The organism is uncultured Campylobacter sp. (genome assembly GCF_944323605.1).
In the GTDB taxonomy this organism is placed as follows: domain Bacteria; phylum Campylobacterota; class Campylobacteria; order Campylobacterales; family Campylobacteraceae; genus Campylobacter_D.
Window position 1 is genome coordinate 1 of sequence record NZ_CALUTC010000003.1, and the last position, 115,343, is coordinate 115,343.

118 protein-coding genes and 7 tRNA genes (1 of these 125 running past the window's edge) are annotated in these 115,343 nt (G+C 30.4%); 66 read left to right on the forward strand and 59 right to left on the reverse strand.

All coding sequences use genetic code 11. The annotated features are described in order from the left end of the window. Positions 1-43 precede the first annotated feature (43 nt). Entirely contained in the window at positions 44-322 is a 279-nt protein-coding gene (locus Q0J35_RS02515) for a hypothetical protein (protein WP_297192971.1), read from the reverse strand. 77 nt (positions 323-399) lie between these two features. Then, positions 400-1,212: a hypothetical protein gene (locus Q0J35_RS02520; protein ID WP_297192972.1), complete on the reverse strand. Its 813-nt coding sequence runs from the start codon at positions 1,210-1,212 to the stop codon at positions 400-402. Between the two features lie 73 nt (positions 1,213-1,285). Between Q0J35_RS02520 and gltX the strand changes: the two genes are divergently transcribed. After that, positions 1,286-2,674: a glutamate--tRNA ligase gene (gene gltX, locus Q0J35_RS02525; protein WP_297192973.1), complete on the forward strand. Its 1,389-nt coding sequence runs from the start codon at positions 1,286-1,288 to the stop codon at positions 2,672-2,674. Next, positions 2,671-3,321 (forward strand): MqnA/MqnD/SBP family protein, encoded by a 651-nt coding sequence (locus tag Q0J35_RS02530; protein ID WP_297192974.1) that lies wholly within the window; start codon positions 2,671-2,673, stop codon positions 3,319-3,321. Before gltX ends, Q0J35_RS02530 begins: the two co-directional genes overlap by 4 nt. Positions 3,322-3,324: 3 nt before the next feature. On the opposite strand, the gene Q0J35_RS02535 is transcribed toward Q0J35_RS02530, so the two are convergent. Beyond that, the gene (locus Q0J35_RS02535) at positions 3,325-4,065 is read right to left on the reverse strand and encodes a thioredoxin fold domain-containing protein (protein ID WP_297192975.1); all 741 of its coding nucleotides are present in this window, start codon (positions 4,063-4,065) and stop codon (positions 3,325-3,327) included. Further along, on the reverse strand, positions 4,065-5,450 hold the full coding sequence (locus Q0J35_RS02540) for an MFS transporter (RefSeq protein WP_297192976.1): 1,386 nt from the start codon (positions 5,448-5,450) through the stop codon (positions 4,065-4,067). Before Q0J35_RS02540 ends, Q0J35_RS02535 begins: the two co-directional genes overlap by 1 nt. 102 nt (positions 5,451-5,552) lie before the next feature. Between Q0J35_RS02540 and rdgB the strand changes: the two genes are divergently transcribed. After that, on the forward strand, positions 5,553-6,155 hold the full coding sequence (gene rdgB / locus Q0J35_RS02545; protein WP_297192977.1) for an RdgB/HAM1 family non-canonical purine NTP pyrophosphatase: 603 nt from the start codon (positions 5,553-5,555) through the stop codon (positions 6,153-6,155). Positions 6,156-6,220: 65 nt separating this feature from the next. On the opposite strand, the gene Q0J35_RS02550 is transcribed toward rdgB, so the two are convergent. From Q0J35_RS02550 to ciaB, 7 genes are read right to left on the reverse strand one after another with little or no spacing between them, the layout of a single operon-like run. Further along, on the reverse strand, positions 6,221-8,641 hold the full coding sequence (locus Q0J35_RS02550; RefSeq protein ID WP_297192978.1) for an MMPL family transporter: 2,421 nt from the start codon (positions 8,639-8,641) through the stop codon (positions 6,221-6,223). Between the two features lie 2 nt (positions 8,642-8,643). Then, positions 8,644-9,216: an ABC transporter substrate-binding protein gene (locus Q0J35_RS02555; protein ID WP_297192979.1), complete on the reverse strand. Its 573-nt coding sequence runs from the start codon at positions 9,214-9,216 to the stop codon at positions 8,644-8,646. A gap of 9 nt (positions 9,217-9,225) precedes the next feature. Further along, positions 9,226-9,975, reverse strand: coding sequence for a VacJ family lipoprotein (locus Q0J35_RS02560; RefSeq protein WP_297192980.1), 750 nt, complete (start codon positions 9,973-9,975; stop codon positions 9,226-9,228). A gap of 1 nt (position 9,976) precedes the next feature. Further along, positions 9,977-10,423: a phosphoribosyltransferase family protein gene (locus tag Q0J35_RS02565; protein WP_297192981.1), complete on the reverse strand. Its 447-nt coding sequence runs from the start codon at positions 10,421-10,423 to the stop codon at positions 9,977-9,979. A gap of 1 nt (position 10,424) precedes the next feature. After that, the gene (locus Q0J35_RS02570) at positions 10,425-11,735 is read right to left on the reverse strand and encodes an NCS2 family permease (RefSeq protein ID WP_297192982.1); all 1,311 of its coding nucleotides are present in this window, start codon (positions 11,733-11,735) and stop codon (positions 10,425-10,427) included. Next, on the reverse strand, positions 11,728-12,795 hold the full coding sequence (gene mqnE, locus Q0J35_RS02575; RefSeq protein WP_297192983.1) for an aminofutalosine synthase MqnE: 1,068 nt from the start codon (positions 12,793-12,795) through the stop codon (positions 11,728-11,730). The genes Q0J35_RS02570 and mqnE overlap by 8 nt, the downstream gene beginning before the upstream one ends. Positions 12,796-12,844: 49 nt before the next feature. Next, positions 12,845-14,647 carry an invasion protein CiaB gene (gene ciaB, locus Q0J35_RS02580; RefSeq protein WP_297192984.1) on the reverse strand — a complete coding sequence of 601 codons (1,803 nt, stop codon included), beginning with the start codon at positions 14,645-14,647 and terminating at the stop codon, positions 12,845-12,847. Positions 14,648-14,713: 66 nt separating this feature from the next. Here ciaB and Q0J35_RS02585 point away from each other — a divergent pair, with 66 nt between their 5' ends. After that, positions 14,714-15,136, forward strand: a complete 423-nt coding sequence (locus tag Q0J35_RS02585) for an acyl-CoA thioesterase (protein WP_297192985.1) — start codon at positions 14,714-14,716, stop codon at positions 15,134-15,136. A 10-nt stretch (positions 15,137-15,146) separates the two neighbouring features. Beyond that, positions 15,147-15,548: a hotdog domain-containing protein gene (locus tag Q0J35_RS02590; RefSeq protein WP_297192986.1), complete on the forward strand. Its 402-nt coding sequence runs from the start codon at positions 15,147-15,149 to the stop codon at positions 15,546-15,548. Here the strand turns inward: Q0J35_RS02590 and Q0J35_RS02595 are convergent. From Q0J35_RS02595 to mraY, 3 genes are all read right to left on the reverse strand, one after another. Further along, on the reverse strand, positions 15,534-16,463 hold the full coding sequence (locus tag Q0J35_RS02595; protein WP_297192987.1) for a ribose-phosphate pyrophosphokinase: 930 nt from the start codon (positions 16,461-16,463) through the stop codon (positions 15,534-15,536). The two genes, Q0J35_RS02590 and Q0J35_RS02595, sit on opposite strands and share 15 nt — an antisense overlap. A 72-nt stretch (positions 16,464-16,535) precedes the next feature. Continuing rightward, a complete protein-coding gene (gene murD, locus Q0J35_RS02600; RefSeq protein WP_297192988.1) occupies positions 16,536-17,735 on the reverse strand; it encodes a UDP-N-acetylmuramoyl-L-alanine--D-glutamate ligase in 1,200 nt (399 codons plus the stop codon). After that, complete coding sequence (gene mraY, locus Q0J35_RS02605) at positions 17,735-18,796, reverse strand: phospho-N-acetylmuramoyl-pentapeptide-transferase (protein WP_297192989.1); 1,062 nt, start codon at positions 18,794-18,796, stop codon at positions 17,735-17,737. The genes murD and mraY overlap by 1 nt, the downstream gene beginning before the upstream one ends. A 75-nt stretch (positions 18,797-18,871) precedes the next feature. Here mraY and gpmI point away from each other — a divergent pair, with 75 nt between their 5' ends. From gpmI to flgL, 3 genes are all read left to right on the forward strand, one after another. Then, positions 18,872-20,350 carry a 2,3-bisphosphoglycerate-independent phosphoglycerate mutase gene (gene gpmI, locus Q0J35_RS02610; RefSeq protein WP_297192990.1) on the forward strand — a complete coding sequence of 493 codons (1,479 nt, stop codon included), beginning with the start codon at positions 18,872-18,874 and terminating at the stop codon, positions 20,348-20,350. Positions 20,351-20,389: 39 nt separating this feature from the next. Next, on the forward strand, positions 20,390-21,007 hold the full coding sequence (locus Q0J35_RS02615; RefSeq protein ID WP_297192991.1) for a trimeric intracellular cation channel family protein: 618 nt from the start codon (positions 20,390-20,392) through the stop codon (positions 21,005-21,007). A 128-nt stretch (positions 21,008-21,135) separates the two neighbouring features. Beyond that, positions 21,136-23,379, forward strand: a complete 2,244-nt coding sequence (gene flgL / locus Q0J35_RS02620; protein WP_297192992.1) for a flagellar hook-associated protein FlgL — start codon at positions 21,136-21,138, stop codon at positions 23,377-23,379. Positions 23,380-23,406: 27 nt separating this feature from the next. Here flgL and murF read toward each other — a convergent pair whose 3' ends face one another. The 3 genes from murF to Q0J35_RS02635 are packed head-to-tail and all read right to left on the reverse strand — an operon-like array spanning position 23,407 to position 25,770. Continuing rightward, positions 23,407-24,834 carry a UDP-N-acetylmuramoyl-tripeptide--D-alanyl-D-alanine ligase gene (murF, locus tag Q0J35_RS02625; RefSeq protein WP_297192993.1) on the reverse strand — a complete coding sequence of 476 codons (1,428 nt, stop codon included), beginning with the start codon at positions 24,832-24,834 and terminating at the stop codon, positions 23,407-23,409. Next, the gene (locus tag Q0J35_RS02630) at positions 24,831-25,562 is read right to left on the reverse strand and encodes an alpha/beta fold hydrolase (protein ID WP_297192994.1); all 732 of its coding nucleotides are present in this window, start codon (positions 25,560-25,562) and stop codon (positions 24,831-24,833) included. Before Q0J35_RS02630 ends, murF begins: the two co-directional genes overlap by 4 nt. Beyond that, a complete protein-coding gene (locus tag Q0J35_RS02635; RefSeq protein ID WP_297192995.1) occupies positions 25,549-25,770 on the reverse strand; it encodes a type II toxin-antitoxin system Phd/YefM family antitoxin in 222 nt (73 codons plus the stop codon). Before Q0J35_RS02635 ends, Q0J35_RS02630 begins: the two co-directional genes overlap by 14 nt. A 117-nt stretch (positions 25,771-25,887) precedes the next feature. On the opposite strand from Q0J35_RS02635, the gene ispG reads away from it, so the two are divergent. Genes ispG through truA form a run of 10 tightly spaced genes read left to right on the forward strand, consistent with a single transcriptional unit; the run spans position 25,888 to position 35,603 of the window. Beyond that, positions 25,888-26,955: a flavodoxin-dependent (E)-4-hydroxy-3-methylbut-2-enyl-diphosphate synthase gene (gene ispG / locus Q0J35_RS02640; RefSeq protein ID WP_297192996.1), complete on the forward strand. Its 1,068-nt coding sequence runs from the start codon at positions 25,888-25,890 to the stop codon at positions 26,953-26,955. Positions 26,956-26,978: 23 nt separating this feature from the next. Further along, on the forward strand, positions 26,979-28,397 hold the full coding sequence (locus Q0J35_RS02645; RefSeq protein WP_297192997.1) for a replicative DNA helicase: 1,419 nt from the start codon (positions 26,979-26,981) through the stop codon (positions 28,395-28,397). A 9-nt stretch (positions 28,398-28,406) separates the two neighbouring features. Continuing rightward, the gene (gene lpxD / locus Q0J35_RS02650; protein WP_297192998.1) at positions 28,407-29,372 is read left to right on the forward strand and encodes a UDP-3-O-(3-hydroxymyristoyl)glucosamine N-acyltransferase; all 966 of its coding nucleotides are present in this window, start codon (positions 28,407-28,409) and stop codon (positions 29,370-29,372) included. 15 nt (positions 29,373-29,387) lie between these two features. Further along, a complete protein-coding gene (glmU, locus tag Q0J35_RS02655; protein ID WP_297192999.1) occupies positions 29,388-30,677 on the forward strand; it encodes a bifunctional UDP-N-acetylglucosamine diphosphorylase/glucosamine-1-phosphate N-acetyltransferase GlmU in 1,290 nt (429 codons plus the stop codon). Next, positions 30,674-31,831: a bifunctional phosphopantothenoylcysteine decarboxylase/phosphopantothenate--cysteine ligase CoaBC gene (gene coaBC / locus Q0J35_RS02660; RefSeq protein WP_297193000.1), complete on the forward strand. Its 1,158-nt coding sequence runs from the start codon at positions 30,674-30,676 to the stop codon at positions 31,829-31,831. Before glmU ends, coaBC begins: the two co-directional genes overlap by 4 nt. Next, the gene (locus tag Q0J35_RS02665) at positions 31,816-32,439 is read left to right on the forward strand and encodes a hypothetical protein (protein WP_297193001.1); all 624 of its coding nucleotides are present in this window, start codon (positions 31,816-31,818) and stop codon (positions 32,437-32,439) included. Before coaBC ends, Q0J35_RS02665 begins: the two co-directional genes overlap by 16 nt. Before the next feature lies 1 nt (position 32,440). Beyond that, positions 32,441-33,109 carry a polyprenyl diphosphate synthase gene (uppS, locus tag Q0J35_RS02670; protein WP_297193002.1) on the forward strand — a complete coding sequence of 223 codons (669 nt, stop codon included), beginning with the start codon at positions 32,441-32,443 and terminating at the stop codon, positions 33,107-33,109. Continuing rightward, entirely contained in the window at positions 33,106-33,876 is a 771-nt protein-coding gene (locus Q0J35_RS02675) for an A24 family peptidase (RefSeq protein WP_297193003.1), read from the forward strand. Before uppS ends, Q0J35_RS02675 begins: the two co-directional genes overlap by 4 nt. Continuing rightward, positions 33,860-34,885, forward strand: coding sequence for an LptF/LptG family permease (locus Q0J35_RS02680; RefSeq protein ID WP_297193004.1), 1,026 nt, complete (start codon positions 33,860-33,862; stop codon positions 34,883-34,885). Before Q0J35_RS02675 ends, Q0J35_RS02680 begins: the two co-directional genes overlap by 17 nt. A 1-nt stretch (position 34,886) precedes the next feature. Then, positions 34,887-35,603 carry a tRNA pseudouridine(38-40) synthase TruA gene (gene truA, locus Q0J35_RS02685; protein WP_297193005.1) on the forward strand — a complete coding sequence of 239 codons (717 nt, stop codon included), beginning with the start codon at positions 34,887-34,889 and terminating at the stop codon, positions 35,601-35,603. Positions 35,604-35,605: 2 nt separating this feature from the next. Here the strand turns inward: truA and Q0J35_RS02690 are convergent, their stop codons facing one another. Genes Q0J35_RS02690 through murJ form a run of 8 tightly spaced genes read right to left on the reverse strand, consistent with a single transcriptional unit; the run spans position 35,606 to position 44,840 of the window. Next, the gene (locus tag Q0J35_RS02690) at positions 35,606-36,385 is read right to left on the reverse strand and encodes an enoyl-ACP reductase (protein ID WP_297193006.1); all 780 of its coding nucleotides are present in this window, start codon (positions 36,383-36,385) and stop codon (positions 35,606-35,608) included. A gap of 46 nt (positions 36,386-36,431) precedes the next feature. Further along, on the reverse strand, positions 36,432-37,028 hold the full coding sequence (locus tag Q0J35_RS02695) for an isoprenylcysteine carboxylmethyltransferase family protein (RefSeq protein WP_297193007.1): 597 nt from the start codon (positions 37,026-37,028) through the stop codon (positions 36,432-36,434). A gap of 8 nt (positions 37,029-37,036) precedes the next feature. Further along, positions 37,037-37,930 carry a 4-hydroxy-tetrahydrodipicolinate synthase gene (gene dapA / locus Q0J35_RS02700; RefSeq protein WP_297193008.1) on the reverse strand — a complete coding sequence of 298 codons (894 nt, stop codon included), beginning with the start codon at positions 37,928-37,930 and terminating at the stop codon, positions 37,037-37,039. A 2-nt stretch (positions 37,931-37,932) separates the two neighbouring features. Then, entirely contained in the window at positions 37,933-39,174 is a 1,242-nt protein-coding gene (locus Q0J35_RS02705) for a pitrilysin family protein (protein ID WP_297193009.1), read from the reverse strand. Continuing rightward, a complete protein-coding gene (locus Q0J35_RS02710; protein WP_297193010.1) occupies positions 39,171-40,226 on the reverse strand; it encodes a quinone-dependent dihydroorotate dehydrogenase in 1,056 nt (351 codons plus the stop codon). Before Q0J35_RS02710 ends, Q0J35_RS02705 begins: the two co-directional genes overlap by 4 nt. Positions 40,227-40,274: 48 nt before the next feature. Further along, positions 40,275-42,014, reverse strand: coding sequence for an ABC transporter ATP-binding protein (locus Q0J35_RS02715; RefSeq protein WP_297193011.1), 1,740 nt, complete (start codon positions 42,012-42,014; stop codon positions 40,275-40,277). Then, complete coding sequence (gene cysS, locus Q0J35_RS02720) at positions 42,007-43,389, reverse strand: cysteine--tRNA ligase (RefSeq protein ID WP_297193012.1); 1,383 nt, start codon at positions 43,387-43,389, stop codon at positions 42,007-42,009. The genes Q0J35_RS02715 and cysS overlap by 8 nt, the downstream gene beginning before the upstream one ends. Continuing rightward, positions 43,386-44,840, reverse strand: coding sequence for a murein biosynthesis integral membrane protein MurJ (murJ, locus tag Q0J35_RS02725; protein ID WP_297193013.1), 1,455 nt, complete (start codon positions 44,838-44,840; stop codon positions 43,386-43,388). Before murJ ends, cysS begins: the two co-directional genes overlap by 4 nt. 89 nt (positions 44,841-44,929) lie before the next feature. Between murJ and Q0J35_RS02730 the strand changes: the two genes are divergently transcribed. The 4 genes from Q0J35_RS02730 to Q0J35_RS02745 are packed head-to-tail and all read left to right on the forward strand — an operon-like array spanning position 44,930 to position 48,553. Then, complete coding sequence (locus Q0J35_RS02730; RefSeq protein WP_297193014.1) at positions 44,930-46,774, forward strand: hypothetical protein; 1,845 nt, start codon at positions 44,930-44,932, stop codon at positions 46,772-46,774. Beyond that, positions 46,768-47,319, forward strand: a complete 552-nt coding sequence (gene ruvA, locus Q0J35_RS02735) for a Holliday junction branch migration protein RuvA (protein ID WP_297193015.1) — start codon at positions 46,768-46,770, stop codon at positions 47,317-47,319. Before Q0J35_RS02730 ends, ruvA begins: the two co-directional genes overlap by 7 nt. Positions 47,320-47,327: 8 nt before the next feature. Beyond that, positions 47,328-48,368 carry a D-alanine--D-alanine ligase gene (locus Q0J35_RS02740; RefSeq protein WP_297193016.1) on the forward strand — a complete coding sequence of 347 codons (1,041 nt, stop codon included), beginning with the start codon at positions 47,328-47,330 and terminating at the stop codon, positions 48,366-48,368. A gap of 20 nt (positions 48,369-48,388) precedes the next feature. Further along, on the forward strand, positions 48,389-48,553 hold the full coding sequence (locus Q0J35_RS02745) for a hypothetical protein (protein ID WP_297193017.1): 165 nt from the start codon (positions 48,389-48,391) through the stop codon (positions 48,551-48,553). A 48-nt stretch (positions 48,554-48,601) separates the two neighbouring features. Here the strand turns inward: Q0J35_RS02745 and queA are convergent, their stop codons facing one another. Genes queA through hemW form a run of 4 tightly spaced genes read right to left on the reverse strand, consistent with a single transcriptional unit; the run spans position 48,602 to position 51,860 of the window. Next, positions 48,602-49,621: a tRNA preQ1(34) S-adenosylmethionine ribosyltransferase-isomerase QueA gene (gene queA / locus Q0J35_RS02750; RefSeq protein ID WP_297193018.1), complete on the reverse strand. Its 1,020-nt coding sequence runs from the start codon at positions 49,619-49,621 to the stop codon at positions 48,602-48,604. Beyond that, positions 49,614-50,363, reverse strand: coding sequence for a twin-arginine translocase subunit TatC (tatC, locus tag Q0J35_RS02755; protein WP_297193019.1), 750 nt, complete (start codon positions 50,361-50,363; stop codon positions 49,614-49,616). Before tatC ends, queA begins: the two co-directional genes overlap by 8 nt. Continuing rightward, a complete protein-coding gene (gene tatB, locus Q0J35_RS02760) occupies positions 50,356-50,742 on the reverse strand; it encodes a Sec-independent protein translocase protein TatB (RefSeq protein WP_363315696.1) in 387 nt (128 codons plus the stop codon). The genes tatC and tatB overlap by 8 nt, the downstream gene beginning before the upstream one ends. A 56-nt stretch (positions 50,743-50,798) precedes the next feature. Next, entirely contained in the window at positions 50,799-51,860 is a 1,062-nt protein-coding gene (hemW, locus tag Q0J35_RS02765; RefSeq protein WP_297193020.1) for a radical SAM family heme chaperone HemW, read from the reverse strand. Between the two features lie 99 nt (positions 51,861-51,959). On the opposite strand from hemW, the gene Q0J35_RS02770 reads away from it, so the two are divergent. The 6 genes from Q0J35_RS02770 (at position 51,960) to Q0J35_RS02795 (ending at position 56,362) form a co-directional block, all read left to right on the forward strand. Beyond that, the gene (locus Q0J35_RS02770; RefSeq protein WP_297193021.1) at positions 51,960-52,427 is read left to right on the forward strand and encodes an RNA pyrophosphohydrolase; all 468 of its coding nucleotides are present in this window, start codon (positions 51,960-51,962) and stop codon (positions 52,425-52,427) included. Continuing rightward, on the forward strand, positions 52,427-53,635 hold the full coding sequence (locus tag Q0J35_RS02775; RefSeq protein WP_297193022.1) for an aspartate kinase: 1,209 nt from the start codon (positions 52,427-52,429) through the stop codon (positions 53,633-53,635). The genes Q0J35_RS02770 and Q0J35_RS02775 overlap by 1 nt, the downstream gene beginning before the upstream one ends. Beyond that, positions 53,632-54,174 carry a HobA family DNA replication regulator gene (locus tag Q0J35_RS02780; protein WP_297193023.1) on the forward strand — a complete coding sequence of 181 codons (543 nt, stop codon included), beginning with the start codon at positions 53,632-53,634 and terminating at the stop codon, positions 54,172-54,174. Before Q0J35_RS02775 ends, Q0J35_RS02780 begins: the two co-directional genes overlap by 4 nt. After that, a complete protein-coding gene (locus Q0J35_RS02785; RefSeq protein ID WP_297193024.1) occupies positions 54,171-54,779 on the forward strand; it encodes a DNA polymerase III subunit delta' in 609 nt (202 codons plus the stop codon). The genes Q0J35_RS02780 and Q0J35_RS02785 overlap by 4 nt, the downstream gene beginning before the upstream one ends. Beyond that, positions 54,779-55,924 carry a dihydropteroate synthase gene (gene folP / locus Q0J35_RS02790; RefSeq protein WP_297193025.1) on the forward strand — a complete coding sequence of 382 codons (1,146 nt, stop codon included), beginning with the start codon at positions 54,779-54,781 and terminating at the stop codon, positions 55,922-55,924. Before Q0J35_RS02785 ends, folP begins: the two co-directional genes overlap by 1 nt. Before the next feature lie 66 nt (positions 55,925-55,990). Beyond that, entirely contained in the window at positions 55,991-56,362 is a 372-nt protein-coding gene (locus tag Q0J35_RS02795; protein WP_297193026.1) for a hypothetical protein, read from the forward strand. Between the two features lie 19 nt (positions 56,363-56,381). Here the strand turns inward: Q0J35_RS02795 and Q0J35_RS02800 are convergent. The 5 genes from Q0J35_RS02800 to Q0J35_RS02820 all read right to left on the reverse strand — a co-directional run bounded on the left by Q0J35_RS02800 (position 56,382) and on the right by Q0J35_RS02820 (position 56,798). After that, a tRNA-Lys gene (locus Q0J35_RS02800) sits at positions 56,382-56,457 on the reverse strand. Between the two features lie 4 nt (positions 56,458-56,461). Then, positions 56,462-56,538 (reverse strand) — tRNA-Asp (locus tag Q0J35_RS02805). Positions 56,539-56,550: 12 nt separating this feature from the next. Next, positions 56,551-56,626: transfer RNA gene (locus Q0J35_RS02810), tRNA-Val, on the reverse strand. A 9-nt stretch (positions 56,627-56,635) separates the two neighbouring features. Next, a tRNA-OTHER gene (locus Q0J35_RS02815) sits at positions 56,636-56,711 on the reverse strand. A gap of 11 nt (positions 56,712-56,722) precedes the next feature. Further along, a tRNA-Lys gene (locus tag Q0J35_RS02820) sits at positions 56,723-56,798 on the reverse strand. Positions 56,799-57,126: 328 nt separating this feature from the next. On the opposite strand from Q0J35_RS02820, the gene metE reads away from it, so the two are divergent. Together metE and metF are read left to right on the forward strand one after the other, a co-directional pair. Continuing rightward, a complete protein-coding gene (gene metE / locus Q0J35_RS02825) occupies positions 57,127-59,394 on the forward strand; it encodes a 5-methyltetrahydropteroyltriglutamate--homocysteine S-methyltransferase (protein WP_297193027.1) in 2,268 nt (755 codons plus the stop codon). Between the two features lie 16 nt (positions 59,395-59,410). After that, positions 59,411-60,250, forward strand: coding sequence for a methylenetetrahydrofolate reductase [NAD(P)H] (metF, locus tag Q0J35_RS02830; RefSeq protein WP_297193028.1), 840 nt, complete (start codon positions 59,411-59,413; stop codon positions 60,248-60,250). Here metF and uvrC read toward each other — a convergent pair. The 3 genes from uvrC to alaS form a co-directional block, all read right to left on the reverse strand. Further along, entirely contained in the window at positions 60,231-62,030 is a 1,800-nt protein-coding gene (uvrC, locus tag Q0J35_RS02835) for an excinuclease ABC subunit UvrC (RefSeq protein WP_297193029.1), read from the reverse strand. The genes metF and uvrC overlap by 20 nt on opposite strands. Next, the gene (locus Q0J35_RS02840; RefSeq protein ID WP_297193030.1) at positions 62,011-62,490 is read right to left on the reverse strand and encodes a hypothetical protein; all 480 of its coding nucleotides are present in this window, start codon (positions 62,488-62,490) and stop codon (positions 62,011-62,013) included. The genes uvrC and Q0J35_RS02840 overlap by 20 nt, the downstream gene beginning before the upstream one ends. A gap of 142 nt (positions 62,491-62,632) precedes the next feature. Then, positions 62,633-65,170 carry an alanine--tRNA ligase gene (gene alaS, locus Q0J35_RS02845; protein WP_297193031.1) on the reverse strand — a complete coding sequence of 846 codons (2,538 nt, stop codon included), beginning with the start codon at positions 65,168-65,170 and terminating at the stop codon, positions 62,633-62,635. Positions 65,171-65,283: 113 nt separating this feature from the next. Here alaS and Q0J35_RS02850 point away from each other — a divergent pair, with 113 nt between their 5' ends. The 4 genes from Q0J35_RS02850 (at position 65,284) to Q0J35_RS02865 (ending at position 68,607) form a co-directional block, all read left to right on the forward strand. Continuing rightward, positions 65,284-66,372, forward strand: a complete 1,089-nt coding sequence (locus Q0J35_RS02850) for a DegT/DnrJ/EryC1/StrS family aminotransferase (protein ID WP_297193032.1) — start codon at positions 65,284-65,286, stop codon at positions 66,370-66,372. Continuing rightward, a complete protein-coding gene (locus Q0J35_RS02855; RefSeq protein ID WP_297193033.1) occupies positions 66,369-67,226 on the forward strand; it encodes a Gfo/Idh/MocA family oxidoreductase in 858 nt (285 codons plus the stop codon). The genes Q0J35_RS02850 and Q0J35_RS02855 overlap by 4 nt, the downstream gene beginning before the upstream one ends. After that, positions 67,223-68,125, forward strand: a complete 903-nt coding sequence (gene hemH / locus Q0J35_RS02860; protein WP_297193034.1) for a ferrochelatase — start codon at positions 67,223-67,225, stop codon at positions 68,123-68,125. Before Q0J35_RS02855 ends, hemH begins: the two co-directional genes overlap by 4 nt. Before the next feature lie 107 nt (positions 68,126-68,232). Continuing rightward, positions 68,233-68,607: a DUF4156 domain-containing protein gene (locus Q0J35_RS02865; RefSeq protein WP_297193035.1), complete on the forward strand. Its 375-nt coding sequence runs from the start codon at positions 68,233-68,235 to the stop codon at positions 68,605-68,607. 47 nt (positions 68,608-68,654) lie between these two features. On the opposite strand, the gene Q0J35_RS02870 is transcribed toward Q0J35_RS02865, so the two are convergent. The 4 genes from Q0J35_RS02870 to flgB are packed head-to-tail and all read right to left on the reverse strand — an operon-like array spanning position 68,655 to position 71,682. Next, positions 68,655-70,442, reverse strand: coding sequence for a penicillin-binding protein 2 (locus tag Q0J35_RS02870; RefSeq protein ID WP_297193036.1), 1,788 nt, complete (start codon positions 70,440-70,442; stop codon positions 68,655-68,657). Beyond that, positions 70,442-70,738, reverse strand: coding sequence for a flagellar hook-basal body complex protein FliE (fliE, locus tag Q0J35_RS02875; protein ID WP_297193037.1), 297 nt, complete (start codon positions 70,736-70,738; stop codon positions 70,442-70,444). The genes Q0J35_RS02870 and fliE overlap by 1 nt, the downstream gene beginning before the upstream one ends. A gap of 6 nt (positions 70,739-70,744) precedes the next feature. After that, positions 70,745-71,239, reverse strand: a complete 495-nt coding sequence (gene flgC / locus Q0J35_RS02880; RefSeq protein ID WP_297193038.1) for a flagellar basal body rod protein FlgC — start codon at positions 71,237-71,239, stop codon at positions 70,745-70,747. 11 nt (positions 71,240-71,250) lie between these two features. Next, positions 71,251-71,682 (reverse strand): flagellar basal body rod protein FlgB, encoded by a 432-nt coding sequence (gene flgB, locus Q0J35_RS02885; protein ID WP_297193039.1) that lies wholly within the window; start codon positions 71,680-71,682, stop codon positions 71,251-71,253. 227 nt (positions 71,683-71,909) lie between these two features. Here flgB and Q0J35_RS02890 point away from each other — a divergent pair, with 227 nt between their 5' ends. Genes Q0J35_RS02890 through Q0J35_RS02915 form a run of 6 tightly spaced genes read left to right on the forward strand, consistent with a single transcriptional unit; the run spans position 71,910 to position 78,776 of the window. Further along, the gene (locus Q0J35_RS02890) at positions 71,910-73,847 is read left to right on the forward strand and encodes a penicillin-binding protein 1A (protein WP_297193040.1); all 1,938 of its coding nucleotides are present in this window, start codon (positions 71,910-71,912) and stop codon (positions 73,845-73,847) included. Between the two features lie 56 nt (positions 73,848-73,903). Then, the gene (gene mapA, locus Q0J35_RS02895; protein WP_297193041.1) at positions 73,904-74,545 is read left to right on the forward strand and encodes an outer membrane lipoprotein MapA; all 642 of its coding nucleotides are present in this window, start codon (positions 73,904-73,906) and stop codon (positions 74,543-74,545) included. After that, the gene (locus tag Q0J35_RS02900; RefSeq protein WP_297193042.1) at positions 74,542-75,117 is read left to right on the forward strand and encodes a ComF family protein; all 576 of its coding nucleotides are present in this window, start codon (positions 74,542-74,544) and stop codon (positions 75,115-75,117) included. The genes mapA and Q0J35_RS02900 overlap by 4 nt, the downstream gene beginning before the upstream one ends. Positions 75,118-75,157: 40 nt before the next feature. Further along, positions 75,158-77,701, forward strand: a complete 2,544-nt coding sequence (gyrA, locus tag Q0J35_RS02905; RefSeq protein ID WP_297193043.1) for a DNA gyrase subunit A — start codon at positions 75,158-75,160, stop codon at positions 77,699-77,701. 56 nt (positions 77,702-77,757) lie between these two features. Beyond that, positions 77,758-78,351, forward strand: a complete 594-nt coding sequence (locus Q0J35_RS02910; RefSeq protein WP_297193044.1) for a lipoprotein required for motility — start codon at positions 77,758-77,760, stop codon at positions 78,349-78,351. Continuing rightward, positions 78,327-78,776, forward strand: coding sequence for a hypothetical protein (locus tag Q0J35_RS02915; RefSeq protein ID WP_297193045.1), 450 nt, complete (start codon positions 78,327-78,329; stop codon positions 78,774-78,776). Before Q0J35_RS02910 ends, Q0J35_RS02915 begins: the two co-directional genes overlap by 25 nt. On the opposite strand, the gene Q0J35_RS02920 is transcribed toward Q0J35_RS02915, so the two are convergent. Then, the gene (locus Q0J35_RS02920; protein WP_297193046.1) at positions 78,777-79,334 is read right to left on the reverse strand and encodes a methyltransferase; all 558 of its coding nucleotides are present in this window, start codon (positions 79,332-79,334) and stop codon (positions 78,777-78,779) included. 194 nt (positions 79,335-79,528) lie between these two features. Here Q0J35_RS02920 and panB point away from each other — a divergent pair, with 194 nt between their 5' ends. The 3 genes from panB to panD are packed head-to-tail and all read left to right on the forward strand — an operon-like array spanning position 79,529 to position 81,584. Continuing rightward, positions 79,529-80,350: a 3-methyl-2-oxobutanoate hydroxymethyltransferase gene (gene panB, locus Q0J35_RS02925; RefSeq protein WP_297193047.1), complete on the forward strand. Its 822-nt coding sequence runs from the start codon at positions 79,529-79,531 to the stop codon at positions 80,348-80,350. Positions 80,351-80,358: 8 nt separating this feature from the next. Beyond that, positions 80,359-81,207: a pantoate--beta-alanine ligase gene (panC, locus tag Q0J35_RS02930; RefSeq protein ID WP_297193048.1), complete on the forward strand. Its 849-nt coding sequence runs from the start codon at positions 80,359-80,361 to the stop codon at positions 81,205-81,207. Next, complete coding sequence (gene panD / locus Q0J35_RS02935; RefSeq protein WP_297193049.1) at positions 81,204-81,584, forward strand: aspartate 1-decarboxylase; 381 nt, start codon at positions 81,204-81,206, stop codon at positions 81,582-81,584. Before panC ends, panD begins: the two co-directional genes overlap by 4 nt. A gap of 15 nt (positions 81,585-81,599) precedes the next feature. On the opposite strand, the gene Q0J35_RS02940 is transcribed toward panD, so the two are convergent. The 4 genes from Q0J35_RS02940 to Q0J35_RS02955 are packed head-to-tail and all read right to left on the reverse strand — an operon-like array spanning position 81,600 to position 83,820. Beyond that, complete coding sequence (locus tag Q0J35_RS02940; protein ID WP_297193050.1) at positions 81,600-82,232, reverse strand: HAD family hydrolase; 633 nt, start codon at positions 82,230-82,232, stop codon at positions 81,600-81,602. Next, positions 82,229-82,555, reverse strand: coding sequence for a hypothetical protein (locus tag Q0J35_RS02945; RefSeq protein ID WP_297193051.1), 327 nt, complete (start codon positions 82,553-82,555; stop codon positions 82,229-82,231). The genes Q0J35_RS02940 and Q0J35_RS02945 overlap by 4 nt, the downstream gene beginning before the upstream one ends. Beyond that, positions 82,552-82,926 (reverse strand): helix-turn-helix transcriptional regulator, encoded by a 375-nt coding sequence (locus Q0J35_RS02950; protein WP_297193052.1) that lies wholly within the window; start codon positions 82,924-82,926, stop codon positions 82,552-82,554. Before Q0J35_RS02950 ends, Q0J35_RS02945 begins: the two co-directional genes overlap by 4 nt. A 9-nt stretch (positions 82,927-82,935) precedes the next feature. After that, positions 82,936-83,820, reverse strand: coding sequence for a J domain-containing protein (locus tag Q0J35_RS02955; protein ID WP_297193053.1), 885 nt, complete (start codon positions 83,818-83,820; stop codon positions 82,936-82,938). A gap of 168 nt (positions 83,821-83,988) precedes the next feature. On the opposite strand from Q0J35_RS02955, the gene Q0J35_RS02960 reads away from it, so the two are divergent. From Q0J35_RS02960 to Q0J35_RS02975, 4 genes are read left to right on the forward strand one after another with little or no spacing between them, the layout of a single operon-like run. Continuing rightward, positions 83,989-85,395 carry a Do family serine endopeptidase gene (locus Q0J35_RS02960; RefSeq protein ID WP_297193054.1) on the forward strand — a complete coding sequence of 469 codons (1,407 nt, stop codon included), beginning with the start codon at positions 83,989-83,991 and terminating at the stop codon, positions 85,393-85,395. A 55-nt stretch (positions 85,396-85,450) separates the two neighbouring features. Next, entirely contained in the window at positions 85,451-86,125 is a 675-nt protein-coding gene (locus Q0J35_RS02965) for a response regulator transcription factor (protein WP_297193055.1), read from the forward strand. Beyond that, complete coding sequence (locus tag Q0J35_RS02970) at positions 86,122-87,366, forward strand: ArsS family sensor histidine kinase (protein ID WP_297193056.1); 1,245 nt, start codon at positions 86,122-86,124, stop codon at positions 87,364-87,366. The genes Q0J35_RS02965 and Q0J35_RS02970 overlap by 4 nt, the downstream gene beginning before the upstream one ends. Positions 87,367-87,376: 10 nt before the next feature. Next, positions 87,377-88,423: a dehypoxanthine futalosine cyclase gene (locus Q0J35_RS02975; protein ID WP_297193057.1), complete on the forward strand. Its 1,047-nt coding sequence runs from the start codon at positions 87,377-87,379 to the stop codon at positions 88,421-88,423. A 19-nt stretch (positions 88,424-88,442) separates the two neighbouring features. Here Q0J35_RS02975 and Q0J35_RS02980 read toward each other — a convergent pair whose 3' ends face one another. Further along, positions 88,443-89,459, reverse strand: a complete 1,017-nt coding sequence (locus Q0J35_RS02980; RefSeq protein ID WP_297193058.1) for a bifunctional 3,4-dihydroxy-2-butanone 4-phosphate synthase/GTP cyclohydrolase II — start codon at positions 89,457-89,459, stop codon at positions 88,443-88,445. Positions 89,460-89,554: 95 nt separating this feature from the next. On the opposite strand from Q0J35_RS02980, the gene Q0J35_RS02985 reads away from it, so the two are divergent. The 6 genes from Q0J35_RS02985 (at position 89,555) to motB (ending at position 94,373) form a co-directional block, all read left to right on the forward strand. After that, positions 89,555-89,629 (forward strand) — tRNA-Gln (locus Q0J35_RS02985). A gap of 6 nt (positions 89,630-89,635) precedes the next feature. Then, positions 89,636-89,711 (forward strand) — tRNA-Met (locus tag Q0J35_RS02990). A gap of 14 nt (positions 89,712-89,725) precedes the next feature. After that, positions 89,726-90,148 (forward strand): DedA family protein, encoded by a 423-nt coding sequence (locus Q0J35_RS02995; protein ID WP_297193059.1) that lies wholly within the window; start codon positions 89,726-89,728, stop codon positions 90,146-90,148. 44 nt (positions 90,149-90,192) lie between these two features. Next, the gene (polA, locus tag Q0J35_RS03000; RefSeq protein ID WP_297193060.1) at positions 90,193-92,826 is read left to right on the forward strand and encodes a DNA polymerase I; all 2,634 of its coding nucleotides are present in this window, start codon (positions 90,193-90,195) and stop codon (positions 92,824-92,826) included. Between the two features lie 21 nt (positions 92,827-92,847). Next, positions 92,848-93,621 carry a flagellar motor stator protein MotA gene (gene motA / locus Q0J35_RS03005; protein WP_297193061.1) on the forward strand — a complete coding sequence of 258 codons (774 nt, stop codon included), beginning with the start codon at positions 92,848-92,850 and terminating at the stop codon, positions 93,619-93,621. 17 nt (positions 93,622-93,638) lie between these two features. Next, complete coding sequence (gene motB / locus Q0J35_RS03010) at positions 93,639-94,373, forward strand: flagellar motor protein MotB (protein ID WP_297193062.1); 735 nt, start codon at positions 93,639-93,641, stop codon at positions 94,371-94,373. Positions 94,374-94,401: 28 nt separating this feature from the next. Here the strand turns inward: motB and Q0J35_RS03015 are convergent, their stop codons facing one another. The 3 genes from Q0J35_RS03015 to Q0J35_RS03025 form a co-directional block, all read right to left on the reverse strand. Beyond that, the gene (locus tag Q0J35_RS03015; protein WP_297193063.1) at positions 94,402-95,445 is read right to left on the reverse strand and encodes a hypothetical protein; all 1,044 of its coding nucleotides are present in this window, start codon (positions 95,443-95,445) and stop codon (positions 94,402-94,404) included. Between the two features lie 180 nt (positions 95,446-95,625). Continuing rightward, the gene (locus tag Q0J35_RS03020; protein ID WP_297193064.1) at positions 95,626-96,231 is read right to left on the reverse strand and encodes a uracil-DNA glycosylase family protein; all 606 of its coding nucleotides are present in this window, start codon (positions 96,229-96,231) and stop codon (positions 95,626-95,628) included. A gap of 1 nt (position 96,232) precedes the next feature. Continuing rightward, positions 96,233-96,709 (reverse strand): GNAT family N-acetyltransferase, encoded by a 477-nt coding sequence (locus Q0J35_RS03025; RefSeq protein ID WP_297193065.1) that lies wholly within the window; start codon positions 96,707-96,709, stop codon positions 96,233-96,235. Positions 96,710-96,848: 139 nt separating this feature from the next. Between Q0J35_RS03025 and rpmH the strand changes: the two genes are divergently transcribed. The 10 genes from rpmH (at position 96,849) to purH (ending at position 106,923) form a co-directional block, all read left to right on the forward strand. Next, positions 96,849-96,983: a 50S ribosomal protein L34 gene (gene rpmH, locus Q0J35_RS03030; protein ID WP_297193066.1), complete on the forward strand. Its 135-nt coding sequence runs from the start codon at positions 96,849-96,851 to the stop codon at positions 96,981-96,983. 5 nt (positions 96,984-96,988) lie between these two features. Next, the gene (rnpA, locus tag Q0J35_RS03035; protein WP_297193127.1) at positions 96,989-97,315 is read left to right on the forward strand and encodes a ribonuclease P protein component; all 327 of its coding nucleotides are present in this window, start codon (positions 96,989-96,991) and stop codon (positions 97,313-97,315) included. Continuing rightward, entirely contained in the window at positions 97,294-97,626 is a 333-nt protein-coding gene (yidD, locus tag Q0J35_RS03040; protein ID WP_297193067.1) for a membrane protein insertion efficiency factor YidD, read from the forward strand. Before rnpA ends, yidD begins: the two co-directional genes overlap by 22 nt. Then, positions 97,623-99,239 carry a membrane protein insertase YidC gene (gene yidC, locus Q0J35_RS03045; protein ID WP_297193068.1) on the forward strand — a complete coding sequence of 539 codons (1,617 nt, stop codon included), beginning with the start codon at positions 97,623-97,625 and terminating at the stop codon, positions 99,237-99,239. Before yidD ends, yidC begins: the two co-directional genes overlap by 4 nt. Next, complete coding sequence (locus tag Q0J35_RS03050; RefSeq protein ID WP_297193069.1) at positions 99,236-100,051, forward strand: Jag N-terminal domain-containing protein; 816 nt, start codon at positions 99,236-99,238, stop codon at positions 100,049-100,051. Before yidC ends, Q0J35_RS03050 begins: the two co-directional genes overlap by 4 nt. Next, on the forward strand, positions 100,044-101,366 hold the full coding sequence (mnmE, locus tag Q0J35_RS03055; RefSeq protein WP_297193070.1) for a tRNA uridine-5-carboxymethylaminomethyl(34) synthesis GTPase MnmE: 1,323 nt from the start codon (positions 100,044-100,046) through the stop codon (positions 101,364-101,366). The genes Q0J35_RS03050 and mnmE overlap by 8 nt, the downstream gene beginning before the upstream one ends. 10 nt (positions 101,367-101,376) lie before the next feature. Next, a complete protein-coding gene (gene purL, locus Q0J35_RS03060; RefSeq protein ID WP_297193071.1) occupies positions 101,377-103,554 on the forward strand; it encodes a phosphoribosylformylglycinamidine synthase subunit PurL in 2,178 nt (725 codons plus the stop codon). After that, positions 103,551-104,309: a DnaJ domain-containing protein gene (locus Q0J35_RS03065; RefSeq protein ID WP_297193072.1), complete on the forward strand. Its 759-nt coding sequence runs from the start codon at positions 103,551-103,553 to the stop codon at positions 104,307-104,309. Before purL ends, Q0J35_RS03065 begins: the two co-directional genes overlap by 4 nt. 11 nt (positions 104,310-104,320) lie before the next feature. Continuing rightward, the gene (locus Q0J35_RS03070; protein WP_297193073.1) at positions 104,321-105,265 is read left to right on the forward strand and encodes an SEL1-like repeat protein; all 945 of its coding nucleotides are present in this window, start codon (positions 104,321-104,323) and stop codon (positions 105,263-105,265) included. A 116-nt stretch (positions 105,266-105,381) separates the two neighbouring features. Next, positions 105,382-106,923, forward strand: coding sequence for a bifunctional phosphoribosylaminoimidazolecarboxamide formyltransferase/IMP cyclohydrolase (gene purH, locus Q0J35_RS03075; RefSeq protein WP_297193074.1), 1,542 nt, complete (start codon positions 105,382-105,384; stop codon positions 106,921-106,923). Here the strand turns inward: purH and Q0J35_RS03080 are convergent. From Q0J35_RS03080 to Q0J35_RS03120, 9 genes are all read right to left on the reverse strand, one after another. Continuing rightward, positions 106,915-107,406, reverse strand: a complete 492-nt coding sequence (locus Q0J35_RS03080; RefSeq protein ID WP_297193075.1) for a hypothetical protein — start codon at positions 107,404-107,406, stop codon at positions 106,915-106,917. The genes purH and Q0J35_RS03080 overlap by 9 nt on opposite strands. Beyond that, positions 107,399-108,295 (reverse strand): hypothetical protein, encoded by an 897-nt coding sequence (locus Q0J35_RS03085; protein ID WP_297193076.1) that lies wholly within the window; start codon positions 108,293-108,295, stop codon positions 107,399-107,401. Before Q0J35_RS03085 ends, Q0J35_RS03080 begins: the two co-directional genes overlap by 8 nt. 101 nt (positions 108,296-108,396) lie before the next feature. Beyond that, entirely contained in the window at positions 108,397-109,266 is an 870-nt protein-coding gene (gene era, locus Q0J35_RS03090; RefSeq protein WP_297193077.1) for a GTPase Era, read from the reverse strand. Continuing rightward, positions 109,263-110,576, reverse strand: a complete 1,314-nt coding sequence (hslU, locus tag Q0J35_RS03095) for an ATP-dependent protease ATPase subunit HslU (protein WP_297193078.1) — start codon at positions 110,574-110,576, stop codon at positions 109,263-109,265. Before hslU ends, era begins: the two co-directional genes overlap by 4 nt. Continuing rightward, positions 110,573-111,118, reverse strand: coding sequence for an ATP-dependent protease subunit HslV (gene hslV / locus Q0J35_RS03100; RefSeq protein WP_297193079.1), 546 nt, complete (start codon positions 111,116-111,118; stop codon positions 110,573-110,575). Before hslV ends, hslU begins: the two co-directional genes overlap by 4 nt. Then, a complete protein-coding gene (gene rplI, locus Q0J35_RS03105; protein WP_297193080.1) occupies positions 111,118-111,561 on the reverse strand; it encodes a 50S ribosomal protein L9 in 444 nt (147 codons plus the stop codon). Before rplI ends, hslV begins: the two co-directional genes overlap by 1 nt. 57 nt (positions 111,562-111,618) lie before the next feature. Next, complete coding sequence (locus tag Q0J35_RS03110) at positions 111,619-112,167, reverse strand: restriction endonuclease (protein WP_297193081.1); 549 nt, start codon at positions 112,165-112,167, stop codon at positions 111,619-111,621. Continuing rightward, positions 112,157-113,050: an SAM-dependent methyltransferase gene (locus Q0J35_RS03115; RefSeq protein WP_297193128.1), complete on the reverse strand. Its 894-nt coding sequence runs from the start codon at positions 113,048-113,050 to the stop codon at positions 112,157-112,159. The genes Q0J35_RS03110 and Q0J35_RS03115 overlap by 11 nt, the downstream gene beginning before the upstream one ends. 48 nt (positions 113,051-113,098) lie before the next feature. Continuing rightward, positions 113,099-114,319 (reverse strand): argininosuccinate synthase, encoded by a 1,221-nt coding sequence (locus tag Q0J35_RS03120; protein ID WP_297193082.1) that lies wholly within the window; start codon positions 114,317-114,319, stop codon positions 113,099-113,101. A gap of 131 nt (positions 114,320-114,450) precedes the next feature. On the opposite strand from Q0J35_RS03120, the gene Q0J35_RS03125 reads away from it, so the two are divergent. The 3 genes in view from Q0J35_RS03125 to lptB are tightly spaced (each overlapping or abutting the next) and all read left to right on the forward strand, a layout consistent with a single transcriptional unit that may run on beyond the window. Beyond that, a complete protein-coding gene (locus Q0J35_RS03125) occupies positions 114,451-114,696 on the forward strand; it encodes an RNA-binding S4 domain-containing protein (RefSeq protein WP_297193083.1) in 246 nt (81 codons plus the stop codon). Beyond that, positions 114,693-115,100, forward strand: a complete 408-nt coding sequence (gene tsaE / locus Q0J35_RS03130) for a tRNA (adenosine(37)-N6)-threonylcarbamoyltransferase complex ATPase subunit type 1 TsaE (RefSeq protein ID WP_297193084.1) — start codon at positions 114,693-114,695, stop codon at positions 115,098-115,100. The genes Q0J35_RS03125 and tsaE overlap by 4 nt, the downstream gene beginning before the upstream one ends. Continuing rightward, positions 115,093-115,343 carry the 5' end (the start) of an LPS export ABC transporter ATP-binding protein gene (gene lptB, locus Q0J35_RS03135; RefSeq protein ID WP_297193085.1) on the forward strand. Its footprint extends 478 nt past the window's final position, so the window shows 251 of its 729 coding nt (coding positions 1-251); the start codon lies at positions 115,093-115,095; its stop codon lies beyond the right edge, outside the window. Before tsaE ends, lptB begins: the two co-directional genes overlap by 8 nt.

Below are 115,343 nucleotides of genomic sequence, written 5' to 3' on the forward strand. Positions count from 1 at the left end.
AAAAGACTAAAAAGTCACAAAAAAACGCCACAAAACAATCATATCACAGACTTGAAAGAGCAATTTCATCTCCGTCTTTAAATACATAGTCTCCAAGCAATCTAAAAGACTCATCACCTATATCAAAACTTACGATGTGCTCGTATGTAGTTATTGTTTCTCCTTTTATTTTTCCTTTTGTTTTGCCTGATACTACTTTTTTTCCGTGAAGAAAAGAAAATGAGGTGCCTACATTACCTTTTATATCTCCATCTATGTAGCCTTGTGTATTGGTCAAGGTTTCCTTTTTATAGTCCTTAATTTTTCCTTGAAAAAATTCCATTTTTCACCTTTCTTTAAAGATTTGTAAATGAAATTCTATTTTTTTTTTTTTTTAATTTTTGCTTATTTTTTAAGTTTTTATCTTAGATATTTTATTTCAGCCTTAACTCTTAATTTATCAAAATAATCACTAAGATATTCGTCTCTTTGCCTATTTGCATAAACATTTTTTACTTCATTTTTTATTTGTTCAAATTGAAAATATTCAGCATTGCTTTTAGCTATAACTCTGTATGATACAAAAATATCGCCATTTTGCATTATACTTGTGCTTTCATTTTCTTTTATCCTAGAAAGAAATGCTAAGAGTCTAATATCGCTATTTTCAGGACTTAACACAACTCTTTGACTTTTTATAGATTTTGATCTTATACCACCTCTTCTATATGTTTCAAGCTCTCTATCATTGCTTGAAGTTAAGACATCAGCACTTATTTTCGTAAAAAGCATAAATTCATCTCTATGATTTTCATAGTAGTTTTTAGCACCTTGGTCGCTAGTATCTACTTTAAAACCACCTAGCAGAGCTTCATAAAGCTTCCTTTTTTCAAGTTGTGTTTTGAATTTATTTTTTGCTTTTTGAAAATCACTAGGATTTAATCTAACTTTCATCGCACTAATAGAACTTCCGCTTTGTGATAGCATTTTATTCATTTCATCTTCTATTTCGTATTCATTAGCAAAAATTCTGTATTTTTCTATTTCCGCTAGTTCAAGTTTTTCATTTATAAGCTCGTTTATAGCTTCTTGCTTAGAAATTCTTCTATCTTGCATAAGTTTTTGAATTTCATATTTTGTTATAGCTTCTTTATTTACTGTTAATGCTATTGCATTTATTGTTTTTGCATAAGAAAAAATACAGATAAAAATAAGTAAAAAAAATAATCTCATTTTCAAGCCTTTTTAAGTCTAAATATAGCATTATAGCGTATTTAAGTGTATAAAATTTTAAGGACAAAACAAAATGATAGTAACTCGCTTTGCACCGTCTCCAACAGGATACTTGCATATAGGAGGTCTTAGAACAGCCCTTTATAATTATCTTTATGCTAGAAAAAATGGTGGAAAATTTTTACTTCGTATAGAAGATACAGATTTAAAAAGAAATTCTTTAGAGGCTACAAAAGCCATTATAGAAGCTTTTAAATGGTGTGGTTTGGATTATGATTCAGAAATTTTTTACCAATCTAAAAGATTTGATATATATAAAAAATATATACAAAAATTATTAGATGAAAAAAAAGCTTATTATTGTTATATGAGTAAAGATGAATTAGACGCTTTAAGAGCGACTCAAGAGGCAGCAAAACAAAGACCAAGATATGATGGACGATACAGAGACTTTGTAGGCACTCCTCCAAGCGGTATAAGTCCTGTCATTCGTATAAAAGCTCCTTTAGACGGAGATATAAGCTTTTATGACGGCATAAAAGGTAGGATTAGCTTTAAAGCAGATGATATAGTAGATGATTTTATTATAGCAAGAAGCGATGGTTCGCCTACTTATAATTTCACTGTCGTGGTAGATGATGCTTTAATGGGTGTTAGCGATGTGATAAGAGGAGATGATCATCTTTCAAATACCCCAAAACAGATTGTGATTTATGAAGCATTAGGTTTTGCTGTGCCAAAATTTTATCATGTTGCTATGATACATTCAAGTTCTGGTAAAAAGCTTTCAAAAAGAGACGGTGCTACTGATGTTATGGAATACAAAGCTATGGGGATTTTGCCAGAGGCTTTGCTGAATTTTTTAGTTCGCTTGGGTTGGAGTCACGGAGATGATGAAATTTTTTCTATGGACGAACTTAAAAATATTTTTTCTCCAGAACACATTAGCAAAAGTGCGTCTTCTTATGATTTTAAAAAGCTAGAATGGCTTAATGAATACTATATAAAAAATTTACCTTATGAGAATTTAAAGAAAAATTTAAAAGGACTTGGTTTTGATTTAGATATTGTTAAAAAGCCAGAATTCTTATTAGATATGTTAAGAGCAAGAGCTAAGACTTTGTTGGATATAATACAAAGTGCAAAGGATATTATAAATCAGCCACAAAAATATGATGAAAAAGGTATCAAAAAATTTATAAATGAAAATACATTAAAAAATTTACAACTTTATGCACAAAAACTAGATAAAGAGCATAAGGCTGCTGATTTTGAAAATTTTACTAATACTTTTTTAAAAGATTATGACTTAGAGTTAAAAGATATAGCACAGGCTTTGAGATTAGCTTTGACCGGAAAAACAGTTAGTCCTAGTATATTTGAAGTCCTTGAATTTGTAGGAGTAGATGATAGCAAAAAAAGGATAGAACTTTTCTTGGAAAATATGAGGGCTATTTTTTGATTTTTGCTAATATAGACTATTTAAATTTGTTGCCTTTGCATATATATATCAAAAAATATCCCTTGCCAAATGGCATAAAAAAAGCTATGCATTACAAAAGCGGTGTGCCAAGCAAGATGAATAAAGCTATCTCTAATAGACAAATAGATTCAAGTGTTATTTCTAGCATAGAAAGTTTTAAAAAGAAATACAAAAAGCTTGATTTAGGAATTTGTGCTAATAAAAGAGTTTTAAGCGTTCTTGTCCAAAAAAATACAAGCTATGAAAAAGATAAAAGTTCAGCAACTTCAAATGCCCTTGCTAAGGTATTAAAACAAAATGGTAAGGTTGTGATAGGGGACGAGGCTCTTAGAAGATACATAAAAGAACCTCATCTTTATAATGATCTTTGCTCTTTGTGGTATGAAAAAACATCCTTGCCTTTTGTATTTGGGCGTTTTTCTTGTATAAGGCATAAAAAATTGTATGAAAAAATGCTTTATCCTTTTTTGAGAAAAAAAACAAAAATTCCTGCTTATATATTAGAAAGGTATTCTATACAAAGAGGCATAGACAAGAAAGATATAAAAAATTATTTAAATTTTATATATTATAAAATAGGCATAAGAGAAAAAATGGCTTTGAAAAAATTTCAAAGCCTACTATAAAGACTATTTAGCTTCTAATATCATAGGAACTGCACTAAGTCCTAAAGAATTATATTTTTGATAAAGTTTTACAACTTCTTCTACTTCTTTTTTGCTAACATTGAAACCTTTTTCACTTTTTTCCGTATAGCTTGGTAATTTTTCACTATAATATTTTTCTAAAATTTTTATTTTATCCTCATCGTTTTTAGCTTTTTTAATTTCTTTGTAAATTAGAGCTGATTTTTCAAAAGCACTAAGACCATGCACTGGAGTTAATATAAGTTTGATTTGGTGAGTTTTTAAATCATTTCTTACATTTTTAAGATGCATTCTACAATACGGGCATTCTGGATCGCTAAATATATACACAAGAGGCTTTTTGCTATCGCCAAGACTAATTAGCATTTTTTCTTTTTTTAACTCATTTAAAGCTTTTTTGCTAAATTCTTGTTTTTGTTCTAGCATTTTTTTAACTTCGTAGGATTGTTTATAGGAGATATTTTTTTTAAGATCTATTATATCAGGGACTATTATATCGCCTTTTGTAAATATCATATCCTCTATTTTCATTTTGTCTGATTCAAGGCTTATAACAACAGCTTCAAAATCACTTCCTTCTACTTTTTCTCTTTTTAGTATTTTTAATGTAGGTTTATTTAGTTGCTCTTTAAATGTTTCTTCGTAAAACTTTTTTATCTGTGCATCAGTGGCAGCTAAACTCAAACTCAATGTTGCACTTAAAAATAATATGATTTTTTTCATTACTTATCCTTTTTTTCTAAGAGTGTGTTTTCATTTGTTTTTTTGCTATCAAATTTAATTACTATATTTTTTGAATTTTTATAAACCTCGATTACTCCGTAAGTATTTTGCATTTCTTTTATATTTATATCCTCATTCAAATCAAGATATAAGTTTTTAAAGTCCTTAGGATTTTTTAGAAAAAATAATAATATAAGCCAAAGCAAAGACAATACAGATAGTATGGCAAAACTTTGTATTTCAAATTCATAGTGAAATGCAAGTCCTATGATACTTCCACCAATAAAGGCTCCAAAATATCCAAAAGCATTAAACACGCCAAGAGCAGCACCTTTTTCATTGACTTTAGCAAATTTAGAAGCACAGCTTTGCATTATAGGTTCGTGTAAATTAAATGCTATAAAAAATACAAATACCGCTATTATAAATACTATAAATGCAAGATCATCATATATCAAAGTGTAAATATATTTATACAAAAATAAATCATACGCATACAAACTTAAGGCAACTGCAACACAGTAAATTAAAAATAAAAATACACCAAGTATTAAAAACTGTTTAGAAAAACCTCTTTTTTCTCCTAAAGATCCAGCAATGCCCATTGCAAAAAAGCCAAATATCATAGATACCGTGTAAAGTTTCCAAAGATGTTCGCTAGCTACTACGCTAGAAGTGCCTAAGAGAGAACTTACGCCCATTTTCACAAATATTATAGGTGTTGTGAAAAAAGCTATACTCATCAGCATTTTTTGCATAAAATTTGTAAAATTCATTATGAAAAAATTTTTTTCCGTAAAAAATACCTTCAGAGGAGTCTTTGTATTTTCGTGTTTTATTTTTACCTCTTTTGGCACTATAGTAAAAAGTAGTATTATACAGATCACTGTTAATATAGCACTTAGTTCAAATAAGCTTGAAAGCCCCCATTTTGCACTCATTATCGGAGCTATTACCATAGATAGTGCAAATGCAAGACCTATAAACATACCCATTATAGCCATTGCTTTAGATCTTTGCTCTTCTACTATAAAATCACTTATCATAGCTGTTGCTACCGCTCCTATAGCTCCAGCTCCTTGTAGAGTTCTTCCAAGTATCATAGTGTAAATATCATTTGCGTTGGCACATATAATAGAGCCAAGTATAAATACCAATAAACCTATAAGCAGAGTTTTTTTGCGCCCTATTTTATCGCTTAAAATTCCAAAAGGAACTTGTAAAATCATTTGTGCTAGTGCATAAAGCCCTACTAAAAGCCCTACTAAAAAATCATTAGCATCTTTTAAAATAGAACTGTAAAGAGATAAAACGGGCAAGACTATAAACAGCCCAAAAAATCTTGTCCCAACTATGAAAGATAGTGGCAAAACGGTCTTTAACATAAAGCAATCCTAATTTAATTAAAGACAAGATTCTACTATCTTTTAGTTTATAAAAAGTCAATTATTTATTCTTAGTTAAATATTTTTCTTTAAACTTCTTTTATGAAAAAGATTATCATAGCAAGTTCAAATGAAGGCAAAATAAAAGAATTTAAAGCGTTATTGTATGAATTTGATTTCTTTTCTTTGAAAGATTTTTTTAATGGCGATATAGAAGAAAATGGAAATTCTTTTAAAGAAAATGCCTTGATTAAGTCTAGAGCTGTTTTTGATTCTTTAAGCACTAAGGATAAAAAAGATTTTATAGTGCTAAGCGATGATAGTGGGCTTTGCGTAGAAGCTTTAAATGGTAAGCCTGGAATCTTTTCTGCTAGATTTTCTAAGCAAGGAAGCGATGAGGCGAATCGAAAGAAATTAATCACTGAGCTTAAAAATTTAAATTTAAGTCAAAGCAAGGCATATTTTCAAGCATTTATTGGGCTTTGTTGTGTTTATGGTGAATTTTGTGCTAGCGGTGTTTTGCGTGGATATGTGCTCAGCGAACAAAGAGGCGAGAATGGCTTTGGTTATGATTCTTTGTTTGTTCCAAGTGGTTTTGATAAAACATTAGCTGAACTTTCTTTTGAAGAAAAAAATTTAATATCTCATAGAAAAAAAGCTTTGCAAAATATAAGTTTTTTGTTAAGATTATTTAAAAAGGATTAGTATGAAATCTTTTATATACTACATAGCAATTATTGTTTTTGCTTATGTTGTTTATATGGCTACTACTATTTATTTTTCTTAACTTCTTTGTAGAAACTTGATAGCAACGAAGCGAGCAAGATAAGAGTTCCTAGCATTAGACATAGCATTACAAATATAATTAAAAGTGCAAATGTTATGGTAGGTATGAATTCACTTGTAAGCATTATCCCAAACCCAAGCACAACTGTTACAGTGGTATAAAGCAAAGCCGCTCCTATTTGAGAATGGCTTGTTAGTATTGATTTAAAAAGGCTTTTCTTTTGTCGTTCTTTCATAAATCTATGTATATAGTGTATGCTATCATCAACACCTATACCAATGGCTATGGCTGATATAGTGATACTCATAAAATCAAGTGCTATCCCCAAAAATCCCATAAGAGCAAATATCAAACTAAGAGGTATTAGATTTGCTATAATTGCTAAAAATGCCATTTTAACACTTTTAAAGACATATATAAACACTAAAAATATAGCTAAAGCCACAAAAATCAATGTATCAAATTGAGATGAAAAAAGACTTTGAAGCATATTGTTATAAAGTAGCATTACATTAGTTATATAAATTTCTACATTTTCATCTTTTAGTAAATTTTCTAAATCAATTTTAAGATTTTTTATAAATTCATCTCTGTTTAAATTCTCATCAGAATCAAGTATCCTCATAGAAAATCTAAGTTCATTGTTTTCTATGCTTACGTAAGGTTTTAAAAGCTGTTCTTTGAAATCAGAGTTTAAATTTTCATTTAAAAAAGCAAGGGTAAAATCATCTAATTCTTTGCCATCATTCATGATTTTACCAAGTTCTAAAAGACTGTTTAAACTTAAAACAGAGCCTACAAATTCTCTATCCTGTAAAAACGTATGCACTTTTTTTGCTATTCTTTTTTTATGAGAATTAAAAAAGTAAGTATCATTTTTGCCAAGTTCCTCAAATTCTGCTTCAAAACTATCAAGCGTTTTGCTATCTTGTTTTTCATCTTCTTTAAATTTTATTATCACATCAAGCGGTATTGTGCCGCCGAGTTTTTCATCTATTTTTAGCATACCTTTTTTTATTTCGCTATTGTCTTTAAAATAATTTACAAAAGAATTTTCAACTTTTAACTTTGAAATTCCAAGCAAAGCTAGAAGTATTATAAATAGGCTTATTGTATATACAAAAACTCTTTTTTTTATGCTGATTTTTCCTAATTTTTTTAAGAAGCTTAATCTAGTATATCTTATACAATATTCTTTTTTTGGTAATATGCTTAATATACTTGCAAACAATACATAGCAAAGTATCAAAGATATACAAATTCCAACACTCATCATAATGCCTAAATTTATGATAGGATTTATATTTGAAAATATAAGACTTAAAAATCCTATAACAGTTGTTAATATGGCGTAAAAACTAGGTTTTGCTTTTGATAAAAGAGTAGCTAATAATACCTTTTTGGTGGAGCTTTGTTTAAATTTATGTGAATATTCTATAAAATGAGTGCTTAGGTGGATACTTAAAGAAAGGCTTATTATCAATACTAAAGGCACAAAATTTGAAGATATTACCGTTAGTCTAAAGTCAAGCAATGCAAAAATTCCACTAACCGTAGATAAGCTTATAAAAGATATAAAAAGCGGCAAAAATACAAAACGAGCAGTTCTAAAAAAATACCATAAAGCAAGAGCTAGTATGAAGACTAATGCAAAAGAATAATACAACATATCTTTTTTTATGTAATAAATCATATCATCAGCTATCATACGAATTCCGCCAAGATAAAATTTATCCTTATCATCTTGTTTTGCTATAAGCTCTCTTATATCTTTTATAAGTTTTTCTTGCTTTTTAATCTCATTTTCTTGATGTTTTTTAAGTTCAGTTCTATAACTTTCCTTTTCATTTTCATTTGAGGCTTCATCTCTTAATTTTATAAGTTCATTATATCTTGTATCTTTTTTTAGATATATTATAAAAGCAACTGTCTGTGCATCTTTTGAGATAATATTATTTGTATAAAATGGGTGAGATAAAAGTTCTTTTTTAGCCCTGCTTAAATTTGTATCTTTGCTAAGTATATTTGGCAGCACGGCAAGCTTATCTTGCAAACTTAAATCATCGCTGTTTAATAAAATTGCATTTGTTATATTTAATACAGACTTTACACCATCTATTTTTGTTAATTCTTGTGCTAGTATTTCATTTTTTATTAAATTTTCTTTATCAAATGTTTCATCATTGCTATCGTAGGCAAGGATTAAAAAATCTTCACTTGCAAAATGAGAAGAAAGTTCTCTGTAAATTTTTAAATCCTCATCATCTTCTAAAAGCAAGCTTTCTGCACTAGCATCAACTGTCAATTTAAAAGAAAACAAGGATATAAAAATGCATATAAAAACTGTTGCAAAAAGAGTTATCTTTGCATTGTTTATTATAAATTTTAAACTTTTTTCAAGCATTATTATTTATCAAAATTTACCGATTCTAGAGCTTTTAATATATCATTGAAGCTACCGTTTTCAAGTATATCTTTGAACTGCGAACGGTAAGTTTGTATTATACTTATACCAAGCACATCTACATCATATATAAACCATTCATCGTTTTTGCTATAAAATTTAAAGACTATGCTTTTTTCTTCTCCATCTACGGTCATAGTTGAATTTAGATTATATCTATTATCTTTTACTTTTTTTCCATCTTTTACTTTTATTTCTTGATTTGTGTATAAATTTAGTTTGTTTGTAAAATTTGTTTTAAGTTGTTTTTCAAAAGCTTCTTGAAATTTTTCTTTTTCTTCTTGACTTAGGGTTTTGTATTTTGTTGAAAGACTAAGTTGTGCCATAAGCTTGTAATCAAATATAAAATCAAATAGCTTAAAAATTTCATTTGCAGCCTTTGTTTTGTCTTTATTTTTCTTAAGAGCTTCTAGACTTTTGTTTATATTAGTTTGCATTGTAGTTTTTATTTCATTTTCTTTTAATGCAAAGCTAAAGCTTAAAATTGTAGCTAAAATCAAAAAAACCTTTTTCATAACCTCTCCTTATTTGCTCAAAGCCTCTCTTCTAGCCTCGTAAGCATCTCTTAAAAATGGATACACATTAGGTGTATTAAAATAAATTTCATCAAGAGTCTTACTTTCAAGAGACATTGTATTCATTATAGCAAAAGAATTTACACTAAGACTTAACCAAAACGGCTCTAAATATCCAGTAGGGCTTAAATACCAATTCACAGGCAAGGAGGCTATATCTCTTAAATTACTAGGTCCTAAAAATGGCAAAACAAAGTGAAAACCCCCACCTACACCCCAGTGTGCTAAGGCTATACCAAAATCAGAATCGTATTTTGCTATACCACTAACACTTGCAGTATCATGTAGTCCTAAGAATCCAAAGAAAGTATTTACAGTAAATCTTAAAAGCTCCGTGCCGCTTTCTTTAAATTTAAGTTGTAGCAAATTTCCACTAAATCTAATCGGCATAGCTAAATTTGAAAAGAAATTTCTAAGTCCGCTTCTAGCTACATCAGGTATTACAAAGTCGTATGTAATAATCACAGGCTTTGCTACGTATCTGTAAAAGCCTATGTTAAAATTAGTCATAACTTCATTATAAGATTTTAAAGGATCATATACTTCTTTTTTGTTAAATTCCTCATCTAAATCATCAAAGCTAGAATCAAAGCTTTGATTTTCAGCATTATTTAAAGTATTGTTTATGCTTAAATTCTCATCGCAAAACGCCACAGATATAAGACAAAAAAATGTTAAGTATTTTATTTTAGATAGCATTTTATTCTTCTATATCTATATCCCAGTAAAAATCAATCCACCCAAAGGCTTCTTTAGCATAAAAATCTGGCTTGAAAATGGCTTTATCTTTATAAAATATAGTAGCTACTTTAAAGTCTATTTCTTTAAATTTTTCACTCAAAACCTTTTTTATCTCCATCATACTTTCTCCGCTATCTACTAAATCATCTACTATTATGACTTTTTTAAATTCTTTTAAATCGGGAATATTAAATATTTTTATATAATCAAGCTTTTTTGTATCATCGTAGTGTATGGAATTTAAGACAAAAAGATTTCTATTTGAAAGTGCCGTAGCTAGTGAATGTGCTAAAGACAGTCCGCCTCTTGCTACTGCTACTATTGCGTCTGGGTTAAAATCTTTTTTAATTTGTCTTGCTAAGATTTTTACATCTTCTTTAAATTCATCATAGGAATAAAAATACATTTTAAAACTTTAGAATTTGTAGCACAAATACCACGAGTGCGATTAGTGCTATTAATAATAGTGTTAAATTTAATCTTTGCTTAGTGAAAAAACACATTAAAACATAAGTTAAAAAACCAAAAGCAAAACCCGTAGTTATAGAGTAGGTAAGTGGCATCATAATTATTATAAAAAAGCTTGATATAGCTATGGCTGGGTTTTTAAAATTTATATTTTTAACCTCGCAAAACATCAAAAATCCAACCATAACAAGCACTGGATAAACAGCATTTTTAGGTATGGCTTCAAACAATGGTAGAAAAAATAAGCTAAGCAAAAAGCAAATTCCTACCACAATAGAACTTAAACCTGTTTTAGCACCGCTTTCAACTCCAGCACTGCTTTCAACAAAGGCAGTAACTGTGGAAGTGCCAAAAAAAGAAGAGAAAGTAGAGCTTGCAGCATCTGCAATTAAAGCTTTTTCTAATTTTTTTTCTCCTTTTTTTCCTTCAAAAAGCCCACTTCTAGCCCCAACCCCGCTTATAGTTCCTATGCTATCAAATAATTGAGTTACAAAAAATGTTAGTATTATAGGTATCATACTAAGCTCTAGTATAGCAAAAAAATCAATCTTGAAAAAAATTTCCTTTAAACCACCATTTTCACTAAAATTTGGTAAAGATATGATGTTTTGAGGCAAAGAATAATTATTTATATTAAAGCTCCATGTTATTATGGAGCTGATAAGAACAGCCAAAATAAAAGAAGTCCTTAACTTGATTGCATAAAAAAATACAAGCAATAATAAGGTAAAAAGCCCTATAAGAACATAAGAATCACTTAAATTTCCTAAAGAAAGTATAGTATTTTCATTTTTTACTATCAGTTTCATTTGAGAAAGACCTATAAAGGCTATGAAAAGCCCTATACCAGCACATATAGCTAAAATAAGATCCTTTGGTATATTTTTTATTATATGTGTTCTAAAATTTGTAAATGACAATATTAAAAATATTAAGCCTGAAAAAAACACAGCCGCTAAAGCACTTTGCCACGGTATATTTTGTGCCACGCATACACCAAAAGCAAAATAGGCATTCATACCCATACCAACGCTAAGAGCTATTGGGGTATTTGAAAAGAGTCCGCAAAAAATACAAGCTATAGCACTTACCAAGCTTGTTGCACATATTAAAGCTTCCATAGGCATTTGTGCCGCACTCATAATGTGTGCATTTACAGGTATTATGTAGATCATAGTTATAAAGGTGATAAGCCCAGCTATGACTTCCGTTTTCATAGAGCTTTTATTTTCTTTTAATATATCAAGCATATTTTTTTAACTCATTATACAAGGAATCTCTTTCGACAGGTATTAAATTCGAGCTTTTTATCATATCGATAAATGTCTTTAACTGCATACCTTTAGCACTTTTAGCACCTCCAGCACTTTGTATGTTTTCTTTTTCTATAGTGCCATCAAGATCATTTGCTCCAAATTCTTGAGCTACCATAGCCAAATTTATACCCATAGTAGCCCAATATGCTTTTATATTTTTTATATTATCTAGCAATATCCTAGATATAGCAATAGTTTTTAAAATTTCCTCGCTATCGGCTTGTTCTTTGATGTCTAAAAAGCTATTATCTTTTTGCCATACTAAGGGTATGAAAGCATTAAAACCATTCGTTTCATCTTGTAGTTTTCTAAGTCTTAGCATATGATCTATTCTGTGCTCTCTTTTTTCGATATGCCCAAAAAGCATAGTAGCATTGCTTTGCCTTCCTTTTTGATGCCAAAGTTTATGAATTTTTAACCAATTTTCACTACTTACCTTGCCTTTGCAAATTTTAGCTCTAACTTCCTCATCAAATATTTCAGCACCGCCTCCGGGCATAGAATCAACTCCATATTCAAGCATTTTTTCTATAACTTCCTCGTAACTTAGCTTAAAGCGACGATATAAAAAGTCTATTTCAGCTGCGGTCATAGCTTTTATATGCAAAGTAGGGTATTTATCTTTTATGAGCTTAAAGATCTCTAAATACCACTGCCAGGATCTATCTTTATTATGAGCTGATACTATGTGAATTTCTTTCGTGCCATTTTTAACGGTTTTATCTACTATTTTCATTATTTCTTCGTGAGTCATAAAGTAAGGATTAGGATTTTTTCTGTGTGCCGAAAAAGCACAAAATTTGCAGGTATCAGCACAAATATTTGTAGGATTTATATGCCTATTTACATTAAAATACACTTTTTTTCCGTGCAAAGCTTCTCTTTTTTTATGTGCGTATTTTGCCAGAGTAAAAAGGTCAAGTTCATACAATTTGTAAGCTAAATTTTCATCTATTCTTTCGCCTTTTTCAAGAGTATCAAGTATATTTTGCATAAAAGCTCCTTATAAAAGCTTAATTATACAAAAATTATTTTAACAACTTTTATAAATAATCTTTAGCATTTGCTTTTGTGTCTATTTTATTGGCTATTTTTTTGTATAGATTATAGTAATAAAGCACAAATTTTTCGCATTCTTCATCTATCGGTAAAAAAATTCCTTTGTTTAGTTTGCAAAATTTAAATAAAAATTCTTTTGCATCTAGTTTTTGTGAGTAGTGCTGTGCTAAAAGTTTATATACTTTTATAAATTCAAGCTTAAATCTCTCATAAGCTTTTTCACTAAAATCAATAAATAATTTTTCCTCAAAGCTTAAAACCTTTGTTTTAAACAGTATGCTAAGACTTATCAGAGCTTCTGTGTAGTAAGGTTTTATTTCTTCTACATTTTGATAGGCTATTAAAGATACAGCTCTTTTTATAAATTCATTGAAAACAGCTAGTTTTAGTTGGGGTTTTTCGTTTTCAAAAAAGCACATAAGCCCACCAGCACTTGCTTTAAATTCTTCTATATTTTTAAAATATCCACTTTTATTCATTTTGATTTCGCTGTCTTGTGCTACAAAATAAATATGTCCAAATTCGTGTCCTATAGTTAGAATTTCATATACTTCTTTCCATTTTTGTTCGTCTTTAAAAAGTATTTTTCTTGAAAAATCTAAAAAATTCTTATCAAAAATTTCACTTGAAATTTGCATAAATGGAGCTTTTTTAGAGTTTTCATATACAAAATTTATAAAAGCAAATATCTTTTTTCCACCTTTATTGCTTACAGTTTCATCATTTGGGACAACTTGTGCTGAAAACAAGCCGTTTAATTCTGCACCGTAATAAAGCATAGGAGAGCATATGTATAGTTGAGTTTTATTTATATTTGACAAGACTTCATTTTTTAACTTTTTATCATTTAAATTTAGTGAGTTAAATATATTTTCAAAACAGTTTCTATGTTTTTGTATGCAAAATTCAGGCTTTATAATACTTTCTTCATTTAATCTCAAATCCCACTCCGGTGCTACTGCTTTTGTAAATTTGTCCTCGTAGTATTCTAGTGGATGTCCTAGTTGTAGAGGTGATTTTACCTTTAACCAAGCAAGTTCAGCTTCTTGCCAAGAGCTTATAACCTTGTCGTTATTTGTTTGTAGTAAAGCTTTTTTCAGTTTTTTGATATAAACAAGGTATTTTTTATGCTCATTTTTCGTGCATTTTTTCTCTAAGCTTTTGATTTTTTTATTAAATACATTTTTTATTTTTAAAAATTCTTTTTTGAATGCTAGGGCATATGGTAAAAATATTATCTTATCTTTTTTAATATCCATAGCACCGTAGGTTCTTTCAGAGATATTGTTTGAGCTATCTTTTTGATAAATATTATTATCTTGCAAAAAATTTAGAATTTCTTCTAGATTTTTAAATTTATTTTCTAAAAAATTTGCATTTTTGCATAGAATTTTTTTATCCCAAGATATGAAAAATTTATTCATAATAAGACCTATTTTATGCACTGTTTTTATGAGTTCTATATAAAAATCATCTAGTAAATTTTGCTTTGAAATTTCTTTTATTAGTTTTTCATATCTTTTTTTATAAAAACTAGCTACTTCTTTATATATTTTGTATTTTAATGTTTTATCATCTAAGATTTGTAATAAATTCTCTTCTTTTAAGCTAAGCAATCTTTTTAAAACGGCAAGTCTGTGTTCTTTATTGTCAGATAAAGAACATATTTTTAATATCTTTTTAGCACTTTTGTTTAGTTTCTTGTTTTCATCTATTTCATCATACAAAGAATTTATTTCTTCTCTCATCTTGTGAGTAAGTTTTGCCACTTGCTTAAAATTATTCATATTTTTGTCCTTAGTATTTTAGAAATTTTATTATAATAGATTTTTATTAATATTTAGGAGAAAATTATGTTAGCACAGATAGGTGTTAAGGATATGAAAGAGCCAAGATTACGTGTGGTAGCTATGCCAAGCGATACAAATCCAGCCGGTAATATATTTGGTGGGTGGATAATGTCTCAAATGGACCTTGCAGCTTCCGTAGCCGCAAGAGAGCTAGCACCCGAAGGTGTAGCTACTGTTTCTATGGATAAAGTTGTTTTTAAGCAACCTGTTTTTGTAGCAGATGTTCTTTCTTGTTATGCGAAAATAATGAGCGTGGGTAATAGTTCGATTAAGGTTGATGTTGAGGTTATATCAGATAGAATCAGTAAAGAAGGCTTTGCTATGTGTGTTCCTGTTTGTTCTGCTAGTTTAACCTTTGTAGCTTTGGATAAAAATGGAGAAAAAAAGCTTATAGATGATGATTTAAAGAAAATTCACGGTTTTTAAGGATAAATTTATGAAAGACGCTCAAATAAAAATTATAGCTATGCCAAGTGATAAAATCGGCGATAAATCAGTTATGAGTTCTGGCTGGATAACAAAGATATTTGATTTAGCTGCAGGGGTTGTTGTAAAAGAACTTACTCAAAATAGAAGTGTTACCATAGCAATGGATAAAATACATTTTAAAAAGCCTATATTAGTGGGTGATTATGTGCTTTGCTATGCCGATATAGTAAAACTTGGAAAAAGTTCCATAGAGATAGATATGAGAATAGATGTAAAAAGGCTTTGTGATGAGGGCTTTTGTGAGCTTAAAGATCTAGCATCGGCAAAAGCCATATTTGTAAGCCTTGATAAAAATGGTAAAAAGATTATTTTAAGTGAAGAGCTTAAGAAAAAATTACACAAACAATGAAGTTACACTTTCATTGTGATAAACTCTTCTTATAACCTCTGCAAATACAGGTGCTACGCTTAAAACTTTTATCTTTTTAGACTCTTGTTTTAAGCTTATGGTATCTGTTACGACTAGCTCATCTAGTGCTTCTGTCGCTATTCTTTCGTATGCAGGACCGCTTAAAACGGGGTGTGTGCAACACGCCATTACCGACTTTGCTCCGTTTTGCTTGAAAGCTGCAGCTGCTTTTACTATAGTTCCAGCTGTGTCTATGATATCATCTACAAGTATAACTTCTTTATCTTTTACATCTCCTATGATATTCATAACTTCGCTTTCATTGGCTTTTTCTCGTCTTTTATCTATAATCACTATATCCATACCAAGACTTTTTGCAACGGATCTTGCTCTTGCTATACCGCCTATATCCGGACTTGCTATTATTGGATTTTTGAAATTCTTACTTTTTATGTATTCATTAAATACTATGCTTCCATATAAATTATCTACTGGTATATCAAAAAAACCTTGAATTTGTCCTGCGTGTAAATCCATAGTAGCAACTCTATCAATACCTGCTACTTGCATTAAATTTGCTACTAGTTTTGCAGTTATTGGCACTCTTGGCATAGGTTTTCTATCTTGTCTTGCATAGCCAAAATACGGAATGATAGCAGTTATAGAATTTGCACTAGATCTACGCAAAGCATCTGTGAGTATAAGAACTTCCATTAATGTATCATTGCTAGGAGCACAGGTGCTTTGCACTATAAATACGTCCTTGCCTCTAACGCTTTCATCTATTTGAACGCTTATTTCTCCATCGCTAAACCTTTTTATACTCGCATTGCTAATCGGCAAAGATAGATACTTAGAAATCTGTTCTGTAAATTCTAAACTTGTGGAACCGGAAAAAATTTTATAACCTCGCATAAAAACCTCTTTTAATAAGTCAAAACAGTATTTTAATGAATTTTACTTAAATAAAAACTTTTTTAGAAAAAATTATTTTAAAGTCATTACAACTTGTTTAAAAACCTCTCCTCTTTGAGCGTATGATTTAAATTGATCTAATGAAGCACAAGCAGGACTTAAAAGTGCTACTTCATTTAATTTTAAATTTTTGTCTATATTCAAAACCGCATTTTCTACAGTTTTGCACGCAAGATAATCAATTAAAAACTCCTTTGCTAAAGCACACAATCTAGCTTCACTACTTCCAACTATATAAAGTTTTATATCAAGATCTTTCATAAAAGAAAATAATGCTCTTAAATCAACCCCCTTATCATCTCCTCCGATAATAAGATGAATTTTTTTACCCTCATATCTTTTAAGAGCTGCTTTTGTAGCGTCTAAATTTGTGGCTTTACTATCATTTACCCATAATCTACCTTTGCTATCTTTGAATTCTTCTAATTTATTATCTGTTATTTCAAATTTATTTAAAAGTTCATAGCTTAGAGTGTCAAGTAAAATTTTTTCAGCACTTAAAGCTAAGATAGCATCTAATAAAAATGGGGTTTTAAAAGAAATTTTATCTATATCTATACCCATTTTAGCAGCTAAGTCTTTTTCATCTTCATAGCTTATAACATAAGCTTTTGTGTGTATGTTTTGGTATTTTTTAGGCAATATAACAACATCGCATTCGTTCATTCTGGATAATACGCTTAATTTCGCCTTTTCATAAGCCTCAAAAGATCCGTGCCAAGAAATATGATCTTCTGTTATAGGTAATAGTATGTAAAGCTCTGGTTTTGCCTTTTTTGTATAATGAAGTGTAAAAGATGAGGTCTCAAGTATCCAAAGCTTGGAATAAGGGTTTAAAATCGCTAATGGCACACCGACATTTGCTCCTATTTCAGCTCCTATTTTTTTAAGCAAATGTCCGCACATTTGAGTTGTTGTAGTTTTGCCATTTGTCCCGCTTATCCATATAGTTCTAGGTGATATATCATAAAAATAATCATACTCGCTTGTTAAATTTAAAGCCTTTTGTATTAGACTGTGTGTGGCTGGAAAACCGGGGCTTACTATCTCTATTTCGCTAAGCTCTGCTTCAAAATACTTAGGATTTAAAAGCACATTATCAAATTCATCATTTTTGGCTTCTTTAAAAGAATCATCATATATATAAAATCCACCAAATTTTTGTGCTATAGCTTTTGTTGTTTTTCCGTATCCAAATAATGATTTCTTCATCATCTTAACTTTATTGTTGCAAGAGCTATTAGGTTTGCTAATAAAGCTATTGTCCAAAAACGAACTATTATTTTATTTTCCACCCAGCCAATTTTTTCAAAGTGATGATGTATAGGTGCCATTTTAAATACTCTTTTGTTAAAGATTTTAAAAGAACCTACTTGAAGTATTACTGATATTGTCTCAAGCACAAATACAAAACCTATTAATATAAGTAAAATTTCATTTTTGCTAATTATCGCTAAAAATCCTAGAAAACCGCCTATGCTAAGACTTCCGCTATCTCCCATAAAAACTTGAGCAGGGTAGCAATTATACCATAAAAAGCCCATTAACGCTCCTACTAAAGCCGCACAGACTATAACTACTTCTCCTAAACCTTGAATTTTAGGCAAAAGTAAGTATTCGCTATATATCACATTTCCACTAAGATACATAAACACACCTAAGGTGGCTAGTGAAAATATAGAAGGAACAGTGGCAAGTCCGTCAAGCCCATCTGTTAAATTTACGGCGTTTGAGCTTGAAATTAGAACTAAAACCCAAAAAGCCAATGCAAAAATTTGCATATCAAATAGTGGATATTTATAAAAAGGGATATAAAGATCCGTGCTTATATAAGAACCCATATAAAGAGGTAAAATACATATAAAAGAAGCTATTATTAAAAATAGCATTTTTGAATTAGCACTTAAACCAGAGTGATTATCTTTTTTTAAAACCTTACCCAAATCATCTACAAGCCCTATAACACAAAATGCTAAAAGACATAACAAAGAGCATAAAACCAAAGCATTATCAAGCCTAGCACAGAGCAAAGAAGCAAATAAAGCACAAGCTATAAAGACAAGACCACCCATAGTAGGAGTTTTTCCTTTTTCTTGATGCGAACTTGGAGCTAGTTCATATATTGGCTGATTTGCATTTTTATTTTTTGCCCATTTTATAAATTTTGGCATCAAAAAAAGTGTCAAAGCTAGTGCGATAAAAAAAGCAAGTCCTGCACGAACACTAATGTAAGAAAAGAAAGCATAATCGCTTATGTAAGAAAGATAATACAAAATTTAACCTTATTTTTATTTTTTAAAAGCAAAATTGTAGTAAAATTTAGCTTAAAATTTTACTAAGGAAATAAAATGAAGCAAAAATGCTTACTTGTAATAACAGATGGTATAGGATACAATCCAAGTAAAAAATTTAACGCATTTTATGAAGCTAATAAGCCAAATTATGAAAAGCTCTTTAAAGAAGTTCCAAACACTGTTCTTAAAACAAGTGGTCTTGCAGTAGGACTTCCTGAAGGGCAAATGGGAAATAGCGAAGTAGGGCATATGTGTATAGGTAGCGGACGTATAATATATCAAAATTTGGTTAGGATAAATAAAGCCATAGAAGAAAATACTCTAAAAGATAATGAAAATTTAAAATCTTTTTTAAAAAAACACAAAAATATACATATTATAGGTCTTTATAGCAATGGAGGAGTTCATTCTGATCTAAATCACTTTAAAGCTATTGCAAAGATAGCTAAGGATTCTGATAAAAATGTATTTTTGCACGCTATAACAGATGGTAGAGATGTTATACCTACTAGCGGTCTTGATTTTATCAAGGATTTAGAAAATTTTTGCGATAAAGAAGATATGGAATTTGCAACTATTTGTGGTAGATTTTACGCTATGGATAGAGATAAAAGATGGGAAAGGCTTAAGGAGTATTATGAATGCTTATTGGCTAAAAGCAAGGAAGTAAAGAGTTTTAGTGATTATATTAAACAAAGTTATGATGAAGGTGTTTTTGATGAATTTATAAAGGCTGCTAAGAGTCCAAAATTTAGCGGTTTTAACGAAGACGATGGTATCATACTTATAAATTTTAGAAACGATAGAATGAAACAGCTTGTAACAGTTTTGCAAGATAGCAATTTTTCCGAATTTAAAAGGGATAAACTTTGTAAAAATATACTTACAATGACAGTGTATGATGATAAATTTAAACTTCCTGTTATATTTGAAAAGGAGGACATTAAAAATACCTTAGCAGAAGTTATTTCTAATGAAAATCTAAAACAATTTCATACAGCAGAAACTGAAAAATACGCTCATGTAACGTTTTTCTTTAATGGAGGAAAAGAAGATGAATTTAAGGGCGAAAGTAGGGTTTTAATACCAAGTCCTAAGGTTAAAACATACGATGAAAAACCAGAAATGAGTGCCTTTGAGGTGCTTGAAACAACAAAAAAAGCTATACAAGATGGATATGATTTTATAGTGGTTAATTTTGCAAATGGGGATATGGTCGGTCATACAGGCAATTTTTCCGCTTGTGTTAAGGCTGTTGAAGCGGTAGATAAGTGTTTGGGAGAACTTGTAGATGAGGCTAGAAAATATGGTTATGCTTTTATCATAACAAGCGATCATGGAAATTGTGAAGCTATGAAAGATGAAAAAGGAAATTTGCTTACAAATCACACAACCTTTGATGTCTTTGTTTTCATAGAGGCTAAAGGAGTAAGCAAGATAAAAGAAAATTTAGGTCTTAGCAATATAGCAGCAACAGTGCTTGATATAATGCAGATTAAAAAGCCAAAAGAAATGAATGAATCTTTGATTTAATTTGGAGGCTTTTTTGAAAAAATATTTTAAAAACACAAAATGCTTTTAACAATTCTTTATATAGTAGGCATATCAGCAGAAGCTATGACAGGTGCAATAGCTGCTGGACGGCATAAGATGGATTTGTTTGGGGTTATGTTTATAGCCTTGGTTACTGCCATAGGTGGAGGAAGCATTAGAGATGTGCTTTTGGGGCATTATCCTATAACTTGGGTTAAACATCCAGAATACATCATATTAATTTGCGTCTGTGCCTTGGTTACTACTAAAATTCCTTTTGTTGTAACCAAACTAGAAAGTTTATTTTTAATACTTGATGCCATAGGTCTTGTTGTTTTTAGCATAATAGGTGCTAGAGTTGGCATAGAAGAAAATTTAGGCTTTATAATAAGCGTGGTCGCAGCTGTTATAACTGGTGTTTTTGGTGGAATACTTAGAGATATTTTGTGTATGAGAATTCCTCTTGTTTTTCAAAAGGAAATTTATGCAGGTGTTGCTATTATAGCTGGGGCACTTTTTTATGTATTTACTGTTTTTTTAAATCTTGATTTATTGCTTAGCACGGTAATAACTCTTTTTGTAGGAGTTAGTGCAAGAATTTTAGCTATAAAATACAAACTTTCTTTACCTGTTTTTTCTTATGATGATGGTAAGTAATTTTAAAAGTGTTTTTATTGTCATAAATTATATATTTTTGTCGATATTGTAAAAAGTGGCACTATTTTTGCTTTTGCTTTTTTAGCAGATATTTTGTTAAGATAATCTAAACAAAAAAGGATAACACAATGCGTGTAACAAATCATTTGAATATGTTTAATTCATTAAATACGGTTCAAAGTGGTATGAATGCTTTCTATAAAATTAACCAGCAAATAGGCACTGGTAGTATAATATCTAACTCTTACGAGGGTGCTAACACTTACATTGATAGTGTAAGATTAGAATATGAAATAGAAACACTAGAGCAGGTTAAAAATGCGGCTAATATGGCTTCTGAAATGATGAAAAATACAGATTCCGCACTTGGACAAATGGTTTCTTTGATAGAGCAGTTTAAGGTAAAGGTTACTCAAGCTGTAAATGATGTCCAAGATCAAACATCAAGAGAGGCTATAGCAAAGGAACTTACTCGTATAAAAGAAGAGATTGTAAATTTGGCAAATACTAGCATAAATGGACAGTATCTTTTTTCTGGCTCTCTTACAAATACAAAACCTTTTGATATAAATGGAAACTATTTTGGAAATAGAGAAGATTTAAATATAGTAACAGGAGATAGAACCACAAATTCATACAATATACCGGGGTATGATTTGTTTTTTAAGCCAGATAATGATTTTTTCAAAGAAGTTACTACAAATGTAAGCTTTACGGACAATCGCTATGATTTGATTAATGAGCCAGATCAAACTAGATATTTGACAGGTTCTGATAGTTTTAAATATTTAGTCGGATTAAATTATATGCAAGATAGTTCAGAGCTGATTCCTGACAAGCATTTTGACTTAGAACCGCTTGATTTTCCTCCTTCTGTTTTATACGTGCAAGGTGTAAGACCCGATGGAACAAGTTTTAAAAGTTCGGTTTTAGTTGGTCCAAATGATACTATACAATCTGTTATGGATAATATAGGCGTTTTATATGGAAATACAAATACAAACAAAGTAGTCGATGTTAGCATAAATGCTAGCGGACAATTACAAATAAAGGATTTAAAACAAGGAAACAATTCTCTTGATTTTCACGCAGTATCTTTTACTCCTCAATTTGAAGACTACGCACAGTATCAAAGTGTTTTAGAGGATTTAGAAGCTCAAGGCAACACTTTAGAAGATCTTACAAATGCGGTAATGCAAGAAGCTTTAAATGCTAGTGGCGGAGATATTACTAACTTAACTCCACCAGTTACTGTAGGTATAAATGGAAATAATTACGAATTTGGTATAACAAGCAATGAATTTATATCTGGTAATATGACAGATACAGACGGAAATCAGATTAATGGTGCTGATTACGATAATGTCTTTTTTGAACAAGACGGCAATAAAGTATATGGAAATGTATCTCAAATAGTAAAATCAACAGGAGAGTATGCTACTGAATCAACTAAATTAAGCGAAGTAGCTACAGGCAGCCTTGATAATACAGTCTTAGAACTTACTGTAAATTCAAAAGGTGGAGTAACATATAATGTCAGTGTGGATATAGGAAATTCGACAGTAAGCTATGAAGATCCGGCAAATCCGGGTGCAATTATAAGCTTTCCTATAATGCAAACAGACCCGCTTACTGGAAATTCAGGCAATGTAACTCCAAGCAATGATATAACATACAGACAATTAAATGATATAATAGGTCTTTTTGCCTCTGATCAAGCACCAACTACTACTATAAATGCTGTTAATAATCAAATAAATGCAGCCGATTATCAAGTGTATCAAGATGCTCTAGCAGCTTCTAAATCAACGGTTGAGGTAAATCTTGATTATAAAGGTAGAATTACAGTTACAGATAGACTTTCAACAGGCACAAATATAGGAATTGCAATGCACGATAGCAATTCAACCCAGTTTCCAGCACCTCCTTTTACCACTACAGCAAATGTTACAGAGGGTGCATCTTTATCTTTTAATGCAAATAATGCCCTTATAATCGATGAGCCTCATGTCGATCTTATCAAAGATTTAGATAGTATGATAGAGGCTGTGCTGAAAGGTTACAAAAGAGCGGATGCTACTAGTGAAGATCCTAGAAATACAGGTATGCAAGGTGCATTAGCTAGACTTGATCACTTATCAGAACACATAATAAAACAAAGAACTATAATAGGTGCTGATGCTAAGGCTGTAGAAACCACTAGAAGTAGAGCTGAATTGTTGCAAATAAATGTAAAAAGTGTCAAATCAGAAGTTATAGATATAGATTTAGCAGCCGTTTTGACAAATTTAATGCAAACACAGATGAATTATCAAGCAGCCTTAAAAGCTACAACTACTATGTCTCAACTATCTCTTCTTAACTATATGTAGAAATTTCCTAGCCTTAGCTAGGAATTCCTACATAAAATTTGGGGCATCATTTGAAAAGAGTATTAAATCTTTATTTTTAGTCATTTTAGCTAATGTGTCTATTAGCTCATTTTTATCTTTTAGTATGATTTTTTCTATTTTTAATTCTTTGTTAAAAAGTTTTGCATTTTTATGGCTTGTTATTATTGCAAGGTCAAAGCACTCATTTATAATCTTTGCTAGTTTTATGTTTTCTTCATCATTTACTTCTATTATGCCAGGACTTACTAGCACTCTACGACCCTTATAATTTTTGCAAAGTTCGTAACTCTTACTCATTCCATTGAAATTGCCATTAAAGCCATCGTCTATTATAAATTTTGGCTCTTTTGATATTATTTGTAGCCTATGTTCTACCTGTTTTATATTTTTAAGCTTTGTTTTTATTTCATCTATGCTTAATCCCAAATAATTAGCACAAAGTATGCAAGCACCCAGATTGTATGCATTAAATTCTCCAAGCAAATTTGCTTTAAATTCGTGGTAGTTTTCATCTATAGCCATTTTAAAAGAAAGTCCTTCAAGATCGGCTTTTACTTCTTTAATCCTTGTATCATATATAGCTTGTTTATCATTTTCTTTTTTTTCTGTGCTGCTATGTAAGAATGCTTTAATGAGCCTTTTAGAATTTAGTGCTTCTAATTTTGTTTTTCTTATATTTTCTACCGTTTTAAAATACTCTAAATGAGAAGTTCCTATTTCTCCTACTATACAGAATTGAGGTTCTAAGAAATTTGTTATTTCTAGTATATCACCTTCTTTTCTAGCACCTGCTTCTGCTATGTAAAATTCACTATCATCATTTAGATTTGTATTTACATCTTGTATTATGCCTACTAGGGTATTAACGCTTCTTGGAGTCTTATAAACCTTAAAATTATCATTCAAAAGCTCAAATAAAAAATTTTTTATACTCGTTTTACCATAACTTGCTGTGATTAGGATTATTTTTAAATTATGCATATTTTTTATTTTATTTTTTGCTTTATTATAAAAATACCTAGCTTCAAACAAAGAATAAATTTTTAACATAATAATTGCAAATAAAACAGCTAAGACACAAATTCTATAATCTATAAGATTTAGACTAAGTGAAAATAAAAGTGCTGATATACCAGTAAATATAAAGAAAATTTTAACCTTTTTTGTAAAAACAAGTTTTTTATCGAGCTTTTTATACCAAAAAAACAAAGAAAATAAATAAGGTATAAAAAGCAATAAAAATATTTTGTAAGAATAAACAAATACAAGCGTTGGTAAGAGTATAAAATAAACGTGCCACAAAGGCTTTGAAAAATGAAATAAAATCCTTTCTATCTTGTATGAATACCACTGTAGTGCCGTGATAAGATAAAATGCTACTACATATGAAAAAGCAAATATTGATATTATTAATATAGTATATTCGAGGCTCATTTTAATTCTTTTTCACAAATTTTATTTATATTTTCAGATTCTTTTAGGAAAAAAAAATGATCTCCATTAAGGGCGTAAAATTTGCTATTTTGTATTAAATTGTGAATTTTTTCTCCACTTTTTAATGGAGTTGCATTATCATCTTTTCCCCAAAAAATTAAAGCATTGCTTTTTAAAGACGAAAAAATACTAGAAAAATCCTCATCTACGACCCTTTTAAATGTTTTATACATAAGCTCATTCATACCTTTTACATCTTTTGAGGCAAAGAATCTGTAAAAGCTTGAAAAGCCTAAGAGTTTTAAAATTTTAAATATTTTTATCTTAAGTCTAGTTTTTAGATTTTTTTTCCACAATATCCCAGCACTTGAGAGAAGTATGATATTTTTTATATTAAATTCTTTACAGAGCAAAGCAGATAGTTTGCCCCCAAATGAATGCCCCATTACCGTGTTTATTTTTAAATCTTTTTCCCTTATAAATTTACTTAAAATTTGAGCATATTCAAAGCTATCCAAATCTTTTTTTATGTTTGATTTGGCAAAACCCGGCAAATCAATATAAATTTGCTTAAAATCTTTAAATTTATCTGAAAAAGCTTGTTTCATAATGTCTTTACTAGCTCCCCAGCCGTGCAATATCATCAGTATTTTTTCTTTGTCAAGATTTATAATTTCATAGCAAAGTTCGTATTTTTCATTTTCAAATTCTAGCTCATAAATTGCCATTATCTTCCTTTTGTTTGCTATGTATGAGTTCTAGCAAATTTACCGCATTTGTAAGTTTTTCATACTCTTTTATGCTTAACATTACCGCTTGAAATTTGTTGTTTTTTAGTATTACTATTTTACCGTCTTTATCTACCTTATCTAGCATAGTGCTAAAATTTCTAACAACATCTGTAGCGGTGTAAATTTCATCTTTATTAAATATCATATTCGATTCTTACTTAAAATTTTATGTAAAATTTTCTGTATTTTAACTCAAGTATTTTAAAATTTTACTAAAACATACTATAATTACAATAAAAACATCAACATAAAGTATTTAGTTATGGCATATAAAAGATACAAAACAAGACAAGTAAAAGTAGGGAATGTTTTAATAGGTGCTGATGCCCCTATTTCAGTGCAGTCTATGTTATTTAGCAAGACTAGAGATATTGATGCTTGTTTAGAACAGATAAATAGACTTTATTTTGCTGGTGCTGATATCGTTCGTTTGGCTTGTTTGGATATGGCAGATGCTAGGGCATTAAAAGAGATAAAAAAGAAAAGCCCATTACCTTTAGTTGTTGATATACATTTTAATCACAATCTAGCTGTGTTTTGTGCTGAATTTATAGATGCAGTTAGGATAAATCCCGGAAATATCGGCTCTAAAGAAAATATAAAAGAGGTTGTTAAAGCTTGCAAACAAAGGCAAATTCCTATTAGGATAGGCATAAATCACGGTTCCATAGAGAAACAGTTTAGCGACAAATACGGATACGGCGTTGATGCTATGATAGAAAGTGCTAAATATAATATCAAGCTTTTAGAGGACTTAGATTTTTTTGATATAAAAATTTCTATGAAAACATCAGATGTTCAAAAGACTATAGAAGCTTACGAAAGACTTAGAGAGCTTTGTGATTATCCTTTTCATTTAGGTGTTACGGAAGCTGGGACTAAATTTCATAGCACAGTAAAAAGCTCAATAGCACTTGGAAATTTACTCTTAAAGGGTATAGGAGATACCATAAGAGTTTCTATGACAGGGGAACTTGAAGAAGAAATAAGGGTTGCAAGGGCTATCTTACAAGATAGCGGGGTGCAAAAAAGCGGAGTAAATATAATATCCTGCCCCACTTGCGGTAGAATTCAAAGCGATCTTGTAAAAGCTATAAAAATAGTCGAGGAAAAAACAAAACACATAAAAGAGCCATTAAATATAAGCGTGATGGGCTGTGTTGTAAATGCATTAGGTGAAGCAAAAGGAGCTGATGTAGCCATAGCTTTTGGAAAAAAACAAGGACTAGTTATAAGACAAGGCGAAGTCGTGGCTAAGCTCAAAGAAGATGAGCTTGTTGATAGATTTTTGCTTGAAGTTGAAGATGAGCTTAGACTTAGAAACGCCTAGTTGTTTTTAAATGTGAGATATATATGTTAAATGATGAATTTTCCAATATAGATATAGATATTGAAAAAGCTGTGCTTAGCTCTTGTATGCATAGTGAGGACATTTTAAGCGAGGTAATTACTCAGATAAGTGCTAGTGATTTTAGCTTAAAGGTTCATAGCGATATATTTGAAGCCTTACTTAGTTGCTATAATGCTGGAGAGCCTTCAGGACTTACTTTTATTAAAAAATACAAAAAGATAGAAGATGAGGTTTTGCTAGATATTATAGGAACTACTACTCTAGTCGATGTTAGCAAATACTGTGCTTATTTAAAAGAATTATCAACAAAAAGAAAATTGATGAATTTTATACATCAAATTCCAAGCAAGATGAATCAAAGCACATCTTTAAGCTTATTGTTAGATGACATAAATAAAAATATATTTAATATAACAAGTAGCGTAAATTCAAAAGATATAAAAGATGTTAATGTAGTTATAGAAGAGCTTTTAGATGCCTTTAAAAAAATAAAAGAGCAAAAAAAAGGAGATGTTTTAGGTCTTGACACTGGATTTGATTCTTTAAACAAAATGATAAAGGGCTTTAAAGACGGAGATTTGGTAATAATAGCTGCAAGACCAGGTATGGGAAAAACTAGCATTTGTTTAAATTTTATAGACAAGGCTCTTAGAAATGAAAATGGAGTTGTGTTTTTTTCTTTAGAAATGCCAGCCGTTCAAATTTTGCAAAGAATGCTTTCTGCAAGAACTTTAATACCTTTGCAAAAAATAATTACAGGTGATTTGAATGATTTAGAATGGGAAAGAGTGTCAAGTGCTTGTGATGAATACTCAAAAAAGACATTTTATGTGTATGATAGCGGATACGCAAGCGTAAGCGATATTTCGGCTGTTCTTAGAAGGTTAAAAAATCAGCATAATAATATAAAATTATGCGTTGTTGATTATATAGGATTGATGATGGGTGCTAATTCTAGCAAATTTCAAGATAGGCATTTACAAGTTGCAGAAATTTCAAGAGGTTTAAAGCTTTTAGCAAGAGACCTTGAAATGCCTATTATAGCTTTATCCCAGCTAAATAGAAGTCTTGAAAGTAGGTCAAATAAAAGACCTATGTTGAGTGATTTACGTGAAAGTGGAGCTATAGAGCAAGATGCTGATACTATACTTTTTGTATATAGAGATGAAATTTATAGAGAGCAAGAAGAAAAGGAAAAGCAAAATAAAGCAAGAGCTGAAGGAAAAGAGAAAGAATTTGTTTCAAATTTCACTCCAAACCCGATCAAAGAATCAGCAGAGCTTATAGTAGGAAAGAATAGAAACGGTCCAACCGGCACAGTTGATCTTATTTTTAACAAAGAATGTTCCACATTCAAAGAAGTGCATAAAGATGTGGATTATATCCCAAAGAGCGTTAGTTCCAATAAGATAGAATTATAAGGAGATTATATGAAACTAAGTGAGATAGCAAATTTTTTAAATCTCGAGTTTAACGCACAAGATATAGAGATAAGAGCTTTAAATTCTCTAACAAAAGCAGGTCTTGATGAGCTTACTTACTGTGATGGTGATAAAAATGCCAAAAATATCTCACTTTGTGGTGCTGGTGCGATTATAGTTAGCAAAAAGTATGAGAGTTTAGTTCCAAGAGATATGCAAAAGCTTATAAGTCCTGATCCGCATTTAAGCTTTGCTTATCTTAGCAAAATTTTTGCAAAGCCTTTGATTTCAAGCAAGAATGTAGAAAATAAGATTGCAAGCACCGCTACAATAATGCCAAATGTTTATATAGGCAAGGGCGTTAATATAGAAAATAATGTTGTAATAATGGCTGGAGCTTATATAGGAGATAATGTTTCAATAGGAGAAAACACTATCATACACCCAAATGTTGTTATTTATAATGATAGTAAGATAGGAAAAAGATGCCATTTGCTTGCAAATTGCGTTATAGGTAGCGACGGTTTTGGATATGCACATACAAAAAATGGAGAACATTATAAAATTTATCATAATGGCAATGTTATCTTAGAAGATGATGTAGAAATAGGTGCTTGTACTACGGTTGATAGAGCTGTTTTTGAAAGCACTATTATAAAAAAAGGCACGAAAATTGATAATTTGGTTCAAGTAGGACATAACTGTGATATAGGTGCAAACTGCATTATAGTAGCACAAACAGGTCTTTCAGGCTCTAGTGAATTAGGAACAAATGTAACTATGGGAGGTCAAAGTGCTACAAGCGGACATTTAAAGATAGGAGATTTTGCCACTATAGCAGCAAGAGGTGGAGTTAGCAAGAGTTTGGAGGGCGGAAAGGTTTATGGAGGCTTTCCAATAATGTTACAAAAAGAATGGTTAAGGCTACAAGCAAGGATAGTTTCAGCCTTTAAAAACAAAAATAAAGAATTGTAGCTAAAGGATTTTCTAATGAGTGTTTCTATTGTTATTTTAGCAGCTGGTCTTGGAACTAGAATGAAATCCGAAAAGGCTAAGGTTTTGCAAAAACTTTGTGGTAAGAGTATGATACTTCATATATTAAAAGAGGCTTTTGATGTTAGCGATGATGTAACTGTAGTGCTTTCACACCAAAAGGATTTAGTCAAAGAATGTATAGATAAAGAATTTCAAAATGTAAATATCTTAGAGCAGGATTTAAAAAACTACCCAGGAACAGCCGGTGCTTTAAGAGCTTATCAACCAAAATATGAGAAAACTATAGTTTTATGCGGGGATATGCCTTTGATAAAAAGCTCCTCTTTAAAGCAGATATTAAACAATGATAGCGATTTTTGCGTAGCAGTTTTTGAGGCTAAAGATGCTAAAAGCTATGGTAGGGTAGTTATACAAAACGATGAGATTAAGAAAATAGTTGAGCTAAAAGACGCAAATGATGAAGAAAGAAATATAAAAATTTGCAATTCCGGAGTTTATGCATTTAAGAGTGAAATTTTACACAAATTTTTACCTTTGATTTCAAATGAAAATGCTTCCAAAGAATATTATTTAACAGACTTGATTTTATTAGCTAAAAATGACTATAAAATAAAAGCTACTTTTGTTGAAGAGCTGGAATTTATGGGCGTAAATGATAAATTCGAATTAAGCATAGCAGAAAATTTAATGCAAGAAAGATTCAAAAAAGAGCTTATGCAAGGTGGAGTTATTATGCATAATCCAAATTCTATTTTTATAAGCTTAGATTCTAGTTTTGAGGGTGAATGTGAAATTTATGAAAATGTTAGGATAGAGGGTAAAAGCTTTATCAAAAATTCCATTATCAAAAGCTCTTGCGTTATAGAAGATAGTATAGTTATAGATAGTGATGTAGGTCCATTAGCACATTTAAGACCTAACTGTGAGCTTAAAAATACACATATAGGAAATTTTGTAGAATGCAAAAATGCAAAGTTAAATTCAGTGAAAGCAGGGCATTTAAGCTATCTTGGAGACTGTGAAATAGATGAAGGGACAAATGTAGGTTGCGGAACTATAACTTGCAACTACGATGGGCTAAAAAAACATAAGACAAAGATAGGTAAAAATGTTTTCATAGGCTCTGACACACAGTTTGTAGCTCCTGTTGAAGTGCAAGATAATGTCATAATAGCCGCTGGAAGCACAGTTACAAGCAATGTAAAAAGTGGAGCTTTGTATATAAATAGAGCTGATTCAAAACAAATCGATGATTATTATCATAAAAAATTTGGTAAAAAATGAAAACTGTTTTAATAGCTGTAAGTGGTAGTATAGCATTTTACAAGTCTTATGAATTGATATCTCTTTTTAAAAAAGAGGGCTTTAAAGTAAAAATTTTGCTTAGTTCATCGGTTTTAAAATTTGCTTCTAGGCTTAGTTTTGAAGCCCTAGCTGATGATGTTTTGTGCGATGAAAATGAAAACTGGCACAGCGATAAAAATCACATCAAATTTACAAGAGATTGTGATTTATTGGTTTTTGCACCGGCTACAATAAGTTCTATAAATAAACTAGCACAAGGCATAGCAGACAATCTTTTTATACAAACTTTGATTGCTTCAAAAGCACCTTTAATCATAGCACCAGCCGCAAATACAGTTATGTTAAATCATTTTAGCACTCAAAATTCTCTAAAGATATTAAAAGAAAATGGAGCTGTTATAATTCCTGCAGTTTCAAAAGAACTTGCTTGTAAAGAAGTGGGCGAGGGTGCTTTAGCCGATGTTTTAGATATTTTTTATATCAGTAAAAGAATGCTTTTAAGAGATGAATTTTTTTGCGATAAAACAGTTTTGATCACAGGTGGTGGAACTAAGGAAAAAATAGACGATGTGAGATGTATAAGCAATTTTTCTAGTGGAAAAATGGCTAAAGCCTTGGCTGATGTTTTTTATTTTTTAGGGGCTAAGGTAGTTTTTCTAAGCTCTATAGATTTTCAAACCCCTTACGAGTTAAAAAAATACGGCAGTTCCTTAGAGCTAAAAGAGCTTATGGATAAATACAAAAATGCTGATTTTTTGTTTATGCTTGCAGCGGTTAGTGATTTTTTGCCACAAAAATTTGACGGTAAGATAAAAAAGAATTTGTATAAGAATGGATTTAATTTAGAATTAAAATTAAATAAAGACTTGCTTGTTGATTATAAATTTAAAGGCAAAAAAATAGCTTTTAAAATGGAAACAGATGAAGCAAATGCTTTAGAAAATGCTAAGAAAAGTTTTGTTGAAAAAAAACTTGATATGCTTTGTTTGAACGTTTTAAGCAAGAAAAATCCTTGTTTTGACAGCGATTTTAATGAACTTGTTTTGCTATTAAAAGATGATTTTATATCTTTGGGTTATGATAGTAAAATAAACTTAGCATTTAAGGTGGCACAGGAATGCAAAAAGCTATAATAAACGCGGTTTTGCCGGTTCATATGAAGGTTTTAGAGCATATATCCTATAACCGTTATACTTTGCTTTTAAATAGCAGAAAAATATCTACTAAAAGCTTGATAGAGCTTGAATTAAACGCAGAATACTTAGCTGAAATTTATGAGGGTAAGGGTGGGGTTTTATCCTTTAAAAATTTATCAAAAAAGCCAAATATCATAAAATACGATGACGGTTTAAATTTGCTTTTAAATTTTTTAGAGGGAAATGTGAATTTTAAAGACTTTGTGCTTAAAAAGCTTATAGAATCTGAAAATAGCCTTGAATTTAAAATTTATAAAGAAATGCTATTTGCTTTGGCTGAAAATGTTTATCATATTCCCTTTGTTTATGAGGATAAAACCTGTTTATTTCAGCTTAGAAAAAGTTCCTTACAGACTGAACTTTATCTTTATTTTTCTGTATTTGGATCTTTAAAATTTATATTTGATGATAAGGGACTAAGCCTTTATACACCATTTGCTAAAGTAGCTGCTTTTCTTTCGCCTCGTTTAAAATGCGAAATTTATGAGGATAAGAATTTAAAAGCATTGTTTGAATTTAAAAGATTGCTTGATTTTAAGGGTTAGTATGAATGAACTAAAACACCTTGCCGTAGTAATGGATGGAAATAGACGTTGGGCTAAGATAAATGGATTTTTAGAAAAGCTTGGTTATTCTCAAGGGCTTAAAACCATACAAAGACTTATGGAAGTTTGTATAGATGAAAAGATACCGCAACTTAGCCTTTTTGCTTTTAGCACTGAAAATTGGGCGAGACCAAAAGATGAAGTGGAGTTTATTTTTTCTTTGCTAGAAAAGACCTTAGATGATAAACTTGATTTATTTATAGAAAATGATATTAGAATCCGTATAATAGGAAATTTATCTATGCTTGATAAAAAACTTTTAGACAAGCTTTTGTATGCACAAGAAAAAACTAAAGATTGTAGTCTTTTGTGTATAAATTTGGCTATAAGTTATGGTGGAAAAGACGAAATAGTCCGCTCTGTTAAAAGATGTATAGAAAAAAATATAGAAATAAATGAAAAAAATATCTTTGAAAATTTGGATTTACCTTTAGATGTTGATTTGCTTTTAAGAGTAGGCGACGCTAAAAGAATTTCAAATTTTTTACTTTGGCAGTGTGCTTATGCTGAAATTCATTTTAGCAATACTCTTTTTCCGGGTCTTACAAAGCGAGAATTTAAAAACATTATAAAAGATTTTTATAAAAGAGAAAGAAGATTTGGCAAATGACGGTTTTGCTAGTTTTGTTTCTTGGAGCTTGTGTTGGTTCTTTTTTTACGTGCTTGGCAGATAGGATAGCTTTTAAAGAGAGTATTTTTTCTAGTCGTTCTTTTTGCTTTTCTTGTCGAAAGCAGCTTAAAATTCAGCACATTATTCCTATTTTTTCATATATATTTTTAAGATCTAGGTGTGCTTTTTGCGGTGCTAGTTTAAGCTCACATCTTTTTTTGTCCGAGCTATTTTGTGCCTTATGTTTTTGCTTTGCTTTATTTTTTTCTCATTCATTTTATGATTTTCTTGTCTTAGCTTTTATTTTATGCACTCTTTATTGTCTTTCTTTGCTAGATCTAAGACTTAAGGCTGTGCCTGAATTTTTGTTATTTTTTCTCGTCCTTTTATCTTTTTTATATGCTTTTGTTACTGATTTGTCTTTATTTTCTCTTTTTGAGGATAGTTTTTTTCTTAGATTTTTTATATTTGCTGGATTTGTTTTTTTTATAAAATTTATATCATCTTTTTTTATAAATTTTAAAAAATACGATGAAAAGCTTGAAAGTATGGGCGAAGCAGATATTTTGGTTTTGGCTAGTATGGCTGGTATATTAGGCATTTGGCAAGGTTTTTATATAATGTTTTTGTCGTCTTTACTGGCACTTTGTTTTTTTGTATTCTTAAAACTTTACCATGTTAAAAACTATGAAATGCCAATGATACCGTTTTTCGCAGTATCTTTTATGATTGTTTTTGTAGGCTCTTTTTATGAGATTAGTTTATAAATATATGTTAAATCACTTTTTAAGCACAACACTATCACTATTTTCTGTGCTTTTTTTGATAGTTTCTATGGTTTTTTTTATACAACTTGCTAGAGTAACATCTAGCATAGAAATTTCTTTTTTAGATTTTTTAAAATTATATAGCTTTACCATTCCAAGAATCATAATATTTACTTTGCCAATAAGCTTTTTTATTTCTTTGTCTCTTAGTCTTTATAGGCTTTCAAGAGAGAATGAAAGTATAGTGTGCTTTGCTTTAGGCTGTTCCCCAAAGCTTTTAGCAAATTTCTTTTTAAAGATCTCCGTTCTTGTAAGCTTGATTATGCTGCTTGTATCTTTATTTTTCATTCCACTTGCATACTCTTTGCAGAATAATTTTATAGATTACAAGAAGACTCAGGTTAGTTTAAATTTAAAAACCGGAGAATTCGGGCAGAAATTTCTTGACTGGATGATCTTTATAGAAAAAGAAAGTGATTCTTTGTATGATAATATAATAATGTATCACCCAGCAAATAAAGACTACAACAAAGAACAAATGATAGTAGCAAAAAGAGGAGAGATAGTAAGAGATGAGCAGACTATGTCTTTGAATTTGTATGATGGAATGGTTTATGATTTTGATAAAAATAATACTTGGCGTGTAGGTCATTTCAATGATATGTCTATAAATACACTTTTAAAAGGCTTTTCATCAAAGGATCAGAATTTTTATCAATATTGGCAGGATATGAATACAAGCGAAAAAAGAGCAAAAGAATTTGTTATATATGTGCTTATATCTCTTTTTCCAATAGCCTCTACTTATTTTGCTTTATCATTTGGCTTTGTAACTTATAGATATGAAAAAGGTATAATTTATCCGGGAATTTTTGCCGTTATATCGTTTTATTTTGGCTTTTTGTCCGTCTTTTATAAGCCTCCATTTTTATCCATAGTTTTAATATTTGTATTGTTTTTTGTATCCGGTATGTTTTATTTTAAAAAGCATACTCTTAGCAGGTATTAGCTTGAAAGCAAAGATAATATTATCTTATGATGGTTCTAAATTTTTTGGATCAGCTACGCAGCCTCATAAAAATACAGTCCAAGACGCACTAACAAGAGCTTTAAAGGCTTTTGGGATAGATGAAATACCGCTTTTTGCTTCAAGAACTGATAAAGGCGTTCATGCATTAAATGCAGTGGCTTGTGTTAGGCTTAGAGATTGTATTTTTGATTTAGCTTATTTTAGAGATAGGCTAAATTTTTATCTATATCCTAGTGCTTATATAAAAAAGATAGAACTTGTAAATGATGATTTTGAGGTAAGATTTCACGCAAAAAAAAGAGAATATATATACATCTTTAACCATAGCAATTTTAATCCATTTTTATCATCTTATCATCTTTTTTATCCAAAAATAAATTTAAGGGAGGCAAATGAGCTTTTAGGTTTTTTTGTCGGAAAAAATGATTTTAAATTCTTTCAAAAACAAGGAAAAGAAGATACCGTTAGGACAATGTTTAAAGCTTATGCTTATTCTTATAAAACTTATACTATTTTCAAGTTTCAAGCAGATGGTTTTTTAAGGGGGCAGATAAGATTGACTGTTAATGCTGTCTTATCTGTTCTTGAAGGCAAGATAGACAAAGACGACCTTTTAAAACAAATAAAAGGCGAAAAAGTCTCTGTTAGAAAATTGTCTGAAGCTTGCGGACTTTATTTAAATAGAATTTGGTATTAATCTTATTTAAATGTGGTTCCACCATCCACTATAAAAGTATGTCCCGTTACCCAAGATGCTTTATCAGAGCAAAGAAACAAACAGGCTCCAGCTAAATCATCCGGTTGTCCCATTCTGTTTAAAGGGCTTAAATTTATAGTAGCTTGTTTTACTTCTTCATAATTCGTAAAAGCCCTCAAAGCATCGGTTTCTATTGGACCTCCGCTTACTACATTAACTCTGATATTTTTATCTCCTAGTTCAGTAGCAGCATATCTAGCCATAGCTTCAACTGCAGCTTTTGCCGTGCCGTGTCCAGCGTAATTTTCTATATGCACTAAATTTCCAGTAGATGATATAGATATTATACTTCCTCCACCTACTAATTCCATTCTCTTTGCAGCTTGTTGAGCACCAACTACAAAGGCATTGACTGTTGCTGTGAATATATTATTTATACCTTTTGGTTTTAATTTCATAAATTTTGTATATCCGCCAACAACTGCTCTACCCGATATAATGGCATTTGATATAAAAAAGTCTATTCTATCAAAATCCTTATCTATCTCATCAAAAAGTTCTTTATATGTTTCTGGCTCTAGTATATTAAAAGGATATGCTTTTGCTTTTATTTTATAGTTTTGTTCTAGATCTTTTATAATATCTTTTGCAAGCTCTTCGTTTGAATTATAAGTAAAAGCTACATTCACTCCAGCCTTTGCAAATTCATATACTATAGCTCTTCCTATACCTCTAGTGCCACCACTTACGACTAGGGTTTTTCCTTTAAAAAAAATATTCATAATCTTTCCTTATAAAAGCTTTATTGTATTAAAACAAGTCTTAAAATTAATATAAAAAAAACAAATTTGGCAAATAAAAATAATAATGCAAAAGCTCTATTATACAAAGAGCAAAAAGTCCAATAGCCCAGTTTAATGCTCTTTTTAACTCCCTATGTAAAAATTCTGGTCTAACTTCTATCCTATCAGGGCAGTAAAAGTTAGTAAGTCTTGGGAAAAATCTTGCTGTTTTTTCTAAAAATTCCAAATAAGACTGCCCAAATTTAGAACTTAAAAATTTTTCTTCTTGTTTTATGGTTTGATGATATACTATTAAAAAAAATACAGCTCCTATTAAGATTAAAATTAATTGAGCCTTTATAGCCAAAAGTCCCAAAAAAGCTAAAAATGAAAAAAAATATAAAGGATTTCTGCAAAGACTGTATGCACCATAATCTATAAATTTGCTTCCATCAACACCTTCATTTTTCATACCGCCGATGAAAATGGTTGCGTAAATTCTACCTATAATGCCAAGCACAACTAAAAATACACCACAAATTCTTAGCAAATTAGCGTAAAATTCATCATATGGCGTGTATGATATAAAAATCCACACTATAAAAATAAAGGCAAATATGTATTGATATATAAAACGGTTCATTTTATTCCTTATTTTACCACTTCGTATTCTTTTAATACTCTTTCTAAAAGCTCCATACTTTCTTTTCTAGGCTCTACTAAAGGTAAGCGATATTCTAAAGTTTGTATTATACCGCTTAGATACATAGCAGCTTTTATTGGTATGGGATTGCTTTCGCAAAAAAGAGCTTTGTTGATATTATAAAGCTTATCATTTATAGCTTTTGCTTCTTTGTATTTTTCATCTAAAGCTAATTGTGTTAATTTGGCTATCATATCAGGTAGTAAATTTGAAGTAACTGATATTACTCCTTTTCCTCCATTTGAAAGTATAGGATAATTTATCGCATCATCTCCGCTTATAAGTATCATTTTTGGCTCGTGAGCTAATAAATCGACGCATTTATCTATGCTACCGCTTGCTTCTTTTACTCCATATATGTTTTCGCAATCCCTAAAAAGTCTTATTATGGTTTGAGTTTCTAAATCACAGGCTGTTCTGCCAGGCACATTGTATAAAAGAACAGGTATATCGACATTTTTTGCTATTTCTTTGTAATGTCTATAAAGTCCTTCTTGGCTTGGTTTGTTATAATATGGAGTTACACTTAAAATTCCATCTGCGTTATTATCTCTAGCAAATTTAGCTAAATCCACCGCTTCGTGCGTTGCATTGCTACCGGCTCCTGCTAAAACTTTAGCTTTTGTCCCTTTGCAGGCTGCTACTGCTATTTCTATGCAAGTTTTGTGTTCGCTATGTGTTAGAGTTGCACTTTCTCCGGTTGTTCCTACAGGCACAACTGCGTCTATGCCATTATTTATTTGTCTTTTTATAAGCTTATAATAAGCGTCTTCGTCCAGTTTAGAATTTTTAAAAGGTGTAATAAGAGCGGTCATAGAGCCTATAATGTAGTTAGTATCCATATTTAAGCCTTTTTGAGAATTATTGTTGTTGAGTTTTTTTCTATAAAATACTTTTTAGCACAGCTGATTAAATCTTTCTTTTCTAATTTTTCCACATTATTTTCATAATTTAAAAGAGGTTTTAAATCGCCTCTAGCTAGATAATCTCCATATATATTCGCTACTGAACTAGCGGTATTTAATGAAAAGATAAAATCCCTTTTTACTTGATTTTTAATCTTTTTAAGATCCTCTTCTTTTATATCTCCTTTTTTTAGGTTGTTAAGTATTTGAAGCACTTCTTTTTCTACTACTGTTGCTTTTATTTTTGGATTACAAACACAAACGATGATAAAAAGATTTTCATCTATGCTATCGTTACAAAATACATAAAATTCATTTACAAGACCTAATTTATCTACTAATATTTCCTGCAATATAGACGATTTGCCAGATGACAGTAGCTCAGCTAATGCACTTAATCCTACTATGTCTTTATGCTTAAAATTTGGGATTTTATATGCTATGCCTAGTAGCTGTGTATCTGTGTCTTTTTTTATTATAAGTCTTTTTGCTCCATCTTGTTTTGGTTCTTTTTGATGTATTTTTGGTATTTTTTTGGTATTTTTTATGTTTTCAAAATGCTTTTTTGCTAAACTAAAAACCTCTTTTGCCTCTATATCGCCGCTTACTGTTAATATAGCATTTTTTGGTTGATAATAAATGCTATGAAAATCTTTTATATCTTTTATATCCCAGTTTAGTATATCGCTTTTAAATCCTATCGGTGTCCAATGGTAAGGATGATACAAAAAAGAATTATTAAAAAGTCTAAAATAAAGATAACCAAGAGGATTGTTATCTGTTCTCCATAGCCTTTCTTCAAAGACAACCTTTCTTTCAGGTTGAAATTCCTCATCTTTTAAATTTAAATTTTGCATCAATTCCGAAAAGAGCCATAAAGCCTTATCTAAATTTGCTTTAGAACATTTTATATAGTAATGTGTATAGTCAAATCCGGTGCTAGCATTATCAACGCCACCAAAGCCTTTAACTATTTCATCAAATTCTCCAGCTTTTAAATTCTTAGTGCTTTTAAAATTTAAATGCTCTATCATATGTGCTATGCCACTTTTTCCCATCACTTCATTTCTTGAGCCAACTTTATAAAATATATCAACGCTGACAACAGAGCTGTTTTTATTTACAGGAAAGGTATATACTTCTAGTTTGTTTTTTAAGACTGCTTTTTCATAGCTTATCATTTCAGGTTTGCTCCTATAGCTTGTGATATATGCAAGAATTTATCTTTTTTCATCAAAGAAATGAGTTCCTCATTTATATCTTTTATCAAACAAGGTCCCTTAAAGACTAAAGCCGTATAAATCTGCACTAAAGAGGCACCGTTTTTGATTCTATCGTATGCGACTTTTGCACTATCTATACCTCCACTTGCTATCAATACAGCATCTTTAAAGAATTCTTTTGCTATTTCTTTAAAAAATTTAGAACTTTTTTCTTGTATTATTTTTCCACTTAATCCACCAAAGGTGCGATTTGTGTCTAGTAAAGAATAATCCGTGCTAGTATTTGCTAGTATAAAACCACTTGCACCAAATTTTAAGGCTTGCTCACATATACTTAAACTATCTTTTATTTTTAAGTCAGGTGCAAGCTTGATGAATATAGGTTTTGTCGTGATATTTTTTGCTTCTTTTAATAAGGATTCTAGAAAATCCTTACTTTGCAAATTTCTTAAATTTTTTGTGTTTGGAGATGAAATATTTACCGTAAAATAATCGCAAAAATTATTAAAAGACTTTATCAAAGTAGTGTAATCATTTATCGCTTCATCATTGCTTGTATCTTTGTTTTTTCCTATGTTTGCCCCAAGTGGCAAAACGAAAGGATATAGGTCTTTTATATTTTGTAAAATTCTATCTTTTCCTACATTATTAAAACCCATAGAATTTTGCAAACTCTCTTCTTTTACAAGTCTAAATAATCTAGGTTTTTCGTTTCCTTTTTGTGCTTTTGGTGTAACTGTGCCAAATTCTAAAAAACCAAATCCAAGAGCACACATCGCTCTTATCATAGTAGCGTTTTTATCAAAGCCACCAGCTAAGCCAATCGGATTTGCAAAGTAAAGCCCTAAAATTTCTTGCTTTAAGCTATCATCATTTACTATGTATTTGTTAGCCATAAAATTTAAAAGGGCAGGGTGGATAGCACTTAAAGTTCTTAAGCTATATTCGACTGTGCTATGTGCTAACTCTGGCTCTAGTTTAAAAAGTAATGGTTTTAAAAGTTGATACATATTTTTCCCTTAAACACGAATTGTAGCTAAGAAAGCTTAATTTTTAACTTAAAAATCTATGCTTTTATCATTTGCTTTAAATTTTTGATAGAGTTCGCATCTGTTTATTAATTCTTTATCAGTGCCTATGTCTATAACTAAGCCTTTGTCAACCACGGCTATCTTATCCGCATTTTCTATCGTGCTTAGTCTATGTGCTATTACTAGAATCAAATGTTTATCTTTAAGCATTTGTATGCTATTTGTTATAGCTTTTTCGCTTTCATTATCAAGTGCTGATGTTGCTTCATCAAAGATTAATAAATCAGGCTTTTTGTATAATGCTCTTGCTATAGCTATCCTTTGTTTTTGCCCTCCGCTTAAATTTTTTCCATGTTCTTTTATTACGCTGTATATACCGCCCATATTTTCAACAAAATCATATGCGTTTGCTTCTTTTAAAGCGTTTATGACTTTATTATCATCAAATTCTTGTGAATATGCTACATTTTCAGCTATACTTTCATTAAAAAGATAAATATTTTGTGTTACTAGAGCTATTTTTAACCTAAGACTTTCTAAGCTATATGCGGTAATATCTTTATCATTTAGTAAAATTTCCCCACTTTTTTTATCGTAAAAACGCATTAAAAGATTTATTATAGATGATTTTCCACCCCCGCTAGGACCAACTAAGGCTAAAATTTCTCCTTTTTTAAAATTAAAATTTATCCCATTTAATACAGGCTTATCTTCTATATACTCAAATTTGACATTTTTAAAACTTATATTTTCAATATCTAAAAGCTTTTCTTGTCCATCTTTTATGTTTGATTTCAAGTCTAGTAAATAAAAAGTTCTCTCACTAGCAGCTACTGCAACTTGAAGTTTTGCATAAGCTGAACTTAATTTCTTAATAGGTGTGTATGCCATAAACAAAGCTGTTAAAAAGCTAAAGAATGAATTTATTTCTAATTCTCCTTTTATGACCTCGCTACCTCCTATCATAATAACAGTGGCTATGCCAACAGAACCGAAAAGCTCCATTATCGGATTTACAAGGGCATCTATTCTTGAGCTTTTTATAGAGATTTTTGCTAAGTCCTCATTTTGTATAGCGAATTTATCTAGCTCTTTTTTTTGAGTATTATTTGCTTTTATTAATTCTAAATTCGAAAAAATTTCACTTAGTCTTGACATTAAATCAGCCCCTTTTTCTTGGGAGCTTTTGCCTAGTTTTTTTAATTTTCTTGCAAAAAGAGATAAAGGATACAGTGAGGCAGGGATTACCACAAGTGCAAAGAATGCAAGTGTTGGACTTTGATATATCACTACTGATAAAAGACCTATTACTGTTATTAAATCCCTTAAAAATTCTGGTATGATATTTGAAACTATGCTTTGCAATGCACCTATATCGCCAGTGCAGCGACTCATAAGCTCTCCGCTTCTGTGTTTATGAAAAAATGCCATATCTAGTTTTAGTATATTTTCTAGCACCTTAGCTCTTAATTCTTTTAGTATGTTAGCACCTATATATGATACATAATAACTTTGTATATAAAGACCAAGATCTTTTAATAAATAAATAGCTATTACAGCCAAAGGCATTATGTAAAGCATATCTTCATTTTTTTCTATAAATATCTTTTTTAAGACAGGATCTACTATATAAGCACTACCAGAAGTTCCAGCCGCAGCCATTAGCATACCGATTATAGCTATTAAGAAATACCACTTGTATTTTTTGTAAAAAGGTTTAAATCTTATAAGAACATCTTTTAAATTCATATTTTGTTTGTTATTCATCTATCTTTTCCCACAAAACACCATTTGCCGTATCCATTAGGATTATATTGTCTTTTAAAAGATTTTTTCTTATATCGTCTGCTAAGTCGTAGTTTTTCTCTTTTTTAGCTAGAGTTCTTAAGGCTATTTGTTTTTCTATAAATTCTTTTTTTTCTTTACTTACTCCAAATTGAAAATAAGAAAATGGCTCTAAAAAACCAAAGCCAAATATCAATGAGCTTTCTTTTAATGCAAATTCAAGTTCATTTTTTAAAATTTTATTTTTTTTATTTTTATCAAGTTCTAAATTAGCATTATTTATAAATTCGTCCAAAAATGCAAGTGCTTTTGATATGTTTAAATCATCTTTTAAAATATCTAAAAGCTCTTTTCCTAAGACAGTATCTATATGGAAATTTATTTTCATATCGTCAAAATGTCCTAAATTTAACCTTTGTTTTAGTCTGTAAAATTTATCAAGTCTTTTTTTTGAGGATTTTAAATCTTCTATACTGTAATTAAAATGCGAGCGATAATGTGTGCTTAAAAGATAAAATCTAATAACTTCAGCATTAAATTCTTTCAAAACATCTTTTATGAAGAAGCTATTATTTAAGCTTTTGCTCATTTTTTCACCATTTATATTTACAAAACCATTGTGAAACCAAATTTTTGCTAATTCTTTATTGTTTAAACACCTGCACTGTGAGTTTTCATTTTCGTGATGTGGAAAAAGAAGATCTATACCACCGCAGTGTATATCAAGCCCTTCGCTAAAAATAGAATTTATCATAGCTACGCATTCAGTATGCCAACCGGGTCTTCCCTTGCCAAACGGAGCGTCGTAAAAATTATCATCAAATTTCCACAATACAAAATCGCTTTCATTCTTTTTATCTATAAGCTTTTCTAAACGACTTATATTATCTTTTGTATCCCTTTTTGAAAGATTAAAATAATCCTTATCTTTACTTGTATCAAAATAAATTCCATCATTTAATTTATAGGTAAAACCTTTATACTCAAGCCCTTTTATGAGTTCTATCATATCTTTTATGTAATCAGTAGCCTTTGGCTTAAAGTCAGGTTCTAAAACATTCAATGCTTTCATATCGCTTTCATAAGCATTTATATAAAAATCTGTAAGCTCTTTTAAGTCTTTGTTTTCCTCTTTTATCTTTTTTAAGATTTTATCATCTATATCAGTGTAGTTTCTAGCAAATTTAACATCCTTTTTTAAGGCTCTTAAGACTCTTGTAAGCAAATCCACACAAATAGCACTTCTTGCGTGTCCTAAATGAGCGTAGTCATATACAGTTGGACCGCATAAATATATATTTACATTTTTATCTGTTAATTCAAGTTTTTTTTTGCTTGCAGTATCATTTAATCTCAAAAAAATCCTTTAAAAAATCTAAAAATATCAAACAAAAATTCCAAAAATACTACCTTAAATTCTAGCAAAAATAAAGTAAAAATTAAAATGCAAATAATAGCAAAAAAAGTTTTTGAAAAAGAAAATAAAGTAAAAAACTTCTTAAAGCCAAATTCTTTTATATTTGCAAAAAGTAAGTATATAGCACTTATAGATGAGCTTAAAGAAACGGCTAACACTTTTAATTCGTCATCTTGTATCAAAAAAACGCAAGATATAGCAAAAATTGTTGCTAAAAGTAGAGATTTAAAAGCTATTATGGCTGCTATTTTTTGTTTAAATTTGGCATAAAGCCAAAGTGAAAGAATTTTTTGTAAGCCAAATGGCAAAAGCCCTATCATATATGAGATTAAAACATAAGCTGTTAATCTTGTATCATTTGCATCAAATTCGCCTCTTTCAAACAATAATTTTGTTATTTCTTGTGCAAAAACTATGCTTATGATTGTGGCTAGTATGAGTAATATACTAAGCGAACCCACAGCCTTTTTCATAAAAAGTAGAGCTTTGTCCTCTTCATCATTTTTTAAGTGTTTTAAAATTTTAGGAAAGCTAACTTGCGTTAATGCTATAGCAAAAAGTGCTAGAGGCAACTGAAAAACCCTGTTTGCATAGTATAGATAAGATATACTTCCTGTTATTAAGAATGAGGCTATTGTAGTATCAAGAAGAGAGCTTAACTGTGTGGCAGAAGAGCCTAAAATCCCTTGAAAAAAATTTGAATAAAAGCGGTTTAATTTTATTTTATATCTTTTAAATTTTACACTCAAACACATAGCTTTTATGACTTTATTATCTTTAAGAGCCAATAAATGCCATATTAGTTGTGCTACGCCGCTTAAAACTATAGCGTAAGAAAAATAGTAAAGATTATTATAAGCGTCATTTTTCTCTACAAAAAAAGCTGCTATTACTATACAAAGATTGAAAAAAGAGCTTGAAAAAGAGCTTACAAAAAATTTGTGTTCATAGTTTAATAAAGCACTTAACAATGTAACCAAAAATATAAAAAATAAATACCAAAAATTTATAGCTACAAGAGGGGAGGCTAGGGCTATTGTTTCTTTATTAAAGCCAAAGGCGAAAATTTTTGTAAAAAAATCAGCAAATATACTTACCAATAAGCAAAATAAAAATACAATAGCACAAAAATGAAGCAATACAGTCAAGGTAAAAGCACCTTTTTTTCTTGCAGCTGTAAAATTTGGCAAGAAACTTTGTCCAAATGCACCTTCTGCGAAAATTCTTCTAAAAAAAGCCGGCATTTTAAGAGCTACAAAAAAAACATCGCTATAAAGTCCAGCTCCTAAAAATAAGGCTAGTATAACGTCTCTAGCAAGACCTAATATGCGAGAACATAAAATTCCAAGAGAATTTATTATAAAATTTTTAAAAATGATATTTTTTTTCAATTTTCTTCCTATATAAAAGCTTTATATTTTAACTAAAATTTGATAAAATGCAAAGTGTTATAAAAACTTTTAGTAAGGAAAATTTATATATGCAAAATATCATAGTTAGTGCTAATCCTTATGAAGAGCTTTTGAAATTTAGTGCAGATACTGGCAAAGATTATGCTAGTCTTGATTTTGCTATACTTGGTTTTAGCACAAATTGCGATATAAACGGAGAGAGCAAAAGTTTCAGCGAAAAAGAGCTTGTTTTTTTTGATGATGATGAGAATTTTTTAAATGAAACTTTAAAAATAAATCAAAATTATAAATTCCAAATAAAAGATTTAGATGAGAATTCTAAAAAGTTAAATGATTCTGTAAAAATAGAACTAAACAAAGATGGCACAACTTTGATTTTAAAATTATCATTACAAGATCTAGAATACCACAACTCTTTAGCTATGGATATCTTGCAAACTGTATATAAAAAGATGATCAAAGAGGGGTTTTTTTTAAGCATTAGAATTTTTGATTTTAAGAAAAAACTTATAGATTTTTTACATAATTTCAAAGAAAAAAAGATACATAAGAAAAATGTAATAATTCAGATTTGCAAAGGTGTAAAAACTATCAGTGCAGAAGATGAAAAACTTATCTTGTCTTATCAGGACAAAATAAGACAAAAATATGGAGCTAATAAAGTAGGCATAATAGGAGTAAAAAAATCAGAACTTGTTTTTAAGCACATAAAACCGGGAACTTCTAAAAGAGGCAGGAGCTTGAAATTAGAATTTATAGAACCCCGTGCTTTGAAAGAAAATAAAATAGAAGTTTCCTTTTCTGAAAATTATGAAGAAAAGCAAGTAGCTGACAAAAAGGGCAAAAGTAATACAAGCGAGTATTTTGCTAAAAAAAGTGGTTTTGTATCTCACACCGGCGGTAGATATGATATAGAAAGTGAGCTAACTCTTTCATCTGTAAATTTTAAAGATACGGGAGCTATTTATGCTGGGCTTGATACAGGCGTTACTTTAAATTTAAGATCTCTTTCAGACTTAGAAGAGGCTGTTGGTTCAGGGGTTAATATAGAATGTGAGAATATTAACATAAATGGCAACGTGGCTGGAAATACTGTCATAAAAGCTAAGAATCTAAAAATTTATGGACAAACTCATAGCAAGAGTTCTTTATATGCTGAAAATGCCTATATATCAATGCATAAAGGAAGGCTTGAAGCTAAGGTGGCTGATTTAGATTCTATAGAAAATGCCTTCGTTAAAGCTGATATAGTAAAACTCAAAAAGTCTTTAGGCTCAAACATAGAAGCTAAAAAGGTGTATTTTTTATCTATGTCTAGCAATAATAATATAAATTTAAGCCAAGTGGCAGTTATTGATCGTATAGAAGGCTCTAATAATAAATTTTTAGTAAGCATAGAAAAAACAGAGGTCGATTTTGAACAAAGATTAAAAGAAATAAAGCAAAGACAAGAAAAACTTCCCTCTTTGATAGCTTCCTTACAAAATAATATGGACGCAAGCAGAGGAGGAGTTGAAACCATAATAAAACAAATAGAAATTCTAAAATCACAAGGTCAAAAAATACCTGTAAATTTCTTTCAGATAGTAAAAGACTATCAAAATTATTTAAAAGAATTAAAGTCTTTAAACAAAGAGGAGGCTTCTTTGAAAATAGAAGAAGCTGAATTATTAGAAAAGATAAAAGAGGCTCAAAAGACCTTGTTTGACGCAAAGATTATAAACAAAGAAGGAAAATGGAGCGATATGAATGAGATAAAATTTAAATTCATACATCCTAAAAATGATGTGCTTTACTCTACCCGTTCAAGCGATAGTGCGAAACTTTTTATATTACATAAAGATGTTAATGACGGTGGAAAGCTCAAGATAGAGGCAAAAAATGAATTTAATGAAGAGGATACAAAATGGTAGTTGCTATAAATGGGATTTTAAAAAGCAAAGAACCTACCTTTGTTGTTATTAAATGTGCTAGTGGTCTTAGTTATGGAGTTTTTGTGTCTTTATTTTGCTCTTCTAATCTAAGCTTAAATGATGAAGTTGAGCTTTTTATAACGCAGATTATTAAAGAAGATTCTAATAAATTTTTTGGTTTTTTAGATAAGCAGGAGCAGCTTATGTTTGAAACCTTGCTAAAAGTAAATGGCATAGGCTCTAGCACAGCTATGGCACTTTGTTCTAGTATGAGGGTTAGTGATTTTTATAAAGCCTTGGCAAGTGCTGATGAAAATGCTTTTAAAAGAGTTCCTGGCATTGGTGCAAAAAGTGCTAAGAGAATCATAGTCGAACTTAGCGATAAGAAACCAAATATAAGCAATTTTACAAATGAAAAGGCACAAGCTTTGCAAGCCTTGCTTTCTCTAGGTTTTAAACAAGAAAAAGCAAGTGAAATTTTAAGCGCTTGTGTATCGCAAGATGTCTCAGAGCTTGTTAAAGAGGCTCTTAAAAAATTATCATAAGGATTTATATGAAATTTGGAGTATTGTTTGGTGGAAATTCTTACGAACACGAGATAAGCATAGTTTCTGCCGTTGTGTTGAAAAAGGTTTTTAGAGGCGATATGAGCTTTATTTTTTGCGATAAGGATAGAAATTTTTACTTAATCGATACAGATAAAATGAATGCCAAAACCTTTAGTTCATCAGCATATAAAAAAGAAAAACAACTTTTTTTAAAACAGGGCGGTTTTTTTGAAAAAACTGTATTAAAGGAAAAAAAGATAGAGCTTGATGTATGCATAAATTTGATACACGGTAAAGATGGAGAAGATGGAAAAATAGCTGCTTTGATGGAATTTTTTGATCTAAGGTATATAGGACCTAGGATAGAAGCGTCTGTCATTTCGTATAATAAAGAATTTACTAAGCTTTATGCACAAAAAGTTGGCGTTAAAACCTTGCCTTATACTGTGTTAAAAAAGGGATACGAGCTTGCTAGCACAGTAGAATTTCCTTGTATTTTAAAAGCCCTTAGGCTTGGAAGTAGCATAGGTTTGGCTGTAGCTAATAATAAAGATGAATTTGAATATGCCAAGGATCTTGCCTTTGAATTTGATAATGAAATTTTAATAGAAAAATTCATAAAAGATGTAAAAGAATACAATCTAGCAGGTTGTAAAATAAAAGATGAAATGATTTTTTCTATCATAGAGGAACCAAAGAAAAATGAGCTTTTAGATTTTGAACAAAAATATATGTCTTTTTCCTCAAGCACTTCGGCAAAGGAAGCTGAAATAAGCGATGAGCTTAAACAAAAAATCAAAGACGCTTTTGTAAAAATTTATGATCCTTGTTTTAGGGGAGCATTGATAAGATGTGATTTTTTTGTTATAGATAATGAGGTTTATTTAAATGAAATAAACCCAAATCCAGGCTCTTTGGCAAATTATTTATTTGACGATTTTTCAGTTATTTTGCAAAGATTAGCAGAATGCGTAAGAAATGAAAAACATATAGATATAGATTATGCTTTTTTGCATTCTATAAATGGGCAAAAGGGAAAACTGTAGATTAATATAAGGAAAAATGCGTGAAATTTTTAAAAAATTTTTTTACAAGATCAAAAAGATTTAAACAAAATTTAGTTTCTATAAGAGATGACTTGAGAAATGATAAACCACTTATGAGTGCTTTTGTAGAAAAACTCTTAGAAGATAAGAAAGGACTAAGTGATATAAAATTTAGATGTAAATGATGATTTGCTTAAGGATGTGAGAGAAAAAATTGCAAATTTTAAAGCCTTTTAAAGTATAAGCATAGCATCGCCATAAGAATAAAAGCGATAATTTTCTTTCATAGCTATCTCATAAAGCTCTAGGGTTTTTTTTCTACCTATGAAAGATGATACTAGCATTATTAAGCTTGATTTTGGTAGATGAAAATTTGTAAGCAGATAATCAACCCTTGTTGGAGGATTTTTAGGATGCAAAAATAAAGAGCAAAGCCCATTTTCCTCTTTTGTTCTTACGAAATTTTCTATAGTTCTTGCTACTGTTGTCCCAACTGCTAAAATTTTTTCATCACTTAGTAAAATTTTTTGCAAATCTTTGTTTATGAAAAAAAATTCCTCGTGCATTTTGTGTTCTAGTATATTTTCGCATTCAACATTTTTAAATGTTCCTGCTCCTATATGTAAGCTTAAATAGTATAATTTGTGTTTTTTCTCAAGTTTTTTTAACATATCTTTTGAGAAATGCAAAGAAGCAGTAGGTGCAGCTACTGAGCCTAAATTTTTTGCAAAAACAGTTTGATACTGGGTAGCGTCTTCTTTTTCATCTGCTCTTTTTATGTAAGGTGGCAATGGAACGTGTCCGTGATTTTCTAAGAATTCTAAAACCTCTTTGTGATTTAATTTCTTATCTTTTAAAAATTCTATTTTTCTAGTTCCATCGTCAAATAGTTCTAAAATTCTAACCTTTAAATCATCGCAAAAGCTTAAAATATCATCTTTTTTTACTCTAGCTCTTATCTGTGCTAAAAATTCGTATTCGTTTAAAGCTTTGTGAAATAAGAGTTCCACTTTTGCACCGCTTTGTTTTTTGCCAAAGATTCTAGCTTTTATAACCTTGCTATCGTTAAATACTATGCAACAGTGTGGTAAAATTTCGTATAAGTCTTTAAATTTAAGATGGCTTATTTTGTTTTTGTCTCTTTCATAAAGCAATAACTTAGCATCTTCTTTTGGTGATACTGGGTATTTTGCTATGAGATTATTATCAAATTTATAATCATAGTTTTTTAGTAGCAAATCCTCATCATTCATTTTTATTTTCTACTTCTGGATTTACCTTTTTTGCTATGTATATAGATAAGCCGTAGAGCAAACACAAAGGCAAGGCTAATAGAAATTGAGATAGCACATCAGGCGGGGTCATAAGTGCTGCAAATATAAAAATAAGCAATATGGCTATTCTAAAATGTCTTTTTAAAAAGGCATCGCTTACTATTCCAAGTTTTGCTAAAAAATATGTAAATATCGGCATTTCAAAAGCTATTCCAAATGCTAACATAATTTTTATGAAAAAACCAACATAAAGCCCTATGCTAATTAAAGGTGTTAAGTTGTGAGTCCATCCAAAAAATATCAAAAAACTAAAAGCCATAGGTATAACTATGAAGTAACAAAAGCTAACGCCTAATATAAACATAAAGGTTGCACTTATAACAAATGGTAAAACCAGTTTTTTTTCATTGTCATAAAGCCCTGGTGCTACAAATTTCCAAAACTGCCAAAAAATGATAGGAGAGCATATAAGTAAAGCGGTAAAAAAACTTACTTTCATAGCTGTAAATATTGGCTCTGTAAGCTCTACGAAAGTCATTTTGTTTGAAAGCTCCACTCCTTGATTTGCGGCTAGCAAAGCTTTTTCTACTGGGTTACTTAAAATTTTTAGTATATGATTGCTAAAAAAAAGACAAATAAAAAAAACGACTATAACACAGCTTACGCAAATAAAAAGTCTTTTTCTAAGCTCTACAAGGTGAGGTCTTAATTCTTCAAACATCTTTGCCTTCCTTGTTTTTATCAACATCTTTTTGTGCTGTATCATCTGCAGCTATTTCTTTGTAATCTTGTGTTGTTGGGTTTGGATTAGGACCTGTGTTATTTGTAAAAATATCTTTTTTTAGTTCGTCAAATTCTTCAAAGCTAAGCTTTTTTCTTATATTTTCGTTGTATTGAGAAAATTCATCTTTGTATTTTTTAGCTTCTTCTTTCATTTCATTTATTCTAACTTCTTTGTCTAAGCTTTCTTTTACATCATCTATGTGTTTTTTAGCTGCCTTTATAAATTTAGCTATTTGTATCGCTGCGTCTGGCAATTTTTCAGGTCCTAGGACAAGCACAGCTACTATTGAAATAACTAAAATTTCACCCATACTCATAAGAAATCCTTGCTATAAAAAGCTACATTTTACAATTAAAAACTTTTAAAAAAGCTTTACTCTTGTAAAAATAACGCTAATTCATCACTTAAAAGATAGTTTGGATTAAAAAATTTCTTTTTTCTCTCATTATACACTAGTTTTTTAGCTCTGCTTAAAAAAAAGGCTTTTTCTCTTTGTTCTTGGCTTATTTTGTTTGAATTTATACCAACCACACTTCTAAGTCCTAAAAATAAATGCTCTAAATTTAAAGATCTATCATCTAGCTTTTCTACATCTCTAAAAATAGGATTTTGTATATATTCTTTTAAGGTTTTATGAGTGTAAAATCTTTGCTTTTTATAAAAACTAACAGAGCTAAGACCACAAGCTAAATATTCTTTGCCTTGCCAGTAAGCAAGATTGTGTTTGCAAATTTTGCCAAAATTACTTATTTCATACTGCTTAAAACCAAGCTCTTTTATAGAATTTATAAAATACTTCATAAGTAAGTAAGCATTTTTTTTGAAATGCTCTTTGTTTGCAAATGCTGTATTTTTTTCTATACTAATATTATAAGCACTTATGTGTTTTATTAAATTTTTGATACTTTTTAAGTGAGATATTTCGTAATTAAGCATTTTTTTATCATCTAGTTTTGTATCGTAAATAAGGTCTAAGTTGATGTTTTTAAAACCTAATTTAAAGGCATTGTTTATGCTATCATAAATGCTTTTTTGTCCGTGATTTCTGCCAAGAAATTTTAATTTTTTTTCATTAAAGCTTTGGGCTCCAAAAGACAGTCTATTTACCCCAAAATTTTTCATTTCTTTTAACCAAAATTCATTGCTTGAATTCGGGTTTGCTTCGCTTGTTATTTCACATTTATCGTTTAAAAAACAGTTCAAAAACTTAAAAATTTCTTCATAAAATTTAGCATCTACAATGCTAGGAGTTCCACCTCCTATAAATAATGTTTTTATGGACTGTTTTTTTATATTTAAAAACCTAAAATGAAATTTTAAATCCCTCATTAAAGCTTTAAAATATTCTTTTTCATATTTTTTGCTTAAGGAAGTAAAAGCACAGTAATTACACTTGCTCTCGCAAAATGGTATGTGTATATATAGATGTTGCAAGTTTTAATCCAAAATTTGTATTTTTTATTTAATTCTAATAAAAATTTTATTTGAAATAAGTTAAGATTTCAAAGATTGATTTTTATTTTGAGGTTTTTTGTGAAAGAAAAAAAATACAGGCTAAATGTTGCTGCTATAATACTTTCATCAGCGTATCCCTTTGAATGTAAAGTGTTTATTGCAAAAAGAAATGATATGGATGATGTATGGCAGTTTCCCCAGGGAGGAATAGACGAAAATGAAAATACTAAAAGTGCTATATTAAGAGAATTAGAAGAGGAGATTGGCACTAAAGATGTCGAATTTATAGCCACGTATCCAAAATGGTTAAAATATGATTTTCCAAGCAAGGTAGCACAAAAAATGTATCCTTATGATGGGCAAAGTCAAAAGTATTTTTTATTACGGTTAAAAGCAAATGCAAAGATAAATTTACATACTAAACACCCGGAATTTGATGCTTACAAATTTGTTGATTTAAAAGAGCTTTTTAGTATAATTAATCATTTTAAAAGACCTCTTTATGTTAAAGTGATAAAGTATTTTCAAGAAAAAGGTTATATTTAATGTTGATAGTGCAAAAATACGGTGGAACAAGTGTTGGAAGTTTAGAAAGGATAGAAGCGGTTGCTAAGAGAGTTATAAGTAGCAAAAAAGATGGTGTTAAGCTTGTTGTCGTTGTTTCTGCTATGAGCGGTGTTACAAATGATTTGATAAGCAAAGCAGAGTATTTTTCTAAAATTCCTAACGCAAAAGATATGGACTTACTTTTAAGTAGCGGTGAAAGGGTAACATCAGCTTTGTTGTCTATAGCTTTGAATGAAGCAGGATATAAAGCAAACGCTTTGAGCGGTCGTTTAGCTGGTATTGTTACAGATAGTTTTTACACAAAAGCTAGGATACAAAACATAGATACAAGTTACATAAAAAAGCTTTTAGATGATGATACTATAGTCGTGATAGCCGGTTTTCAAGGTATTGATAAAAACGGTTTTGTTACTACTTTAGGAAGAGGGGGCAGCGATTTGAGTGCTGTTGCTTTAGCAGGAGCTTTAGAAGCAGATTTGTGTGAAATTTATACTGATGTTGATGGTGTTTATACTACAGATCCTAGAATAGAACCTAAAGCCAGAAAGCTTGATATAATATCTTATGATGAGATGTTGGAGCTTGCTAGTTTAGGAGCTAAGGTTTTGCAAAATAGATCTGTTGAACTAGCAAAAAAGCTTAATGTAAAACTAGTAACTAGAAGCTCTTTTAACACAAATGAAGGAACTATAATAACAAAAGAGGATGAAAAAATGGAACAAGCATTAGTTAGCGGTATAGCACTTGATAAAAATCAAGCAAGGCTTACTTTGAGAAATATAGAAGACAAACCGGGCATAGCAGCCGAGATATTTACGGCTCTTGCAAATGAAAATATAAATGTTGATATGATCATACAAAATGTAGGTAGAGATGGAACTACAAATTTAGGTTTTACAGTGCCTGAAAACGAACTAAGTATTGCTAAAAAAATTATGCAAAATGTATTAGGAGAAGATGCTTTGATAGAAACTGATAGCGAGGTGGTTAAGGTTTCTGTTGTGGGTGTTGGTATGAAATCGCACTCAGGAGTTGCTTCAAAAGCCTTCAAAAGCCTAGCAGATGAGGGGATAAATATAGGTATGATTTCTACAAGCGAGATAAAGATCTCTATGATAGTAAATGAGAAATATGCTGAATTAGCCGTAAGAGCTTTGCATAAAGCTTATGAATTAGATAAAAAATGACGACAGAATTTTTAAAATACACCCTAGATATTATAAGGCAAAATGGCACTTCAATGTCTTGGTTGGAAGAAAAAAGACTTGAATTTGCTCCTTTGCTTTCTAGCAGACTTAAACTTTTGATTCAAGATAGCAGACCATTTATTTTTATATGTGATGACGAAAGAGCGTGGTATGAAGAATATTTTTTAAGCAATATAAACTCCAGATCCCATAGACCTTTTGTTCCATTTTTTTCTTTAAAGTCTTTATGTAAAAATACCATAAGCACCTCAAATGATATAGCTCTTTTAAATGACTTGCTAGAGCTTTCTTTTCCAAATGGCTATGTATTTTTTTATGTCGGATTAAGCACTAATAAAATGGCACAAGTAGCCAAGTCAAAAGACGATAGTTTATTAGTAGTTTTTGATGATAAAAATATACACAACAGTCTTTATATACCTTTAAAAGAGTCTAATTTAGATTCAAAATTAATATCGCTTTATAAATTTTTTGATAGCTCTTTAGAGGCTATTTTACTATCTAAGGTAAATATTTGAGTTTTATAAGCAAGATATTGATTAGCTCTGATTTTGAAATGATAAAAGAAAAAATCCAAGAGGAATACAAGGAAAGTATATTAAAATTTATACCTAAAACTGTTGCAAATGAATTTTTAATGGATGATGCAAAAGAAGTGCAAAAAGAAAGCTTTCTTGCCGAAAATAAAGAAAAAATCATAGTAATAATGGCAAATTCTTTTAAAAATGAGGCACAAAATTTTTTATTAAAGCTTTTTGAGGAGCCACCTAAAAATATAAAATTTTTACTTGTTTGTCCGTCAAAAAATTTGCTTTTACCAACTGTTAGGTCTCGTTTTATTATAGAAAAACATAAAACACAAAAAAATGATTTAAAATTCGATTTAGATATACAAAATTTAGACTTAAAAAGCTTTTTTGCATTTTTGCAAAAAAATGAAAATATGGACAAAGTAGAGCTTATGGAACTTATAAAATACATATCCTTAAGCGTTTGCAAGAATAAAAGCCTAAATGATGAAGAGCTTGAGTATTTTTATAAATTTTATGAACTAGCTAGATTAAATTCAAGACCTAGCTTGATTTTATCGGCTATTTTTTTGCTTTTACAGGATAATGTTTAATGCACATTTTTAAAATAAATTCAAATAGTGATTTTAATAAACTTTGTTCTAAGATAAAGCCTCATAAGGTTGGAAAAAGCATTATGTCTAAAAAGACTGAGCTTAATTTTTTTTACATAAAAGATATAAAATCAGCTGCTGCAAATATATTAAAGCAAGATGCTTTAAGAGTCGGTGCTGAACTTGTTACAAATGAAAGGGTGATTTTGCCATACGATGAGCTTAGCGATGCTTTATTAATCGCTACTGAAGAGCAAATTTCTAAGCTTATCTTAAAGGAAAAAAAGCAGGATTTTGGATTAAAAGATTTAGCCTTATTTTTGCAAAAGGATTTTAAAAAACCAAAAGAAGCTAAAATAATGGGCGTTTTAAACCTAAATACAGATAGCTTTAATTCAGAAAGTAGGGTAAGTAAGAAAAATTTTGAAGCTAGGCTTGTATCTATGCTAGATGATGGGGCTGATTATGTAGATATAGGTGCTGCTTCGTCTCGTCCGGGCTCTTTTTACTGTGGGAAAGAGGAGGAATTTAAAAGGCTTAAATTTGCACTTGATTTAATTTACAAACAAAACTATTACAAACAAGCTATTTTTAGTCTTGATAGTTTTGATGAGTATTGTTTAGAATATGCCTTAAACAAAGGTTTTTCTATAATAAATGATATACAGGGCTTAAAAAACCATAATTTAGCTATCTTAGCAAAAAAATATCAAGCAAAATACTGCTTAATGCATATGCAAAACGAACCGCATAATATGCAAGATGAACCAAGATATGATTTTATCTTGTCTGATATAGAGACTTTTTTTAAAGAAAAACTAGAGATTTTAGATTCTTTCGGGGTAAAAGACGTTATTCTTGATGTAGGTATTGGTTTTGGTAAGAGTGCAGAGCATAATTTGCTTTTAATCACACATTTAGAGCATTTTTTGCAATTTCAAAAGCCTTTGCTTGTAGGAGCTAGTAGAAAAAGTCTTATCAATGCTTATCATAAAAGCGAAGTCGATGAAAGATTGCCCGGAAGCTTATTTTTGCACCTAAAAGCTTTTGAAAACGGTGCTAGTATCTTAAGAACGCACGATGTAAAAGAACATAAACAAATGTTTGCTATATCTAAGGCTATGCAAGAACTATCCATAAAATAAAATTTAATTTTCCGATATTATAAGCACAAAATTATAAGCCTATGCTTATCTTAAAAAGGAGATAAAATGAGAATTGATTTTAACAACTTAAATTTTGCCTTTAGAGATTTCTTGCACAACGAAAATAAGAGTGCTTCAACTGCTAAAAGAAAAGATATGATTGACTTAGGAGAAAGCCTAAGGGAAAATCTTTTAAAAGATAAAAATTTAAATGAGAGCGAAGAAGCTTCAAAAACAAACAAAGATGATTCCTTAGCTAGTATTTATTCTACCTTAGAGAAGCTATATGCTATGTTAGAGAAAATTCAAAATATGATGAAAAATGCGAAAGATGCTAATCAATTAGCACAGCTAAGCTCACAAGCACAGCAGATAATGGGACAGATAAGTGAGATTATGTCTAAATTATCTGAGATATTAGAAGAGCAGCAAAAATAGATACAAAGAAGTATTAAAATGGTGTCCCCTGTTGGATTCGAACCAACGGCCCCCTCCTTAAAAGGGAGATGCTCTACCGGCTGAGCTAAGGAGACAAAGTGGCGCAGCGGACGGGGCTCGAACCCGCGACCTCCGCCGTGACAGGGCGGCATTCTAACCAGCTGAACTACCGCTGCACCGTAAAGAAATGGTGGTCGCTATAAGACTCGAACTTATGACATCCACCTTGTAAGGGTGGCGCTCTACCAACTGAGCTAAGCGACCAAATAAAAATGGCGACCCCTAGAGGATTTGAACCCCTGTTACCAAGCAGAGAGAATGGTGTCCTGGGCCACTAGACGAAAGGGTCTAATCCTACAATGGTGTCCCCTGTTGGGATCGAACCAACGACCACCTGATTAAGAGTCAGATGCTCTACCAGCTGAGCTAAGGAGACATCTTAGCATTTGCCTCGTAGCAAAAAATAAGTTGTGATTATGCCAGAATTAACCTTATTTGTCAATGATGTTTTTAAGCTATATTTAAGTAAAACATAGTAGAATTTTGTCAATTTTTTTGGAAAGGACCCTAGATATGCAAGATTTCGCTATGTATATAATGTGCGATATGTGTTAGTCTAGGTCTTTGGGGCTTAATTCAGGTTTCCGAGGGCTTTTGGCAGTAGGAAGGCTGGATATGCTTATAAAATTCACTTTTCTACTTAAGAACTCTCTTGGATTATTTATTAACAAGTTACTTTGTTTTGACAAAATTAAAGGATAAGTATGCAAAATTCTGTTATATCATACCCTAGAATAGGTGCTTTAAGAGAGCTTAAATTTGGAGTTGAAAAATATTTTAAAGGACTCTCATCAAAAGAAGAGCTTTTCTCTCTTGCAAAAACACTTAGAAAAACTCATTTTCAAACTCAAAAAGAAGCTGGTATAGACTATATATCTTGTAACGATTTTTCATTTTATGATAATATCTTAGATAATGCAAATATATTTGGTGTGGTTGCTAAAAGATATAAAAATTTAAATTTAGATCCATTAGATGAATATTTTGCACAAGCACGTGGGTATCAAGGCGATAAAGGTGATGTTAAGGCTTTAGCTATGAAAAAATGGTTTAATACAAATTATCATTATCTAGTGCCAGAATGCGACGATATTTCTTTAATCAAGTTAAATGCTGAAAAAATTTTAAATGAATACAAAGAGGCAAAAGATTTAGGTATAGAAGCAAAAGTTGTTGTAAGCGGTCTTTTCACCTTTTACAAGCTTATTAATTTTATAAATGATACTGATAAAAAAGAGGCTTTGACTAAGCTAAAAAGTGCTTATAAAGAGCTTTTAAATGAACTAAATAAAGCTGGTGTAAAATGGCTTCAGTTTGATGAGCCGTATTTGGTTTATGATTTAAGCTCAAGCGATATAAGTTTATTTAATGATATTTATAAAGATTTGCTGCATAATAAAGCTGGGCTTAAAATTCTGTTACAAACTTATTTTGGAGATGTAAGAGATATTTATGATTACTTATTAAAACTTGATTTTGACGCTATAGGACTTGACTTTTTAGAAGGTAAGGAAAGCTTAAATCTTTTGAAAAAAGGTTTTGATGATAAAAAAATTTTATTTGCTGGTGTTTTGAATGGCAAAAATATATATAAAAATAATTATAAAAAAACAGTTTCTCTATTAAAAGAAATACAAAAATACGCTAAAAATCTTGTTATAAACACATCTTGCTCTTTATTGCATAGCCCATATACAATAAAAAATGAAAGTAAGCTAGATGCTAAATTTCTTGATTATCTTTCATTTGCACAAGAAAAATTATTAGAATTAAAAGACTTAAAAGAAATTTTATCTAGTTCTGATATAGAAAATCACCCGTCTTATAAGATTAATATCGAGCTTTTTTCAAGGGAAAATAATAGAAAAAACGAGGCAGTAAGTGCTAGAATAGCGTCATTAAAGGATAGTGATTATGTTAGAAAGCCTGCCTTTAAAGAAAGAGAAAAGATACAAAAACAACTTCTATCTTTGCCTTTGTTGCCAACTACCACTATAGGTTCATTTCCTCAGAGTGCTGATGTACGTTCAAACCGTTTGGCTTTTAAGCAACAAAAAATTTCAGCTACTCAATATACAGAATTTAATCAAACAAAGATAAAAGAATGTATAAAATTCCAAGAGGAAATAGGGCTTGATGTTTTGGTGCATGGTGAATTTGAAAGGAATGATATGGTTGAGTATTTTGGTGAAAGCTTGGATGGCTTTTTATTTACTCAAAATGGTTGGGTGCAAAGCTATGGCACAAGGTGTGTAAAACCACCTATAATATGGGCAGATGTTTCAAGATCTAAGCCTATGACTGTTTCTTGGAGTAAATTTGCACAAGAACAAACAAATAAGCTTATGAAGGGTATGCTAACAGGTCCTGTTACTATACTTAATTGGTCTTTTCCTAGAGAAGATATAAGCACAAAAGAAAGCACACTACAAATAGCACTTGCAATAAGAGATGAAGTGCTTGATCTAGAAAAAGCTGGAATCAAAATAATACAAATAGACGAAGCTGCTTTGCGTGAGAAATTGCCTCTTAGAAAAAGTGATTGGCATAGCGAGTATTTAAATTGGGCTATACCTGCTTTTAATCTAGTTCATAGCGGTGTTAAACCAGAAACTCAAATTCATACTCATATGTGTTATAGCGAATTTAGCGATATTATAAAAGAAATTGATGCTATGGATGCTGATGTAATTTCTTTTGAAGCTTCTAGGTCTAATCTAGAGCTTTTGGATACTTTGAAAGCAAACAACTTCCAAACAGAGGTTGGTCCAGGTGTGTATGACATACACAGCCCAAGAGTTCCTAGTGTAGATGAGCTTAAAAATACCATAAGAGCTATTTTAGAAAAATTACCTAAGGAACAGGTTTGGATAAATCCAGACTGCGGTCTTAAGACAAGAGGGGAAAAAGAAGTTATACAAAGCCTTAAAAATATGAGCGAAGCAACAGCTCAAATAAGAAAAGAGCTTTAAATTTGGAGTTATACAAGTGAAAAAAAAGCAAAGCTTCTCATTTGAAATTTATCCTCCTAGAAAAAATGATACTGTGGATAAAATTTACAAAGTTTTAGAGGAGTTAAAGGGTTTAAAACCAGATTTCATAAGCGTTACTTTTGGTGCTGGCGGTTCTGCAAATTCTAAAAATACCTTAGATATTTCAAGGTTAGTGCAAGAAAAATACCACACCAAAAGCATAGTCCATTTGCCTTGCATACATCTAAACAAAGATGATATTAGAGTGATCTTAAACGAATGCAAAGCCTATGGGCTTAAAAATATACTTGCATTAAGAGGTGATGTGGTAGAAGGAAAGCAGGTAAGTAAGGATTTTTCTTATGCTAGCGATTTGATAAGTTTCATCAAGAGCGAGGGCGATTTTACTGTTTATGCTGCTTGTTACCCAGAAAAACACAACGATGCAAAAAGTATGGCTGATGATATTAGAAATTTAAAATTAAAAGTTGATGCAGGGGCTGAAATTTTACTTACCCAGCTTTTTTTTGATAATTCAGATTTCTACCGCTTTAAAGAGTATTGCGATATAGCCGATATTAAAGCAAAAATTTACGCAGGTATAATGCCTGTTGCCAATAAAAGACAAGTTTTAAAGATAACTTCTATGTGTAAGGCTAAAATTCCAAGAAAATTCGAGCAAATTTTACACAAATACGAGAACAATGATAAAGCTATGGTAGATGCTGGAATCGCTTATGCTATAGATCAGATAGTTGATTTGCTTACAAACGATGTTGATGGAATTCATCTTTACACTATGAATAATTCCTACATAGCAAAAAGGATTTACGAGGCTACTCACTCTTTGTTTTGAGCTTTTGTATTTTAAGGGCAATGTTTTGAGTGCTTACTTTTTTAATGCTTTCAAAATCAGCTTCATAAATAGCCTCAAAACTTCCAAAATATTGCAGTAGTCTTTGTATGTAAGCTTTGCTTATGCCTAAATTTTGTAATTTTGAACTTTGTAAATTCTGTTTTTGCCTAGTTTTTTTATGAAATGATATGGCAAATCTGTGAGCCTCATCTCTTAATCTTTGTAAAAAAAGCAGTTTTTCATCACTGTTATTTAATTTAAAACTAGATAATGAGCTGTGTATTTCATCATTTGCAAAGCCTTTTGCACGTCTTGTTTTATTATCCATTTTTTCTTTTGATATAGCTAAAACATCTATGTTTAGACCATAGCTTTTTACGAGATCTATTGCTAAATTTAAAAGTGTTTTGCCACCGTCAATTAGCCACATATCAGGCACACTAAGCTCATCTATCATTTCTAACCGTCTTAATAAAAGCTCTTTCATTTGTTCGTATTCATTTTTAGCTTTAAGGTGAAACAATCTATATCTATTTTTGTCTAATTTTCCTTCATTATAGCTTACCATAGCTCCAACAGTTGCATTTCCTTGCAAATGAGAATTGTCAAATATTTCTATACAAGATGGAAAATTATTTAATTCAAAGAAATCAAATAATTTTTGTAGAATTTTATCCTCTTTTTTGTCATTATTTTCTAAGAAAAGTAAAGCATTTTTATAAGCCAAATCGCAAATTTGCTTTTTTTCATTATTTTTTGGCACTTTTATTGATATTTTTTGCTTAAATCTATCGCAAAGCAAATCTTGTAAGGGTTCTAAATCTTTAAATTCATCTCTTACATATATAGTTTTTGAGTTAAGTGGATTTTGAGTATTAAAATTTTCTATTATCATTTGTTTGTAAATTTCGTTCGCATCTATATCTTTCAGAATATTTTTAGATATGTTTGTTTTAGAGCTTATGAGCTTTCCATTTTGTATAACAAATCTTATGGTGCAAATATTTATACCTTTGTTTGCAAAAGCAAATACATCAAAATTTTCAAGCTTTGCTATGTCTATCTTGACTTTTGTTTTTAGTTCATTTATAGTTTTTATGCTATCTCTGATTTTGGCTGCTTCCTCATAATTTTCATTTTCAGCATAAAACAACATTTTTTTTTCTAAATTTTTTATCAATATACTTGGATTTAACAATGACGAAGTAGCTTCTTTTACTATCTTATCATACTCTTGTTTTGAAACCATATTAGCACAGGGTGCTAAACATCTTTTCATTTGGTAAAAAATACAAGGGCTTTTGCAAGAATTTTTTTGTTTTAATTTATAGTTTTCATAGAGTGCATTTAAGAGCTCTTTAGCACCTTTGAAAAATGGACCATAATATTTAATTTTAGGTTTTTTTATAAGCTTTCTACTTATATTAAAACGAGGAAAATCCTCACTTAAATCTATATATATGTAAGGGTATGTTTTATCATCTCTTAATAATATATTATACTTTGGTCTAAGTTGCTTTATCAAAGAATTTTCAAGTATAAGTGCATCAGCTTCTGAATCAGTGCTTATAAATTCTAAATGCTTGCACTGTGCTATCATATTTTGAATTCTTAAAGAATTTTTGGGGTTAGCAGCAAGTTTTGGCTTAAATACAAAATAACTTTTTACTCTTTTTTTTAAATTCTTTGCTTTTCCAACATATAGTAAATGAGATTTATCGTCAAAATATTGATAAATTCCAGCACTATCTGGGAGGTTTTCAATCTCTTGTATTAGCATTTTTTATCATTTCTCTAAGTTCTTCAAATTTTTGAAAATGCACTTTATTGCTAAAATTATTTTTAAAATTAGCCTTTGATAGTTCTATTAAAGGTATCTTTAATGCCTCTTTGTCTTCATTTTGTTCTTGCTTTTGTTTTCTATAATCTTTAGAAAAAATTTTTACATCATTTAATGATGAAAAATCACTACTTGGGTATTTTTTTGCGTATAAATTTATACGAAATTTAATGTCTTTTTTGCTACTATCGTGATTTAGAGTTTGATATCCGGATGGGTGTTTAGTAACTATGTAAAATATTTGCTTTGAGATAAAAGATTTATCTATTAAATTTTTTTCTTTTTCACTCATCATTACATTTATAAAATCTCTACAAAAAAAATGAGTTTTAAGAGGTATAAAATGCGGTATAGCCAACAGTTCATTGATTATTGTTTTAGAATTTTTAATTTTTTTCATATTTTTATTTTAACATTTTTTTTATTAATTTTTTTATCTTCTTGTGGCTATAAAGACGATCCTTTTTACCAAGTAAAAGATAATAACGGCACTGTTATAAAAACAAAACACTACGAAAATATAAACAGATGGTATTAAACAGTCATTCTACTAAGGCTTCTTGTATTTTTTCATAAGCCTTTTTTAGTGCCTCATCTAGTTTTTTTACATCCTTACCTCCAGCAGTGGCAAAATCATCTTTTCCTCCGCCATTTCCGCCTGTTAGCGTAGCTACGTATTTTACTAAATCCACTGCTTTTAGTTTTGTGTTTTTGCAAGCACAAGCAAAGCTTATTTTATCGTCTTTAACTTGTGCTAACAACACAACTACGCTTTCAAATTTATTCTTAGCTTCATCTATAGCTGCTTTTATATCTGAATTTTTAAGCTCACAAACACATATTTTTGTGCCTTTTACATCTTTAAATTCAAGATTTGTAGAGTTGTTTCTAAGCTCATTTTTAAGCTTATTTATCTCGTCTTTTAGTTTTTTTACTCCTAAAAGATTATCATTTGTTTTTAGCTCTGTTTTTAATAGCATACTTTCGTTTATGAAATGCTTGGCATATTTTAAAGCAGCTTTTGATACAACTGCTTCTATGCGTCTTACTCCAGCACTAACTCCGCTTTCTTTAACTATATAAAAAGACCCGATTTCTGATGTGTTTTTTACATGAGTTCCTCCGCAAAGCTCTTTGCTATCGCCTAGAGTTAAGACCCTTACATTATCTTGATATTTTTCGCTAAAAAGTGCTATGGCACCGCTATCTTTAGCTTTTTGCAAGGGCATTGTTTCAAGCACAGCCTCATCTGCTTTTATTATCAATGAATTTACAAGCTCTTCTATTTTTGTAAGTTCAGCTTCACTTAAAGCCTTTGAATGTGTAAAATCAAATCTTAATTTATTTTCTTCTACCAAAGAACCAGCTTGAGCTATATGAGGACCTAAAATTTTTCTTAGAGCATAATGCAGCAAGTGCGTAGCACTGTGATGCCTTGCTATTTGCATTCTTTTTTCTTTATCAACCTTTGCAAACAACTCATCATTTGTTTTTATTTCCTCGTTTGCCAATACAAGACACAAATTTATATCTAAAAATTTGGCTACATCTAAAATTTCACTATTTCCAAGCTCGCCACTATCTGCTATTTGCCCCCCACTTGTAGCATAAAATGGAGTTTTATCAAGCATTATCCAGCCTTTTTCTCCTTTTTTTAAAGCAGTATTTTTTTTAAAATTTTCATCTAGTACAGCTAAAACCTTGCTTTTGTTTTCTAAATATTCATATCCTACAAAGGAATTTACACCAAATTCTTCAAGTAAAATTTTAAAATCTCCACTGGCTACTTTGTCTCCACTACCTTTCCAAGATGCTTTTGCTCTGTTTTTTTGCTCATTCATAAGCTCATCAAATTTATTTTCATCTACTTTTAAGTTTAATTCTCTTAGCATATCCGTAGTTAGATCAAGCGGAAAACCGTAGGTATCGTAAAGCTTAAAAGCTACTTCTCCACTAAAAACTTCTTTTGTGTTTTTAAGTTCCTCATTAAAAATTTCTAAGCCATTTTCTATAGTGCTTAAAAATCTCTCCTCCTCCAATAAAATTTGTTCTTTTACGTTTTCCTTTTTTTCATTTAGATATGTATAATGCTCTGACATAAGATCGCAAACTTTATCCACTAGTTTATACATAAAAGGTTCTTTAAGACCAAGTAAGTAACCGTGCCTTAACGCCCGTCTTAATATCCTTCTTAATACATATCCTCTTCCTTCTTTATCAAAGCTAAGTCCCTGTGCTAGTAGAAAAACAGAGGATCTTATGTGATCTGCTATAACTCTATAAGAAGCACCGCTTTCATACTCATAAGTCTTTTTACACAGCTTTTCTATCTCTTTTATAAGCGGCATAAATAAGGAGGTGTCAAAATTACTAAATTTACCCTCTTTTATAGCTACAACCCTTTCAAGCCCCATTCCAGTATCTATACTAGGTTTTGGTAGAGGGCTTAATTTACCATCAGAGCTTCTTTCATATTGCATAAATACCAAATTCCAAATTTCTAAGAATCTATCTCCATCTCCACCCATATAGTCTTCATCGCTATTAAAATGCTCTTCTCCTTGATCATAAAAAATTTCACTGCAAGGTCCGCAAGGTCCGGTATCTCCCATTTGCCAAAAATTATCTTTATCCCCAAATTTATAAATTCTATCTTTTTGTATATGTTCTTGCCAAAGCTTATAAGCTTCTTCATCGCTTGTATGAACTGTTACATAAAGTCTATCTTTTGGTAGTTTTAAAACTTCAGTTACAAATTCCCAAGCGTAAGCTATAGCTTCTTTTTTAAAATAATCTCCAAAACTAAAATTCCCTAACATCTCAAAGAAAGTATGATGTCTTGCCGTGTATCCTACGTTATCTAGATCGTTATGTTTTCCACCAGCTCTGATACAAGTTTGACAACTTGTTTTTCTAGGTGGATTTGGTCTTGGTTCATCTCCTGTAAAAATTCTTTTAAAAGGCACCATTCCAGCATTTGTAAAAAGTAAGCTTTCATCATCTGGCACAAGTGCAGATGATGGTGTTACTGTGTGTCCTTTTGACTTGAAAAATTCTAAAAATTCTTTTCTTACGTCCATATCTATATCCATTCATAGCTTAAAAAAATATTTGCAAAATAATAGCAAAATATCCTAAATTTAAGCAAAAATAAAATATAATACACATTTTTAATAAAACTTAAAGGCTAAAAATGAACTTTCCTTTTATAAATTTAAAAGCACAGTATCACGCATATAAAACAGAGATAGATAAGGCTATATTTGATGTTTTAGAAAGCTCATCTTTTATAGGAGGTAAAGTTTTAGATGATTTTGAAAGAAATTTAGCCTCTTTTGTTGGGGTTAAACACGCTATAGGTTGTTCATCTGGAACATCTTCATTGCTTTTGGCATTACTTGCTTTAGATATAAAAAAAGGAGATGAAGTTATAGTCCCTTCTTTTACCTTTGTTGCTACAGCTGAAATGGTTAGCTTAATAGGTGCTAAACCTGTCTTTGCCGACATATCTTTAGATGATTACAATATAAATGTAGATACGGTTAAAAATTTAGTAAATGATAAAACAAAAGCTATTATAGCGGTTTCTATATTTGGACAAATGCCAGATTTACTTGCTTTGCGAGAATTTTGCAAGTCAAATAATATACACTTGATAGAAGATGCAGCCCAAAGTTTTGGTGCTAAACAAAATGGTTTAAAATCTTGCTCTATATCTGAAATTTCTTGCACCTCATTTTTTCCTTCAAAGCCTCTTGGTGCTTATGGTGATGCAGGAGCTATTTTTACAAATGATGATGAACTTGCTTCTAAGATTAGAATTTATCTTAATCATGGTCAAACCAAAAGATATAAACATAGCTTAATAGGCTTTAATGGTAGGCTTGATAGCATACAAGCAGCTGTATTAAATGTGAAGTTGAAATATCTAGAGGAAGAAATTTTAAAACGAGATGAAATCGCTAAAATTTATAATGAAAATTTAAATAAAACAAAACTTATTTTACCTAAGATAAAAGACGGATTTACCAGCGTTTGGGCACAGTATTCAGTGCGAGTAAAAGACAGATCCTCTGTCATAAAAAAGCTTGATGAGCTAGGTATCCCAAGTGCGATACACTATCCTTTAGGACTACATTTGCAAGAAGCTTATTTAGATCTTGGATACAAAAAAGGCTCTTTAGTAAATACCGAGTTAGTTAGCGAAGAAATTTTATCTTTGCCTATGAGTGCATTTTTGACTAAAGAAGAGCAAGAAAGTGTAATAAAGGCTTTTGAATGAATATAGGTATAATAGGTCTTGGCAAAATGGGTCAAAACCATTTAAAAGAACTTAGTAAAAACGAAAATTTCACAATAAGAGCTTTGCTTGATTTGCGTATAGATAGGGATATACAGTATCCTTTTTTTGATAATATAGATACTTTTTTACGCACAGAATTAGACTGTGTCATCATCTCATCTCCTACCAACACTCACTTAGAATTAGCAAAGTCTTGTTTTAAAAAAGTTAAGACTGTTTTGATAGAAAAGCCATTAGCCTTAAATTTAGAGCAAATGAAAGAGTTGAAAGACTGTGCTATAAAAGAAGATGTTGCTTTGGCTGTAGGTTTTAGCGAAAGATTTAACCCAGCCGTTGTAGCCCTTAAAAATGAGCTAAAAGATGAAAAAATCATAAGTATAAATATAAGGAGATTTTCTACATATCCACTTAGAATTTTAGATGTTGGAATTTTGCAAGATTTAACAGTTCACGACTTAGACCTTGCACTGTTTTTTGCAAATAAAAAAATTGAAAAAAGCGAGCTTTTTAAGCTAAACAAAAAAGACGAAAAAAGAGAAGATGAAGCACTTTGTGTGCTTGATTTTGGCGAAACCTTAGCTTGTGTCCATCAAAGCTGGAACTGTAAAGTAGCTATAAGACAGTTGGATATAATTAGCGAAAAAGCCACTTATAACGTTGATTTACTGAATTTTACACTTAAAAAAAATGGAAATTTAGTCCCACTCCCACAGACAACTCCTTTGCAAGGAGAGCATAATTCTCTTCTTAATCTTATTAAAAATAGACAGTCAAAATTATTAGCAAATATTGATGATTCCATTGCAATACAAGAAATTTTGGAAGCTAAATGAAGTATGTTTTTTTTATAAATATGGGTGGAGCAGAAAATTTAGCTGATTGTGATGTATTTTTAAAAAATATGTTTTTTGACCCATATATACTAGGCATAAAAAATCAATACTTAAGAAAATTTGTAGGCTTTATTATAAGAAAATCAAGATTAAAGGCTATGCAGGAAAGCTATAAACACATAGGGGGCAAATCCCCATTAAATGATATAACACAACAGCTTTGCTTAAAGCTTAAACAAGGTGATGTTTGCTTTGATTTTATAAATTTGTATGTAAAACCTTTTGCTTTAGATGTATTGAGAAAATACAATTTTAAAAAAGATGATGAGATAGTTTTATTTCCTCTTTACCCTCATCATTCTCAAACCACAGTCTTAAGTTCTGTGGAAAACGTAAAAAAAGCTATAAGTGCTTTGGGTATAGATTCTAATGTATTTGTGGTAGATATATTTTATGAAGATGAGCTTTATAATGATATGATAATCAAGCATATATTAGAGGAAAATGAAAAATTCTATCCAAATGAAAAAAAAATACTTCTTTTTTCTGCCCATTCTTTGCCTATGTCTATTATAAAAAAGGGCGATTTGTATGAAAAGCATATAAACGAGCATATTAAAATTTTGTCCGAAAGGCTTAAGCCTTATTTTTCAGATTTCATCTTGGCTTATCAGTCAAAACTAGGTCCTGTCAAGTGGCTAGAGCCAAATACGGGCGATATTTTAGCTTCTTTAGATAAAAAGGCTATTGTATATCCTATATCATTTTGTATAGATTGTTCTGAAACTGTTTTTGAGCTTGATATAGAATATAAAAAAGTAGCAAAAAATGAATACAAGGTCGTATCTTGCCCAAATTATAGTGATGAATTTATCAAATTTATAGAAAGTAAAATTTAAAACAAAATTTATTTAGTCTTTTTATAGTATAATGTTATTCATATCAATAATATTTAAGGAGGAATAATGTATAAATTTTTGTATATGGGGGGGGGGCATTAGCCTTATTGCTACTTTTTAGTGCTTGCTCTACTACATCTATCCCGTTAAATCCGAAGGCTCAAGGTATAGCAATTAGCGATAATATCGATAAGACTTGCAAGCTCGTAGGCAATGTTAGTGGCTTAGACAAAAATGCAGGCATGTCAGCTGTTAAGTCAAATTCAGAACTTAAAATGAATGCTTATAATGACCTAAGAAACAAATCTGTTAAATTTGGAACAGACGTAAAACTTAAAATAAAAGATGAAAAATGCGATGTTATAATAAATGGATTTTTTACAAGCGAACGAAAAGAAATAGATTGTTGGCAGCTAGATTCAACAAAAGTTACGTTAGTATCAGCTTACTATGTTTTTGCTGATGTTTATGACTGTGAATAAATTTTATATAAGTGTTTAGGCTTTAAGCCTAAACTATATCATAATATTTACATTTTATTTGGTATTAAAAAACCTTCATCTATAAGTATGTCAATCACCCCTTTAAAAACAGGCAAGGCACTTTGTGCTGAGTAATAGCTGTATTCTTTTTTTGGATTTCTAACCAAAACACCTATTGTAAATTTGCTATGTGTATCGTTTGCAAAACCGAAAAAAGAAGCATTGTATCTGCCAGAATTATACCCTTGTTTCTCGGCTATTCTAGCAGTGCCCGTTTTTCCACCAACTATAATACCTTGCGTTTTTGCTTTTTTACTAGTCCCTTTTTCAACTGTTGCTATTAGTATATTTTGCATTTGTTTGCTTGCTTCGCTTGAAAGGATTTTTTCTTCTATTATATTTTCTTTTAATTCTTTTATTTTGCCATTTTGATAGAATTTTTCTGCTAAATTAGGACTTATATATACGCCTCCATTGTTAAAAACATTATATCCGGCTAAAAGTTGTATAAAAGTTGTTTTAAGCCCGTATCCATAGCTTAAAACAGATTTTTCTATATCCCTTAATCTTTGTGAATTTGGCAATTCTCCTTTTTGTTCGTATGGTAAATCTATACCACTTTTATCTGCAAAATGAAAAATTTTAAGACCTGAAATTATTTCAAAATTACTTAATCTCCTTGCTATTTGTATCATTCCTATATTTGATGAATACATAAGCACTTCTTCAGAACTCATTTTTTTCGCTTTATGGCTATCTTGTATAGTAAAACGACCAAGTTTGTAGTATCCATCATTTGTATTTATTTCTTCTCCTAGTTTTAGCTTTCCTAGCCTTAATGCAGTTACAAATATGAATGGTTTTATAACAGAACCAGGTTCATATCCGTATTCTATGGCACTAGTATTTAATACAGATAAGTCTTTACCTCTATTTGATGGGTCGTATCTTCTAGTGCTTGCTAGACTTAAAATTTTGCCAGTGCTACTCTCCATAACAGCAGCTACTATTTCAGTAGCATTTAAGTCTTCATTTTGTGTGCTTATCATCTTTTCTATACTTTTTTGCAATTTAAGATGAATGTTTATATAAAGATTGCAACCATTTATCTTTCTTTTTTGAACTGAATTTAAATTTAAGATAATATTACCACTTATATCTTTTAAGCCTTGCACCTTCTCATTTTGAGTATCCATTAAGCAATAATCATAAAATTTTTCTAGTCCTTTCACTCCAATATTTTTAAAAATCTTACTTTCCTCATCTAAAACAACCCTAGTGTATCCTATGGCAGGTGTTAAAGAATCTTTTGCCATATAAACTCTGTCTTCTTTATGTTCTATTATGCTTAATCCACGAGTTTCAACCCTGTTGCTATCATTAGAAAATGCCTTAAAAAAGCCTTGCACATAAAGTTTTCTAGCTAATTCTCTTAAATGCGAAGCTGACTTTGAGTTTATATCTTGACTTAGTATAAAATTATAGTTTTTGCCTTTACTGGCATTATTAAGTCTTTTTTTGATTTCTTGCATTTGCACATCATCTAAGCCGCTGTAAATTTGAAATAGTTTTAAAAACAAATCAAGTTTTCCATTATCTATACTTCTTAAATCTATTTCAGCTCTGTAAAGTTCTTTAGAAGATGCTACTGTGAAATTATCCTTTGTTATTATATTTCCTCTTAGAGCAGTGTCATATTGATATTTTTCTGTGTTTGGTATATTTCTTTTTGAAGTTAAAAAAAAGGTTGAGCTTAAAAATAGCAACATAAAGACTAAGGACATTATAAAAGCAAATGCAACCTTAGAAACTCTATTGCTACTATTTTCTTGCATTAAATTTGTGTTCTGCTTATTTCTTTATAGGCATTTATGGCTTTATTTCTCACTTCTAGCATAAATTTCATACTACTTTCAGCCTTGTTTATAGCTATGGCTGCTTGGTGTAAATTCTTTACCTCGCCAGTTGCTATATCTGTCATAGCTGCTTCGCCTTGTTTTTGTGTTGCGTCAAGGTCATTTATAGATTTTTTGAGTAGATTAGCAAATTCATCACCTATATTTTGTGTATTTTGATTTTTAGCTGTTGTGTTATTTGTATTTATACCATTGATTTTGTTTATTTCATTCATAACTTATTACCCCCTTAACAAGTCTATAGCACTTTGAGCTATGCTTTTTGTGCTATTAAATGCAGCCACATTTGCTTGATAAGCTCTTGTAGCTTCTATTAAATCTGCCATTTCAATAACAGGGTTTATATTTGGATATGCTACATACCCTTCAGCATTTGCGTCTGGATGTCCTGGTTCATATTTTAGACGAAATTCTCTATCATCTCTTACAACCTTATCTACTACGACACTCATAACAGCTGGATGAGCATCTTTTTGTGAGCTGGAGTCATTTAAAGGATTTTCGTATTCTAAAAGATTATTATCCTCTTTTATTTGTTTATTTAAAAGCTCACTAAAGTCATTTGCCTTAAATATAACTTCTCTTCTTCTATAAGGACCGCCTTCTGCTGTTCTTGTAGTGTTTGCATTAGCTATATTAGAGCTTATTACATTTAGTCTAAATCTTTGAGCACTAAGACCATATCCACTTATATCAAAATCACTTAAATAAGCCATACTCTACTCCTTTATGAAAGCTTAGAACTAGCGTCTATAATAGCTGTGGCTATATTGCCTTGTCTTCTTAAAACACCATCTAATGCAGTTATCATAGCAGTATTTTTGCTAAGTTCTGTTGTCTCCACATCTAAATCCACAGTATTTGCGTCGTTTCTAGCTAAATGTCCATCTCTTAGATATATTGTTGATTTATTAGGATCTGGAAATTTCCAAGGCTCTTGATGATTTGCATTAGTTTGAGCCATTTTAAGCTCCATATCCCTACCTTTTTTAAATATCTCTTTAGATCTATTTACTAAAGCAGTTTCAAATTCTATATCTCTTGATTTATAAAATGGAGTATCTACGTTAGCAAGGTTAGAATTTATAAGTTGGTTTCTAAGGTTTCTACCTGCTAAAGCCGAAGTTACAAGCTCTTTTGATTTAAACATATCAATCATTTTTTTATCCTAAAAATTAAATTTAAAAACTAAAAGCAATAAGTATTCCAAATTTAAAAAAAACGCTTATTACTGAAGTCATTATTTATACTTTTTTATATACCTTATATATTCTATCATAAAAATATACAAAATATGTAATTTATAATGCATTTTTTAAAAAAAAATTATATTAATTAATTAATAATTAGATAGAATTAAACTTTTGTTATTGGTGAGGAGAAATGATGAAAATTTTAAAGACTGTTTTTTCAGTTATTTTACTAGTAATCATTGTTGGAGTTGGATATGCAGCTTACATAGTAATAAATGCAAATGTTGATGGTTATAGTTTTAAAGAGTATAAACCGCCAATTTCCACTCAAATTTATGATAGAAATGGAAAATTAATAGCAAATATTTTTGATAAAGAGCATCGTTTTTACGTAAAATATGATGATATACCTCCAAGATTAATAGAAGCTCTTTTAGCTATAGAGGATACAGCTTTTTTCGAGCATAGTGGTGTAAATTTAGACGCTATAGTTAGGGCTGCTTTAAAAATAATAAGTAGTGGAGGTCAAACGGTAGAGGGAGCTTCTACTTTAACACAGCAGCTTATAAAAAATACAGAATTAACACCGGAAAGAACTATAAATAGAAAGGTAAAAGAAGTAATACTAGCTTATAGACTAGAAACAGAGCTTTCAAAAGAAGAAATTTTAGAAAGATATTTAAATTTTATATTTTTTGGACACGGATATTACGGTGTAAAAACAGCGGCAAGAGGTTATTTTAGAAAAGAGCTTTCTCAACTTACATTAAAAGAAATGGCAATGCTTGTGGGTATGCCAAAAGCACCTACTTCTTATGATCCTACTAGGAATTTAAACCTATCTCTTTCAAGGGCTAATGCAGTAATACAAAGAATGTATAATATAGGCTGGATTTCTAGTGAGGAATACAGAAATGCTATTGATGAAACTCCTGTAGTATATGATGATACTCTTACTCAAAATGTCGCTCCATATGTTGTAGATGAAGTTATTAAAAGATTAGAGCCTGTTTTACCTGATTTAAGAACCAATGGCTACACTGTCGAGCTTGGCGTTGATTTGTCCGTTCAAATGGCTGCTGAAAATGCCTTGCGTTTTGGTTATGATGAAATAGTAAAAAGAGATAAAGACGCAAATTTGAGTGTGCTAAATGGTGCTATGGTTGTTATGGATCACCAAAATGGAGATATTTTAGCTTTGGTTGGAGGAGTTGATTATAATAAGAGCAATTTTAATAGAGCAACTCAAAGTTTAAGACAGCCAGGAAGCACCTTTAAACCTTTTGTGTATCAAATAGCTATAAATGAAGGGTATTCTCCTATGAGTGAAATTGCTGATATATCAAGGATTTTTGAGGGAGCATATAAAGGCGATGACTGGAAACCTACAAATTTAGGAGGTTCTTTAGCTGGTCTTGTTACCTTAAAAGATGCATTAACAAGATCTAGAAATCTAGCCACTATAAATTTAGCTCTAGATATAGGACTTGATGTTCTTTATAAAAGAATGTTAGAATTTGGTTTTAGCGATAAGATACCAGCTGATTTGTCTATAGTTCTTGGCTCTTTTGGAATTTCTCCACTTGATTTTTCTAAATTTTATTCTATGTTTGGAAATTACGGCAATATTATGGAGCCAATTATAGTAAAAAATGTCAAAGATAGAGAACAAAATGTAGTTTTACATTATGATAGTAACGCTACTAAAGTAAGCGAGCCTCAGCAAATTTTTTTAACTGTTGATATGATGAGAAATGTTGTAAATAGAGGAACAGGTGCAAATGCAAGGGTAGCTGGTATAGAAATAGCTGGAAAAACCGGGACTAGTAATGACAGCATAGATGCTTGGTTTGTTGGAATAACACCAGAAATACAAGCCATAATATGGTACGGCAATGATAATAACAAGCCATTAAAACGAGTAGAAGGAGGTGCAAGGACTGCAGCTCCAGTATTTAGGGTATTTTTAACTGAATACTTGAAATTTTTTCCACAAACAAAAAGATATTTTTCCGTGCCAGAAGGAGTATTTACAGGCACTTATAATGGTGAAAATGAATTTTACACAAATCGCTCACCATTGCCTCAAAAGAGCATACATTCTATGAGTGATGATGAGATGTTATTTTGAAAGTTAGCAAAAATTTGTTACAATCTTAATGCAAGTTTTATTTTAAGGATAGTGTTATGAGAATCATTAATATAGTTCTACTTTCTTTTTTAGTTTTGTTTATATCAGCTTGTGCTAAAAAAAGCACTATGCAAAGGGCAGCTGATATTGCTTCCCAGCAACATTGTTATGATTGTAACAGTGCAAGAGGCTTTGAAGCAAATATACAAGGTTTGTTATATCTTAGCGACGTTGGCTTGCAGTGCTGTGCCGATAAAAGGACGCTTGATACTGGAGTTGCTATAAAAAAAGTTTATTTGCATAGAATTTATGATTTACCAGAAGAAAAAAAGACTTTTTATATAGGAAACGATAGATATTTTATAAATGAGCAGTTTAATTTAGCATTTTATCTTTTTTTGGAGCAAGAACTTAAATCTAGAGGTATAGTTGTTATAGACGGTATAAATAATTCACCATATGTTTTAAGACTTGACCTATCCTTTATAGATTTTTCATCTAAATTTGACAGAACAGGGCTTCATTCAAATGTAAGTGCAAGATTAAATTTAAAAGATATTAATATAAATAAAGAAATAATTGTAAGAACAAAGCAAGATGTTGTAGGTTTTAACGATGAAAAAGAGATAAGTTTTTATACGTTTTTGCTTATAAAGCAAATGGCAAATAAAGTAGCCAGCATTATATCATCACTTTGAGATGTTATAACTGTCATAGCTTTACCTTGCTTGGTTTTTGTGAAGATTGTATAAAAGAATTATCTGATTTGTCTTTAGGTGTTAGAAAGCTTGATGATGATTTTAAGGTTTATTCCTTTTATAAGCATAGTGAAATAAAGCATTTGTTGTATTCAAAGCATAAATTTTATGGTTATTTTGTATTAAATGCCTTAGCTAAGCTTTCTTTCGCTAAATTTGTTGATTTATTTTCCATAAATTTTAAGGTAAATGCTGTGGCATTAGATGATAGGGTTGAAAATTTTTTGTATTCTCATTCTGCTATATTAACTAAACACTTAAAAAGCAAGTTTGTAAAACCAAAATTTGCTGTTTTGCAAGCTCAATCAAATATTAAATATTCTGGAAAAAATATAGAATTTAGACTTAAAAATAAAAGATCATATAAGCTTTTAAAGCAAATTTCATCTCCTGTTATATTGGTAGATGACGTAGTAACTAGCGGCTCTTCTTTGCTAGAAGCTAGAAATTTTTTAAAAGAAAATGGTATTGAAACTTTATTTGCTTTGGTTTTAGCTGATGCGAAAGAATAAAATGTTAAAATTAAAAAATATTTTTTAAATAAGGAATTATATGGACAGTTTTACAAAAGATTTAGACATAGAAGAAATAGACATAGAAAATTCTATAAAGGCTTCCTATCTTGATTATTCTATGAGTGTTATAATAGGGCGTGCATTGCCTGATGCCAGAGATGGACTTAAACCTGTGCATAGAAGAATTCTTTATGCAATGAATGATCTAGGCGTTACAAGTAGGGCAGCTTACAAAAAATCAGCTCGTATCGTGGGTGATGTCATAGGTAAATACCATCCTCACGGTGATACGGCTGTATATGATGCCTTAGTTAGAATGGCACAAAGCTTTTCTATGCGATATCCTAGCATAGATGGACAGGGTAATTTTGGCTCTATAGATGGAGACGGTGCAGCTGCTATGCGTTACACTGAAGCTAGAATGACAATTTTAGCAGAAGAGCTTTTAAGAGATATAGATAAAGATACTGTTGATTTTGTTCCAAATTATGATGATTCTTTGAGTGAGCCAGATGTTTTGCCTGCTAGATTGCCAAATTTACTTTTAAATGGTTCTAGTGGTATAGCTGTTGGTATGGCTACAAATATACCTCCTCACAGCTTAAATGAATTAGTAGATGGATTAATACACCTTTTAGATAATAAAAATAGCACCTTAGAAGAATTAATGAATTTTATAAAGGGTCCAGATTTTCCAACTGCTGGGATAATATATGGTAAAAAAGGTATCATTGATGCTTACAGAGATGGCAGGGGCAGGGTAAAAGTTCGTGCAAAAACTCATATAGAAAATAAATCAAACAAAGATGTAATAGTCATAGACGAGCTTCCATATCAAACAAACAAAGCACGACTCATAGAACAAATAGCTGATTTGGCTAAAGACAAAACCATACAAGGCATAGCTGATATAAGAGATGAAAGCGATAGAGAGGGTATAAGAGTTGTTATAGAATTAAAAAGAGATGCGGACACAAGGGCTGTTTTAAACAATCTTTTTAAATCAACTGCTATGGAAAATACATTCAGCATAATAATGTTAGCCATACATAATAAGGAACCAAAAATATTTTCTTTAATAGAGCTTTTAAAATTATTCTTAAGTCACAGAAAAACTGTTATTATAAGAAGGGCTATTTTTGACCTGCAAAAAGCAAAAGCAAGAGCACATATATTAGAAGGGCTTAAGATAGCTTTAGATGATATAGATAGGATAATAAATCTTATAAGAAGTAGCAAAGATAATACAGAAGCAAAAGAAGGCTTAATCTCTAAATTTTCACTTAGCGAACTTCAAGCAAATGCTATTTTGGATATGAGACTTGCCCGTTTAACCGGACTTGAAAGAGAAAAGATAGAAAACGAATTAAAAGAATTAAAGCTAGAAATAGAAAATTTAGAAGCCATATTAAAAAGTGAAAGCAAAATAGAAGAAATTATAAAAGAAGAGCTTTTAGAAATAAAATCTAAATTTAATGTCCCAAGATTAACCGAAATAGTTGATGAGATAGAAGAAAGAAGCGATAAAAGCACTCAACCAAACATAAACGTTGTAGTTACTATAACTGAAAAGGGTTACATAAAAAGAGTTGATAGTAAAATTTATGAAAGACAAAAAAGAGGAGGAAAAGGGAAATTAGCCCTTACAACCCACGATGATGACTTTATAAAACATTTCTTTACTGCAAATACTCACGATGTTCTTATGTTTGTAACAAATAAAGGACAGTTATACAAAAAAGATGTATTTAAAATAGATGATGCCAGCAGAACATCTGTTGGACGACACATCTCAAATGTGCTTGAGGGATTTGATAAAGATAGGGAAAAAATAATGACTGTTATATCTGCAAATGATGATTTTTCAGATAGTAAATCCCTATGTTTCTTTACTAAAAATGGTATTATCAAAAGAACAAATTTAAGCGAATACAAAAGCAACCGTGCAAATGGAGTAAGAGCTATAAATTTAGATGAGGGAGATGAGCTTGTAGCGGCTTTTGTTGCAGAAAAAGATGATAAATTTGATGATGTTGAAGATATAAAATTTGACGAGAATTTTAATTCAAAGATGATTTTTATAGCTACCAAAAAAGGTATGTGTATTAAATTTCCTCTTGCAAGTGTTAGAGAAATAGGAAGGGTAAGCAGAGGCGTAACTGCTATAAGATTTAAGGAAAAAGGCGATGAAGTAGTAGGTGCTATTCTTGTTGAAAATAACGAACAAGAAATTTTAAGCATAAGTAAAAAAGGTATAGGAAAAAGGACTAATGCTGGTGAATATAGGCTTCAAAACAGAGGTGGTAAGGGCGTTATATGTATGAAGCTTACTGAAAAGACCAAGGATTTGGTGTGTATTTTAACTGTTGAAGAAGATGCTGATTTAATGGTTGCTACAAGTAGCGGAAAAACCATAAGAGTCGATATGCAAGGCATTAAAAAATCAAGCAGAAATACCATAGGTGTAATAGTTGTAAATGTAGAAAACGATGAAGTTATAAGTGTAGATAAATGCCCTAAACAAAATGATGAAAATGACGATAATACTCAGGAAAGTATTGATATGAAAGAAGGCAATTAAAAGTTGGAACGGTTATTGCTTTTGTATGTCAAATACAATATTTTGAAGGTTGAAAAATGAAAAAGACAGTTTTGCTCTTTAGCGTGGCTTTGTTAGTAAGTGGCTGTGTAGTTTCTCCGAAAAATACTGGAACAAACTCTCAAGCAGTTAGTAGAATTTCAAATGGCTCTAGCACAGGAGCTACAAGCTCTACTTCCACACCTAATTCGTTGTTGAGTGCTTTAAGCACAGGAAGCAGTAATACCGATGTGGTTGTGCAAAAGGTTGATAAAGACGATGTTAGAGATATTATAAGACAGGAAAAAATGCTTGCTCTTGATAACTCGGAAAATGAATTAACCTTTGGTGCTGTTGGTGAAGGTATAGCTCCTATGAATACAGTTTCTTCAGCTCAAGCTTTAGCTTTAGCTAAAAGAGCGGCTATAGCTGATGCTTATCGTCAGCTTGCGAGTAAGCTTTATGGAGTTAAGATAAACGGTAAAGATACAGTTAAAGATGCTATGCTGGGTAGCTCTACCATTACAGCTCAGGTAAATGGTTTAATCAAAAATGCTAGCGTTATAGATGAAAGTTTTAATCAAGGACTTTACAGAGTAAATGTAGAGCTTAAGATAGATGAAACTAAGTGGAAAGAACTTTTCTCATACTAAGCATATTGTGCTTTAAGCTTCTTGCCCAAGATGAATTTATATTTTGGGCAGAGCTTAGTAGCAAAAATTATGTCCTTTTTCATCAAAAAGAAAGTGTATCTGCTGCTATGACAAAGAGTGAGGATGTAGCAGAAGAGTATGTGTGCGACATAGCTTATGATGATAAAGATCTTGAATACTTGCAAAAAACTCCGCTTGGCAGTTTTGATGATTCTATGCCAAAAAAACTAAAACTTCGTTTTTTAAATTCTCATAAAGATAAGCTCATTGATTGTTTTACTTCTGTTGATGTTAAAGTAAGAGATACTGTAAGTAATTCTTCTATGAAAGCTAATAGTGCTACTTATGTTAAATTTTTACCCATTAGATTTAGTGTCGTTTTTTCAAAAGATAAGGCTTTGATTTACCACCTAAAAAAGCAATGATTATTTTTTACAGTAATACACAAAAGCAGGAGGTATATTTTGCCAAATTATTTTTGACATATGCACTTCCTCAAAAAATCTGTGTAAAAGCTTTCTAAAAACATTTGCTCTAGCGTTTGGTAACACATACGCAAATGTATTAAAATGACCGCCAGTATTTAAACTATCATATATTGTTTTTAGCAAAGAAAGCTGCTCTCTTACATTTAGTAAAGCCCAAGGTATACCAGAAACTACATTATCTATCTTATCTATACCTTTTGACCTTAAAATTTCTTTTAAATTTAGAGCATTTTGGACTTCAATATCCATATTAGGAAATTCTTTTTTTAATTTATTAGCCATATTTTGATTTATTTCTACAGCAAAAAAATAGCTATTATCGTTTTTTCTATTTAAAATTTCTTTTGTGAAAGCTCCTGTTCCAGGACCTATTTCTACTATATTTTTTGCATTTGCAAAGTCTATATTTTTAATCATCATACAGCTTAGCTTCTTAGAGCTAGAGCAAACAGCTCCAGTTTGTTTCGGAGCTTTTATATAATGAGTTATAAACAAAATACCATATCTCCATTTTTTATTTTATCATTTGCGATAAATTATAACAAATTTTAGTAATGATATTTTATATTTGTGAAATCATTGTGAATTTTCGTGCTTTATGATATTTTAAATTTATTGCTTTTTAGCCGATATTAAGTTTTCATTTTAAAAAAAAGCATAGAATTTTTTAAATTATTAGTGAGGTTTTTATGAGAAAAAGTATTTCAAGTCTTTTGGAACAAAAGAAAAAAAATGACAAGATTACTATGCTAACGGCTTATGATTATCACAGTGCCAAAGCTTTAGATGAGGCTGGTATAGATGTGATTTTAGTAGGCGATTCTTTGGCTATGGTTGTTTTAGGACACGAAGATACTTTAAGCGTAACGGTTGATGAAATGCTTGTTTTTACAAAAGCTGTTTCAAGAGGGACAAAAAATGCTATTGTTTTAAGTGATATGCCTTTTGCATCGTATCAAGCTTGTGAGTATGAAGCTTTTAAAAATGCTGCTAGGTTTATAAAAGAGGGTAGGGCAAATGCTGTAAAACTAGAAGGAGGCAAGGAAATTTGCAAAAGTATAGAAATTATTTCAAAAGCTAACATTCCTGTCGTAGCACACTTAGGACTTACACCTCAAGCCATTAATGCTTTGGGAGGATATAAGGTTCAAGGTAAAAATTTAGAAGCAGCCCAGAAATTGCTTGATGATGCTAGATTTGTTCAAGATGCTGGAGCTTGTATGCTTGTTTTAGAGTGCGTCCCTTCTAAATTAGCACAAAAAATAACACAAAGTTTAAATATACCAACTATAGGTATAGGAGCTGGAAGCTACTGTGATGGTCAGGTTTTGGTTTATCACGATGTTTTAGGTATCAACCAAGATTTTAAACCTAAATTTGTAAAAAGATTTGCGAATTTTAATCCAAAAGAAGCTGTAAAACAATATATACAAGAGGTTAAAAGTGGCGTTTTTCCAAATGCAGAATTTTCTTTTGATTTAAATGATGAATGGATTGATAAACTTTACTAGGAAAAATTATGAAAATTTTTAAAGATATAAAAGAACTTCAAAAAGAGCTTGTGCCATATGAAAAACAAGGTTTAAGTGTAGCACTTGTCCCTACAATGGGCTATTTGCACGAGGGTCATTTAAGTCTTATAAAAGCTGCTAGAAGCGAGAATGATAAGGTTATAGTAAGTATTTTTGTAAATCCTATGCAATTTGGTGCAAATGAGGATTTAGATAAATATCCAAGAGATTTAAAAAGAGATTCTAAGCTTTGTGAGGAAAATGGAGTTGATATACTTTTTTGCCCTACTGTAGAACAAATGTATCCGCAAAATTTTTCCTCTTATGTTGATATGGATAATATAACAAATAATTTATGCGGAGCTAGCAGACAAGGGCATTTTAGAGGAGTTTGCACTGTTTTAACAAAGCTTTTTAACATCACAAAAGCAAATAAAGCATATTTTGGACAAAAAGATGCACAGCAATGTGCTGTTGTAAAACAAATGGTAAGGGATTTAAATATAAATATAGACATTATAATTTGTCCTATAGTTAGAGAAGATGATAATTTAGCAAAAAGTTCAAGAAATGTTTATTTAAACGATGATGAAAGAAAAGCAGCACTTTGTCTTAGTAAGGCTTTGTTTATAGCTAAAACAATGCTAGATAATGGAGAAAAATATTCCCAAAAAATAAAAGATGCTATGATAAAAGAAATTCAAAAGGAAAAATTAGCTAGGATTGATTATGTAAGCCTAGTAAATCCTCATACTATGCAGGATTTAGATGAAATAAAAGATGAAGTTTTAGTAGCATTAGCTGTATTTATAGGAAAAACTAGGTTGATAGATAATTTTCTTAAAGGTTGTATATGATACTTACTATGTTAAAGGCTAAAATTCACAGAGCAACTGTTACTGAGGCTAGACTTGATTATGTCGGAAGCATAAGCATAGATGAGAATTTGTTAAGAGAAAGTGGAATTTTAGAGTATGAAAAGGTGCAAGTTGTCAATGTAAATAATGGAGCTAGATTTGAAACTTATACCATAGCCACAAAGACAAAGGGTGAAATTTGTTTAAATGGTGCAGCTGCTCGTCTTGTTCAAAATGGAGATAAGGTAATTATAATGGCGTATGCAAATTTAGATGAAAAGGAAGCTACAAATTTCAAACCTAAGGTGGTATTTGTAAATGATAAAAATGAAATTTCTAAGATAAGCACATATGAAAAACACGGAGAGCTTTTTTAAAGCGTATATAAATTTTTATAAATTTATGTTAAATAATTTTTCTATCTTGCTTTTTAATTCATTTTTATCGCTAAATTCATTTTCTTTTTCGCTACCTCTTCCCCATTTTGCACTAAGATAGGGAATGTTTGCATTTTTTGCAGCTTCTTCATCTTTTTTGCTATCACCAACAAAAACTATATCAGTATATGGGCTTTTATTTTTTACCAAATTTAGCATAGCAGGATTTGGCTTTGGTTCAACATCATCACTTACACCTATTATTTCATCAAAATAAGCACTTATTTCGTATTTTTTTAGTATCAAAGGCAAAGATTCTTGCGGTGCATTCGTAGCTATTGCTAAATAAGCTTTTTTGTTTTTTAGTTCTTCTAAAAATTCTTTTATTCCGTCATAGAGTATAACGCTTTGTTGATAATGTTTTACAAAATACTTTTCAAAGCCATTTTTAAAGCTACTGTGCTTGAAATCTTTTATATTATATAATTCTTTCGCCCAGTCTTTACCTGGTGTATTTATTATATGTAAAATATAATTTGCGTCTAAGGGCTGAAATCCCATATCCTTTCTTATTTCATTTACAGCACTTACTATGGCATTTGCACTGTTTATAAGCGTTCCGTCCATATCAAAGATTACAGTTATCAAAAAAGCTCCTTAAATTTAGATTTATGTTTATCTTTTTTGTATGATTTTGCATTTTTTAATTTATTTAAAGCATTACTTTTGCTTAAAAGTTCGTCTTTGCTGAATTTAAAACTAATGCATTCGTTTGCAAAGGTTTCAAGCTCTTTTGTATAGCTTGAATACAAAGAAACAAAGTTGTTTTTTTGTAAGTTATCATAAGCCTTATTAACCCTTTGTTTAAAAAGCATTTCATCAAAATTTTCCTTTTTTAGCATAGAATTTACAGTATTATAAAACTTTTCTAAAGCCCTTATATAGCGAATTCTATCTTGCTTTTCTTTCATATCTTTTTTTCATCATAAAATATCAAATCAAAACTATTTTTATGCTTTATAACAGATTTTCCGACTTTGCCTTGATGTCTTTCAAGCTCTAATCTCAACTCATCTATTAAATTTTCAAATTCATTTAACTGTGTTTTTAGCTTTAGTATAACATCTACTCCAGCCAAATTTACACCCATATCTCTAGTAAGCCTTAATATAAGCTTTATTCTATCTATATCTTTTTGCGAATAAAGTCTCATTTTGCCATCTGTCCTACTTGGTTCTACAAGACCTTCTCTTTCATACTGTCTTAAAGTTTGAGGGTGTATGCTTAAAACTTTAGCTACAACTGATATAAGATAAACAGGCTCATCGTATCCATGTTGCATTTTATCTCCTTAAGGTAATTTTTCTTGTAAAAGTTTTAGAAGTTCTTTGTCTAACTCGTCTGTATTTGGTAATACAACCGTAATATTTAAGTATAAATCTCCATAAATTCCGCTTTTTCTATTTTGAACCCCATATCCTTTTATACGAATTTTTTGACCATTTTTTGTGTTTGGCGGAATTTTTATGCTAACTTCTTTTCTTGGGGTGTTTATTGTTATTTTATTTCCAAACAAGGCATCTTTTAAGCTGATTTCCGCCTTTTTATACAAGTCATCCTCATCTCTTTCGTATTCCGTGCTTTTTTCTATCTCAACTTGAACGATTAAATCCCCTCTCATACCATTAAAAGATGAACCTTTACCTCTGATTCTTAGTTTTTCTCCATCTTTTATACCGTGAGGAATTTTAACTGTTATGCTTTCTCCATTAAAACTTAACTTCTGTTCTCCTCCAAGTATAGCTACATTAAAAGGAATTTTTGTTTTTGCATTAAGATCCAAATTTGTATGATTTGTTGAATTAAAGCCAAAATTAGAATTAAAATTATTAAAATTTGAGGATTTAAAACTAGATCTTGAACTACTAAAACCACTAAAATTTGAGAATAAATCGTGTAGTATATCATTTAAATCTGCTGTATTTGCTCCTCTTGAAAAATCGTGAAAGCTTTGACCGCCAAACATAGAATCCCCATATCTGTCGTATTTTTTTCTTTTGTTTTCATCGCTTAGTATCTCGTATGCCGCATTTATTTCTTTAAATTTTTCTTCCGCACCTTTTTCTTTATTTATATCAGGGTGGTATTTTCTTGCAAGACGTCTATAAGCTTTTTTTATCTCATCAGAACTAGCATTTTGAGAGACACCTAATGTTTCATATAAACTGTTATTCATATTTTTTTACCCTTTAAAATGTAAAATTTTTATACGTATTATAGCATAACCTTTAGTGTAAGTCAATCAAGTTTTTTAAGTTTTTTTATCTTAACTTTGCTTATTAACTATTTGATAAATTATAAATTTTATACTTTTTCTAAATATTAAGTTAAAGAAGGTTTTATTATGTTTAAAAAAATTATTTTATCATCTATTTTGACTTCTTTTACTATAGCTGCAAGTATAAGTTTTAAAGAAGCACAAGATAATGTAAGAAGAGTTAATCCTCAAGGCTCTGATAATTCCGTTATATTATCATATCACGACTCTATAAAAGATGCGAAAAATTCTGTTGTAAATATATCTACATCAAAAACGGTTACTAGAGCAAGAGATCCGTTTTTTGATGATTTTTTTAACGATCCTTATTTTAGACGTTTTTTTGATATTCCTCAACAAAGAGGAGGTTCAAATAAGGAGGTGGTAAATTCATTAGGTTCTGGTGTGATAATTTCTAGTGATGGATATATAATAACAAATAACCACGTTGTAGAAAACACGGATGAAATTACAGTAAATTTAGTAAATAGCAATGAAGAATACAAAGCTAAAGTTATAGGAAACGACCCAAAGACGGATTTAGCTGTTATAAAAATAGAAGCTAAAAATTTAGCTGCTATTTCTTTTGCCGATTCTGATGATTTAATGGAAGGTGATGTTGTTTTTGCTATAGGTAACCCTTTTGGAGTTGGTTCTAGTATAACAACTGGTATTATTTCGGCTTTAAATAAGGATAATATAGGATTAAACCAATATGAAAATTTTATACAAACTGATGCCTCAATAAATCCAGGAAATTCAGGTGGTGCTTTGGTTGATAGTAGAGGTGCTTTAGTAGGTATCAATTCTGCTATACTTTCAAGAAGTGGTGGAAATAACGGCATAGGTTTTGCCATACCTTCAAATATGGCTAAAAATATAGCTAAAAGTCTGATAGAAAAAGGCAAGGTAGAACGAGGTTTTCTTGGTGTTAGCATAACTTCTTTGCAAGGCGATAGTAAAACTGTTTATACAAATAAAGAGGGTGCTTTAATCACTGATGTAGAAAAAGGTTCAGCTGCCGATAAAGCCGGCTTAAAAAGAGGTGATTTGGTGCTTAAGGTAAATGAAAAAAATATAAAAAATGCTAATGATTTAAAAAATTATATAGGCACTTTATCTCCAAATGAAAAAATTGTGCTTATATATGAAAGAGATGGAGTTACAAAAAGTGTAACATTTAGCTTGCAAGCACAAAGTGAGGCTTTAAGTGCTGAAGGGCTTATAGATGGTTTAGAACTTAAAGATTTAGATAAGCAGTCAAGATCTAATATACCAAATTCTGTAAATGGAGTATTTGTAAGCTCTGTTAAGAAGGATTCAAAGGCTGAAAATGCTGGTTTTGAAGTAGGGGATATAATAATAGCCGTCGAGCAAAATGAAATAAAAAATATTCAAGAGCTTTCAAATGCCTTAAAAGCAAATCGTTCAAAAAGTTTTATAAAAATTTGGGTATATAGGCAAGGATATGCACAGCTTTTAATACTTAGGTGATTTGTTTTTTGTTTGAAAATATAGTTTAAAATTAAAAAAAATTAGAAGGAGATATATGGTTAGCATCCTTATGATAGAAGATGATTTGGAGCTTGCTGAGATTATAGCTGAATATCTTGAAAAATTTGATATGAAGGTGGATATAGCACATGAACCTTATATAGGGCTTTCAAAACTAGCTCTAAAGGAATATCAATTAATAATCCTAGATCTATCCTTACCTGGACTTGACGGTTTAGAGGTTTGTGAAGAAATTCGTAAAAAATATGATACTCCTATAATTATATCAAGTGCTAGACACGATATAAGCGATAAAGTTAATGCTTTAGAGCTTGGAGCAGATGATTATCTACCAAAACCTTATAATCCTCAAGAATTGCAAGCTAGGATAAAAAGTCATTTAAGACGTATAAACACTACTAAAAAAGCTATGGCAGACACCGTTAAAGATTTAGTATATGATCAATATAAGCATATCATAACTATGAAAGGGCAAGAAATCAATCTCACAAATGCAGAATTTGATATACTTTCTTATCTTATCAAAAAAGAAGGTGGCGTAGTTAGTAGAGAAGAATTGGTTTATAACTGTTCTTCTATTAGTGAAGATTCTAGCAATAAAAGCATAGACGTTATAATAAGCAGGATAAGACAAAAAATGGGCGATGATCCTAAAACCCCAAAATATATACATTCTATAAGGGGTATAGGCTATAAGCTTACTCAATGAATAAATCATCCATTTTTTATACCATAACCTTTATATTTATATTAGCCATAGTAAGTGTTGTTTTAGCATTTCTATGGCTAATAGCTTATGATCAACAAAATTACACAGATGAACTAAATGCAAAATATTCTTTGATAGCAAATGCTAGGCTTTTGTATTTTAGCGGCGTTATAGATGAGAGCGAATTTAAAGAGCAGACTAAAAATTATAAAATGGAACTTGTTACAGATGAGGGAGAAATAAGACAGGTTATATTTAGAGGGGAAATTTTAGCAAAGGCTTTTGTAAATACAGGACTTGTTGAAATAGTATCTTATAAAAGAGATAATTACCTTAAGATAATTTACAATGGCAGACTTTATCTTTATGTAGATCAAGATTACGAGAGTTATCGATATTTTCTTATAAGATTTATGGCTTTAAGTGTTGTTTTGATTCTTATTTTACTTTACGTTTATATGATAAAGAAGCTTAGACCTCTTTCCTTGCTAAAAAAACAGATTGATAAATTTGCTAATAATAAACTAGAAGAAATACAAGATGTAAGCTCTGGAGGTGATGAAATTTCACAGGTTGCAAGTGCTTTTTTTGCCGCCATTACTCAAATACGAAAATTAAACAAATCAAGGCAATTTTTTATAAGAAATATAATGCACGAATTAAAAACGCCCATAACAAAAGGCTTAATCACCTTAGAAATGATAGAGGATAGTAAATATAAAGATAGACTTAGTAATATTTTTTACCGTCTTGAACTTTTGATAAATGAATTCGCAGCCATAGAGCAAATTTCATCTGGTTCTAGTTTTTTGCATAAGAAAAGATATAATATCTTAGATCTTATAGACGAGGCAAAAGAGGTTGCTATGAGCGATGAAAGCAATGTAAGCTTAGTTTATGAGGAAAGTTTTTTTGTAAATGTCGATTTTAAGCTTTTTTCAACTGCCATAAAAAATATGATAGATAATGCTATAAAATATGCAGAAGATAAACGCGTAGAAATAGAGCTAAACAAAGAATTTATTTGTTTTAAAAATAAAGGTAAAGGGCTTGATCACTCTTTAGAGTATTATACCCAAGCCTTTACTCAAGGTAACAAGCAAAAAGATAGCTTTGGATTAGGGCTTTATATAGTAGATACTATATTAAAATCTCACAATATGGATCTTGATTATTTGTATGAAAATGGTATAAACAAATTTTATTTTAGATTTTTAGATAGAATAATAAGCAAGGAATGAAAGGAATACTATGTCTAGGATAAATCAAAAAGAGGCACTTGATTTGCTAAGAAATGCCGATTTATATGAGCTTGGAAATTTAGCTTATAAGAAAAAACAAGAATTGCACCCAGAAAAAATCACTACCTTCGTTGTAGACAGAAATATAAATTACACAAATGTTTGTTGCATAGACTGCGATTTTTGTGCTTTTTATAGACACGCAAAAGATGAAGATGCGTATGTTTTAAGCTTTGAGGAGATAGGCAAGAAGATAGAAGAATTGCTTGCTATAGGCGGGACTCAAATTTTATTTCAAGGCGGAGTTCATCCTAAACTTAAGATAGAATGGTATGAAGATTTGGTTGAATTTATTTCAAAAAATTATCCAAATATAACAGTCCATGGTTTTTCAGCCGTCGAAATAGCTTATATAGCTAAAATTTCTAAAATTTCTATAAAAGAGGTTTTGCAAAGATTACAAAAAAAAGGTCTTTTTTCTATACCGGGAGCAGGTGCTGAAGTGCTTAGCGATAGAGTAAGAGATGAGATAGCACCGCATAAATGCGATACTGCTACTTGGCTTTTAGTTCATAAAGAAGCACATAATATAGGTATGAAAAGCACAGCTACTATGATGTTTGGCACTATAGAAAGTGATGAAGAAATAATAGAACATTTTGAGCATTTAAGAAAATTGCAAGATGAAACTAATGGCTTTAGAGCCTTTATATTATGGTCTTTTCAAGGAACAAATACAAAACTCATAAAAAAACATCCAGAAATAATCAAGCAAAGTTCAAATAAATATTTAAGATTATTAGCTCTATCAAGACTTTATCTTGATAATTTCAAAAACATACAAAGCTCTTGGGTAACTCAAGGATCTTTGATAGGTCAGTTAGCACTTAAATTTGGAGCAAATGATCTTGGTTCTACAATGATGGAAGAAAATGTTGTTTCAGCAGCTGGAGCAAGTTATAAAATGAATCAGCAAGAGATGATAAGATTGATTGAAAGCATAGGAGAAAAACCTGCAAAAAGAAACACAGCTTATGAAATTTTAGAAAGGTATTAATTATTGCAATATATGTTAATCATATATTGCAAAATTCTAAATTTAATCCAAAGCCCTTAAGTGCTACAAAATCTCTATCGCAGCTCGAGCTTAAAAGTTTGATGCTTTCTATGCCTAGATACCTTAAGATTTGAGCTCCTATGCCGTAATTTTTAAAATTTGTTTGAGAAGTTTTTTCTCCATGCATAAATACCAAAATACCACCGTTTTCGCTTAAAAAACGAATTTGCCTTAAAAGTTCATTAAATTTATTAGACGTTAGCAAATCAAAATCTTGAGAGCTTATGTGAAATTTGACATTATAGCTTTTTTTTATTTCGCCAAAACAAAAGGCTATGTGTTTTTGAGAATTATGATCTTCAAATGTCAGTTTTTTAGCATTAAAACCTGCTATTTGAGTTTCGCTTTCTTGTGTGCATTTTATTAAGCTTTCATTTTTTAATCTATACTCTATCAGATCAGAAATTGCTATCATATTTATACCGAATTTTTTGCAAAATTCTTTCAAATCGTCTCTTCTAGCCATTTCTCCATCATCTCTTACTATCTCGCATATAACACAAGCTTCTTTTAAACCAGCTAAACGGCATAAATCCACAGTCCCTTCGGTATGCCCCGTTCTTTCTAGCACACCACCTTTTTTTGCTATTAAAGGATTTATATGCCCTGGTTTTACAAAATCACTTGCTACAGCCTTATCATCTGCAAATATTTTTATAGTCATATCTCTTTCAAATGCACTAACCCCAGTGCTAGCATTTTTTGCATCAACTGTTACAGTAAATGCGGTTTCGTGATTTGATGTGTTTTCTTTCACCATCAAAGGTAGTTCAAAATGCTCTGCTAAATCCTTGCTTAATGCAACGCAAAGAACCCCTCTTGCATTTGTTATTGTAAAATTTACCTTTTCTTTGCTGCTAAACTGTGCTGCAAAGATCAAATCCCCTTCATTTTCTCTATCTTCTGCATCAACCATAACAAGCATTTTGCCTTCTTTTAGCTCTTTTATGGCTTGTTCTATACTTATGAAAGACATAGCACTTCCTCAAATATTATTTCAAGCTAAAAATTATATCTTTTTTTCTTGACAATTTAATTAAAATGCATTATAATTTTTGTTTTTGTTATCAATGGGGTATCGCCAAGCGGTAAGGCAACAGGTTTTGGTCCTGTCATTCAGGGGTTCGAATCCCTTTACCCCATCCACAATGAAGCGAAGTAGAGCAGTGGTTAGCTCGTCGGGCTCATAACCCGAAGGTCGGGGGTTCAAATCCCTCCTTCGCAACCAGTTATGATTTTTATATGTTAGAAAATTTTTCTCTATTTGCTTTGGCTCTTGTTTGTTTCATATCGGCAAGTATTTATCCTCTAGCTTCTGAAGCCTTTGTTGTAGCCTTTGTTATAAACGGTTTTGATAAAAATCTTGTTTTTTTAATCGCAAGTATTTTTAATACCTTAGGTGCTTTAAGCACTTATATTTTAGGATTGTTTGCTTCTAAATTTATATTAGAAAAATACTTTTCTAAATCCATTTATAAAATCAGACATTCAAAGATAAATTTTAAAAAATATGGCTTATTTTTTGCCTTCTTTAGTTTTTTACCAATAATTGGTGATTTATTTGTTTTGGCCTTAGCATTAAATAAATATCCTTTTTTAAAAGCTAGTATTTTTATATTTTTAGGCAAGGCTTTTCGATATGCTTTGCTTATATTTTTGATTTAAGTTAAGTTGTGTTAGAATTTTTACCTTTTTCGAAAGGTAAAAAAATGAAAACTTTAACTGTAATAGACACTTTTGGTTTGTTTTTTAGGCTTTTTTATGCACTTAAAAGTTTGAAAAATTCAAAAGGAAAAGATAGCGGTATGATAAAAGGCTTTGCTGATTTTATTTATACTTTAGAAAGTGAATTTCAAAGTGATTATATTATATTTGCACTTGACAGCAAAGGAGAAGGTGTTAGAAATGATATAGATAAGGATTACAAAAGCAATAGAACAGAACCACCGCAAGAGCTAAAAGAACAACTTCCAATATGTATTCAAATGATTAAAGATATGGGTTTTGCATATTTTGAAAAACAAAGATATGAAGCAGATGATATAATTGCCTCTGTTGTAAGATTTTGCGAGGATAAAGATATTTTTGTAAGGATAATATCTCAAGACAAGGATCTTTACCAACTTATAAAAAATGATAAAGTCAGCATATACAGCCCAATATCTAAAAACGAATATGATGAGGAAGCTTGTTTTGAGAAATATGGAGTTAAGCCTTCTAAGATAAGAGATTTTCTAGCCTTGTGTGGGGATAGCTCTGATAATATAAAAGGGGTTAAAGGCATAGGTGCAAAAGGTGCAAAAAAGCTTTTAGACGAATTTGATACTATAGAGGACATTTATACAAATTTAAACCTTGTAAGAAACGAGAGAACAAAAACGCTTTTAATGGAGGGCAAAAATGATGCTTTTGTATCTAAAAAACTAGCTACTTTGTATGATGATTTAGAGCTTGATTTAAATTTAAATGAGTGCAAAAAGCCTGATAAACCTCTTTTATCTGTGCTTAAAATTTTAGAAGAGTATGAATTAAATGCCCTGCTTAAAAGAATCAATGCAAAAAATATAAAAAACACTACAGTAACAAACTATAAAAGCATATTGATAAATGATGAAAACAAGCTATTTGAAATTTTAGAGAAATTAGACAAAAATACAGTTATAGCATTTGACACTGAAACTACCGGACTTGACAGTAAAACTGCTAAAATAGTAGGTTTTTCCTTTGCTATTAATGAAAATGAGGCGTTTTATGTGCCTTTGACTCATAAGAATTTTAAGGAACAAATTTCAATGCAAGTCGCTAAAAAAGCTATACAAATGATATTTGAAAATTTTGTTGTCGGGCATAATTTAAAATATGATTTTGAAATTATAGAAAGAAATTTTAATTTGCCTTTGCCTGAAAAATACGCAGACACTATGATACTTGCTTGGCTTAAAGAACCAAATTCACGCATAAATATGGACAGCTTAGCAAAGAAATTTTTTAACCACGATACTATACATTTTGAAGACATTGTTAAAAAAGGTGAAAATTTCAGCGATATAGATATAAATGAGGCTTGCAAATACGCCTGTGAAGATGCTTATATAAGCTTGAAATTTTATTTTTACTTTTTAGAAAATTTAGAAAAAGAACTTTTTGATATAGCCTTAAGATATGAATTTCCATTCATTAAAACACTGCTAAGAATGCAACAACAAGGCATAAAGCTAGATACTAGTTGTTTAGAAAGATTAATGAGGGATTTTAAAGATGATATAGACAAAATAAAAGATGAAATTTATAAGTTAGCAGATGAGAATTTTAACATAAATTCCCCGCAACAAGTTGCATTTATATTATTTGAAAAGCTTTCCTTAAAAAGTAGCAAAAAAGGTAAAAGTGGCGTATTATCAACAGATGAAAAGGTTTTACAAGAGCTTATAAACGAGCATTTAATAGTTAAAAAAATTTTAGACTACAGAGAGCTTTCAAAACTGTATTCTACATACTGTGAGCCTCTTTTAAAACTAGCATTAAAAGATGATAAGTCAAGAATTTATTCTCATTTTTTGCAAAGCGGCACCGCTACTGGAAGACTCTCATCAAAAGAGCCAAATTTGCAAAATATACCAGCTCACGGAAAATATGCAAAAAGTTACAAAAGCTGTTTTGTAGCTGAAGAAGGCTTTTCTTTTTTAAGTATAGATTATTCGCAAATAGAGCTTAGAATGCTCGCACATTTTAGCGAAGATGAAAAATTGCTAAATGCTTTTAAAAATGATGAAGATATACACTCAAAAACTGCTTTGATGATATTTAATGAGGTAAATGATAAGACAAGAAGCATAGCAAAAAGTATCAATTTTGGTTTGATTTATGGTATGGGATATAAAAGTCTTAGTAAAAATTTGCAAATAGAGGCAAAAGATGCAAAAATTTATATAGAAAGATATTTTGATAATTTCACAAGCATAAAGACTTATTTTGAAAAGGTCAAATCTGAAGCTAAAAAAAATGGCTTTATAAAAACATTGCTAGGACGCAAGAGGTATTTTAACTTTAGTGAAGTAAATGCCAAAATTTTAGCATCCTATGAAAGAGAGAGTGTAAATTCTATTTTACAAGGTTCTGCTGCCGATGTGATAAAGCTTGCTATGCTTGAGATAGATAAATATTTAGATAATGAGAAAAGATTGATTTTACAAATTCACGATGAATTGATATTTGAAGTTAAAGATGAAATAATGCAAAATTTTGCTAATTTTGCTGAAAATATTATGCAAAATATTGTAAAATTAAAAGTTAGTTTAAAAACCTCATCAAGCATTGCTAAAAATTGGGGTGATTTAAAATAGCAAAATACTTAAGGAGAAAGTATGGATTTAACCACTATACTTGGTATGATACTAGCTACCGCCAGTATATCTATAGGAGATATTTTAGAAGGTGGAAATCCCTTACATGTTATTCACTTATCTTCTGTAATGATTGTGATACCTACAGCTGCTTGTTGTGCAATGACTGCTACTCATAAAAAAGCCGTTAAAAATGCTTATAAAGAGCTAAAACTCGCTTTTACAGGTGCTAAGGTAAATTTGCCAGAAAGAATAGCTCAAATAGTTGATTTTTCAATAGTTGCAAGAAGAGATGGGCTACTAGCTTTAGAATCAAGGACTAACGACATAGATAATGAATTTCTAAGAAATGCTATGATGATGTTGGTTGATGGAAAGAGCTTTGATGAGATTAAAGAATCTATGGAAATTCAAACAGAAGAGCTTGAAGAGCACTACAAAGAAGCGTCAGAATACTGGATAAGATTTGGTGAAACTTGCCCTACTATGGGATTGGTTGGTGCTGTTATGGGTCTTATGCTTGCACTTCAAAAACTTGATAATCCGCAAGAAATGGCTATGGGTATTTCAGGTGCTTTTACAGCTACTGTTACAGGAATTTTTGGCTCTTATGCCCTTTTCACTCCTTGGGGAAACAAAATGAGAGCTAATGGTATGGAATATGTAAAAGAGCAAATTGTTATAACAGAAGGTATAAAAGGTATAGCTGAAGGAGCTAATCCTAGAGATTTAGAAGCTAAGCTATTTAACTTTTTAAGCCATGATGATGTCAGAATTTCTCAATTTGAAAAATAATAAAATGGATAAAAATTATGAGTAAAAAACACAAATGTCCGGAGTGTGCGGCTGGCGAAAAATGGGCTGTTCCATACGCTGACTTTTTGTCTTTATTGTTAGCCCTTTTTATAGCACTTTGGGCTATATCAGAAAGTAATCCAGCCAAAGTAGAGGCTTTAAAAACAGAGTTTGTTAAAATTTTTGATTTTACTCCATCTCACACACTTGATACACCAAGTCAAAATACACAAAAGCATCAAGGTGCTTCTACAACCCCACAAGATGAGATAGAGTCCTTAAAATCGCTTACTATGACTCAGCAAGAGACAATTAAAAAGCTTAAAGCAGCACTTGATCAACAAGAAAATCAAGTGGCATTGCAGTTACCTGCTAGGGTGGAATTTGAGCGAGGTAGTGCAGATATAGTCTCACAAGATGTAAAAGACTTTATAAAATATATGATAGAATTTAGTTCTCAGCTTTCTCCTAAAGTAAAAATAGAAATAAGAGGCTACACAGATAATAGTGATACAGCCAAGAGAAGTTTTGAGCTTGGATACAAAAGAGCTGAAGCTGTTGCTAACTATTTTTTAGACGGTGGTATAAACCCACAAAATATAAGCATAAAAAGTTTTGGACTTAATGAACCGCTTGATAATGACCCATCTCTTAGTAAAAATAATAGGGTAGAGGTGTATTACAAGGTGGATGTGGCAGACGATGAAACACAAAAATCTGTCATAGAAAGAATGAATAGCTTTAATCAGTAATTTTTCTTGGATTTAGAAAAAGATTTTATCAATCTTCTCTAAATCCAAATCCATTTGCTCTCATTATTCTTATATCATATATAACTTGATTATCTTTTAACTCTTCTTTAAAAATTCTTTTAGCGTCTTTATTCATAAATTCTGTATATAAATAATCAACTCCAACGCTTGTTGCATAGGCTATCCAATTATAATCTATACTTTGCTCTAGCAATTCATTTATATAAGATAAGCTATCATCGCTATTTGAGATAGAATTTGCTATATATAAATTTGTTCTATCATTTACCTGGCTTAAGCTAAGTATTGTTGGATTGTAGCCTATTTGACTTGAAAAAAGTTTTATATTTCTTGTCTCATAGACTCTTAATTGTGAGCTTATTATAGCACTTTCAACTATAGGAGTATTTAAAAATATAGCTGCACCGTTTAAAGAGCCTTTGGAGTAAATCAAGGATTTAAAATTTATTTTTTTATCTTTTATAAATTCATATGTTCTAGCATTAGGAACTTTTTCTAAAACAATGTAATTAAGGCTATTTGAAAGCGTAGAATCATCATAAAAGCTTGCAATATTTTTTGTATTTGCTATCTTTAATAATTCATTTATTTGCTCGCTGTAATCTATACTTCCAAAATAAATTCTATCATTTTGAATGTTTGCCTTGCTTTTGTGTATAGTTGGTATGTAAAAATACATTTTAGAATTTGCATTTTTTATAGAATTTAGCCCCTTTAGCGTAAAAGCTGCTACTGCGAATTTATAGCCATCGTTTTCTAGTTTTTTTAATGTATTTACTAAAGTTTTTTCATTCTCATCACCTATTAAAAATACATCTACTGAAATTTTGGCATCTTGTCTTAAAACATAGGCTAATGCTGAATTTATAATTACTTTTGTATAGCTTCTTATAACCTTTTCAGGTATAATTAAGGCTATTTTTTTATTATAATCATCACTTAGTTGTTCTTCAGTTTGTGGCCTCGGTATATACTGCGTTTGGTCTTGCTTTATTGCTGTGGTGCAAGCACTAAATAAAAACAATGCAAATATAGTTAAAATATATTTCATAAGCTTTTTCCTAATAAGTATTTTTTTTAAACAAAAAAGATTGTAAGTATTTTACGAGAGTAATTATACATAATCAGAAGTTAATTTGATTAAATTTTTACATAATTATTTAATATGTATTTTTATCATTTTATTTAAGTGGTTTTACCGGATTTATACTATAAGTTATATTTTTTAAGCTTATAAGAAAGTTTTGATTTTATTTAAATCGTCTATAAAATTTTCCTCTAAACTTGGATTTTTGCTTATAAAATTTATGTCAAATGAGGGTAAAAACCAGGCATTAAAAAATATAAAAAATTCACCCCTAAGTCTTTTAAAATCACTAAAACCGAGTGCATTGAAAGCATTTTCTCCAAGACACAGTATAAAATCAGGTTTTAATAAAGAAAGCTCTGCGAAAACATAAGGCACACATTGTTTTAAGGCAAAATCATCATTTTTTTCATCGCAAAAACACTTATATATATAGCTTATGTAATAGTCTTTTTCCTCTAAATTTAAGTGTTGTTTTAATAGTGTTTTTAGTTTTGTATTTTGTGTTGAACTCATAAAAATTCCATTTTCATTTTCGCTTTTTTTTATAAAGCTATCTATAATAAAAATTTTCATATCCTTTTTTTTTCTTGGAAAAAAAATATGTTTTCTTTTTTTGGAATAAGAGCATAATTCGCAGCTATAAATTTGCTCTTTTAAATTTTCATAAGATGTGTATTTATAATCCTCATCCGCTTTTTCAAAAAAATCATACCCAAAAGCTTTTAGATAATACAAAGCTCTAAGCATACTAAATTAAATCCTCTAAATTTTTCCCGTCTAATCGATAATTTATCCACTTTTTACTTAAATTTGTTGCATTTAATTTTTCATAAAATTTTATGCCAAGCTCGTTTTCTATTAAACAAGCCCACTCAAGCCTCTTAAAATTCTTATCTTTACAAAGTTTTGCTAGATATTTAAAAACTTCCTTAGCAAAACCTTTTCTTCTAAAATTTTCTTTTATATAAATATCCTCAAGATATATACCACCTTTGCCCCAAAACGATGAAAAAGTAAAGAAGTATATGGCGTAGCCAATTATTTCATTGTTAAATTCTAAGATTAGTGCCCTTGCTAGCTTGTCTTTTAATAAAGATTCTTCTATAATATCTTCATTGCAGTAAAATTCATCTAGCATATTTTCATATTTTGCTAGTTCTTTTAAAAGTTCGATGAATTGTTTTAGGTCTTTTTTCTCTAAATCTCTTATGATTAATTTGTCCATTTTTTCCTCATTTATTTAAAATATTTCATCACTTCAATTTTAACAAATATAATTAAAAATACAAAAATAAAAGCAAATTTAAGCAATATATGATAAAATTATAGCTTTTAATAAACTATAATGATTAAGAAGGAAAAAGATGAAAAGAACATATCAACCACACAATACGCCAAGAAAAAGAACGCACGGTTTTCGTCTTCGTATGAAAACAAAAAGTGGTCGTAAAATCATAAATGCAAGAAGAGCTAAAGGTAGAAAAAGATTAGCAGTTTAAGCAAAATAAGCACCATAAGTGATGCTTTTGAATTTAGCGAACTTTACAAAAATGCTAATAAATGGCATTGTGTAGGGGTTATCATCTTTTATCTACCTTGTGATGAGATGAAAGTTGCATTTGTTGCTAGTAAGAAAGTAGGGAAATCTGTTCTTAGAAACAGGGCAAAAAGACTTTTAAGAGTAGTTTTTTCTAGCTTGAGTGATACTTTATCTGTAGGTAAGTATGCGTTTGTAGCCAAGAGTGATTTTAAAGACTTGGATTACTTAACTTTTAAAAAAAATATTATTTGGGGGCTTAAGAAGTTAAAATGTTTAGATCCTTGTGTATAGCTTTACTTGATTTTTATCAAAAATTTTTAACTATTTTAAAGCCTTCTTGTTGTAGGTTCTACCCAAGTTGTTCCGAATACGCTAGATGGCAGTTTAAAAAGCAAAATATTATAAAGGCTTTTTTTTTAAGTTTTTTTAGAATTATAAGATGTAATCCATATTGCAAGGGAGGCTTTGACTACCCTCTAGTTCATAAGACGGATTTTAAACTAAGCACATATAAAAATTCTATGCGTATAGACTTTTTTTACATACATTACAAGGGCAATGAATTTTATATGATTAAAAATATCTTTAAAGGACAAAAGTGAATAATCAAAGAGACCCAAAACAGCAACAAAGAGTTATCATAGCAGTTGCTTTATCCTTTTTGTTTTTTTTGATTTACAGTGAATTTTTTATGAAGCCTCAAGTTGGCGACCAAAATTTAAGCACTAATTCCACAAAAAGCGAATTTAATGCAAGTCAAAATCTTAGCGAAAATGTTCAAAATGTAGCTCCGACATTAAATACTTTTCAGCAGCCTCAAAATTTAGATTCAAATTTAAGTTCAAATAAAACATTATCAGTAATTAAAAGTAAGCATTTTGAAGCTAAGATAGATGATTTAGGAAGAATATCAAGTTTTAAACTTTTAGATTCTAAATACAAAGATGATAAAAACGAGGCTATAGATCTTATAGCAAGTAATTCTTACGCAAAACCGCTTGAAATAAGATTTAGCGATACAAGTTTAAATTCTTTAGCTTTTAAAGTATCTTATAATGCCGATAAGTCAGAGCTTTTTATAGACGAAAATTCATCTGCTACTTTAAATTTGGTGCAAAATTTAAATGGATTGATAGTAAGAAAGCAAATAACCTTTTATGAGCTTGGAAACTACGAGCTTTCTGTAGGACTGTCATCTGATGCAGCTTATTTTATAAGCACTGGTTCTAGACCTAGTGTAGCTGTGGATAATTTTACAGTGCATGGAGCTTTATTATTAGATAATGAGGATACCATACACACTTACGAAGATGGAGATGTAGATGCCGATGAAAGCTTTAATAATATCTTTGTAGCTTCAGCATTTGACAGGTATTATTCCACATTTTTTTATAGCTTTGATAAGCCTTTAAATATAGTTGTAAGCAAAGACAAAGAAGAAAATTCAGTGCTTTTTGCACACTCTCAAAATGAATTTAAAGCAAAGGGTTATATAGGTGCTAAAGAACACACTACTTTAAGAGCCATAGATGAAAGACTTGATGTTGTAGTTGAGTATGGTTGGTTCACTTTCATAGCAAAGCCTATGTTTGATTTCTTAAATTTCTTGTATGCTTATATAGGAAATTGGGGTTGGGCTATTGTGGTTATGACTTTGATAGTGCGTTTGGTTTTATTCCCACTCACATACAAATCTATGATATCTATGAATAAGCTAAAGGATTTAGCACCAAAAATGAAAGATATAAGGGATAAATACAAAGGAGATCCTCAAAAGATGAATTTGCATATGATGGAGCTTTATAAAAAGCATGGTGCAAATCCTATGAGTGGTTGTCTGCCAATACTACTACAAATTCCTTTGTTCTTTGCTATATATAGAGTTTTGCTTAATGCCATAGAGTTAAAAGGTGCGTATTGGGCTTTATGGATAAATGATTTGTCTGTTATGGATCCTTATTTTATCTTGCCTATATTAATGGGACTTACTATGTTTTTGCAGCAACATATCACTCCTATGGCTATACAAGATCCTTTACAAGCTAAGATTATGAAATATTTGCCACTAGTATTTATAATATTTTTTATAACCTTTCCTGCCGGTCTTACTCTTTATTGGTTTATAAACAATCTTTGTTCCTTGATACAACAATGGGTTATAAACAAGCTTTTTGAGAAAGAACATAAACGCAAAGAAAGCGAGGAAAAGAAATGAGAATAGAAGCTATTGATTTACAGGCTGCTTTGACAAAGGCTTCAAATGAGCTTTCTTGTTCTGTTGTTGATTTGGAGTATGATATTTTACAATACCCAAAAAAAGGTTTTTTAGGCATAGGTAAAAAAAATGCTATCATAGAAGCAAGATGCTTGAAAAAAACACAAGAAAAAAAGAATGCTGAAAAAAAATACAAAGAAAAAAACAGTAACGATAAACATAAGATAAAACAACAAAAACAAAGTGCTCAAAAACCTGTTCAAAAGGATAATGCTAGACAAAAATACACCGTAAAAAGCGATGATATATTTAAAGATTTTCATAAGGAAAATCATTCTGATAGAAATCCAGACGATTTATTAGACGAGATAAAAAAGCAGATAGAAAGTTTGTTTTCAAAGTCTTGCTTTAATATCTCATTACAAGAAGTTAGCTTTTATGATAAAAACTGTATTTTAATAAAATTTGACGGAGAAGATGTAGCCTTGATGATAGGTAAAGAAGCTCATAGATATAAGGCTCTTTCTTATCTTTTGCATAATTGGATAAATTCAAAATATAAATTTTTAATAAGACTAGAGATAGCACAGTTCTTAGAAAATCAAAGCAATGCCATAGAATCTTATGTAAATTCTGTAATAGAAAAAGTAAATCAAGAGGGCAGGGCTCAAACCAAACACTTAGATGGAGTGTTGATAAAAATAGCTCTTGAGAAGCTAAGAAAAGAATTTCCAAATAAATATGTAGCCATAAAAGAGCAGGGCGAAAAAAGAATTATCATAATAAACGATTTTCAAAAAAAAGATGAATGATACTATAGTCGCACCAGCTAGTGCATATGGTCTAGGAGCTATTAGCATAGTAAGACTTAGTGGGGAATTGTCCTACGAACTTGGTTTAAGACTATCAAAAAAAAAGATTTTAAAACCCAGATTTGCTACTTTTACAAGATTATTTAAAGATAATGATGATTTTATTGATGAGGCTATACTTATATACTTTAAAGCACCATATAGCTTTACTGGAGAGGATATACTTGAATTTCAAATACACGGCGGCGTAACAAGTTCTCAAATTTTGATAAATGAAATTTTAAAGCACGGTATAAGACTTGCAAATCCCGGAGAATTTAGCAAAAGAGCTGTTTTAAATGGAAAAATGGATCTGTTAAAAGCCGTAAGCATTCAAGAATTAATATCCGCAAAATCTCTTAGTGCAGCAAATATAATAGCTAGAAATTTAAAAGGTGATTTGAGTGCATTTTTAAATAAAATTAGATTGGATTTGGTAAAAACTCTATCTTTTGTGGAAACTAGCATTGATTACGCTGACGATGACTTGCCGCAAGATTTGATAAATGAAATAAAAAAAATGTGTGATGATAATGCAAATACTTTAAGAAAAATATATGAGCTTTCTATTTCAAGGCGAGGTTTGATTCAAGGTTTTAAAATAGCCATAGTTGGAAAGCCAAATGTTGGAAAATCGTCTCTTTTAAATAAAATTTTAAGCTATGAAAGAGCTATAGTTTCAAGCGAAGCTGGCACTACGAGGGATTTTTTAGAAGAAGAAATTTTATTAGGCAAACATTTAGTAAGGATTATAGATACAGCCGGTATAAGAAAGGCTAATGATAAGATAGAAAAAAAAGGCATAGAATTTAGTAAAAATTATATACAAGAAGCTGATATTATCTTGGCTCTTTTTGATAATTCTAGACTTAAGGATAATGAGGATGATGAACTTTTAGAATTATTAAAAAATAGCAGCAAGAAAATTTTTTATATCTTAAATAAGTGTGATTTACCTTCAAAATTTAAAGCCGATATAAAATGCTTAAAACTTTGCGTAAATGATGATATAAGCGAGCTAAAACAAGCTCTTATAAATTATTTAGACAGTCTTGATAGCACTGATATTTTAGTTTCTAACACAAGCTTACTAGAATCATTTAAAAAAGCTTATGAAGCCATTCTTAGATCAAAATCATTGCTAAATGAAAGCACTTTGGAACTTTTTGCCTTCGAATTAAATTTGGCTATAAATGAAATATCAAAATTTACTAAGGATTTTTCTTACAATGAACTTTTAGATGAAATGTTTAGTAATTTTTGCTTAGGAAAATGAAAGGTTAGTTATGGATAAGGATACTATAAAAGCACATAAGATAAGTGATGAAGAGTATGTTGAAATTTTAAAAATTTTGGGACGAGAGCCAAATTTATTAGAACTAGGCGTTATTTCTGCTATGTGGAGCGAGCATTGTTCTTATAAATCAAGCAAAAAATACCTAAAAGGTTTTCCTAGTAAAGCAGATTGGGTTATACAAGGACCCGGAGAAAATGCAGGTGTTATAGATATAGGCAAAGGAATGGCTGCAGTTTTCAAAATAGAAAGCCATAACCACCCAAGCTTTATAGAGCCTTTTGCCGGAGCTGCTACCGGAGTTGGCGGTATCTTTAGAGACGTTTTTACTATGGGGGCTAGAGTTGTTGCTTCTATGAATTCGCTTAAATTTGGCGATTTAAAAGATAAAAAAACATCTAAAAAGCAAAAATATCTAGTCAAGGGAGTAGCAAACGGGATTTCTCATTACGGAAACTGTGTAGGTGTGCCTACTGTTGGCGGAGAAACGAATTTTAATCCCTGTTTTAATGGCAATATCTTGGTCAATGCTTTTGCACTAGGTGTTTGCAAAATAAAAGATATTTTTTACGCTAAAGCAGAAGGAGAGGGAAATTTAGTTATTTATGCTGGTTCAAAGACTGGTAGAGACGGTCTTGGTGGTGCTGTTATGTCAAGCGACAGTTTCAATGAAGAAAGTAAAAAATTAAGACCAACAGTGCAAATAGGAGATCCTTTCACTGAAAAATTGCTAATGGAAGCTTGTTTAGAGCTTTTTAAAACAGATTATGTAGTTGGGATACAGGATATGGGTGCAGCAGGTCTTACTTCTAGCTCTTTTGAAATGGCTGGTAGAAGTGCTAGTGGAATGAAACTATACCTAGATAAAGTGCCTATGCGTGAAGACGGTATGAGTCCTTACGAGCTAATGCTAAGCGAATCGCAAGAACGTATGTTAATATGCGTAAAAAGGGGCTTTGAACAAAATGTTATAGATATATTTTCTAAGTGGAATTTAGACTGTGCAGTTGTAGGAGAGGTTACTAACACTTCTAAAATGGAGCTTTTTTGGCATGGAAAGCTTGTAGGCTCTTTGCCGATAAATGAGCTTAGTGAAAATTCGCCAGTGCTTGATAGAGAGGTATCAAAACCAAAATATTTAGAGGATATAAAATCATATAAATTTAAACTAAAACTAGGAGCTAAAGAGCTTTTTTTAAAAATGCTTAGCAACGAGAATGTGTGTGATAAAGGCTTTATATACGAGCAATTTGACAATACAGTGCAAACAAATACCATAAAATCGCACGGAAAAAGCGGTGCAGCCATCATAAGAGTAAAAGAAAACAATGCACTTTTAGCGATGGCTTGTGAGTGTAACTCAAATTTAGTTTATATAAATCCAAAAATAGGCTCGGCTTTAAATGTAGCAAATGCCGCTAGAAAAGTAGTTTGTGCTGGGGCAAAACCTTTAGCTATAAGTGATTGTTTAAATTTTGGAAATCCTCAAAATCCAGAAGTTATGTGGCAGTTTCAAGAGTCCTGCGAGGGCATAAAGGAGGCTTGTTTAAAGCTTAATACCCCAGTTATAAGTGGTAATGTTTCTTTATACAATGAAACAGACGGTGTTAGCATATATCCTAGCCCAACTATTGTCTGTGTTGGTTTAAATGCCGATGAAAATAAAGCTATATTCTCACATATAAATGAAGATAGGCTAAAATTTTATTTATTAGGTGATACAAAATACGATTTTTCAGCCTCATTAGCAGCAACCGTGCAAGATAATATAGTAGCAGGAGAATTAAAAGAATTTGACTATGAAAAAGAACTAGCTTTATGGAGGCTTTTGCAAAGAGCAAATGAAAAATCCTTGCTTTCTTGTGCAAATAATGTAGGAATCGGCGGCATGGCTATATCACTGGCTAAGATTTTTGCTCATTCGACTGTTGGTTGTGAGCTCAAAACAGGCTTTGAAGATGAGGCTTTGCTTTTTAGTCAAAGCCCAAGTAGAGCCATAGTATCCTTAAAAGATGATGAAGAATTTTTAAAGCTTTGTGAGGAAGAAAATGTAAAAGCTACATTTTTAGGCTTTAGCATACAAAAAAATATTTTTAAACTAGACAAGATAGAGCTTACTTTAGATGAGTTAAAAAAAGTGTATTTTAACAGCTTTAGGGATATTTTATGAGTTTTATTTTGCTTTTAGTGGCTATTTTAGCATTTTATTGGTATTTTAAGACTTGGGGAAAAGGCGATATTTTAGGCGGTGTTAAAGGTTTTGCCAAAGGTTTTAGAGAGGGTATGCTAGAAGAGAGGATAGATGAATATAAAAAAAGAATGAACTACTACGTAATAGCACTTTTAGCAAAGATAGCAAAAAGCGATGGTAGGGTTAGCGAAAATGAAGCTGATATGATATCTCAAATTTTAGATGCTAATGCAAAGGATAAAAGAGAGAGAGAATTTTTAAAAGTTACATTTAACGAACATAAAGAAAATATAAATGATGTTTTTGCAGTAGCTAAAGAATTTACCAAAGAAGTGCCTTTAGCCAAAAGAGAATTTTTAAATGTTTTAAATTTGCTAGTTTTTATGGCTTTTGTAGATGGAGAGATAAATAGCAAAAAAGAAGAAATTTTACAAGAAATAGCTAGAGCTTTTGATATAAGCAAATACGAACTTGACGATTTTATAAAAAATATAAGCTCTATGAAAACTACATTACCTAAAAACATGAGTTTAGATGAGGCTTATGAAATTTTGAATGTATCAAAAAACGTATCTTTAAACGAGCTTAAAAAAAGATATAGAGAATTAGCTAAAAAATACCACCCAGATATTTTAAATGCGAATAATGTTAGTCAAAAAGAGCTTGAAGAAGGGGTTGTTAAATTTCGTAAAATAAATGAAGCATACGAGCTTATAAAAAAGAATCTATCTTAGAGCAAATAAAAATGTTTATAAAAAAGCTTGTTTTTTTATCCTTATTCATTTATACTTTTGCCTTTGCTTGTGATGAGGCTAAGACTTGTTTTGACTTGGCTGAAAAGGCTTATGATTCATCTGATCTTAAAACAGCGGCTAAGTTGTATGAAAAGGCTTGCGAGCTTGATTATGCTAAGGCTTGTTATACTTTGGGAATTTTGCATTATAATTCAGATGAGAAAGACTTTAAAAAAATATTTACGCTTTGGCAAAAAGCTTGTGATATGAATGAGGTATTTGCTTGCACTAATTTAGCTTATTTATACGAAACTGGAAAAGGCGTTGAGAAAAATGCTACAAAAGCAAAAATTCTTAATGAAAAGGCTTGTGAAATGAAAGATTCATTTGCTTGTCATAATCTGGCTATATCATATGATGAATTAAATATGCTTGATAAAGCAAAAGAAATTTATATGAAAGCTTGTTATGAAATGCAAGATGGTGATTCTTGTGCAGCTCTTGCTTATTCATATTATAATAAGGACAAAAATTATAAAAAAGCAGCTGTTTTATGGCAAAAGGCTTGTGATATGAATAGAGCTGATGCTTGTTTTAATTTAGGGGTTTTGTATGAAAAAGCTAGAGGAGTTGAAAAGAATTTTTCAAAAGCAAAAAATCTGTATGAAAAGGCTTGCGACATGAATGAAGCTAGATCTTGCAATAATCTTGGTGCTTTTTATTATAATGCTACTGGGGTGCAAAGAGACTATAAAAAAGCTTATATTTTTTATAAAAAGTCTTGCGATATGAATGAAGCTGTTGCTTGTAAAAACCTCGCTTTTTTGTATGAAAATTCTATGGGAATTGAAGAAGATATCGATAAAGCTACAGATTTATACGGTAAAGCTTGTTATTTAGGGAACAAAGAAGCTTGTTATTCTTATAAAGCATTGGTTTTATGGTTTTTTGAATAAATGAAATTTGTTTATACTTTTTAGCGTTTATTAAACAATATAATGAGAAAATAAAGAATTAAAACCATCAAAAATATACAAAAGAGCTGAAAAATTTAGACAGCTAAGGAGAGTCGATGAAACGAGCTTTAATAAGCGTAAGTGATAAAAATGGAATATTAGATTTTGCAAAAGAGCTTGAAAATTTAGATTTTGAGTTGCTTAGCACAGGAGGGACTTTTAAGCTTTTAAAAGAAGCTGGTTTGAAAGTAATCGAAGTTAGTGATTTTACAAAGAATGCCGAACTTTTTGAAGGTAGGGTAAAAACCTTGCATCCTAAAATTCACGGTGCAATACTTTATAAAAGAGATGATGAAAAGCATATAAAAGAGGCAAAAGAAAATGAAATTTCAAAGATAGATTTGGTTTGCGTAAATTTATATCCTTTTAAGGATACTACTAAAAAAACAAATGATTTTGATGAGATAATAGAAAATATCGACATAGGTGGTCCAAGCCTTTTAAGAGCTGCTGCAAAAAACCACAAAGATGTTTGGGTGCTTTGCGATAATAATGACTTTCAAACTGTGTTAAATTTTTTAAAAGAAAATGATGAAAATAAGTGCTTACAGTTAAGACAAAAGCTTATGATAAAAGCTTTTGAACATACAGCCCAGTATGATTGTTTTATAGCAAACTATATGAATGAAAGGTTTAATCACGGATTTGGTGCTTATAAATTTATAAGTGCTAAAAAATGCTTTGATACAAAATACGGAGAAAACCCTCATCAAAGGGGAGCTTTGTATGAATTTGAAGATTTTTTTAGTAAAAATTTCAAAGCTTTAAAAGGAGAAGCCTCCTTTAACAATCTAAATGATATAAACGCAGCCTTAAATTTAGCCTCATCTTTTGGAAATTCTCCAGCTATTGCCATAGTAAAACACGCAAATCCTTGCGGCTTTGCCATAAAAGAAAATTTGCTTCAAAGCTATATAAATGCTCTTAAATGTGATACAGTAAGTGCTTATGGTGGAGTTGTAGCTATAAATGGCACTTTAGATGAGGATTTAGCTAATAAAATCAATGAAATTTATATAGAAGTGATTATAGCGGCAAATGTGGATAAAAAAGCCTTGGCTGTTTTTGAAAATAAAAAACGTATAAAAATTTTTACCCAAAATTCAGTTTTTTTGATACCGTCCCTTGATAAATACAGCTTTAAACATATAAATGGTGGTTTTATATATCAAGATAGCGATTATATAGATGAAAATGAGCTTAAAAACGCTAAGCTAGTCAGTGCTAGAAAGGCTAATGAAAAAGAATTTAAAGATCTAGAAATCGCACTTAAAATAGCAGCCTTAACTAAGTCAAATAATGTAGTCTATGTAAAAGATGGTGCTATGGTAGCTATAGGTATGGGTATGACAAGCAGAGTAGATGCTGCAAAAGCTGCTATAATAAAGGCTAGAGATATGGGGCTTGATTTAAATGGCTGTGTATTAGCGTCTGAAGCATTTTTTCCCTTTAGAGATAGCATAGATGAAGCTAGCAAGGTTGGAGTAAAAGCTATAGTAGAGCCGGGCGGCAGTATAAGAGATAATGAGGTGATACAAGCCGCAGATGAATACGGTATAGCACTTTATTTTACGGGCGTAAGACACTTTTTACATTAAATTTATAAATTCTATTTTTACTGTAGTTTTTATAGATAAATCCTCTTTTAGCATTGTTAAATTTGGTGTCAAAAATACATTTTTAGATTTTTGCAAAGAGTTTATGAAAGCTATGCTTTGCTCGAAACTGGATTTAAATTCAAGTAGCACAGTGTGCTTTAAGCTTAGTTTGTTGGATTTTGATGATGTTTGTATGTTTATAAAGGATATTTCTTGCTCTTTGGCTTTTGAGTAAATTTCATCTAAGGCACTTTTAAAATTAGAGTTAAAATTATTCAAAATCTCGTCTAACTCTTTCATTCGCTCGTTTTGTGTAGAAAGCTCGTCTTTTAGCTCACTAACAGTTTTTTGCTTTAAATCAAGCTCTTCATCATTTCTTAGACTAAATGCTAAAAATACGCCTAGCAGTGCCAATAAGATTAAAAGTAAAAATTTTTCTCTAAAATTTAGCCTATTTATGTAAAAAGCTAATTTTTCAGCCATCTTTTAACTCCAAGAAAAGTTTAATGCTGTCGTTTTTTTCCTTGTTTTTAAGTAGAAAAAAATTATTATTATAAAATTCTTGCATAAATTCATCTTGCTCGTCGTATAATTCTAAAATTAGGATTTTTTTATCTATGCTAAAGCTTTTTAACTTTATCTTGTATTTATCAAGCAAATCAAATACATCTTTTAAGTGCATTAAAGATACAGTGGTATCAAAATAAGCTTCTAGCTCTTTTACAAGCTCATCTTTTTTGTTTATATGAATTTTATTGTTTTCTATCTTGTTTTCAAGAAAGTCTTTGTCTATCTTTTCATCAAAAAATCCATACACATAAGGATAAATAATCCCTATAAAAAAGCTAATCAAAAAACTTAATACGCAAATTTTTAGGAATTTAGTAGAGCTTCTTGTAAAAAGCCTAGAATAATTCAAACTTTGCTCTGGCTTTACAAATTTAAGTAGTTTTTCATCTATATTTTTATCTAGCTCTTTAAATTTTAGTTCAGATATTTTGTTTAATTCTTTTATATCCTCGTCTTTTGCATTTTCTACAAGCAAAATTTCGCTTTTGTATTCCCTGCAAAGCTCTAGTATATAACTGTCTTTGATAGATGATTTGTATGTTTTACAATACAGTATTTTTTCCTTATCAAAAAAGGCAGAGAAAATAAAATCATCTTTGAAGCTTAAAAGACAAAAATATCTTTCCTTAAGATTTAAAAAGGAAGCTAACTGTTTAAAAAGTGCTATTTTAGGCAAGATCAACTCGGCTTTTTTATCCAAATCACTATATTTACTTAAGAAAATTTCTGCAAATTCATCATAAATTTTATAAGACATAGCATAAGAAAAAATCTCTTTTAAATTTAATTCCTTAGATGCCATATCAAAAAGCAACTCTTCTGATACGTCTTTTTTATCTTTTAGATTTAATTTTATACATAAAATTTTATCAAAGTCTAAAATTTGAGTTTTTTGCTCTTGCTTTATGAGTTTAAAAGTTCGTCCAAGAATTTTTTATCCTTTATCCAAGCTTTTTTTACAGATACAAAGAGCTTTAAATTTACCTTCTTAAAAGAAAAGCTCTCAAGTTTTTTTCTAGCTTTTATGCCAAGCCTTTTTATTGCTTGTGCGTTTTTGCCTATAAGTATGATTTTATGGGCATTTGTATCTGTGATTATTAAAGCTTTTATATGTAAAATATCTTCTTTTTCTATAATGCTTTCTATCAAAACATCGCTACTATAAGGCAGCTCATCACTAAAGCTTTCAAATATAGCTTCTAGTATAAGCTCTTTATAAATATCCTTTTCATTATCCGGGCTTAATATATCCGTTTCGTAATAATATTTATCAAAGTTAAGATATTTACAAAGTTCATCAAGTAAGGGTTTTCTATGGCTTTTAGCTTTAAAAGAGTAGGGTAGTAAGGCTTGAAAATGAGAGCTAAATTTTTCGTATTCTTTTATCTTGCTTAAAAGCTTATCTTGAGGTAGTAAATCTATCTTATTTAAAAGTAAGATATGAGGTTTTTTGGAATTTAAGCTTAAAAATTCCTCGTAATCTTTTGTGCTATCTTTTGCACTAACAACAAAAAGCACTATATCACAATCATTTATCGACTTTTTAGCACTTTCTATCAAGGTTTGATTAAAAAGCTTATCACTTTTATGAAGTCCTGGGGTATCTACAAATATAAGCTGATTTTCACCGTGCATTACTATGGCACGTATTTTTCTACGAGTTGCATTTTTTTTGTGAGATACTAGGGCGATTTTTTCGCCCATTAAAGAATTTATAACAGTGCTTTTGCCAGCATTTGTTCTACCAACAACGCTTATAAAGCCACTTTTCACAAAATATACCTAGCTAAATCTTTGTTTTCTACTATATCCTTAAGCTTATCTTGCACCATTTCCTTATCTATTTTAAAGGTTTTATTTTTATACTCATCGGCTTCAAAGCTAATATCTTCTAAAAGATTTTCTATGACAGTGTGAAGTCTTCTAGCACCTATATCTTGCATTTCTTCATTTGCCTTACTAGCTATTTCTGCTATTTCTTTTATAGCCTCATCATCAAAGACAAGTTTTACTTTCTCTGTTTTTAGCAATTCTTGATACTGCTTAAGTAAAGAATTTTTAGGTCTAGTTAAAATTTCATAAAGTGCTTTAGCTGTCAAGCTATCAAGTTCTACTCTTAAAGGAAAACGACCTTGAAGTTCTGGTATCAAGTCGCTTGGCTTGCTAAGATGAAAAGCTCCAGCTGCTATAAAAAGTATATGATCCGTTTTTAACGCCCCAAATTTAGTCTGCACCGTGCTTCCCTCAACGATAGGAAGCAAGTCTCTTTGAACCCCTTCTTTACTAGGATCTTGTCTATTTGAGCCTGAAACTGCTATCTTGTCTATCTCGTCTATAAAGATAATTCCCTCATTTTCCGCTCTTCTTAGGGCTTCAGCTTTTATGCTTTCCATATCTAAAATTTGTTCAATAGCTTCGTTTTGAAGAGCATTTTTTGCATCTTTAATCTTTAATTCTTTTTTTACCTTTTTATTTCCAACGCCTATAACTTTTACTATGTCTTGCATAGCCCCCATTTCTGGCGGTAAATTTGGATTTGTATCAAAAAAGTTTTGTGAAATTTCTATCTCTATCACACTTTCGTCTAAATCCCCATTTCGTAGCTTTGTTCTCATCTTTTCAAGGCTATTTTTATACTCTTCTTGTTTTTCTTCACTGACCCCTTTTGGTAAAGGCGGTAGTAGTTTTTCTAGTATTTTTGTTTCTATGTATTCGTTTATTTTATCTTGTTTTTTTTGTCTTTGCTCGTTTTTAACCAAATTTAAAGCAGCATTTGCAAGATCTCTTACCATACTTTCAACATCTCTTCCCACAAAGCCAACTTCAGTATATTTGCTAGCTTCCACTTTTACAAATGGAAAGCCAAGCATTTTTGCAAGTCTTCTTGCTATCTCTGTTTTTCCAACACCGGTTGAGCCTATCATCAAAATGTTTTTTGGTATAATATCATCTTGAAGTTCGGGTTTTAATTTCATACGACGGTATCTATTTCTAAGGGCTATAGCTATAATCTTCTTTGCTCTTTTTTGTCCGATTACGTATTCATCTAAAAATTTTACTATCTCTTTTGGTGTTAAATTCATTCTTTCACATCCTCTATGCTATAAGTATTTATATTTGTATTCGTATAAATGCAAATTTCACCGGCTATCTCAAGACTAGTTCTTACTAATTTTTCCTCATCTAGTTTTGTATGCTTTGCTAAGGCTCTAGCTGCTGCAAGTGCATAGTTTCCACCACTTCCTATAGCTGCTATGGCTCCGTCTTCTGGCTCAACTACATCTCCTGTGCCTGATAATAAAAATATATTTTTTCTATCTAATACAAGCATCATAGCTTCTAGCCTACGCAAAAATTTATCCTTTCTCCACGCTTTTGAAAAGTCTATAGCGGCTTTTAAAAGGTCTCCTTTTGAGCTTTGCAATAAATTTTCAAACATATCAAAAAGCATAAAAGCATCTGCTGTGCTTCCAGCAAAACCAGCCAAAACTTTACCGTTGTGTAGTTTGCGAATTTTAACAGCATTTCCTTTCATAACAGTATTTCCAAAAGAAACCTGTCCGTCTCCTCCTATTACCGACTTATTTTTTCCTTTATATGCTAAAATGGTAGTTGCGTGAAACATTACTGTGCCTTTACTTCTAGTTCAAAGTTAGCGTGTATGCTATGTCCTAGCTTTACGCTTATCTTGTGTTTTCCTATCTCTTTTATATTAGAACACTCTAGACTTTTTTTGTCTAATTCTATATTTTTTTGTTCTTTTAAAGCTGTGGCGATTTCCTCTTTTGTGACTCCACCAAACAAATGCCCATTTGCTCCAAGTGGTTTTGTTATGCTTATGCTTATTTTTTCTAACTCATCTTTTAGTTTTTCTAAATTTGCTAGTTCAAAACGCAGTTGTTCGGCTTCTTTCTTTTTGTCGCTTTCATATTTCCTTAAAACTTCTGTTGTAGCTGCTTTTGCGTAGCCTTTTGCTATTAAGAAATTTTGCCCATATCCGTCTTTTACTTCTTTTACTTCTCCAGCCTTACCAAGACTTTTTACATCTTTTATAAGCAAAACTTTCATCTTATATACCCTTTCTTACTTATTGAAAATCTTTATTTTAGCAAAAGAGATTTAAGATTAGGCAAAAATTTCTTTCAAATCATTAGTAAAATTTGAAATATCTTTAAGTTCTTTTAAATTCAGGGTGAGTTTTAAATTTACTTGATTTCCAGGATTCATAGACACAAGCTGTTTTTCTTTATTGTTGATTATCATAAAATCTTTTTTTAATTTATGATTGTATATATAATCTTTACTTTTATTTATTATATAATAATGCAAAGACTTAGTGCTTATAGCTATAAGTATTATATAATCATAATTATATTTAGGATTTATACCATTAAATTGAAAAGTATCTCTATTAATCCCTTTTCTAGCGGTTTTAATTTCTATTTTTTTAGAATTTGAAATCATATCAAATTCATCGTGTATCACATCTTTGTCAAAATCTTCAAATGGTATATTTAAAAACTTAAAAACTTCTTTTACAAATTTTTCCCCTATCTGTCCTACAGCGTTTGCTTCAAAAAGTAAAATTTTTTCAAAAATACCTCTATCTTGTTTGTTTTTAAGTTCGTTATATTTTTCATCTATAAGCTCTAACAATATATTTTCAATTTTCATCAAAACCCTCATCTTGCAAAAGCTTAAATATATGAGATTTGCCTATATGCCTACAACCATTAGTAGCCAAGGAGCTATATTTTTGCCAATTAGCTTTTAAAAAAATTTCATCAAGCTTTTTTTTTGGGGCATTTTCGCTATATACTATAGCTATTCCGCTTTTGTATTTAACTTCATTAAAATCTTTAACAACAGAATTTTCTTTAAAAAATGTGCTTGATAAATAAAAATTTGCCTTCTTGTTAAATATATACTCTTTTCCACATTCTCTGTTCTTAGCCAAAGACACTGTTAAAACTTTTAAGATGCTTGAAAAAGGCTCTTGTTTTTCTTTTTGTTTATACCAACTAAATTCAGTATTTAAAGCCTTGTATTTTTTACTCCAAATTTGAAAACAACACTTTACATCTTTTTCTTTTCCATTTGCTAGATAAAATGAATTTTTAGGTAGGCTTTCTTCATAAAGCAGATTAAAATTTTTAATACGGTAACGAATCGAGCCTTTTCCCAAGCTTTGAAAAAACATAGGCAAGATAAAACACACAAAATCAGCTTCTTTTGAGTGGTTTATAAACTCTAATGCTAAAACACCACGGTGTCCAAATGGGGGGTTTCCTATCACTATTAACGGCTTTTTTGGTAAGCTAAAATCCAGATAATTCATTTTAATTATATCAAAATTACTGTCGTTTATATCTATGCCTATTTTGTTTTTGGGTAAAAGTTCATAAAAGCACCCATTACCAACACTTGGTTCAAGCCAAGTGTATTTATCTATATTTTCATACTTAGATATGATTTCTTTGCTTTTTTCAAAAAGTTTTTTTGCCACAGTATGCTTTGTAAAATACTCATCAAAAAAATTACTAGCATTTTCTTTCATTGTATTACCATTTACATACTTTAAAACCTTTTCATTTTTTTTCACAGTTTAAAATTTCCTTCCATTTTTTCCTGCGATTATAAGGCGTAGAGCATTTAGCTTTATGAAACCTTCGGCATCTTTTTGATTATAAACTTCATCTTCTTCAAAAGTTGAGTAAGCAGCGTCAAACAAGCTATCACTAGCACTTTCTCTACCAAGAACTATAACATTTCCTTTGTAAAGCTCTAAAAACACCTTGCCATTTACATATTTTTGCGATTCGTCTATTAATGCTTGTAGCATAAGCCTTTCTGGGCTAAACCAAAAACCATTGTATATAAGATGTGCGTATTTTGGCATAAGTTCGTCTTTTAAGTGTGCGGCTTCTTTATCAAGAGTTATGCTTTCTATAGCACGGTGAGCCTTTAAAAGTATAGTGCCTCCCGGAGTTTCATAACAACCTCTACTTTTCATACCAACAAAACGGTTCTCTACTATGTCAAGGCGACCTATACCGTGTTTAGAACCTAGCTCGTTTAGTTTTGTCAAAAGGGCGGCAGGACTTAAAACTTCGCCGTTTATAGCGTATAAATCACCTTTTTTAAATTCAAGCTCCACTTTTTCGCTTTCATCTATCGCTGTTTTAGGGCTTTTACTCCATCTCCACATATCATCTTCAGGTGCTTTTGCAGGATCTTCTAAGATAAGACCTTCATAGGAAATGTGAAGTAAATTTGCGTCCATAGAGTAGGGCGATTTGCCTTTTTTCTTTGATATATCAATGCCGTGTTTTTGAGCATAAGCAAGCAATTTCTCACGGCTATTTAAGTCCCACTGTCTCCAAGGTGCTATTATCTTTAAATTTGGATTAAAAGCTAAATATCCAAGCTCAAATCTAACCTGATCATTACCTTTACCAGTCGCTCCGTGACTTACCGCATCGGCTCCAGTTTGTATAGCGATTTGTGCTTGAGTTTTAGCTATCAAAGGACGGGCTATACTAGTGCCTAAAAGGTATTCGCCTTCGTATATAGCGTTTGCTCTAAACATAGGAAAAACATAGTCTTTTACAAATTCATCTTTCAAATCTTTTATAAATATATTTTCTTCTTTTATTCCTAAGGCTAGGGCTTTTTTTCTTGCGTCCTCTAGCTCATCTCCTTGTCCTATGTCAGCTGTAAAGGTTACCACCTCGCACTTATACTCATCTTGTAGCCATTTTAAAATTATGCTTGTATCAAGCCCACCAGAATACGCCAAAACTACTTTTTTTACGCTATCTTTCATACTTTTTCCTTTATTGTTTTAAAAGTATAATTGTAGCTAAAAATATTTTAATTAAAGCTCTAAAAAATAAAAAATGAGAAAATAAGCATTTTTTGTTCCAATTTTTTTTCTTTTTTGTTAAAATTATAAGTATGAGAGTGGATAAATTTTTAAATGTTGTAAATATCACAAAAAGAAGAGCCATATCAGAAGATATGTGTAGAAGTGGTATAGTAAGCATAAATGGAAATATCGCAAAAGCTAGTAAAGAGATAAAAATAGGCGATGTTATAAGCTTAAATTTAAATAGCGGTGTGCGAAGTTACAAGGTTTTAGCCTTGCCAACTGTTAAAAATATAGCTAAAACAGAGCAAAGCAAATATGTAGAGGTTTTATGAAAGAATTTATACTAGCACAAGATGAGTTAGATAAGCTTTGCGTTTTGATTCCAAATGAAGCCATAGTGCTTTTAAGTGGAGATTTAGCAAGTGGAAAAACAAGTCTTGTAAAAGCCATAGCTAAGCAAAAAGGCGTAAAGCAAGATATAAATTCCCCTACATTTAGCATAATGCAAAGCTATGAAGCTAAAGAGTGCAAAATTTATCATTATGATATATATCAAAATGGTATAAAGGCTATCTTGCAAAATGGCTTGTTTGAAAATTTTTTCGAAAAAGCTTTACATTTAGTAGAGTGGGGCGATGAAATTTTACAACAAAGACTTAAGCTTTTTGATTTGCATAGCATTGTTATAAAGATAGATTTTTTTAACGATAAAAGAAAGTATGAATTTTATGAGTAAATTAGAGGTTAAAAATTTAGAAAAGATTATCAAAAAAACAAAGATTATACACGGAATTTCTCTTGAAGTTAATAGCGGGGAGGTTGTGGGTCTTTTGGGTCCAAATGGGGCTGGAAAAACTACTACCTTTTATATGATATGCGGTCTTATCCCTCCAAGTGCTGGTTCTGTGTTTTTAGATGATATAGACATAACAAAAGATCCATTACATAAACGAGCTAGAAAAGGTATTGGCTATCTACC

Coding starts and splice junctions, on each gene's coding strand:
- Q0J35_RS02515 (WP_297192971.1), bottom strand. CDS start 322: ATGGAATTTTTTCAAGGAAAAATTAAGGACTATAAAAAGGAAACCTTG.
- Q0J35_RS02520 (WP_297192972.1), bottom strand. CDS start 1,212: ATGAGATTATTTTTTTTACTTATTTTTATCTGTATTTTTTCTTATGCA.
- gltX (WP_297192973.1), top strand. CDS start 1,286: ATGATAGTAACTCGCTTTGCACCGTCTCCAACAGGATACTTGCATATA.
- Q0J35_RS02535 (WP_297192975.1), bottom strand. CDS start 4,065: ATGAAAAAAATCATATTATTTTTAAGTGCAACATTGAGTTTGAGTTTA.
- Q0J35_RS02540 (WP_297192976.1), bottom strand. CDS start 5,450: ATGTTAAAGACCGTTTTGCCACTATCTTTCATAGTTGGGACAAGATTT.
- rdgB (WP_297192977.1), top strand. CDS start 5,553: ATGAAAAAGATTATCATAGCAAGTTCAAATGAAGGCAAAATAAAAGAA.
- Q0J35_RS02550 (WP_297192978.1), bottom strand. CDS start 8,641: ATGCTTGAAAAAAGTTTAAAATTTATAATAAACAATGCAAAGATAACT.
- Q0J35_RS02555 (WP_297192979.1), bottom strand. CDS start 9,216: ATGAAAAAGGTTTTTTTGATTTTAGCTACAATTTTAAGCTTTAGCTTT.
- Q0J35_RS02560 (WP_297192980.1), bottom strand. CDS start 9,975: ATGCTATCTAAAATAAAATACTTAACATTTTTTTGTCTTATATCTGTG.
- Q0J35_RS02565 (WP_297192981.1), bottom strand. CDS start 10,423: ATGTATTTTTATTCCTATGATGAATTTAAAGAAGATGTAAAAATCTTA.
- Q0J35_RS02570 (WP_297192982.1), bottom strand. CDS start 11,735: ATGCTTGATATATTAAAAGAAAATAAAAGCTCTATGAAAACGGAAGTC.
- mqnE (WP_297192983.1), bottom strand. CDS start 12,795: ATGCAAAATATACTTGATACTCTTGAAAAAGGCGAAAGAATAGATGAA.
- ciaB (WP_297192984.1), bottom strand. CDS start 14,647: ATGAATAATTTTAAGCAAGTGGCAAAACTTACTCACAAGATGAGAGAA.
- Q0J35_RS02585 (WP_297192985.1), top strand. CDS start 14,714: ATGTTAGCACAGATAGGTGTTAAGGATATGAAAGAGCCAAGATTACGT.
- Q0J35_RS02590 (WP_297192986.1), top strand. CDS start 15,147: ATGAAAGACGCTCAAATAAAAATTATAGCTATGCCAAGTGATAAAATC.
- Q0J35_RS02595 (WP_297192987.1), bottom strand. CDS start 16,463: ATGCGAGGTTATAAAATTTTTTCCGGTTCCACAAGTTTAGAATTTACA.
- murD (WP_297192988.1), bottom strand. CDS start 17,735: ATGAAGAAATCATTATTTGGATACGGAAAAACAACAAAAGCTATAGCA.
- gpmI (WP_297192990.1), top strand. CDS start 18,872: ATGAAGCAAAAATGCTTACTTGTAATAACAGATGGTATAGGATACAAT.
- Q0J35_RS02615 (WP_297192991.1), top strand. CDS start 20,390: ATGCTTTTAACAATTCTTTATATAGTAGGCATATCAGCAGAAGCTATG.
- flgL (WP_297192992.1), top strand. CDS start 21,136: ATGCGTGTAACAAATCATTTGAATATGTTTAATTCATTAAATACGGTT.
- murF (WP_297192993.1), bottom strand. CDS start 24,834: ATGAGCCTCGAATATACTATATTAATAATATCAATATTTGCTTTTTCA.
- Q0J35_RS02630 (WP_297192994.1), bottom strand. CDS start 25,562: ATGGCAATTTATGAGCTAGAATTTGAAAATGAAAAATACGAACTTTGC.
- Q0J35_RS02635 (WP_297192995.1), bottom strand. CDS start 25,770: ATGATATTTAATAAAGATGAAATTTACACCGCTACAGATGTTGTTAGA.
- ispG (WP_297192996.1), top strand. CDS start 25,888: ATGGCATATAAAAGATACAAAACAAGACAAGTAAAAGTAGGGAATGTT.
- Q0J35_RS02645 (WP_297192997.1), top strand. CDS start 26,979: ATGTTAAATGATGAATTTTCCAATATAGATATAGATATTGAAAAAGCT.
- lpxD (WP_297192998.1), top strand. CDS start 28,407: ATGAAACTAAGTGAGATAGCAAATTTTTTAAATCTCGAGTTTAACGCA.
- glmU (WP_297192999.1), top strand. CDS start 29,388: ATGAGTGTTTCTATTGTTATTTTAGCAGCTGGTCTTGGAACTAGAATG.
- coaBC (WP_297193000.1), top strand. CDS start 30,674: ATGAAAACTGTTTTAATAGCTGTAAGTGGTAGTATAGCATTTTACAAG.
- Q0J35_RS02665 (WP_297193001.1), top strand. CDS start 31,816: ATGCAAAAAGCTATAATAAACGCGGTTTTGCCGGTTCATATGAAGGTT.
- uppS (WP_297193002.1), top strand. CDS start 32,441: ATGAATGAACTAAAACACCTTGCCGTAGTAATGGATGGAAATAGACGT.
- Q0J35_RS02675 (WP_297193003.1), top strand. CDS start 33,106: ATGACGGTTTTGCTAGTTTTGTTTCTTGGAGCTTGTGTTGGTTCTTTT.
- Q0J35_RS02680 (WP_297193004.1), top strand. CDS start 33,860: ATGAGATTAGTTTATAAATATATGTTAAATCACTTTTTAAGCACAACA.
- Q0J35_RS02690 (WP_297193006.1), bottom strand. CDS start 36,385: ATGAATATTTTTTTTAAAGGAAAAACCCTAGTCGTAAGTGGTGGCACT.
- Q0J35_RS02695 (WP_297193007.1), bottom strand. CDS start 37,028: ATGAACCGTTTTATATATCAATACATATTTGCCTTTATTTTTATAGTG.
- dapA (WP_297193008.1), bottom strand. CDS start 37,930: ATGGATACTAACTACATTATAGGCTCTATGACCGCTCTTATTACACCT.
- Q0J35_RS02705 (WP_297193009.1), bottom strand. CDS start 39,174: ATGATAAGCTATGAAAAAGCAGTCTTAAAAAACAAACTAGAAGTATAT.
- Q0J35_RS02710 (WP_297193010.1), bottom strand. CDS start 40,226: ATGTATCAACTTTTAAAACCATTACTTTTTAAACTAGAGCCAGAGTTA.
- Q0J35_RS02715 (WP_297193011.1), bottom strand. CDS start 42,014: ATGAATAACAAACAAAATATGAATTTAAAAGATGTTCTTATAAGATTT.
- Q0J35_RS02730 (WP_297193014.1), top strand. CDS start 44,930: ATGCAAAATATCATAGTTAGTGCTAATCCTTATGAAGAGCTTTTGAAA.
- ruvA (WP_297193015.1), top strand. CDS start 46,768: ATGGTAGTTGCTATAAATGGGATTTTAAAAAGCAAAGAACCTACCTTT.
- Q0J35_RS02740 (WP_297193016.1), top strand. CDS start 47,328: ATGAAATTTGGAGTATTGTTTGGTGGAAATTCTTACGAACACGAGATA.
- queA (WP_297193018.1), bottom strand. CDS start 49,621: ATGAATGATGAGGATTTGCTACTAAAAAACTATGATTATAAATTTGAT.
- tatC (WP_297193019.1), bottom strand. CDS start 50,363: ATGTTTGAAGAATTAAGACCTCACCTTGTAGAGCTTAGAAAAAGACTT.
- tatB (WP_363315696.1), bottom strand. CDS start 50,742: ATGAGTATGGGTGAAATTTTAGTTATTTCAATAGTAGCTGTGCTTGTC.
- Q0J35_RS02775 (WP_297193022.1), top strand. CDS start 52,427: ATGTTGATAGTGCAAAAATACGGTGGAACAAGTGTTGGAAGTTTAGAA.
- Q0J35_RS02780 (WP_297193023.1), top strand. CDS start 53,632: ATGACGACAGAATTTTTAAAATACACCCTAGATATTATAAGGCAAAAT.
- folP (WP_297193025.1), top strand. CDS start 54,779: ATGCACATTTTTAAAATAAATTCAAATAGTGATTTTAATAAACTTTGT.
- Q0J35_RS02795 (WP_297193026.1), top strand. CDS start 55,991: ATGAGAATTGATTTTAACAACTTAAATTTTGCCTTTAGAGATTTCTTG.
- metE (WP_297193027.1), top strand. CDS start 57,127: ATGCAAAATTCTGTTATATCATACCCTAGAATAGGTGCTTTAAGAGAG.
- uvrC (WP_297193029.1), bottom strand. CDS start 62,030: ATGCTAATACAAGAGATTGAAAACCTCCCAGATAGTGCTGGAATTTAT.
- Q0J35_RS02840 (WP_297193030.1), bottom strand. CDS start 62,490: ATGAAAAAAATTAAAAATTCTAAAACAATAATCAATGAACTGTTGGCT.
- alaS (WP_297193031.1), bottom strand. CDS start 65,170: ATGGACGTAAGAAAAGAATTTTTAGAATTTTTCAAGTCAAAAGGACAC.
- Q0J35_RS02850 (WP_297193032.1), top strand. CDS start 65,284: ATGAACTTTCCTTTTATAAATTTAAAAGCACAGTATCACGCATATAAA.
- Q0J35_RS02855 (WP_297193033.1), top strand. CDS start 66,369: ATGAATATAGGTATAATAGGTCTTGGCAAAATGGGTCAAAACCATTTA.
- hemH (WP_297193034.1), top strand. CDS start 67,223: ATGAAGTATGTTTTTTTTATAAATATGGGTGGAGCAGAAAATTTAGCT.
- Q0J35_RS02870 (WP_297193036.1), bottom strand. CDS start 70,442: ATGCAAGAAAATAGTAGCAATAGAGTTTCTAAGGTTGCATTTGCTTTT.
- fliE (WP_297193037.1), bottom strand. CDS start 70,738: ATGAATGAAATAAACAAAATCAATGGTATAAATACAAATAACACAACA.
- flgC (WP_297193038.1), bottom strand. CDS start 71,239: ATGGCTTATTTAAGTGATTTTGATATAAGTGGATATGGTCTTAGTGCT.
- flgB (WP_297193039.1), bottom strand. CDS start 71,682: ATGATTGATATGTTTAAATCAAAAGAGCTTGTAACTTCGGCTTTAGCA.
- Q0J35_RS02890 (WP_297193040.1), top strand. CDS start 71,910: ATGAAAATTTTAAAGACTGTTTTTTCAGTTATTTTACTAGTAATCATT.
- mapA (WP_297193041.1), top strand. CDS start 73,904: ATGAGAATCATTAATATAGTTCTACTTTCTTTTTTAGTTTTGTTTATA.
- gyrA (WP_297193043.1), top strand. CDS start 75,158: ATGGACAGTTTTACAAAAGATTTAGACATAGAAGAAATAGACATAGAA.
- Q0J35_RS02910 (WP_297193044.1), top strand. CDS start 77,758: ATGAAAAAGACAGTTTTGCTCTTTAGCGTGGCTTTGTTAGTAAGTGGC.
- panB (WP_297193047.1), top strand. CDS start 79,529: ATGAGAAAAAGTATTTCAAGTCTTTTGGAACAAAAGAAAAAAAATGAC.
- panC (WP_297193048.1), top strand. CDS start 80,359: ATGAAAATTTTTAAAGATATAAAAGAACTTCAAAAAGAGCTTGTGCCA.
- panD (WP_297193049.1), top strand. CDS start 81,204: ATGATACTTACTATGTTAAAGGCTAAAATTCACAGAGCAACTGTTACT.
- Q0J35_RS02945 (WP_297193051.1), bottom strand. CDS start 82,555: ATGAAAGAAAAGCAAGATAGAATTCGCTATATAAGGGCTTTAGAAAAG.
- Q0J35_RS02950 (WP_297193052.1), bottom strand. CDS start 82,926: ATGCAACATGGATACGATGAGCCTGTTTATCTTATATCAGTTGTAGCT.
- Q0J35_RS02955 (WP_297193053.1), bottom strand. CDS start 83,820: ATGAATAACAGTTTATATGAAACATTAGGTGTCTCTCAAAATGCTAGT.
- Q0J35_RS02960 (WP_297193054.1), top strand. CDS start 83,989: ATGTTTAAAAAAATTATTTTATCATCTATTTTGACTTCTTTTACTATA.
- Q0J35_RS02965 (WP_297193055.1), top strand. CDS start 85,451: ATGGTTAGCATCCTTATGATAGAAGATGATTTGGAGCTTGCTGAGATT.
- Q0J35_RS02970 (WP_297193056.1), top strand. CDS start 86,122: ATGAATAAATCATCCATTTTTTATACCATAACCTTTATATTTATATTA.
- Q0J35_RS02975 (WP_297193057.1), top strand. CDS start 87,377: ATGTCTAGGATAAATCAAAAAGAGGCACTTGATTTGCTAAGAAATGCC.
- Q0J35_RS02980 (WP_297193058.1), bottom strand. CDS start 89,459: ATGTCTTTCATAAGTATAGAACAAGCCATAAAAGAGCTAAAAGAAGGC.
- Q0J35_RS02995 (WP_297193059.1), top strand. CDS start 89,726: ATGTTAGAAAATTTTTCTCTATTTGCTTTGGCTCTTGTTTGTTTCATA.
- polA (WP_297193060.1), top strand. CDS start 90,193: ATGAAAACTTTAACTGTAATAGACACTTTTGGTTTGTTTTTTAGGCTT.
- motA (WP_297193061.1), top strand. CDS start 92,848: ATGGATTTAACCACTATACTTGGTATGATACTAGCTACCGCCAGTATA.
- motB (WP_297193062.1), top strand. CDS start 93,639: ATGAGTAAAAAACACAAATGTCCGGAGTGTGCGGCTGGCGAAAAATGG.
- Q0J35_RS03015 (WP_297193063.1), bottom strand. CDS start 95,445: ATGAAATATATTTTAACTATATTTGCATTGTTTTTATTTAGTGCTTGC.
- Q0J35_RS03020 (WP_297193064.1), bottom strand. CDS start 96,231: ATGCTTAGAGCTTTGTATTATCTAAAAGCTTTTGGGTATGATTTTTTT.
- Q0J35_RS03025 (WP_297193065.1), bottom strand. CDS start 96,709: ATGGACAAATTAATCATAAGAGATTTAGAGAAAAAAGACCTAAAACAA.
- rpmH (WP_297193066.1), top strand. CDS start 96,849: ATGAAAAGAACATATCAACCACACAATACGCCAAGAAAAAGAACGCAC.
- yidD (WP_297193067.1), top strand. CDS start 97,294: ATGTTTAGATCCTTGTGTATAGCTTTACTTGATTTTTATCAAAAATTT.
- Q0J35_RS03050 (WP_297193069.1), top strand. CDS start 99,236: ATGAGAATAGAAGCTATTGATTTACAGGCTGCTTTGACAAAGGCTTCA.
- mnmE (WP_297193070.1), top strand. CDS start 100,044: ATGAATGATACTATAGTCGCACCAGCTAGTGCATATGGTCTAGGAGCT.
- purL (WP_297193071.1), top strand. CDS start 101,377: ATGGATAAGGATACTATAAAAGCACATAAGATAAGTGATGAAGAGTAT.
- Q0J35_RS03065 (WP_297193072.1), top strand. CDS start 103,551: ATGAGTTTTATTTTGCTTTTAGTGGCTATTTTAGCATTTTATTGGTAT.
- Q0J35_RS03070 (WP_297193073.1), top strand. CDS start 104,321: ATGTTTATAAAAAAGCTTGTTTTTTTATCCTTATTCATTTATACTTTT.
- purH (WP_297193074.1), top strand. CDS start 105,382: ATGAAACGAGCTTTAATAAGCGTAAGTGATAAAAATGGAATATTAGAT.
- Q0J35_RS03080 (WP_297193075.1), bottom strand. CDS start 107,406: ATGGCTGAAAAATTAGCTTTTTACATAAATAGGCTAAATTTTAGAGAA.
- Q0J35_RS03085 (WP_297193076.1), bottom strand. CDS start 108,295: ATGGCATCTAAGGAATTAAATTTAAAAGAGATTTTTTCTTATGCTATG.
- hslU (WP_297193078.1), bottom strand. CDS start 110,576: ATGAATTTAACACCAAAAGAGATAGTAAAATTTTTAGATGAATACGTA.
- hslV (WP_297193079.1), bottom strand. CDS start 111,118: ATGTTTCACGCAACTACCATTTTAGCATATAAAGGAAAAAATAAGTCG.
- rplI (WP_297193080.1), bottom strand. CDS start 111,561: ATGAAAGTTTTGCTTATAAAAGATGTAAAAAGTCTTGGTAAGGCTGGA.
- Q0J35_RS03110 (WP_297193081.1), bottom strand. CDS start 112,167: ATGAAAATTGAAAATATATTGTTAGAGCTTATAGATGAAAAATATAAC.
- Q0J35_RS03115 (WP_297193128.1), bottom strand. CDS start 113,050: ATGAAAGAAAATGCTAGTAATTTTTTTGATGAGTATTTTACAAAGCAT.
- Q0J35_RS03120 (WP_297193082.1), bottom strand. CDS start 114,319: ATGAAAGATAGCGTAAAAAAAGTAGTTTTGGCGTATTCTGGTGGGCTT.
- Q0J35_RS03125 (WP_297193083.1), top strand. CDS start 114,451: ATGAGAGTGGATAAATTTTTAAATGTTGTAAATATCACAAAAAGAAGA.
- tsaE (WP_297193084.1), top strand. CDS start 114,693: ATGAAAGAATTTATACTAGCACAAGATGAGTTAGATAAGCTTTGCGTT.